Consider the following 114,192-nt stretch of genomic DNA (forward strand, 5'->3'; position numbering starts at 1 on the left):
TGCAGACCCGGACCAAGGATCTGCGGCTGGCTGGCTGGCTCAGCGAGGCCGCCACCCAGCTGGAGGGGTTCCAGGGCCTGGCCGCGGGCTACCGGGTCACCGCCGGCCTCTGCGACCGGTTCTGGGAAGAGGTGCATCCACAGGCACCGGACGGCGACTTCGAGGAACGTATCGGCAACCTCAGCTGGCTGCTGACCAATTCGCTGCAGTGGCTGCGGGCGGTGCCGATCATCGTCGCCCCACAGGGCCGCTTCAGCCTGGCCGATTTCGAGCACGCCCATGCCCGCGCCAACAGCAGCGAGGACGATGACGGCCGCCCCGGACTGGACATCCTCAATGCCGCCCGCCGCGATACCCAGCACGGGTTCTATCGCCAGCTGGCCGATGACCTGCCGGACTGCAGCCAGGCACTGGCCGAGCTGCAGGCTGCGGTCGACAACCGGCTCGGCCTGGATGGCCCCAGCTTCAGCGCGGTCCGCGAGCAGCTTGAGCACCTGCAGCGCACCGTACTGCGCTTCGCGCGCGAGGCGGGCGTGCTGCTCGATGGCGAGACCGGGCCGGCAGAGGACACGTTCAGCGGCACCGACTTCGCCGCGGATGCCCCGGCATTCGACCCGGCGCCGGTCAGCGCCGCCCCGCGTGGGCCGGCCGGTGCTCCGGGTTCACGCAAGGAAGCCCTGCAGCAGTTGCGCCAGGTGGCCGAGTTCTTCCGTCGTACCGAACCGCACAGCCCCGTGGCCTATCTGGCCGAGAAAGCGGCGCGCTGGGGCGAAATGCCGCTGCACGTGTGGCTCAAGCGGGTCATCAAGGACCATGGCACGCTGGAGCAGATGGAAGAGATGCTGGACGTGAACCCGGAAGACTGAGCGCTTCCGGGCCATCGAGCGGAGAGCGGGCCAGGCCCGCTCTCCGCGCAATTACTGGATCTTGAATTCGATGCGACGGTTGCGCGCGCGGCCATCGTTGCTGGTGTTGTCCGCCACCGGCTCATCAGGCCCCTTGCCCAGCACGTCCATATGGCTGCCCGGGATGCCCTTGGACATCATGTAGTTCTTCACCGCCAGCGCACGCGCGTGGCTCAGGGTCAGGTTGGACTCGCGCTGGCCGACGTTGTCGGTGTGGCCGATGATCAGGAAGCGGCTGTCGGGCATCTGCGCCATCTTGGCCACCATCTCGTCGAGGATGCTCATGCCGAACGGCGTGAGGCGGGCGCTGCCACTCTGGAACTCGATGATGCGGTTGGCCAGGGTCTGGTCCAGCACGTTCTGCTGCGATCCCACCTTCAGCGCGTTGGTGACCGTGTAGCTGGTGTTGCTGGCCAGGCTCAGGTCACTGGCGACCTGCTGGCGCAGGGCCTCGTTGCCGACCTCACCGCTGATCTTCACGGCCTGGCCGTTCACTTCCAGCTTGCCGGGCGACACCCGCTTCAGGCCAGGGTTGATCATGCCGGATACGTAATCGCCCCAGTTCGGCGGCGTGGCGATGGTCTCGACCTGGACGCGGTCGACAACGCGATCGGCCCCATAGACCGCGCGCAGGTTGTTGAGCAGCTTGGCCTTGGTTGCCTGGTCAGGCACCACGCCTTCGATCACCACCGGGCGCTCCGTGGTCGCCTGGGCTGCAGCCGGCGCGTTCTGCGCCGACAGTGGCGCGACGGCCAGCAGCAGCGGCAGCACGAGAGAAAGAGAATTGCACAGGCGCATCGTCAGGTTCCCAGGAAAGTCTCGCCGAACAGCTTGCGTGCGGTGGCCAGGGCCAGGTCGTCACGGTCGAGGAAGCTGCCGAAGCGGTTGAGGTTGTAGTCGCCGCGCAGGTAGTCGTCCACCCATTCCGAGTGCTGGATGCGGATCAGGAAGTCGCCGGCCTCGGCCGGGTCCAGCACCGCGCGCAGCACCTGGCGGTCGGCGCCGTTGAAGCCGACGATCATGCTCGGCGCGGCATCATTGCGGATCAGCACGGCCAGTTCGAAATCACCGCGGGCGACGAAGCTGGACAGCAGGTCGAGCCAGAATGCCGCCACCAGCGGGCGATAGGCGGGATCGCGGACCAGTGGGAACACCAGTGCCTTGTCGATGTTGACGTCACCGCCGCTGAGCACCGGCTGCAGCAGCAGGCCCAGGGCCGGCAGCACCTGGCGCAGCGCCACGTCACCATGGCCGGAATCGCGCAGGCGCTGCTCGAGGTCGGCGACCGTGGTGTTCTCCAGGAAATCCTGGAAGCTGCCGTTGTAGTCACCGGGATCGGTGCTGATGCTGAAACGCGCGTCGGCCAGCTGCGCCAGTGCCTGTGCGGCATCACTGTCCTGGTAGGCCTGGCGGGCGAGACGGGCCAGGCCCGACCACGCGTTGGACATCGCCAGCGGGCTGCGGCCGATGAACGGCAGCGGTTCCGGTGCATCCAGGCGCAGCGCCGACAGCAGCGGGAAGCGTCGCTCGGACGCATCGCGGCTGGCCAGGAAGTGACCGCACAACACCATCTTGCTGCGCGAGCCAAGGAAGGCGTAGTGGATCTCCGGTGCTTCGTCGTAGCGCTGCTTCCAGTCCGGGCTCTGGCTCAGCAGCTCCAGGCTTTCGCCGGCCCAGCGATCCAGCCAGCCCAGCAACTGATGGTTGTCGGCCGCACGCACGAAATCGCCACGCGATGGCACCTTGCCAAAGTACGACACACCTGCGCTGACCACGCGGCTCATCGGGCACCTCCAGCGGCCGGGGCCGGGGCCGGGGCCGGTGTCGCCGGCGGCGCGGCAGCGGGCACCGCCGGTGCGGCGGGTTCGCCACCAGCCACCCGTTCGGGCAACTGCAAGCCGCGCTGCCAATCACCGCCACCCTGCGCAGCTTCACCGGCACGGCGCACGATGCGCATCTCGACCGGAACCGACACGCCATTGCCCGTCCAGGTGATGCGGCTGGAATCATCCAGGCGCTCGACCTGGCCGGCCGACATCAGGCGGTTGACGCCGTTCGAGCCCGGCGCACTGAACACTTCCACCGTCCTGCCATCGCCGGTCACCGCCGTGATCTTCACGCCCGGCACCTGGCCGACGTTCGGGTACTGCATGGTGGTCCACTGCGGCGGCGTATTGCGGTAGCGCAGCACCTGGCCATCAATCTCGATGGTGTACTCCAGCGCACCGGCTGCCGGGGCCGGCAGGATCTCGAAGATCGTGGTGTCCTGCGCCGCACCAGCCGCCGAACCACTCACCCAGTTGCCATAGTTGGCCACCAGCTCGGCCGACAGGTTCACGCCCTGCCCGGCCCAGCGCCGGGTCTCCAGCAGCGGACCGCGCTGGATCACCAGCGTCCCCAGTGCCTCCTTGTTGAAGGCGGCGATGCTGCCGCTGGCGCCGAAGATACCGGCAATGTCACTGGGTGCCGCATCGACATCGGAGTTGAGGTTGAACGGGTACTGCTGGCCGATGCGCGCCTTGAACGGATCGTAGACCTGCGCCTTCCAGGTCTTGTTGACCTCATCCTCGGTCGGCGCGATCAGCGTGCTGAAGGTCTGGGTCAGCGGTCGCAGCAGCAGCGGACGCAGTGCCTCGCGCTGCTTCTCGTCCAGCCCGGTCAGCACCTGCTCGTCCACCAGTGCCAGGCCCACGCTCAGCTCCGAACCCTCGTTGCTGAAGGTGTCCTGCATGAGCTTGCGGGTGCCGACACCGATTTCGCCCTGGCTCTTGATCGCGTTCAGGCGGGCACGCAGCTTGGCCAGCGTCTCGAAGTACGCGGTGATGACGGCAGGCTGGTCGCCGCGCTCGCTGGTCAGCCGCGCGATGCCTTCAAAGGCCTTGCCGATCGGGCCGACCGGCTGCGCCGCCGCCGTCGCCGCCGGGTCCTTGCGCAGGATGGTGCGCTGGAACCAGGCCACGAAGCCCTTGCGCGCCTTGCTGGAGCGTGCCAGCGCCTGCGGGTTGTCCCACACCGTCTCCTCGTTGATGCGCTCCAGCAGCATGCGCAACGGCGAGTTGCTGGCGTCGCCCAGCTTGTTGATGCGGCCGACAGCCTCGTCGAAGGTGCTGAACTCCGCCACGCTCAGACCCTGCAGGAACTTGGTCCACTCACGGGCGTAGTCGTTCTTGTACATGTTCACCAGCTCGCGCGAGACATGCTCCGGGCTGCCAGCCAGTGACAGGTCGCTCTGCTCGGTGGTGCCCAGCACCCAGTCGGTGGTGCTCAGCTGGGTATTGGCCGCCTCCTTGATCGCATCCTGCACATACTCCTCCCACGCCTTGCGCGAGAAGGCGCCGGAAATGGCGTAGCTGCCGTTGATCAGGCGGCCATTGCGCTCGACACCCACCAGGCTGTCGACCGTGGTGGTACCGAAACGTGCGCCGGCCCGCGCCTTGATTTGTGCATACACGCGCTCCATCGCCGGCTGGCCCTTCATCACCTGCCCCAGCGCCTGGCGCGTATCGGAGACCAGGGTGACCTTGTTCTGCACCTGCGGCCAGCTCGGCTTGCCGGCCTGCGCCACGTAGAACGTCATCAGCTTCTCGGCCGCGCGGACCATTTCCTCGCGGCTCATCTGGCCGCGGTTGGCCTCCAGCCAGGTGCGCCAGAACAGGGTCAGCTGCTGCGACAGGTGCGCGCCTTCCACGTACTTGGGATTACCCAGCATCAGGTAGGTCTTGAGCGCGTTGTAGGCATCGTTGGTGCTGGTCGGCGAGGCATTCTGGTACAGCACTTCGCTCTCGGCGGCGGTACTGTTGCCCTGCCCCAGCTTGTCGCGCTCGGCAACCACCTGGCCCAGGTAGTTCTCCAGGTTCGATACGGTGGGGGCCAGCATCACCTGCTGCATGCCATGGTTGTACTCACGCAGCAGCTTCTCGCGGATCGCCGTGCCCTGGTACAGGCCGAGGTGGGTGGTGATGCCGCCCTCCTTGCCGTAACGGTCCAGCTGCTCCATGCGGTCCTGCAGCAGCAGGAGCGCGTCGATGCGCGACTTCAGGTCCATGCGGTCCTTCTGCACCCGCACGGCCTGGTCCAGATCCTTGGTCGCATTGGCCACCAGCTGCGCATTGGTCGTATACGACCAGGTCCACAGGCCCAGCGCCAACGCCAGCACACCTACCGCGCCGAGGAACACGCCATAGCGCAGGCGGTTCTGATGGGGGCTGGAATACTGCCGCACCAGCTCCTTGTCAGCAAAGATCACCTTGCGGAACAGATCCTTGAGGAAGAACGCGGTGTGGCCGGTCGGCGCTTCATCGACATTGGAGCCGCGCTCCAGGTTGAACTGGCGGCCGACACGCTCGGAAGCATGGTGCACCGAGCGCCCTTCCTGCAGCGCGCTGGAGAAGTAGAAGCCGCGGAACACCGGCTTGAACTGGTACGGATTGTCTTCGAACAGCGTGGCGATGAACGTACGCAGCGCCGGCTTGATGCCGACGAACTCCAGCGGCAACGACAACAGGCCCGGCGACACCTCGCGGCCACGCTGCATCGCCATGTGGGTCAGGCTCATTTCCTTGATGCCTTCGGCCAGCTCATCGAAGTGGCTGTCGAAGGCGGCCAGTGCGTCGCCCTGCTGCTGTACGTCGAACGGCAGCGTCGCGCCCCACACGTGCTCGCGCTCGCCCGGGTCCAGGTTGCGGAAGAATTCGCTGAAGCCGGCGATCAGGTCAGCCTTGGTGAACAGCACGTAGACCGGCGCGAACACTTCCAGCCGCTCGGTGATTTCCTGCACGCGCTGGCGCAGGTTCTTGGCCAGCTCGATCGCGAATTCCGGCTTGCTGCCGGAAAGCTCGGCCAGGCTGGCGGCGATGATCACGCCGTTGATCGGCGCGCGTGGACGGTTCTTCTTCAGCAGGCCGAGGAAGGTCAGCCATTCCATGCGGTCCTCGACGCTGACCGAGTAACGGCCGGCGGTATCGAGCACGATGCCATTGGTGGTGAAGTACCAGTCACAGTTGCGGGTGCCGCCGATGCCCTGCACCACGTTGCCGCGGTTGTCCTCGAACGGGAACTGCAGCCCGGAGTTGAGGATGGCCGTGCTCTTGCCGGCCGCAGGATTGCCGATGATCACATACCATGGCAGCTCGTACAGCGCGGCGTTGCCCTTCAGCACGCCCATCCGCGAGGACTTGATCTGCTTGACCGCGTCCATCATGCGGGTGCGCAGCGCCTCGGTATCGGCACGCTGCGCCGGCTGCGACGAGGCCACCGCCTTGTCCGCCTCGTCCTTGACCATCGCCTCCACCCGCTTGGCCGCACGCCGCGCGAGGATCCGCTTGATGCCCCAGACCAGCAGCGCCAGCAGCAGCAGGCCTGCCAGCACGACGGCCACCCAGATGCCTATCTGCCGCGCTTCGGCTTCACCGTAGTGGGCCAGCGCAGCGGCGCCGACCAGGCCGATCACCATCCACAGACGGTAGTCGCGCAGGTAGTAGCTGAAATTGCTCAAACTCATGCAGGGATCCAGGGGTCAGGAGGCCGACGGCGCATCGGCCGGCAGCGTCGGGGAAGGAAGAGGGTCGACCAGGCCGAACAGGCGCTGCTGGTTGTCGGCAACGCCGAGCAGCAACACCGGTTCGGCCTGGCGTTGGAGTTGTGCATGGGCCAGCGCCAGCTGGGCGATCGGCAGCACCGGCCCCAGCTCGCCGGCACTGATCGCCAGCGCCAGGCTCTGCGGACTGAAATCGAGGTCGGGCGCCAGCGTCGCGGCGATGGCAGCGGCATCGACCATCAGGTCGCCGCGGTGATCGGCATCGTGCAGCACGAACTGCGCCTGCGCCGGCGCCTGGCCGAGGGAGGCATGCCAGTGCGTGGCCAGCGCCGCCAGCTGCCGGCGCTGCTCGGCCGGGCGCTGCGCTTCGATCTGTTCGGCACGCACCAGTTGCGGGCGCCACACGCGGCCCGCCCCGTCGTGCGCCAGCGCCCGGCTGGACAGCAGCACGCCGGCGGCGCCTTCGCCCGGCACCCGGCCATCGGGATTCTGCGCGGTCGCCAGCACGCCCGAGGCCTGCCAGGCCGCGACGAGTGCGGAATCGATGAAGGAGGTGGCCGCCAGCACCAGGTGCCAGCGCGGCTGCCCCGTCGACAGCGCATCGATCACCCGCTGCAGATGCGGCCAGACTTCGCGGGCGCTATCCAGCGTGGTGACGCGCACATCGAAGCGGCGCGCATCCAGGCCCGCCAGGCGCGCCTGCTCCAGCAGCCAGTCCTGTGCCCAGTGGCGCAGCGGATCGGACCAGCTGCCGGGCACCAGAAGCTCGATGCTGAGTACGTTCTCCACGCGCTGTTCGTCGCGACGACGCAGCCCAGCCACCACCACTTCCTCAGAGGCCACGATCTCCGGCAGCACTGTGAACACGGATTCCAGCAGCTCTTCCAGCACCGGTCGCAGCAACGCCAGTGCGCGGCGTTCATGCGCCGCCGTGTCGATGCCATCCTGGCGCGCCTGCACGACCTCGAACTCGTCCAGGTCCTGGGCCGCGCTCATCCGCACCGGCAGGTTGTAGTTGTCACGGAAGCGCCCATCCAGCGAAGGGCGCGGTGGTGCAGCAGCCGTCGCCAGCAGCGCCGGCGCATCCAGATCCACGCCCAACCGAAGGGTGCCGGCAAGCAGCGCGACCGAAGGCGGCGCAGCGGACTGCGGATCGGTCGCCTCCTGCTTTGCAGCTCCCGCCTTGCCGTCATCAGACGTGGCCTTGTCCAGCGCCGATTCCGCGCCACGGCGCACAGCGCCGCGCAGCATGAAGCCTGCACTGCTCAGCCCAACAGGCAGCAGGCCCAGGTAGGCCAGCATCTGCATGCCGGTCGGTACCGTGCCGCTGTTGCGCCAATAGAGAATCGTCGCGCCCCAGGTAGCGATGAACACCATCACCACCGACGCTGCCTTGCCCAGCCATCCTGCCATCAGTTGCCCTGCTCCATGCGCTGCTCCCGTCGACCGCGCCGATCAGCGCAGGCCGGTAGCGGCCTGCGAAGCCACCAATGTCGCCCCGCATCCGGTACGGTCACCGTCGCGCGCCACCGGTTGGCCGTCGATCATGACGGTTGCGTCACCACTGACGATCGTGGTCGTGCCATGCATCGCGCACACGGCACGGTCACCCACGCGCGCCACCGGCTTGCCATTGATGTCGGTCTCGCCAGTGCCTGCCACCACGCTGCCACCGTGGCTGAGCTTGTCACCAACGACAATAAATGGTCGTGCCATCCATCATGCTCCTTGATCCTGTGTGACCTGGCGCTCCATCGCCCCCTGTGCCCCGGCGACCCAGATCATCGCCATAACCATACCAGCACCACCGTGTGGTTATCACCCTTGGCGTGACAGCTCTTCACGCTTGGCCGCACGCGCCGCGCGGCAGCGGGATGTCATTTCCACGTGAACATAGTCCTTGATGCTGCGCCAGTTGCCGCCCCAGTCCAGCCCTGCCTGTTCAGCCAGTTCGCCGTACAGGAAGTAGCCGCGCTTGGTCCACTCATCATTCATGTCCCACTGCAGCTTGCCGTCACGGATCGGGGCGCTGTCCACGCCCAGGCCATACTGATGGCAGCTCTGCCACGCACCGGCCCGTGTCGCCTTGCCTCCCGCCATCAACTCGGCCTGGCGCTCAGGGCTGCGATAGCCCTCGATCAGCACCATCTCGTAGCCATACTGGCGCCGCATCACCTCGTAGATGGCCAGCACGCGCTGCTGCAGATCCGCATCGATCTGGTTCCACTTGCGGTCCGCCGTGACAATTTCAGGCCGCAAACGACGCACCTCGGCGGTCGTGAACACCTCCGGCGGCGGCGGCGGCGGCGGGGTCAGTCGCTCGCCACGCAGCAGCTGGGCCACCATCGAACTGGATTCCGCCAGATCATCGCCGCGAAAATCTTCCAGCACCACCGTCTGGCGTGTGACCAGTATCACAATTGGAGGAATCACCAGAGCGGCCGTGGCAATTGCCAGAATCGGCCAATGGCGCCGGATCGCGCTATGCGCCGCACCGGCCTCTTCACGAACCCCACTGCGCACCCGCGTGACGCCGTGACCGACCTTGCCACCGACCCGCCCGGCCCTGCGCCGGAATCCGCCGAACCGGCGCGCCAACGCCTGACGCAGCGACTCCACCGTCTCAGGGAACAACAACACCCAGCACACCAGTGCCACAAGCAGCACGACGGCAATGGCTGCAACCACGATTGGCAACACTGGTCCTCCCTGACACGCGATCTGGTTGACGCCCCAACCGCTTTCACTAAGAATGCGAAAATTCGCTTCGGCAGATGCCGACTCAAACCAAGGGCTGGAAGCACTTGAATAATGGCGGAATCAACCGGCCAAGTCTGCTCTCAGGGGGAGCGCAGACCAAAGGCCAGGCCCCCAATGCGGGCCGTATTCTGGCAGACATGGAGGGCCGGCAGGCAACCGCGTCGCCTCGTGCTGCGCGCGTATCGTCTGGTGGCACCCGTCGCCTCGGGCTATGGCTGGGCATCGGCGCCGCCGTCGTCGCAATTGCCGGGCTTGCTGCGTGGGGCCTCTCCGGCAGCGCCGATTACCCCGAGCCCAGCGAGTATTCGCTGGCCCCGGATCCGGCTCACGCAACGGGGCACCCGGATATCCCCGCCACGTCGTCACGCGACGGTGCGGCCATGATCGTGGATGCGCCGCCTGCAGTGGGTGAGCCCGCGCTACCTGCACCCGCAGAGAGCATGACGCCCGCGCCTGCTGATGCAGCCGCGGCAGTCGCCGCCCCCGCCACGGCAACAACAGGCACCAGCGCACGCAGCCCTGCAGCAGCGTCACGCAGCACGCGCGAGGCGCCGCGGGCCGGCACCCAGGGCAAGGGCGATGAAAACCTGCTCGGCACCCTGCTTGGCATCATCAAGGAAGAAGACAAGGCCAAGGGCAAGGCGAAGGCCAGTACCCAGCCGCAGAGCATGGATGACCTGATCGCGCAGATCGAGGCCGACCAGCGCAAGCGCACCGAGGACGAGCGTGCCGCCTTCGAGCGCGTGGCCAGCAAGAAGTCCGCGTCGACCGAGTCGAACATCCAGGCCCAGCTGCGCAGCTGCCCCAGCCCAACCTCGCTGAAGGGCGTGGATTGCCGCCGGCGGATCTGCGCCGCCGTAAGCGGCAAGGACCCGGCCTGCCCGGCGATGTAGTTGGTCTCCTGCGGCGTCGGGCCGTGCCCGACGCAGCGATGACGAATGACCGTGAAGATCGAACCGATAAGCCTTGTCTACATTGCGTTGGTGCTTGGCCTTCTCAGCCTCGTCTCGCACTCGGTTTATCACTACCTTGCACGCTTCTCGCGCTGGCAATCCAAGACGAAGCGCTGGTTGGCGATCAGTCCGCTGCTGGGCTCCATGGCGCTGCTCATCTTCACGGTGTACTACGTTGCTACGCACTAGCCGGGTAGAGCTTCCGGTCCAGCCCCCATGGGTTGAGTATCAGGCGTTGCCGGAGGTCCACGGCAGAAGCGCCAGCAGAACCATCGGCGCGAGCACGATCACTGCATTGAACAATGCCGGCAGCAGCCAGCGGACCCATAAGCGTGGCGCCCGTTCCTCGCTTGTCCGCTGCTGTGAGCATGCGCTCCGGTTGAGTGGTGCCTTCATCGTCAGGGAGTCCAGCTCGCTGGCCAGGGCGTCGGGCCACGCAACACGAGGTGCGTGACGCAGCAGCCAGAATCCCGCCAGCTCGAACCAGAACATGAGGCTACCGAGAAACAGGACAGACAACCTGCCGGAAAGCCCTTTGACACGATGGTCAGGATCAATCCAGGGATCGAAGACGAGCCGCTCCATCCGTGCCAGATCCGCCTGCACTCCACCCGTCGTCGGAGCGAAGGCAACCTGAGGAAGCGTTCGCATATTCCCGTTCATATAATGACGAATGAACTCCCAAAGCTCTTCGGGACCTGCGTCGTTGAGCTCCGGCTCCGACAGGGGCAGGAACTTGTCGATCTGGCGACTGCCTGGCGTCAACTCAACAACAGCGAGTACCTGGACTGGCGTGGAGCCATGTTTGCCACGGACGAGATCTCTCCTGCTGATGGGTACCGCAGCATCGTAATCCAGACTTACCCAGCCTCTTTTCGTGTCCACCCAGTAGTAGAACTTTCCAAGCCGGCGACTGAGTACCACCGGCGGCTCAGCAGGCATGCGATACAGATGACAGACCGACGCCAGACAACCGATCGCCCCGCCAGCATACAAGGTGACCAGCAGAATCAAATGCGGCCAGCCCTGCGCCCAGCTCTCGATCGTCAAAGCCACGTTGATCGCCATACTGATGAGTGGTAACGACGCGACCAGTGACAGGACGAACAGAAAGCCCCGATTCGAGGGTCGCTTCCAGCCTGCGAACACCAGGGAGCTCTCGTCAATCCACTGAACCGCGCGACCAGGGCTCGTGGATGCCCGCCCCGGCAGACCCACCTCCTGCAGGAAATGCCCCCAGTGCCCGTTCTGGCCTGGGAGCACCTTGAATCCGGACACCTTCATCTCCCCCTCTCAGCCGCACGTTCCTTCAGCTGATGCCCCACCTCATCGTTCCGGGCCTTCGCTGCAGCTATCGACTCCTTCCAGAAGCGCTCCATCTTCTCCGCGCGCCCTTCTGCATGATCGACCCGCCCGTACACAACGGGGGCGCGGAGTGGCGGCGTACCCGAAGAAGCCGCCGTGCGCCTGACGATGGACGCGGGCCAGACCGGCTTGCGGCACAGCTTCATCGCCAGGAAGCGGAACAGTGCCCAGGGCAAGGTGAGCGGCAGCGCGATCCACATCAGCCCTGAGCCGGCCGAAGACACATGAATGATGAATGCATTGCGGAAACTCGGTGCTACCGAGGTGTAGAGCTGCAACGGCGGGAACGGGAGCGCGGAACGCCCCTCTTCCATGAAGCGCCGGATCATTTCCCAGTGCGCGAGCACGACGGCAGGGTTGGAGCCGCAATCCGACCCTACTGCGAAGGTGTGGACCACCTGATCGCCGCGCATCACCAGGCCCCTGAGATCGTAGGTGTAGTCCTCGCCAGGTCCCGCAGGCTTGTCCCTGCCGATGATGAAGCGGACATCCGACCAGGGCGCCGACACCACCTTGTTGCGCCCACCCGTGAAGACGTGCACCTGACGCGTAGCGCGATCAAAGCGGATGGGGTAGTACTGACAGCGGAAGATGTCTCTTCCGAGAAGCATCTTGTAGGCAAATGCGACGAAGCCGAGCATCAGAACACCCAGGACAGCGACGGTAATGGCCATCTCCGAGCTGACCGCCTTGCCTTCAGCCTGCATCGTCACCGTTGCATGCGCAATGGCCGAGACGAACAGTAGCGCCAAGCCAATAACGACAAAGCCCCACATCGCTGCCCATCCGCGATAGAGAAAATGCCGGTCAACGTACTCGATGCAATCGTCATCGAGGTAGACAATGCCCTTATCCAGGGGCGCCAGCGTTGATGCATCAAAATTCCGGACATCGGCAGCGACTTCGTAGTTGTCCAAACGACGGTTGTTGCGATACCGCTGGGCGAGCCAGCCGGCGAACTGGCTCATCGCCCATCCTCCATGTGCATGAAAGCGAAGTCGCAGCTGGACCGCACCCGCTGCCCCGCTCTGTGTTGATCGACAATCATCCTAACGAGCGCTCGATCATGTAGATGATGCAGAGTCCCGCCCCAACGCCAGTTGCGGTACAGATCAGCGGCCATGTCTTCTCCAGGAAGCCAAGTCTGGGATTGTCCCGCCAATCCCGCTGCCAGCGATCCTTTCCAGTGACAGCACCATCATTTTCGATCTCATTCGGCCATACGGGAATACGGCAGGTGGACATTGCCACCCAACGTCCGATGGCAATGAAGCTGAAAGGCAGGCATGCGACCAGATGGAGCCATGGCCAGTGGATCAAGCCTGCGAATGTTCGAACCACACCAAATACAAAACCTTCCTTGCGATCATGAACTGGAATGCAAATTGGAACATCAGCGCAATTCCGGGCAACCACTTCATCATCGCCCTCCATGTACTGTCGGATGAACTCCCATAGCCCGAGCAGATCACGTCGGTCGCCCATATACACGTAGCCCACCGAGAACGTCTCAAGGACAGTCCTTCCATCCTCCGACAGGAAGTGAGCCCGTATGTCGTGCGTCTTTCCCAAGGGTGGCGTGGTCGCCTCACCAATGAAGAAGAACAATCGGTCCCAGTCACCAGTAGCGACCGTTCCGTCCTGGCGGAAGAAATGCACCTTGCGCCCCGTCCGATCAAGGCGAATCGGGTAGTGCGTCCATCGGAAGCACTCACTTCTAAACAACCACACGATACCCGCGAGAATGAACGATGAAACGGGAACGATGAAGGCCCAGAAGCACCAGAGGATCCATCGCTCCTCCTCCTTGAAAGGCTCCCCGAAGATGATCAGGTTGAACAGGAGATACAGCGACGTTGGAATCATCGCCAGCGCGCCGAGCACCGAGAGCCATACGTTGAAGCCCTTCACCGGATACCAACGGTCTACAAGCTCAAGGTAGGACGCACTGAATCTGATCACGGACAATCCGCTGCACGCCGGGATGCCAACGGGAACCGAGACCTTCAATTGCTCTCGCTCCTCATCTGCCGTCAATGAGCGATTTACCGCGAAGCGAAGGTTCCTTGCGTCGATTCCAGCGTAATCCATTGTGTCATTCCCCGATGGGATTCATTTACGTTCAAACTCAGGCGGCGCCATGACGTCCGTCTCGACCAGTCCAAGTGGGTCATCCGCATCAACCGCACACGCCTCCTCTACCCACTGCGGCCAAACAGGCATGCGACAGGATCGCAGGACCAGCCACCGGCAGAACACCAGGGGCAACAGCAGCGGCATCAGGATGAATCTGGCACTGAGCATGGCTGGCCCCAGGCTGGCCACCACAAACAGATAGCAGTTGCGCAATGACGGCACCACGGACAGGTTCATCTGCCGACCGTCAATAGTGTCGACCACTTCCGCAGGACCGTCCTCCATATAGCGACGAAGGAACTCCCAGATCGCCCGTATCTTCAGCTCGTCATCGAAGTAGTGGCCGATAGCGAAGGTCCGCTTGACGACGTGATCCTCAATGATGCTGCAACGCAGATCACGCAGGAACTCCTCGCTGGTTCCTCGCCCGATGTAGAACACGGCCTCATCCCAACGGACGGATACGGCCCCCTCCTTACCGCCGGTGAAGAAGTAGACCGTGCGGTTACGCCGATTGAATCTCGTCGGGTACCAGACGTAGGTGAAGAACTCGTATCGAAGGGTGATATGCCAGAACAGTGCTGGGGCGCCGATCACGCACGCAGCCACCATCGCATACATCACCCAGTCCCAGCCGTCTCCCTCAAGGTTGGGGATGACCACAGTGAAGAGAAGAAAGAAACCAAGCAGGAACAATCCCAGCGTGCCAAGCAGGACCACGGTGGTCGACACCATGCCGCGCAGCCGGAAACGACGATCGATCAGATCGATGTAGGTCGAGTTGAAGCGGACCAGGCAGGCGCGCTCGGCAGGCGTCACGGGTTGGGGGGTATGGGCATCGAAACGCGAGGCGTCCTCATGTGGAGAAAGCCCACGCCCCAGGGGAAACTCCCGCATCCATCCGGTGAACATCGAACCTCCTTTCAGCGTCCTCGGCGAGCATGACACGGGATTGAGTTACTGGGTGGCTTCGTGGCGTCATCGCGAGGGCTGCCCAAGTGCGCACCGTGCCCGGTTTGGATGCGCAGTCTGGGCGAGCGCGCCAGCATGAGGACAGGATAGAAAAGGCTCCCGAGGGACAATGTCATGGCGTCTCAGAATGAGGATTGAAGGGCGATAACCGCAGGCAATGACCGTATTGTCAGGTGCGCAGAAAAAGAAGCGAGTAAGTGATCAAGCTCCAGGCAGCGATGCTGATCAGGCAACAGATGCCGCACACCATCGCAACCTGGAGAGCGGCCTTTTTTCTACCAGCGACATCTTCCGTACTGGAGCGCAGAATGCAGTAATTCGCGCTGCTGCCGTGAAGTGAGTTGCTGGCAAGAACCTCCTTGGGGAGGGGCACAGGACGCTTGAACCTCGCGTAGAGCATCTGTGACAAGGGCTCTGGCCAGAAGATCAGCCATAGCAGAACGCTCGCCAGATACTGCGGGACCATGAAGACATTCCAGTTCATGGCACGCATGCGTTCAATCATCTCCTTGCCCGCTCCGCCGGCGGAGAGTGGCCCTCGCTCCAGCAGGGATGTCGTCCAGTGCGATGGATCAACCAGGAATGTGGCGGGCATCGCTTCGGGCGCTTCATCCATGTAGCGCCGGATCAATTCCCATGACTGCTGGCAAGCCTCCCGGTCTGGAAGGGGGCCATCGACGGTGAAGCGTAGACGCCACGTCTCAGGGGCTTCCGGATAGATTTCCATCAGGTCGAGAGCCATCATCAAGGGCGCGCCGAACTGGACCGGGCCGTATCCAACGCGGGCATAAGGCCTGACGTTGTTCCAGTCCAACAAATATTGCTTGCCATCGACAACGCAGAAAACCTTCCTGCTCCTGCGGAAGAAGTACAGATCGCTCTGTTTGCTGCCAATACTCTGCTTGACGCAGAGAAAAGCGGATCCTGCGAGCGCCGCGACCCCAAGGCTCGCGCATGCTGATGCGAATACACGCATTCCCATGCTCTCAGTAGGGTCAAGCGCCAGCATCACCCCCATGTAACCCAAGCCAATGGCCATGCAAAACAGTACCAACGCAGCGACCGGCATTATGGATTCCATCCGTGACGCGCCTGTGCCTTCCGACCAGACCATGGCCTCATCGTCAAGCCGCACTACGTCACGGACGGAGTAGGCCTTTGAGGTGGCAGCGAAAGGTAGGGGGCCTTCAGTAAAGCGGAGATCATGTTGGGCGTGCATGGTTCAGGCGCGTGCTCGAAGGGTATTCCTCCCCCACAGATTAACTGACTCCAGAAGTGGAATTTTCTCGCACCCTTCCCGGAGGAGGGGTAATCCCCCCACTGACCCGTTCAGGGCTGAGGGGCAAAGAACTCCGACCTAGCGGACTGGCAGTGTGCCCCCGGCCCGCAGGCCTCATGCAAGCATGGCGCGATTGTCTCGATCCGACCCCAAAAGCCGTGCAAGCCCATCATTGCGAATGTGGACCCGCCGGAATCCTCTGAAGCGGTCAATTGCACAGCATCATCAATAATCGTCATCTGAGACGAATTTGACAGCATCCTGCTATAGGAGCGCGACTTTAAGAAAAAGAACAATGGGCACCATCCAAGCGATTACACCGAGCGCCATGGACACCAACAAAATACTCTTACTCTTGTTCGTGACCTCGGCATAGCGCTTACCTTTTTCTTTCAGCAGGGAGTCGCCCCTCATACTCTCGAACCTGCCCGGCCATGGCCCTGTTTCCTTCAAGCCAAATGGCCCCTTGGATATCCAAGCCCCAATCAACTCTGTGATTTGCAGCGGCGTAATCAACATGACCCACAGCATATTGCAAATAACCATCCAAAGCGTCCAGGACTTTTCACCCATCCAGCGCTGGCGGAGCATGTCGCCTGTCCAAATGCTCACAGCCAGTTGCTTCGCCCAGCCCATGCGCGGCGACACGATTTGGAAATTAGGAAGCCCCTCATGCGGCCCATCCATAAATTGCTTAAAGAAGCCATAGCGCTGAACCCCTGCGCCAATGAGGTCCCCCTTCGCCGCGATGAATTCTGAACGGACAACACCTGTATCCTCATCAACATCCGCGAGGATAAGCTGATACGTGACTGCACCACCCGCAGCATGGACAATCTGAACAATGCGAATGAAGGGCTTGAGAACACGCCAGTCGTATGTGCTTACACCCACCTTACTGAAAAGCGTAACCGTCCCCTTCTGCCTATCCAGCAAAATTGGCTCGATCCGGTTACCCCCTCGAACTGCGTTAAATACATTAATACCGACAGCAACACTTAGCAGTAGCATCAAGACCATTACAACTACTGGGATCGAGACCATCTGCCCCGCCGCGGCCATTTTCGGAATTAATTTTAGAATTGCAGCATCTATCGGGATAAGTGAGAAAAGGAAAATTATTGCTATACCCTTCCCAGCGGAAACCGAGGCAACATCGGGCGCAGCAATCAATACTTCATCATTTATGTCTAGAACGAAATCAGCGCCACCCGCCTCCGCTCTCCGCAGAAGCAGTGGATACATTGCTCCGCCTTCCCCTCGAACTGGAGCCCCCATATCCAAGATTTCGACCTGCGGTGCGACGGAAGAGTGCTCTTCACGCATTACTCATCAACCTCCAGCAACTACACTTTCCGTCATGCCCGATGCGGCAGGCAAAACAAGATCGGCATTATTATTCTTGTCCGGCCACATTTTAGCCGTCACAGTAACCTTCTTCAACTCATCCGAAACGTAAATAATTCGCCACATTACACCTCCGGACTCACTATTTCTTAACGTCGCTCCGCCACTGGTTGGTGAAGCCAAACCGCGATTTTGGTACTCCAATCCTTCTGAAATCCGATTCTTGTCGACCAAGCCCTCTCGCAGATCCGATCCAATTGATCGATTCGACGATGCTTCCAAGATGCGACCGTCGCTCATCTCAAGCACGATTCGGTAGCTCAACCAACCTTGGCCCGGCATGACATCTGGCACATCGATAGTGACGTCCACCGTCCCGCCGAAACGAAAGCCGAGGACAGACTTACCCTTCCGCCAAACTAAATTAATCGCGAATGGAATTACGAAAAGTTTTTCAACGGCCTGAACTTCCTCATCTTCATTTGCATATGTAGGCTTTATACCAAATATGCAGGACCTCAACCAAACCTGCAGCGGATTATCACGTTTATCTTCCGCCGCCACTAACAAATACAGCCCCACAACTGCGGCACCTACTGCAATGATCGCCCACACAATCGGGCCTCCCCACAGCGATACTAGACCTACGCTCCCAGCCCCGCCAAGCAACGTAGCGCCACCGCTGGCTGCCAGTAGCAGTCCAGCAAAGGCCATTCGGATTGCCGCATCGTCGTCCTTCTGATCATACAAATCCGCTGCGTCAGCCATGGTCAAGACACCCGCTATGATTCCTGCAGCGCCACCAAGAATCCCCCCGGCGGCGGTCGCTCGCGTGGCAAATACGCCTGCGGCTCTCCCGGAAAAATATGCGCGAAGAAGTGACATCGCTCCAACCGCTTCCAGCGTGGCGCCGGTAAAGCCGAGAAATGAGGCGACAATCTTCGCGAGAACGGTAGCAGATGGCTTTTCCTTCCACTCTTTCACAGATGCTGCAAGAGCCACGACCTGGAAGCCTGCCGCCCAAACTGCCAAGCTACCTGCAGCACCACCATTCTTCAGCACGACAATTGCACGGGTGCTCCATCCTGCTGACGTTGCCCGAGGCAATGACTGCATAGCAGCAGGCGTGGCCACCGCGGTTACAGTCGCATTTTTTGCACGCGCAGCCGTCACACGGGCCGCTTCTTCAGCCAACTCCCGCTGAGCGCGTTGGGCGGCTTGCTCAATCAGCCCCTGCTTGCGGAGTTGCTCGTATATTTTCTCCATACTCGAACTGAGCGGCGTTCTTGTGAACTTTCGCCCACGACTCGCGGCAGCCGCCGCAGCCGCCTTACTCTGAGCGCGAACCCGACGATTGACCTGTCGACTCACTTCACGCGCTTGCTGGCCAGTTAGAGATTCCACTTCAATGACGTCACCCCACTGTATCCGCAGTAGTGGAATTTTCTTCCGCCCAGCCTCCCCCAGTTCATCCGTGACATCAGCAAGATTGATTGAGGATCGGCGCACACCTTCTGGATCCACCGACCGCTGCAGCCTGGCCTCCAGTTTGTGCCCCCATGCACTCTCCTTGTTATCCCGAATAAAATCCGCAACGGTGACCACCTCCAGAACCGGCTGCACTGCAGTACGGAACCATAGAGCACCCGCGATGGAAAAAACCCGCAGGTTCTTAAACCCAGCAAATTTGATATCAGTGAGCATTCCTTGCGCACCGGTAATCAAACTCCTAATTGCCTCGTCCGTCGCCAACGCATTCCGATAGGCCGCCACTCGCACAGGGCCAGGCTTCCCACTTGGATCCGGAAGACCACCTGCCAGGCGGGACTGAAGTTGCGCCGTGAACGCTGCATGCTCGTCCAGCCACGACTGGTACACACTATAACTTGACTTAATGATGCCCTGAACATCAGCAGCCTTGTTCTCAGCAATGTTCGCAAGCAAGCTCTTCTGACCACCAGTGATCACCCAGTACCAAAGGTTCTCTTCAGCCGGCTTTTCGAATTCCTTGACCATGTTCTTGCGATCAGCGTCACAGAGCGCACCACCGCCAAGTACAGCTGCAGTCTGACAGACCATTTCCAGAACGCTATCGGGTTCAGCCACGTCGAAGTCATGCCTTACGCACGTCTGCAGAGCCCAGCCGTTCGCGAAAGAGCTGCAATCTTCAACATGTGCGTCCAGCAACGCCGGGAGATTTCCAATTTCCGCTTTGAAGCTTGACTCGAAATTTTCAATCTTCGACGAGTCAATTTTATCCAGATAGTCCTCTACCCACTCCTCCGCCTTGTCGGCACCACCAGCTTTCCAAGAGGCCCCAATCTGCTCGATCAAACGTTTGACCGCAATTTGCCTACTGTATTTCTTATTGATTCTTTCAATACTCAAGCGCCGCAGGCTTGCAAAATGCCGAATTTCCATGGCAATACCCATCGGATCATGCAGATAGACGGCAACACCACCACCTTCGTGCATACCTGCCATTCGCGAGGCAATAGCGGAAGCTCGCGCAGAATAGTCGGCACCGGGCGTAATGCTCTCGGCATACACCTGATGCTTTCCTGTGAATTCAGCTGCATACTCGCTCAGCTTGCCCAGACCGTCCCCGAAAAGGCATGCCTGGGGATGCGCAAGCGATCCAGCTTTTGCTGCGGACATCAAGTCAGGAACAGAATAGACCTGAAAGCGCCTTTCCACGTAGGCAGGATCAATTTCTGGATCTTCCGAGCTTCGCTCGGGCATAGTCTTTCCTAGCAGCGCAGCTTCGTAAACTGCGAGCTGATGCTCGGTCTGCACGACACTGAAGTAGGCCAGCCAGATTCTTTTGGCTTGCTTCGGATCCCGAACCGAGAATGCGGCTGAACGTACATTGTGGTCACTTCTTCCACATTGTGCCTCGCTCGGTTCAACGGTCGTTACCGACGGCATTTCAGAAAGTGAGCCGTCGACGCCCACCAGGAACGACCTCCACGTACCAGCACCACGCTCATCCAGCATGTAGAGGTAGCCTTGGCTAAGCATGCGTAATGCGAGTACGCCGGCACTCAGGCTGTAGTCTTGACCATCGAGGCTCGCTGCCTTGGTCTGGGCTACCGTTGCTTTCGGTGTGTAGGCAAAGCGCATCGGCAGGATCGGAAAACCTGCCTTGTCGCACTTCTTGCAGTCGCCAAACGGTGCCGTGTTCTGTACTGAACGTTTGACACTTCCCGCAATCGCGGCGCCATCAGCCATGTCGCGTCTCCCTCGATTCTTCCTTGATGTTCTTCTGCCACTGCCCGCTTTCCACGTCGCGCCACCAGCTGGGCGAGGCCTCGGCGCTCTGATCTGCGTACGATGCTTCGCCTGATACCGCTTGCTTCAGCCACGTGCGAACCGTCGGATGCTGCTCAATTTCCGGATGCACCAGCACTTTATGCAGGAGAAAACTGACGGCATCCGCCGCACTCTCCGGGGAGAGTCCCAGTTCGATCCCACAGCGAACTGCCAATTGCAGTCGTTGCTCATGCGCCGATGGACTTTCACCAAAACGCTGCAACTGCGCGATCGCCGCGACGGTAGGGACCACCCACCCCTCATGGATTGAATCGCTCGGGATGATGCCAATTCGATCAGCATCGGGCCTCCTGTGTGGAACGAGAAGCGCGTTTCCATCGAAACCTAGCTGAAGCCATTGCTCCCAACCATCTGGCGCATACACAGGGAACTCCGAGAAGGATGCATGCCTGACCACCCTCGGATCGTAGAATCTTCTCAGATTTCTATTCCCATCCTTCGTGCGCGTGACAGCTATCTGTTTGATGGAAAGAGCAATCGAACCCGGAGACAGATTTGAACACAACCAGCCGCAGACCGGCTGCGGCTCCTGCCAATCTTGGCGGCGCTCCCATGCCAGCGACACAGTCTCTTCAAGGAGTTCGTCTCGACTTCCCAGAATTCTAACGACATAGGGGCAGAGTGCCCTGTCAAGGCCATAGCCCGTCAAATCGACCAGATGCTTCTGTCTATTAAACTGGTCAATGCAGCTCAGATCAGTACGCGACATAGGGTCGATCAAAACGAACCACGGCTGCGCGGACGCTGCGATTTTGTCACGCAGCGCCACCAGAACATCGAACCGGCCGTCATAGCGCGACATTCGCAGCCCCTGCCTTTGCCGCATCTACGCTTGCCTCGTTGCACTTGTCGAGGGTGGCACTTGGCACCTTCGCCTCCCCCGCCACACTCGCCGGCCCCACCCACTCCCGCTGGCTCGCCTTGAACTCCACCTTCCCCGGCGCGCCCAGCTCGATGTTGTCGCCTTCAATCCGGATGTAGGCGCCGGCCGCGGTCGCCAGCAGGTGCTTGCTCGGCGCCGACAGCTGCACGTCCGCTTCGGTGCTGGCGATACGCACCTGCGTCTTGGCCGCCACGATCGCCTGGTTCTTGTGTGCGCGCGCACTCACCTTGCCCTGTGCCGCGTGCAGCGCGATGCCGCGCTCCTGGTTCGGGCTTTCGCCACTGGGCTGCACGCCCGCGGTGTACAGCACCAGGCCGCCGGCCACGGCCATCGTCAGTGAGCCCTGCGTCATCCAGTTCAGCGCCACGCCGCTGGCCAGGGTGGTGTGGGTGCCGCTCACCCAGACCTGGTCGGCGGGGGTCAGGCTCAACACGCCGGCCACGCCACTGCCCAGCAGCACCGGTGCGCTCCAGCCAGGCGCTTCGCCGTCGCCGCCCGCGATGCTGCCCGCGGCACTGCCGCTGTGAGTGGCACGCAGCGCTTCCTGCAGCTCGGTCAAGGTGGTATCGACCGGCAGCTCTTTCGGGTCACTCGGCAGCTGCGCCTGCTGGTTGGCGGCCGATTCTGCCAGCTGCTGCAGCAGCTGCTGGCTTTCCTGCAGCTGGCTCAGGGCCTGCGGCGCCGCCATCTGCGGCGTGCCCTGCTCGGTGGTCAGCAGCAACCCGCGGCCGGCGCGCAGCGCGCCCTGGGCCTGCGTGGCCAGTTCCACGCCGAAGCCACGCTCGCCCTCGCGCACGTTGTCCTGGCCGCCCTTGAGGTGCCCCAGGGTGAGCGTGGTCTCGTGCTGGGTGGTGGACAGCTGCGCGCGGCCCTGCCCGGGCGTATCGTCGAAGCGCAGCTGCTGATACCCACCGGTACCGCCCTGGCTGTCGGCCAGCGCCTGGCTCTTGAAGCCGGTATACACCGCCGCGTGGTCATTGCCCTCGAACCAGGCGGCGGCGTTGCCGGTGGCGTTGGCGCCACCGCCGTTGATCTGGTTGTGCTGCGCATCCTGCTGGCCACGGCCGTTGTAGACCGCGCCGACCACCACCGGGCGATCGATGTCGCCCTCCAGGAACGCCACCAGCACTTCCTGCCCACGGCGCGGCAGCACCACGCCGCCCCAGTTGTCGCCAGCCCAGGGCGTCATCACCCGCACCCAGGTCCAGGCGCCACCGTTGGCCGGTGCATTGTCGTCGCCACCGGGGTGGGCCAGGCCGCTGCTGGCGTTACCGCCGCGCTGCCACGGGAACTGCACCTTGATGCGGTGATCGCGGTCGGATAGCAGCGGGTCACCGTCGCTGACCACGATGGCACTGAGCGTGCCGGTGATGGTCGGCCGCGGATGCAGGTGTGCACCATGGCCGTCCTCGGTCTGTGGCCGGTAGCTCACCTCGGAGGGAATGGCCACGAAGCGGTTGTCGTAGAACGCGGCGGACACGTCATCGGGCGCATCGCCATAGGCCAGCCCGGACAGTGCGCCAGGCAGCGTCGGTACGGTGACGCTGGCCGGTCCAAGGGTCTGTTCCAGCGCGTCGAACACGTCGGCATCCAGGTTGTTGCGCGCCTGGTGCCGCACCGACAGGCACAGGAACGACGCGTCCTCGCCCACCTGCGGATGCTGCGACAGGCCGAAGCGCGCGCCCGGCGCCAGCGCGCGCCACTGGCCGGCGCCTTCGATCGTGTGCGCGCGCACGCGCAGCGCATCCAGGTGCTGCTGCGCGCGACGCTGGCCGCGGGCGTTGTCCTGCCAGCCATACGGGCCGCAGGTGTCGCGGTCGACGATGCCCAGGTCGTTGCTCTGCCCGGCCTCGGCACTGGCCTGGCGGCGTTCCAGCGTGCGGTAATCCCAGGTCGCACGCTCGACCTTGCCCGGCCGCCAGCGGTGCGCGGTCGACCACTGCTGCACGCTGTCGCTGCGCTCGCTCTCGTCACGGCGGTGGAAGCGCACGCTGCCCAGTTCGGCCGTGTCATGGCTGTGGTCGGCCAGCACCAGGGTGTGCGTGCCGAAGTCCGCGCTGCCGGGCTCGCCGGCATGCTCGAACCAGTAATAGATGCCCTCTTCGGCCAGCAGGCGCTGGACGAAGGCCAGGTCGCTTTCCTGGTATTGCGTGGTCAGGCTGCGCCGCGCGTACTGGCTGGCGTCGCCCAGCGACCAGCGCCAGGCCGGTGCCAGTCCGCCGTAGTCGGCGAACAGGTCCTCGACGATCTCGACCACGGTCTTGTCGTGGAAGACGTAGCTGTCCACCCGCTGCGAGAGGAACGCCAGCCACGGCTGCAGGCGCAGCCGGTAGCGGGCCAGGCCGCCATTGCTGCCCAGCCGCTCGGCGGCGGTGATACGGCCATGCAGCGGACGCGGGCTGCCGTCGGCCTGCTGCAGCTGCAGCAGCGCGCCCTGCCCGATCAGCGGCGCCAACTGCAGGCCGGCGTCCAACGACAGGGCGGTGATCGTCCACTGGAAACCGATGCCGTCGATCTGCTCGACGCCATCCAGGGTTTCGGCCACCAGCACATCGCTGCCCAGCGACGTGTGCAGCCGCAGGAAGCGCTGTGCGTGCGAAGGGCCGGCCAGCGCGGCCCGCAGGTTGTTTACCAGATCCATGGTGCTTCCCCGGCTTCCCGTGCTTCAAGGTGGTCTGCATGCGGCATGCGCATCGGTGTACTCCGCTTCCCGCTTCCGCGCGGCCTGCGCCCCTGCAGGGGCGACAGGCACGCACGGCCATCAGGCAGCCTGGACGATCTCTTCCAGCTGCAGGCGCACGCCTTCGCTGATCTTCAGGCGGTAGTCGCGGCCGCCGGCGGTGATCTGCAGTTCGCGCACGTTGCTCACCAGCTGCGGCTTGCCGACCACCGGGGCATCCATGTGGATGCGCCAGGAACCGCGGCTGATCTGCGCGGCGATGTTGCGTGCATCCTGGCGGGCGGCCGGCACGGCGGTGTCCAGCAGTTCGATCACGTGCTCCGGGCGCAGGCGGTTCCAGGCACGCACACGGTCCAGTTCACGACCCAGGCCCAGTTCCAGGCTGTCGCAGTGGTTGAGGGCGGCTTCGCGGTCAAATCCATAGAATTCCATAGCGTTCTCCTTTTGCTCAGTGTCAGGACACTTTGTATTTGAAGTCACCCTTCTTGCCGGCGGTGACCTTGATGGCGTTGATCCGGTTCCCCTCGGCCATTGCCGCCAGCACGCTCTCGGCGATTTCCGGCAGCAGGGTTCCGTTGAGGATGTGGTCAACGTTGCGCGCACCCGAGTCCACTTCGGTGCAACGCGCAAGCACGGCCTCCACCAGGCTGTCGTCCCAGCTGAAGGTGGCCTTGTGGTTGGCGATGACGCGGTCGCGGATGCGGCCGAGCTTGAGCGTGATGATCTGCGCCAGCACGTCATCGTTGATGGGGTAGTACGGCACCACCTTCAGGCGGCCCAGGAAGGCGGGCTTGAAGGTGCGCATCAGCACCGGGCGCAACGCATCGGACAGCGCTTCGGCACCCGGGATCTCTTCGGCCGGCTTGTTCAGGCAGGCCTGCATGATCTGCGACGAGCCGATGTTGGAGGTGAGGATGATGAGGGTGTTGCGGAAGTCGATCTCACGACCTTCGGCATCATCCATCATGCCCTTGTCGAACACCTGGAAGAACATCTCCAGCACGTCCGGATGGGCCTTCTCGACTTCGTCCAGCAGCACCACGCTGTAGGGATTGCGGCGCACGGCCTCGGTCAGCACGCCACCTTCGCCGTAGCCGACGTAGCCAGGCGGCGAGCCCTTCAGGCCGGACACGCTGTGCGCTTCCTGGTACTCGCTCATGTTGATGGTGACCAGCTTGCGCTCGCCGCCGTACAGGATGTCGGCCAGCGCCAGTGCGGTCTCGGTCTTGCCGACACCGGACGGGCCGACGAACATGAACACGCCGCGCGGCTTGTTCGGATCTTCCAGCTTGGCGGTGGCGGTACGCACGCGCTGTGCGATCGCATCCAGCGCATGATCCTGGCCGATCACGCGCTCGACCAGCAGGTTGCCCAGCGTGCGCACGGTACGGATCTCGTCCTTGACCATGCGGCCCAGCGGCACGCCGGTCCACGCCGAGACGATCTCGGCCACCACGGTGCCATCCACCTGCAGCGGGACCATCGGCGTCTCGCCCTGCAGCTCGCGCAGCTCGGCTTGCAACCGCGCCAGTTCGGCGTGCTGCGGCGAGAGCTCCGGCTTGGCCTTGCCACGCTTGGCGGCCGGCTTGGCCACGGCGACATCACCGTCGCCCTCGTCGCTGGCCGGCTCGGCCTCGCCCGACGCGGCTTCGCCCTGCTCCATCTGCTGGCGCAGTGCGGCGATGCGGCCGGCCAGGTCACGTTCGCGGCCCAGGCGCTCTTCGTTGCTGGCCAGCACGGCCTGCGCTTCGGCCTGCTGCGCATGCAGTTCGGCCAGGCGTTCCCCATGCTGGTCACTGCCGCCAGCGGTCTCGCGCTGCAGTGCACCGATCTCCGCCTGCAGGCGGTCCAGGTGCTTGCGGGTGTCTTCGATGATGGCCGGCGTGGCGCTCTGCCCCAATGCCACCTTGGCGCACGCGGTATCGAGCACGCTCACCGCCTTGTCCGGCAGCTGGCGACCGCTGATGTAGCGGTGCGACAGGCGCACCGCCTCGGTCACCGCCTCATCCAGCACGCGGATGTTGAAGTGCGATTCCATCAGCCCGACCATGCCGCGCAGCATCGCCGCGGCCAGTGCCTCGCTCGGTTCCTCGACCTTCACCACCTGGAAGCGACGGGCCAGTGCGGCGTCCTTCTCGAAGTACTTCTTGTACTCGCTCCAGGTGGTGGCAGCGATGGTACGCAGTTCACCACGCGCCAGCGCGGGCTTCAGCAGGTTGGCTGCATCGTTCTGGCCGGCAGTACCACCGGCACCGATCATGGTGTGGGCTTCATCGATGAACAGGATGATCGGGTGAGGGCTCTTCTTGACCTCGTCGATCACGTTCTTCAGGCGGTTCTCGAACTCGCCCTTGACGCTGGCACCGGCCTGCAGCAGGCCCATGTCCAGGGTGTGCAGCTCCACGCCCTGCAGCACGTCCGGCACATCCTTGTCGGCGATGCGACGGGCCAGGCCCTCGACCACCGCGGTCTTGCCGACGCCGGCTTCGCCGGTGAGGATCGGATTGTTCTGGCGGCGTCGCATCAGGATGTCGATCACCTGGCGGATCTCGCCATCGCGGCCGATCACCGGATCGATCTTGCCCTCGCGCGCACGCTGGGTCAGGTTGGTGGTGAACTGATCCAGCGCCGGCGTCTTCGACAGGCCGCCCTTGGCCTCAGCCGGCGCCGCGTCGTCGCCCTCACCGGCTTCACCGCCGGCCGAAGCATCGGCGAAACGCACGGTCTGGACCGCTTCCTGCGAGCCCTCGGTGAGCTTGGCGAAGTCGTGCTTGAGCTCATCGCGCTTGAAGCGCACGAACAGCTTCGAGCCACGATAGGCCAGCTGGGCCAGATCGGGCTCGGTCAGCAGCGCCAGCAGCAGGTGGCCACTGCGGATGCGGGTGGTTTCCGAGTCCAGCGAGGCGATCAGCCAGGCGTGCTCGAACAGCTTCGGAATGTGCTGGGAGAACACCGGCGTGCGGCTGTTGCCGGTCTTGAACTGGCTGATCTCATCATTGAGATCGCGCTCCAGCGACTCGGGCAGGATGCCGCTGCGCCGTGCGATCAACACGAAATCGCTCTGCGGCTGCTCGAGCAGCGCCAGGAACAGGTGCTCCAGGTCGACCTCGTAGTTGCCGCGCGCCATGCACAGGTTCGCAGCGCGCTCGGCCGCCTGGCGGCAGGTGTCGTCCAGCTTGCTGATCAGGGTTTTGAGGTTGATGCTCATGCGGAAACGCGCACTCCTTGCTGGAACCGTTCGGGGGCCGGCGGCACCAACACCACCGGCACGATGTCATTGCAGCGTGTGGATGCCATACGTGGTGTCCTCACGCGGGGTCGCCTGTGGCGCGGTGCACAGGTAGCTGTCCCAGCCCAGGCGCACACCGCCGCCCATGCCGAGTGAACTGCCCTCCACATCTTCCGCGCGCAGGACCAGGCGCACTTCGTATTCGAGGATGCCGCCGGTCAGCAGCGACAACCACTTGGACAGCGCTTCGGCCGCACTGCCGCCCGGCAGGAAGGCGTCGAACTGGTCGCGGCGCAGCGGGCCGATGCGCAGTCGCAGGCGCAGGTCGCGCTGCCAGACGCGATCGCCGGCCAACGCGCTGGCGCCCAGCACGGCATTGGCCTGGCCCAGCCGCGTGGCCTGCCCGGTCGGGACCCGGTACCACGCGCCCACGAACTGCTCCAGGTGCAGCGGCACTTGGAAGTAGTCCGACAGCACGCGCTGCATCAGCGCCGCCGACACCGGTCGCTGGCGCACTGCGCCCGCGTAATAGGCCACGGCCTGGTCGAAGATCTCGCCCTCGCCTTCGTGCAGGCGGTCGCGCAGCTCGCTCATGCCCATGCCGAGCAGCGACAGCACCAGCGGCAGGAAGCGCTCGCGGCGATCCAGCTCGTACTGCAAGGCCAGGCGATGCTTCTTCCAGGCGGCGTAGTGCAGCGATACCGCACGGGTGGAGAAGATGTCCAGGAACGCACGCGCGGTCCGGTCGCGCTGGTACAACTCCCGAAGCTGCAGGGTTTCGGTGTAGTGCAGCGGCAAGGCGCCGGCGGTACCGAGCAGGCCCATGAACTGCGGGGTCAGGTGGACTTCGGCCAGCTCCTCGCCATGCAGGGCCTGTTCGATGGCCTCGCGATCCTGCAGCCGCTCGCCCTTGAGCGAATACACTTCGCCCTCGGCCGACAATTCGGTGGCCGGGAATCCGAGCGACAGCGAGTTGCGGAACCGCACGCGCATCGGCACGGCCTGGCCGGGCTTGACGCCCTGCCGCTGGAACACCTGCTCAAGCAACCGCACCGCCTGGAAGAACTGGAAGCGGTGCGGTTCGGTGAGCAGCTGCTGGGCTACGCCAGGATCGATTCGCCGCTGCGCGCTGGGCATCGGACGATCTCCTCCCCGCTGTCGCCGGAAACCAGCACCAGTCGGGTAAAGCTGTTGGCATGCACGTAGAGTGCGAAGAAGTGGTCCATCACCTGGGCGAAGGCGGCCACACCGGTGCCCACGAAATGGGCTTCATTGATCGTCAGGCGGATCTCCAGGCCGCGCACCACCGAGGCGAACTGGCGGCCGTGCATCCAGGTGGTCACCGGCGTCTGCTGCAGCTCGAGGATGCCGTCGATCTGCCGCGCCGAGACGTTGCTGCCGGACAGGTCGTACAGGCGCAGCATCTCCTTCAGCGCAGGCAGGCCGCTGGCGGTCAGCGACAACTGGTTCAACGACAGGTGCGAGATCAGGCGCCACTGGGCGTTGCGGCCGTGACGGAAACGCAGCGGCTTGGTCGGCTTGCGCAGCAGGCTGATCGCCTTGGCCGGGCTGCCACCTTCGATGCTCAGGTCACCGCCCGCCACACCGAAGGCCAGCTGGTTGGGCAGGTCCCGGTTGTTGCAGGTCAGTTCCAGGCTGACCGTATCGGTCTGCGGCAGCACCGGGTTGAATGACAGGTCGACGAAGCTGATCTCGGTCTCGAAGCCCGGGCTCTGCCGCGCCACGTCCTCGTCACGGCGCGCCACCCAGTACTGACCGGTGCGCTCGGGGTCTTCCCCGTGATGCAGCGAATAGAACGGGCGGAAGGCCTGGATCAGCTCACCCTGCGGGGTCTGCCGGATGCGATGCACCGAATCGATTGAGTGCACTTCATAGGCGAACGCGCGGCGGGCATCGGCCAGCACCGGGTAGTTCACCGTACGATGGGTGACACGGATCGGCTCGCCACTGGTGCGGAACAGATTGACGATGGGCGTGCACCCCAACCGCACGTTGTGCACACCCAGCTCGTCCAGCACCATCGTGTTGCCACGGTCCTGGCCGTGCGCCTGCAGCACCAGATGCAGGGTGAAACGGCGGCTGGCACCTGCCGTCACCGAGGGCAGGTGCAGGTCGACGAAGCCGAACTTTTCCGGATAGGCGAACAGCTCTGTCAGCAGGCGATAGGCAGGATGCGAACGCGCCGGGAAATCGATCAGCGCCTCGTCATCGGCAAACCCGACCGCGCTCAACGGCACCTTGTCGAGGCGGCGCCAGCGGCCATCTCCGTCGGACTCGACGTATGCCGCCTTCACCCCCAGCATCAGCGCATCACGCAGGGCCGCGCGCACCGAGGGCTCGCCATCGAGGAACAGGCGCAGGTGATCGGTTCCCAACTGGTGGAAACCCAGCTGATCGGACAGCAGCTGGAACCCCATGGAGATCTGGCCACCGGTTCCGGCCGGCAGCGTCGTGGCCATCGGTGCATCGGCCACACTGCGGTAGACCACCTGCTGCACGCCGATCGGCGCGAGCACGACGTCGTAGGCAGTGCGGAACTCGCACGGTACGCCACGCACCGGCCGGCTCTGCAGGGCGGTGCCGCGTGGCACGCGCACCGGCGCACTCAGCTTGGATGCCACCCCTTCCAGGTCGAAATGGGCAATCGAACAGGACGGGAACGGCCGCAGGTAGTGCGGATAAAGCACGTCCAGCAGCGCGTCGGTGAATTCGGGATAGTCATCTTCGATGCGCTTGGACACGCGCGCACTGAGCAGCGCGAAGGCCTCGATCAGGCGCTCGACATGCGGGTCCTGGCTGCCCTCGGCGGAGAGCTGCAGGCGACCGGCGATCTTCGGGTAGCGCTCGGCGAACTCGCGCCCGTAACGGCGAAGGTAGCCGAGCTCGCGTTCGTAGTAAGGCAGCAGGTCCTGCATCAGGCGGCCTGCGTGCGGCGTGCGCGGGTGACCTGGTACTGCAGGGTCGAGGGTTGCAGCATCGCGTCGAAGCTGACCGGCTCGCGTGCAGGCTCCAGGTCGAGCAGCGCATGGATGGTGAAATGCAGCCCACCGGCGAACTGGTTGCCCGCGTCCAGATGGACGTTGACGTTGCGCAGGCGGCGCTCATGGCGCGCCACGGCCTGCTCCAGCGAGCGGCAGATGGCGGCACGATCGTAGGCGTTGGCCAGGCTCATCGCGGAGAAGTCCGCCAACCCGTAGGTCAGCAGCGATTGCCGGCAATTGGGGAATTCCTTCATGTCGCCTTCCTGGAACGCGGCGCGCGAGTTCAACAGCCCCTCCAGGTCGCGGGCGATGGATTCCTTGTACTGCTCCAGCGAGACGGACTTGAATACCGGCCCGGCGCCCGGTTGCTTGGGGGCGTCGTCGAACAGTTTTTCCAGCAGGCTGGGTTCGAGTCCCTTCATTGGTCGATCCACTCAGGTTCGGCATCCGTGCGGGCGGCAGCGGTGCAGCAAAGGCAAGGCCGTTCCTGGCCCTGCCCGGCGATCAGACTGCGATGGCGCACGAGGCGCCATCGCAGCGACACAACATCACACGGTGTAGTTCGGGATGTTCTTGGTTGCGCTCCACTGCGCCACGGTCTTGCCACCAACTCCGCCTTCCGGCTTCTGCTGCTGGTAAGTCCACTTGATGGCGCCGAAGCTCAACTGAACAACTTCCTGCGGCATGCCTTCCTTGTCCACGGTCGTGGTGACGCGGTGGACCAGCACGTTCAGCAGCTCGACCGTGTAGTAATTGATCGCGTTGCCGTCCTTGTCGGCGCGCATGAACTGGATCTGCGCCTTCGGGAAGGTGGTGCCGTTGGAGGCGGCCTGGTTGAGGGCCGTGGAGGCGAGGTCGATCGACTTGGTGATTTCGATCGGGGACAGGTTCACGCGGGCTGCGGTGGTGCCGCCGGAGGTCGACGCGGTGGCCGAACGCGGCTGCAACAGATCCTGCGAGAACGACTGGATTTCGATCCAGTCCTTGTGCTTGTCGTCGTGCGACTCGCCCTTGATGGTGTCAATCGAGAGGAAAGCGTGCTGCATATCTGGTCTCCTAAATTCCGTTCTTCCGTGAGATTTGATGTGCCAGGCGCGGGCCTGGCGGTTAAGGGGGGCTACGCCCTCTTGAAATAAGCGTCACTGCAATCCGGGGAGCGGACTCCCCTGGACGCTTCAGTTACAGCAAATCGTTACGACTTTTTCGCGGACGCCGGCAGTTCGGCGACCAGACGCAACGAAACAGACAGCTCATCGAGCTGGAAATGCGGCCTGATGAAGGCCACCGCGCGGTAGACACCAGGCTTGCCCGGCACCTCCGAAACCTGCACAGAGGCTTCACGCAGCGGGAACTGCGCCTTGGCTTCCTGCGAAGCGTTGTCGTCCAGCAACACGTACTGGGCGATCCAACGGTTCAGGAATTCCTCGACGTTGCCCGCCGAAGCGAAGCTGCCGATCTTCTCGCGCATCATCGCCTTGAGGTAATGGGCGATACGCGAGACCGCGAAGATGTACTGCAGCTGGGCAGACAGGATCGCGTTGGCATTGGCCGAATCGGTGTTGTACTTCTTCGGCTTCTGTGCCGACTGTGCGCCGAAGAACGCGGCGTAGTCGGTGTTCTTGCAGTGCACCAGCGGCATGAAGCCGAGGTCACTGAGTTCCTTCTCACGACGGTCGGTGATGGCCACCTCGGTCGGGCACTTCAGCGCCACTTCGCCGTCGTCGGTACGGAAGGTATGGGTCGGCAGATCCTCGACCAGGCCGCCACCTTCCACGCCGCGGATCGCTGCGCACCAGCCAAAGCTCTCGAACGCCTGGGTCAGCCGGGCGCCCATCGCGTAGGCGGTGTTGCACCACAGGAACTTGCTGTGGTCGGCCGCTTCGATCTCTTCGACGAAGTTGAAACCCTCGACAGTGGTGCCGTCCTTCGGGTTGTACGGCAGGCGCCCCAGGAAGCGCGGCATGGTCAGGCCGACGTAGCGGCTGTCCTCGCTCTCGCGGAACGACTTCCACTTGGCGTACTCGACCGTGTCGAACACCTTGGCCAGGTCGCGCGGCTTGCCCAGGTCGGTGAACGTCTCCAGGCCGAACATGCCTTCGCTGGCGGCGGAGATGAACGGCGCGTGCGCGGCAGCGGCGACGTGCGACATCTGCTCGATGAAGTACATGTCCTCCGGCTGGCGGCCAAGGAAATAGTCACCGATCAGGGCGCCGAACGGCGCACCACCGAAGGTGCCGAACTCCTCTTCATAGACCTTCTTGAACAGCGCGCTCTGGTCGAAATCGATGGCCGACTTGAAGTCCTTGACCAGATCCTTCTGCGGCGAATTGAAGACCTTGATCTTCATGTTCGGGCCGGTGGAGGTCTGCTGGCACAGGTAGTGCAGGCCCCGCCAGCTGCCTTCCAGCTTCTGGAAGGCTTCCGCATGCATGACCGCGCTGAGCTGCTCGGAAATGATCCGGTCGATCTCGGCGATGCGTGCATCAAGGGTGAGGTTGAGGTTGTCGGAGACCACCACGGTACCGTCCAGGACTTCCTTCGCCAGCGCGGCGATGATGTCCTTGGCACGATCATGTTCGGTCTGCGACTTGGCGACCTTGCTCTTCTCGACGATCTGGTCGAGCAGGCCCACCTCTTCGGCCACGGCGGCCTGGGTGGCCAGTTGGCTGGCTTCGGCTGACATCGATCAGTCCTCCTTGGTCACGCCGAGCTTCTTCAGCTGCTCGGTGTTGTTGAGCACATCGGTCAACAGGTCTTCCAGCTTCTCGTTGCCCGCCAGCTTGTTGCGGAGATCGGCCAGCTTGGTGCGCGACTCGAGCAGGCGCCGCAACGGTTCGATCTGCTGGACCACCGCCTCGGGACGGAAGTCGTCGATGGAATTGAACTTCAGCTCGACGCCGAACTCGCCACCGTCGTCGCTGATCTTGTTCGGCACGCGATAGACCGCGCGGGGTGCGACGCCTTCCATCACTTCATCGAAGTTGTCCAGATCGACGTTGACGAACTTGCGATCCTTGACCTTCGGCAGCGGCTGTTCCGGATTGCCACTGAAATCGCCCATCACGCCGACCACGAACGGCAGTTCCTTCTGCTCGATCGCGTCACCCTTCTCCACATCGTAGGTGAGCTGGACGCGCGGCGGGCGGATCTTCTGCAGCCGCTTCTGGATGCTTTCCTTCTTGGCCATGAGTGTCTCCTGACTGGGGCCGGTTCCGGATCAGTTGCCGATGTTCTGGAACGGATCGGAGGTGTTCGAGCGGGCAGCGGGCTTGGCCGGCTGCGTCGCGGCGGGCTGGGCAGCAGCGGCGGGAGCCGCGGCACGGCCTGCACGGGCGCGGCTGCGCGGCTTGGGCTTGGGCGTCGGGTCGAGAATGGCGTCACCCATGGTGTTGCGCAGGGTGGTGGCCAGGGTCTGCGCTTCCTTGCGTGCGGTGTCCGACGCCAGTGCGCCACGGCCCTGCAGGCGGGTCAGCGACTGGTTGGCGACACGGAAGCCGGCGACGGTGATCACACCATCGGCCACCAGATCATTGGGATCGCGCTGGAGTACTTCCTCGGCTGCGACGATCGCGCGGGCGTACTGGCCCTGGTCGAACTGCAGCTGTGCGATGCGTACCCACGGCTCCTTGCGCGTCGGGTCGGCCTTGGCCGCCAGTTCGAACGCACTGATCGCGGCATCGGCGCCGCCAGTGGTGACCTGTGCTTCGGCGTTGCTCAGCGTCGTTTCGAACGGCACGACCTCGGCCTTCTTCGGCGCCGATGAGCAGGCCGCCAGGCCCGACAGCAACATCAGCGCGAACATCGGCCGGTACACAGCCTTCCCCATTGCCTTCACTTCCATAGTGATCCCTCGTCGAAATTAGTTCCTCAAGGAAGCCGAATCTCCGCCGATACAACGCACGGGATTCCTGCCCCTGTCGGCGGCAGTGTACATTCGCGAATACGCGTCGGTATAGTGAATTTCGTCAAGAATATGGCGAATTTGATAGACACAACCTTCACATCCCGATGTGATATCCGCGAGCAGAAAGTACTTATACGCTCAATTTTCGCCCCGCACCCCGAGCCGACCGACCGCACATGAATGCGCAACTTTTCTCATTCCATCGCGTGATATCCGTCACGATTTTGTCCCTGGTCATGTCCACGTCCCTGACCGGTTGTGCCAGTGACAGCAAGTTGGGCAAGGCAATGGACAAGACCCTCCAGGCCGTGGGCATCCGCGAGGGCAAGCCCGAGGCGCCCCCCACCATTCCGCTGCGCCTGTACGCCGGCAGCAACCTCAACGCCGGCAACGACAAGCGGGCGACGGCCGCGGTGGTCAAGATCTACCATCTGCGCAGTCTGCAACGCTTCGAACAGGCTCCCTTCAACGCTTTCCTCGACCAGGCCGGCGAGCAGGCTGCACTCGGCGCGGACCTGCTTTCGGTCAACGAGGTCGTACTGACCCCGGGTGCCCGGCAGGAATTGTCCGAGCAGCTGAGTGAAGGAAGTGCAGTGCTCGGCGTTGTCGCCCTGTTCCGCGCTCCGGCCGAGAATCGCTGGCGGCTCGCATTCGACACCAAGGGCAAGACGCTTCCGCAGGATGGCGTCACCATCGGCGTCCATGCCTGTGCCCTGACCAGCGACAGCAAGGCGCTGTTGACACGTATCTCCGGTGATCCAGGCAGTCTTGCATCCATCCGTTGTGCAGGCGCGAAGAAATAGCATCGCGCCGGAATTCTGGCACTCGAATTCATCGATGCGATAGTATCCTCAGCGCAACGATTGCCCTGCTCGTTTGAATGTGCGATGGGATTCACATTTTCACATTACTGAAAGGGCATGCGCCGCTGCGGGGCGCGAGAACGTCGGAACCGACCCGCACTGGCGACTTTTTCAAGCTATTTCCAAGGATTGAACGTGGCTTATGTAAGCAGGATGTCGAAGGTTCTCTGGGGTGAAGGCCTGTTCCTGCGCCCCCAGCACTTCCAGCGCCAGGACGCCTACCACGAAGCACGGCTGCAGGATCTCTCGCAGACCCTGCACCCCTATGCATGGGGTGCACGCCGGGTGCGTTTCGATCCACATGCACTTTCCGGTGGCACGCTGCGCCCACTCGATCTGTCGGCGGTGTTCCCCGACGGCGAGACCTACGATGCGCCCGCGCACGACGGCCTGCCCGATGCGGTATCGCTGCAGGAGCTGCCGCCAGGCGTACAGTCCACCGTCGTCTATCTGGCACTGCCGCTGCTGCGCGATGATGGCGCGAACTGTGCCGATGCCGAAGGCACGGTTCTGGCCCGTTACCGCCAGGCCAACCGTGATACGCAGGACCTGTTCACCGATGCGGTCGAAGCCGAACTCGCCTTCCTCAGCAAGGCAGTGAAGCTGCTCACCGACGATCAGCCGCGCGACGCCTACGCCACGGTGCCGATCGCGCGCGTGCGGCGCACCTCCAGCGGCGGCTTCGAACTGGACGATGAGTTCATTCCGCCGTGCGCCCAGTTGCAGGCGTCACCGTTCCTGCATCGCGAACTGCGGGCGGTGCTCGATGCGCTGCAGGCGAAGGTCGATGCACTGTATGGCCTGCACCGGCAGACCTCGCAGAACATCATCGAATTCCGCTCCGGCGACATCGCCTCGTTCTGGCTGCTGCACACCATCAACAGCTCGTTCAGCGCGCTGGCGCATCTGCTGCACCATCCGCAGCTGCACCCCGAGCGCCTGCACCAGGAGCTGCTGCGCATGGCCGGCGCACTGCTGACCTTCTCCAATGCGTACCAGCTGGGCGATCTGCCGGTATATCGCCACGACCAGCCGGAAGCCTCCTTCCGCAAGCTGCTGGAGATCGTGCGGACCCTGCTGGATACCGTGATCTCCACCCGCTATTTCAAGATCGCGCTGAACGAGGTGAAGCCGTCCTACCATCTCGGCCGGCTCGATTCGCAGCGCATCGACGGCAATGCCTCGTTCTACCTGTCCGTCTCCGCATCGCTGCCGGCGCAGGAGCTGATCCAGAGCGTGCCGGTACGTTTCAAGGTCGGTGCGCCGGACGATGTCGAGAAGTGCGTGCTGTCCGCGCTTCCGGGCGTGAAGCTGACCCACGCGGCGCAGGTGCCTGCGGCGATCCCGGTGCGCCCGGGCAGCCATTACTTCGAACTCGACGCACGCGGCGCGCTGTATGAGCGCATGCTCAAGGCGCAGTCGTTGATGATCTACGTGCCGGCCGGTATTGCCGAACTGAAGATGGAACTCGTGGCGGTGACCTCATGATGAACTCCCCCCTGCCCCCGACGCCGGGCCCGATGCCCTCGCTGACCGCCAATGGCGCGATGGTCAACCCGACGCCGCAGGCGGCCAATCCGCAGAGCCTGCAGGACCTGATGGCCGACGGCTTCTACCTTCTGCTGCTGCTCAAGCGCGGCCAGCTGCCACACGATGCCGAGAGCTTCGTGCAGACGGTGCAGAAGTTCCTCGATGGCGTGGAACGCAATGCCATGCGCATGGGCGTGGCCTCGGAAGATGTCTACGCTGCCAAGTACGCGTTCTGCGCGGCGGTGGACGAGGCGATCCTGTCCCAGCCGTCGCCGCTGCACGAAACCTGGGAACGCAACCCGCTGCAGCTGCGCCTGTTCGGCGAGCATCTGGCTGGCGAACACTTCTTCGATCGCCTGGAAGAACTCCGGCGCCAGGGCGCCGCGCGCCTGCCTTCGCTGGAGGTCTACCACTATTGCCTGTTGATGGGCTTCGAAGGCAAGTACCGCCTGGAAGGCACCGAGAAGCTGGGCTACCTGACCGCGCGCCTGGGCGATGAGATCGTCTACCTGAAGGGCAAGCGCCACGGTTTCGCACCGCACGCACTGCCACCGGACAACGTCCGCCACAGTCTGCGCCGCGTGGTGCCGTTGTGGCTGCCGGCCGTGGTGGTGGGCTGCTTCGGCATCGTCGCCTTCTTCGGCATGCGCACCTACCTCGGCCACGAAACCGGCCAGCAGCTGGCCGCCTACAACGACGTGGTGCAGATGCCCGAGCGCACCGCCCACATCACGATCACCCTGCCATGAGCCTGATGATATGGACATCCCAAGCTCCTCACTGCTCGCATCCCTCGCTTCGCTGTCCCACCGCGAACGCCTGATCCAGCTGAAGGGGCCTGAGGAAGGCCTGGTCGTCGAACGCTTCGAAGGCATCGAATCGGTGTGCGGCGACAACCGCCTGCAGATCGACTGCCTGTCCACCGACGCGTTCCTGGACCTGGAGCCGTGGCTGGAACAGCCGCTGACCCTGCAGCTACGCCAGGCCGACGGTTCGCTGCGCCAGTGGCACGGGCTGTGTACCGAGGCTGCGCAGCTGGGCAGCGATGGTGGCCTGGCCCGCTATCGCCTGATCCTCGAACCGTGGACCGCGCTGCTGCGCCTGCGCCGCAATGCGGTGATCTTCCAGGATCTGGATACCCGCGCCATCTGCGAACAGATCTTCGCCGACTACCCGCAGGCCCTGTTCCGCTTCGACGTGCAGGCCGAGCTGCCGGCACGCGAGATCACCACCCAGTACCGCGAGACCGACTGGGCCTTCGTCACCCGGCTGCTGGCCGAAGCCGGCCTGGCCTGGCGCATCGAGCAGGCGCAGGACGACGATGCCGCACACACCCTGGTGGTGTTCGAGCCGGGCGCCGAGCTGCCCGACGCAGGCCGCGTGCGCTTCCATCGCGCCGACATGGCCGAGGCCAGCGACGGCATCACCGCCTTCGCCGAGCGCCAGCAGCTGGTGCCCAACGCCAGCACCGTGGCCAGCTGGCACAGCGAGCAGGTTGCTGCCGTGGCCGCGCACTCCAGCGCCGATGCCGGCACCCTGCCCGCCTTGGAAGTCTACGTGCAGCCGCGCGCCGGTCGATTCGCCCAGGCCGGCTGGGCCGACGCCGAAGCACAGGCACGGCTGGACGCGCTGCGCGTCGGCCAGGTGCTCTACAGCGGCAGCGGCAGCGAGCGCCAGCTCAGCGCCGGCAGCACCTTCACCTTGGCCCAGCACCCGCAGCACGAAGGCCAGGCCTTCCAGTTGCTGGCCGTGCAGCATGTGGCCCTGAACAACCTGGACCAGGGCATCGCCGAGCTGCTGGGCAGCACCGCGCTGGAGCGTGGCGCCTACCGCAACAGTTTCCTGGCCACCGGCAGCGGCGTGCCGTTGCGCGCCCTGCCGCAGGACCGGCCGACCCTGCATGGCCCGCAGACTGCACGCGTGGTGGGCATTGCCAACACCGCCGTGACTCCCAACCGCGAGCACCAGGTACGCATCCAGTTCGGCTGGCAGCGCGGCAGCAGGCCCAATCCCGGCGGCCTGACCGACACCGGCAGCGCCCAGCCCGGACACGCTCCCGGCGACCACACCAGTGGCAGCTGGGTGCCGGTCGCCGAGTGGGTGGCCGGCCCCAACTGGGGCACGGCCTTCCTGCCCCGCGTGGGCAGCGAAGTACTGGTGGAATTCCTGCACGGCGACATCGACCAGCCGCGCATCACCGGCCAGCTCTACAACGGCGAAGTCGCTCCGCCCTTCGGCGGCGGCATCGACGAGAACGCACGCCACCCCGGCGTACTCAGCGGCCTGCACACCCAGGCCCATGACGGTAGCGGTACCCAGCAATGGGTGATCGACGACACGCCCGGGCAGCTGCGCACGCGCCTGCACAGCTCGCTGGCCGACAGCCGGCTGGAGCTGGGCTACCTGATCGCGCACCAGGACACCGCCCGTGGCGCGCTGCGTGGCGAGGGCTTTGAACTGGCCACCCAGGGCTGGGGCAACGTGCATGCCGGCGAAGGCCTGCTGCTGTCGGCCAGCCTGCAGGAGCGCGCGGCATCCACGGTGATGGACAACGCCAGCGTGGTGGCCCAGCTGAAGGGCGCCGAGCGCAGCCTGGAACAGATGCAGCAGACCCTGGCGCAGCAGCAGGTGCCGGGGTTGGCGGAGTTCGAGCGCACCAAGCAGCTGCGCGAGCAGATCGACCCGAAGGCGCAGGGCCGCTATACCGGCGACGTGAACGGGCAGAATGCGATGAAGCCCGGCAGCGATGGCCGCAGCCCCGGCGAGCAGCCGGTGGAACGGCTGGGCAAACCGCTGCTGCTGGCCGAAGCCCCGCACCATGTGGCCTGGACCACCCCGGCCAGCGCCGTGGCCTATGCCGGGCAGAACCTGCAGATGACCGTCCAGCAGGACCTGCACGTCAGCGCCGGCGAGACCATCGCCACGGTGTCCGGCGAGCACGTCTCGCTGTTCGCGCAGAGCGGTCCGCTGCGGGTGATCGCCGCGCAGGGCCCGGTCAGCCTGCAGGCCCACGACGGCGAGCTGGAACTGCTGAGCGATCAGGCGTTGACCATCACCGCCACCGACGACCGCATCGACGTGCTGGCGCAGACCAAGGTGGTGCTGCAGGCCGGCAGCAGTGCGATCACGCTGGACGGCGGGAACATCACCTTCAGCTGCCCCGGCGAGTTCAAGGTCAAGGCGGGTGAGCATCCGTTCATGGGGGGAGGCAGCACCCCGGCCAGCCTGCCGCCGCTGCCCGCTTTCACGATCAAGCCTGATCCGGGCCGTACCTTCGAAAGCACGTTCGCCTACGACCAGCTGCGCAGCATCGCCGAGCAGTCCACACCGGTCGAGTTCGTCATGATGATGGCGCCGACCTTCGGCTTCGATGTTCCGGCGCGGACCTACATGAAGCTGCAGGACGCGCTGAAGAATGGCAGCCTGCAGGCACCCGAACACAAGGTGATGGCCGGCGCGCCCTACCCGGCCGACTACGACAACAGCAAGCGCATCATCCGCGTGAACAGCATGGCGGCAGACCGCGCGGCGACGACCATCGAGGCGTCACGCGAACTGCTGGCGGTGCTGCTGCATGAGTTCGGGCACCACGTCGACAACGTGCTGCGTAATGATCTGGCGGAGAAGGATGCGAACGGCAAGCCGACCCTCGCTGCGGACAGCGGCAAGGAAGAAGGTACTGCACTCGCCTATCGCCTGGCGTTCTTCGACCTGGAAGGCACGCACGAAACCGAGTATGCGCAGTACACCTCGCCCGAGTTCAACGGTGCGTTGAAGGTGAACTATGCGGAAGTACAGGCTGCACTGAAGCAACAGGGGCCCGTGGCCCAGGAAACCAACAAGAGCGAGGATGGGCGCTACGAGGGGTTCAGTGCGGGTGATGGCCAGAACCATGACAAGCGACCCAACGAGTCGTTTGGACATCGATCGATTGAGGCGGTGCTGGGCAAGGTCGGCTTCAGCCGCGCTGAAATGAACGCGATCTATTTCGGCAACTGGCTGCGCGACTACTCGCAGCTGCTGGATCCGAAGATCGTGCGTCCACCGAATCTCCCAAAGGATCTTGGAAAGCACATCTCCCGATCTGCATTGACAAAGGTTGTCGACGTCCTGGCTGGCAGCGAGTTCTACGAACTGCGTCGAGGAAACTATCGTAACTACGGCGTAACCACTGAACGATTGGGCGTGTATCGTCCCAGCGAACACATCGACAATCCCAAGAACATCAAGCCGTCGCCTCCGGACCCCAGAACCATCGATCCGGACTTCGAGCCATGGGTTACGCCTGGCAGCGATCTGCTCAAGATCGACCCAGACCGATCGATGAAGCGCTACATCATCCGTTCCAGCGAATTCATGGAGGCCGAGCTTCGCAAGGCCATGTCATTAGGAATGACACCTGATGGCATGCGTCACTTCGGTTCGGCACTTCATGTGCTTGAGGATTACTTCGCCCATTCCAATTTCTGCGAACTGAGCCTTCGAAAGCTCGGGCATGGCAAGGTGCTGCCCTGGACTGCAGCGGCAACCTGCAAGCATTCGTACCCAGTCGTCACCGGCATGTTCGGCTCCACCGATGTGATCGCCAGCCTGGCCGAACCCATCGCACACAAGGTCTTTGGCATTGAAAGCTGGGAATTCAAAGCCAGCAAGCCCGGTGATCGCTCGGACGGCGAGAAGATCATGCTGATACTGCTGTCGGAACACAGTGACAAGAGATACTACGAAGCCTTCGAGAAGTTCCTCAAACTTCGTGATCGCATCGCAAGCATTCCAGGCCATGAGTATCTTGAACGTGCTGGCTGGATTGCCAGCGCCCCGATGCGCCTTGTGCTGAACTCATACAACTTCGTGTACCAGCAACTGCTGTTGCTGGTGGGCAACAGCGTTGACGATGCCCAGACCATGTTCGACTCTGATCCGAACAAGAATGGATCTACGGACCCCAGCCACTCCCAGCTCGCCAAGGATCACGATGTGCACCCCTTGCATACGCTCGCTGCCACCCTGGCCAGCAGCGCGGTGCAACAAGTGGGAGCTGCCATGTACAAGCACTGGCGAGGAATGCCCACGACCAGTCCGGCCACGATCGCGAAGTCCTACCTGGTGCACCCGCAAGACACCTCCTGGCAGGATGGACTGGTGGGCGCCTGGGCGAAAAAGCACCCTGCCGACATCCGGCGTGCTGCGTCAGCGACCGAGCTTGAGCACTTGCATGAGGAACACGGCAAGCACGCTCTGGAGGAAATTCGCCGGGTGGGTCGCTATGGATCCAAGAGTTGGGACTACATCACCAAGTTCTACGAAGATCTGTTTGGTGAAAAGAATCAGGTGAAGCCAAAGAAATGATCAGGAATCTCTTTCTTGCCTCGCTTCTCGTCCTTGGCTTCGGCGCGTGCAGCGATGCCCAGACGGCAGCTCCCGCGCGTGGCGAGGCCAATGCAGCGCCGCATCTCGCGCTCAACGAAGACTACGTCGAGTACAAAGGGAAACGCCTGACCTTCAAACAGGACCTTGCCGCATGGGAAAAGGTACTTGGACCCACGCACCGCAACGCGCTTTCGGAGGCATCGGACATCGTTGTCTGGGACGATCTGGGCATCCGCGTCTATACGAACTACCCCAAGGACCTGACGGTCCGCACCGTCGCCGTCACCCTGAAGGGCCTGCCGGAGGACTCGCTGGCCTACATCGCACCGGGGGAAGGCGTTCGTCCCCGCGCCGACTACAAGGGAGCTGTCTCGGTCAGTGCGGTGAAAGTGGACAAGAATACCCGGGTCGGGGACATCGCGCGTCTGAGCAATGATCGGCTGCGCATCGACTGCAGCCGCGGCATCGATCTCTGCACGGCAAGCCGCAAGGATGACCGGTTCAAGGATGTCAGCACGTACTTCGGCGTCGACGATCGTCGATATGACAGCATCCCTTATGAGATCGAGTTTGGTCCAGGACGTGATGGCACCCGCTGAGCCCAAGCGTACGGCGACGGCTCTCTTCGCGACCAACTCACGACGTTTTCTGGCGATAGCGCTTTCATCGCTCTTTGCCGCATGCAGCGCCGCACCTCAGGATGAGCAGCCGAAGCAGAAGCCAGCGGCCATTTTCGAGAATGGCTCGATCCTCATCGGCTCACAGCGCGTTGAACTTGGCGCCCCCGTCAAGGCATGGATTGCCGTCCTTGGTAGCGACTATCGCTTCGCCGATCCTGAGTTACCGATCATGATGATCTGGGATGAACTGGGGATCGCTGCCTACACGGGCCCAACGAAAGAACATCGCGTCAACTCAGTCTCATTCGTCCTCCGTGTCCCTCCCAGGTCATCTGGCGGCTATGAACCTCCAGGAGAAGGAATTCAGCCACGCAAGACTTTTTCGGGTGCGGTATCGTTCTCGGGCACTCCTGTGAACAATACGACGCAGGTTGATGACATACCCCGACTGAGCGGAGGTTTACTGGAAGTACACTGCAGCCAGGGAATTGCCCTCTGTAGCGCGAACAGGACAGATCAGGCGAAGCTGGATTACTCCTTCTATTTCTCCGTGGACGATAAGCGCTACAGCAGCTACATATACAAACTCAACATCGAGAAAGACGACGCTCCAGATTGAGGAGGCACGGAACCACCTTCACAAGCAGTGACCACTCGGCCTCATCATCGACAGCGGGCAATTCAACGGCGACATGAAGATCTGCGACATCCCGGCCGCCCGATGCACGATGTTTGAGATTCACTGCAGCGAGGGCATCGGCACATGCATCAGAAATCGGGTTGATGGCACTACTCGTGGCTGCTCCATCTACTTCAGGGCTGACGAAAGGCGATACGATCACCTCCCGTACACCCTCGAAGTCAGCCGCGAGACCAACTGATGTACGCTGCGGTGCCATCGAGAATCCTCCTGATTTCGTTTTCTGTGCTTGCATTTGCTGCCTGCGATGCCAAGCATGCCCCGGGCTCAGGCGAAAGCAATGCAGCCCCTTTGGCTTTCCAGGATGACTACGTCAAGTACAACGGACAGCGCCTGGATTTCACTCAGGACCTGTCCGACTGGATCAACGTGCTTGGCCCCAACCATCGCACCGCGTTTCCCGATGACCCTGGCATTGTGGTCTGGGACGATCTGGGCATCCGTGTCTACACCAACCATCCCAGGAATCAACGTGTGGTCACAGCATCAGTCACCCTTCGCGGAGAACCCGAGGATTCGCTGTCCTACATCCCACCAGGCGAAGGCGTTCGACCTCGCCAGGACTATGCCTACTCCGTTCTGGTCAACGGTGTCCGCGTAAACAAGGGCACTCGCGTAGGCGACATCGCACACCTGAGCGGAGGACAGCTACGCATTGACTGCAGTCGCGGCATAAGCATCTGTGGCGCAAGCAGGAACGATGAAAAGTTCATCCAGATGAAGATGTATTTCGGAGTGGATGACCGACGGTACGACAGCACCCCCTATGTCATCGAATTCGGCCCTGGAAGCAACCCGGCTCATTGAAATTCATCAAGTACGATCAAGACCATCGTGCGCAGTCGTCAGTGGCACGAGGATCCCTTCGACAGGCGGACCTGCTACGGCGATCTGCTTGGGGAGAAGAACCAGGTGAAGCCAAAGAAATGATCAGAAGACATCTGCTCGCCTCACTCCTTGTTCTCGTTCTTGGCGCGTGCAGCGATGCACGGACGGCAGACCCTGCGCGTGGTGGAACCAGTGCTGCGGCGGACCTGGCGTTCAACGAAGACTACGTCGAGTACAAAGGACATCGCCTGACGTTCAAGCAGGATCTTGCCGCCTGGGAAAAGGTACTTGGCCCCACGCACCGCAACGCGCTTTCGGATGCCTCGGACATCGTTGTCTGGGACGACCTGGGCATCCGTGTCTATACGAACTACCCAAAGGATCTGACGGTCCGCACCGTCGCCGTCACCCTGAAGGGCCTGCCTGAGGACGCGCTGGCCTACATTGCGCCCGGTGAAGGCGTTCGTCCGGGTAAGGACTACACGGGCACTGTCGCGGTCAGTGGCGTGAACGTGGACAGCAATACACGTGTCGGGGACATCGCGCAGCTGAGCAATGATCGGCTGCGCATCGACTGCAGCCGTGGTATCAATCTCTGTACCGCAAGCCGCAGGGATGCCCGATTCATCCATGTCAGCACCTACTTCGGCGTCGATGATCGTCGTTATGACAGCACCCCGTATGAGATCGAGTTTGGCCCGGGACGTGATGATGCGCGTTGAACCCGCGGTTTCGCCGACAGGTTCCTCTCGTTTCACGCTGCTGTTCGTATTCATACTGACTGCGGCCGGCTGTGGTTCGCATCACGTGCCATCGGCATTCATGACCACGCCATCGCTGCCCGAAGCGGAACTGAAAGAGCTCTACCCTGGCACACTGCTGAAGCAACTGGCTTTCAAGGACGTAGACGGCCCGGGCCTGCTGCTGCTTTCGCGCAGCGCACAGGCATTGCCGGCGCAGGGCGACGCAGAACCGCTGGATCAGATCACGCTGCGTGCAGAGCTGTTCCGGCGCACCGATGAGGCGAGTCCTTGGGTTTCGCGCTGGAGCGTCGAAGATCCGGTTCAATGCGAAGGCCTGGATCTGGAGGCAGGCTATTTCCTTGATCAGGTGACAGCCACCGACCTGGACAACGACGGCCGAGCCGAGTTGACGCTGGCCAGCCACAGCGTCTGTGGCGGTGGCATTGACCCGCAGCAGCTGCGCATCGGGCTTCGCCAGGGCGAGCAGTACTACGAAGTGCGTGGCGAATCGCTGGTACACGTGGAAGGCGATGAACCTTTCGGCGGCGAGCGTCAGAACGATCCTGCGCTGGCATCAGCTGCGGCGCCGTTGCGTGCGCACATCGACAGCGTATGGGAAGCGATCAAGCGCGGGAGTTCGCCATGACCGCGCCATGGTGCCAGCGCCTGCATCCGCCCGTGCTCCTGCTGGTGCTTTCGGCTGCCGCAAACGCTGTCATCGCGCGCACGCCGCCGCCCAGTCCACTGCAACGTGCCTGCGCGGCCGACATCGAGGAACGTATCGAGCTGCGGTTCGCGGACGGCAGGCATGTAAGCGCCTGCGCACCTGGCGTCGGCGACGGCTGCGCGTACGGCAGCGGGCAGACCACGCTCGACGCTACGCCCGACCTCAACAACGATGGTCGCGCCGACGCGATCCTCACCCACTTCGGCAGCAGCTACGGTGACATCGACGTCACCCATAAACTGGTGCTGGCGCAGTGCCCGGACGGAACCTATGCGCGCCTGCTGGAGGGACGGTTCACCACGCTGGCCGCACCTCCGGCACCGCATCCGGCGTGGCCGGCGCTGGAGGCATCGCGTGACTGTCCGGGCGGCCGGGAAACGATTGCACTGCACTTCGAGCGGGCTGCCGCCCGCTACCGCGGTCCGGAACACTTCGATCCCGACAATGCCTGCACACGCTGAACGACACGGCTTGATCCAGCGCATGCCGTCGCCACGGGCGCGGTGCTATGGTGGCGCCATCATGCCCTCAGGAGTTGCACCCATGAACCGTTACCGTCCCACCCGCCTTGCCCTGGCCGCCCTCGCCTCGCCCCTGTTGCTGGCCGCCTGTGTCAGCACGCCAGGCCCGGAAGTGAAGGGCACGGGCCGCTGCGATGCCAGTCAGCTGGGTTGGGCGATCGGCCAGCCAGCCAATGAACCCAACATCCGCCGACTGTCCAGCGAAAGCGGTGCCGGCCTGGTCAACCCGATCGGCCCCAGCACCATCACCACCAAGGACATCCGCCAGGACCGCCTGCGCGTGTACGTGGACAAGGACAACATCATCACCGCGACCCGCTGCGAATAAGCGCGGCAGCGGGCTTTTGTAGAGTCGAGCCATGCTCGACTGGCTTTTCGCGCGGCCCATCCGAAGAGCAGTCGAGCATGGCTCGACTCTACAAGGCTCAGGGTTCGGTATACCCCGCACAATCCGGCAGCGCCTGGTCGGGGTGGAATACCCCATCGCTAAAGCGGAACAGCCGCGTGTAGCTGCACGCTGGGTCCTGCTCGGTGCGCAGGTCCTTCTTCTTCAGCGGCCCTTTGGCCAGCGAATCCTCGAAGCGCGAGACACCGGCCGGAAACCGCGTGGCCACGGTCTGGTAGCGCAGTACCGGCATGCCCTCGGCCGCCGTCTCCAGCCCCAGCCTTGCCGAGAACCCATACTCATCGTGGCAGGCACCGGCACGCTGCTTGATGTCCTGCTCGCTGAAGCAGGCGCGGATCATCGCACTGCCCAGCCACGGCAGGGTCAGCACGTCGTCGTCCACCTGGATGTCGTCCTGCAGGTGGCGCACGCGTGCCAGCTGCAGCGTGGACGCATCGGCACCGCCGCCGGAATACATGCTGCTGAACGAGACGATGCCTCCCACCAGTACATTCTGGCGGGCCCGCTGCTGCGGGTCGGTCACAGGCTCGTCGCTGCCAACACCTGGGGCCAGCCGCACGATCCACGGCCACAGCTTCAGATCGCTTTCCTGCGGCACGTCGATGCTGACGTGATAGGTGTGTGGCGTGCGCTGGCCCGGCACCTTCTCAAGTACTTCCAGCACGGTCGGCCGATCACCATCTTCGGTGACCGGCTGCACGCGCACGCACCAGGCACGATCGAGGGTGCAGTCATAGAGCCCCGCTGGTCCCGTCTCATCGGCGACCAGCACCTGCCCCAGCGACTCCATCACATTGCCGGCAGCGTCACGCTGCTGCGGCAGGATCGAGCCCTGCGCCAACACCAGCGCCGGGGTGGCCAGCAATGCAGCACACACGGTCGTGCGGGCAACGATGGGGGGCATGGGCGGCTCCTGCGGTTGGGATTCCGATGGTAACCGTTGCCCGGGCAGAGTCGAGCCATGCCCGACTTCGCCTTTGCAGAGTCGAGCCATGCTCGACTGCTTTCTGTCGGGAAGAGCAGCCGAGCATAGGCTCGGCTCTACAGTAAGGACACGTTGTATCCGTCAATGCCCATTGCAGTCGCAGCCACCCCACCCTTTCGCCTTCGACGTCTGGCCGATGCCCGGATTGAACGTATTGCTCGGGTCCAGCTGCTTGTAGAACCCGGCCAGTGCCGGCTTGGCCGGGTACAGGTGGCCGACGTTGTGCTCGGCCGGATACTCGGCGCCGCGCTGGTCCAGCAGTGCCCACATCGCGTGCTCGATCGCCATCGGGTCTTCGCCCTTGCGCGCGATGTAGTCCTGGTGGAACACGTGGCACAGGAAGTGCCCGTAATACAGCTTGTGCAGCAGGCGGCCATCGATATCGGCCGGCAACTGCTCGAACCAGTCGGCGTCATCGCGACGCAGGGCAATATCCAGCGCCACGATGTCCTGCACCTGGTCGCGATGCACTTCGCGGTAGCGCACCGCGGCACCGGCCACGGCGAAGCGATGCAGGAAGGCCTTGCGCCCCTCATCGGCCGTGCAGTGGAAGTAGCCGCCCTCATGCTCGGCAAAGAAGCCGCGCAGCCACGCCTCGGTGTCTGCTGCGTCCTGCGCGGAGACCTTCAGCAGCAGATGATGCTCGTAGCGCTGGCGGAACTCGCCCATACGCTTGGGCAGGTGCGAGGGCAGCAGACCGGTCAGCACCTGCATCACCCGGTCGGTCACCCCGCGCAGGCCCAGCCGTTCGAACCAGCCATCGACGCGGCTCTTCAATGCGAACGCCGCCGGCACACGTGAAGTGCCGAGGCGGTCGATCAACAGGAAACTGTCCTTGCCGTAGCGTTCGCCGATGTCATAGGCATCGCGGTGGATGTACTCGCCGGCAATCGGCAGGCGTTCGAAGCCGGTCAGCAGTTGGCGCCGGATCGCGGTCAGGCTGTCGGTGCGGTTGCTGCCGATGTAGAAGACTTCGGCCGCCTCCTTCTCGAAGGTGTCCAGGCGCACCGCGAACACCGCCAGCTTGCCGGCAGACCCCGCTGCCTCGAAGTGACGGCTGGGGTCGGCATTGAAGCGTGCCGGCGTATCGGCATCGACCCGGCGCACCTCGTCGGCGTAGCGTGGATCGGAGGCGGCGCGACCATCGCCGTCCCCAACGTCGGCAGCACGGTAGTCACCCGCCTGCAGGCGCTGCAGGATCTGCTCGGGCGTATCGCCCAGCGCGATGCCCAGATGGTTGACCAGCTGCAGCTGGCCCTGCGCATCGACCTGTGCATACAGTGCCAGCTCGGTGTAGGCCGGGCCGCGACGCACCAGCGCGCCGCCGGAGTTGTTGCAGATGCCGCCCAGCACCGAGGCGCCGATGCAGGACGAGCCGATCACCGAATGCGGTTCGCGGCCCAGTGGCGCCAGCGTCTGCTCCAGGCGGTCCAGCGTTGCACCGGGAAGGCACAGCACCTGCCGGCCTTCGTTCAACAGCTGGATGCCGGTCAGGCGCAGCGTGCTGACCAGCACGATCGGACGCCCATAGTCGTTCCCATCCGGGGTCGAGCCACCGGTCAGGCCGGTGTTGGCCGCCTGCAGGATGATCGCCGCCCCGCCCTGCACCGCCGCCTGCAGCACGCGCCACAGCTCCAGCAGCGTACCCGGGCGCACCACCGCCAGCACCGGGCCGTCGCCGAAGCGATAGCCACGGCGGAAGCGGCGCGTCGCCTTGTCGCCGGTCAGTACATGGCGGTTGCCGACCGCATCGCGCAACTGCGCCAGCACGGCATCGTGGCCACTCACGGCAGGCTGACCAGCGAATCGCGGCCGATGTCGGCAATGCGGCGCGCGCCGGTCAGTGTCATCGCCACGCGCATTTCCTTGGCGATCAGGTCCAGCAGGTTGGCCACCCCGGCCTCACCCTGCGCGGCCAGCGCATAGACGAAGGCACGGCCCAGCAGCACGGTATCGGCCCCCAGCGCCAGCATGCGCACCACGTCCAGGCCAGTGCGGATGCCGGAATCGGCGAGGATCTTCAGGTCGCCCTGCACCGCATCGGCAATCGCCGGCAATGCACGCGCGGTGGACAGCACGCCGTCGAGCTGGCGGCCACCGTGGTTGGAAACCACGATGCCATCGGCGCCGAACTTGACCGCATCACGTGCGTCATCCGGGTCGAGGATGCCCTTGATCACCATCGGGCCCTTCCAGAACTCGCGGATCCATTCCAGGTCCTTCCACGAAATGGAGGGATCGAAGTTGCTGCCCAGCCAGCCGATGTAATCCTCCAGCCCGGTCGGATTGCCACGATAGGTGGAGATATTGCCAAGGTCGTGCGGGCGGCCGAACAGGCCCACGTCCCACGCCCAGTGCGGATGGGTGATGGCCTGGCCGATGCGGCGCAGCGAGGCATTCGGTCCACTCATGCCGGAGTGGGCATCGCGGTAGCGCGCACCCGGCACCGGCATGTCCACGGTGAACACCAGCGTGGTCACCCCCGCGGCCTGCGCCCGCTCCAGCGCGTTGCGCATGAAGCCACGGTCGCGCAGCACGTACAGCTGGAACCACATCGGCCGCTGGATGGCCGGTGCCACTTCCTCGATCGGGCACACCGATACGGTGGACAGGGTGAACGGGATACCGCGGCTGTCGGCCGCGCGCGCCGCCTGTACCTCACCACGTCGGGCATACATGCCGGTCAGGCCGACCGGCGCCAGTGCCACCGGCATCGCCAGCGTTTCGCCGAACAGTTCGGTTTCCAGGCTCAGGTCGGACATGTTGCGCAGGATGCGCTGGCGCAGCGCGATGTCGGACAGGTCGGAAACGTTGCGCTTCAGCGTGTGCTCGGCATACGCGCCGCCATCGATGTAGTGGAACAGGAACGGCGGCAGCCGGCGTTGCGCTGCGGCACGGTAATCGGTGGAGGCGGAGATGATCATGGGGTCAACCGTGTGGGGAAGGTAGACGCGAGGCCCGCGCACGCCGGGCTTCGTTGTCATCGAGGGTGCGCAGCGTGGTGTGCACGAACTCGAGGTGGGCATGCGCGGCGGCGCGCGCGCGTTCGGGGTCGCCGGCCAGCACCGCGTCCATCATCTCGCGGTGCTGGTCGGACAACGGCGAGAAGGTCCTCGCCGAGGTGTAGAGCTTTTCGCGGCTCTGCGAGATGTTGGTCTGCAGCAGCTCGAACAGGCCGCGCATCACCTGCAGCAGCACCAGGTTGTGCGAGGCCTCGGCGATGGACAGGTGGAAGGCTGCGTCGGCCTCCGCCTCGCCGGTGGGGTCGTCCTTGCCGTGCGCGTCCATCATGGTCTGGAAGGCCTGGGCGATGCGTGTGCGATCCTCGTCGGTGGCACGCAGCGCCGCATGCCAGGCGGTGGCACCTTCCAGCGCGTGGCGGATCTCCAGCACGTCGAAGCGGTATTCCGGATCGCCCTGGAACAACGGCAGGTACGGCGCCAGCGGTTCATCCAGCGCCTGCCGCGCGCGCGCCGCGGGTTCGGCCACGTAGGTGCCGCCACCGACCCGTGCGGTCAGCAAGCCCTGGCTGGCCAACTGCGCGATGGCCTCGCGCAACGACGTTCGCGAGACCCCCAGCTGCACCGCCAGGGTGCGTTCGGCCGGCAGACGGTCACCCGGCTGCAGCCGCTGTTCCTGCACCAGGCCGCGCAGCTGCGCGGCCACCTTGTCCGAAATACGTTGCGTGCTCATGGCACCATTGTGGCCCGAAGCGCGCAGCGGGTGGTCGGCCTGCCGTGCATGGCTCAGGGAATCATCCAGGTCAGCCAGTAGGCCTGGGCCAGGGTGATCAGGCCGACCATCGTGGTGAAGATCAGGCTGTGCTTGACCGTGAAACGGAACAGGTCCGATTCCTTGCCGGCCAGGCCGACCGCCGCGCAGGCAATGGCGATCGACTGCGGCGAGATCATCTTGCCGGTCACGCCGCCAGTGGTGTTGGCCGCCACCAGCAGCACGTCGGACACGCCGATCTGCTGCGCCGTGGTGGCCTGCAGCGCCGAGAACAGCGCGTTGGACGAAGTATCCGAGCCGGTCAGGAACACGCCCAGCCAGCCCAGGAACGGCGAGAAGAACGGGAATGCGTCGCCGGTATGCGCCAATGCCAGTGCCAGCGTTGCCGACAGACCCGAATAGTTGGCGATGAAGGCGAAGGCCAGCACCATGCCGATCGAGTAGATCGGCATGCGCAGCTCACGCACGGTCTCACCGAAGGTCTGCAGCGCCGAACGGGCCGGCATGCGCAGCGCGATGATGGCGATCACCGCGGCAAGGATGATCGAGGTACCGGTGGCCGAGAACCAGTCGAACTTGTAGATCGCCTCGTAGCTGAGCGGTGCATCCACGATCGGCGGCATCTTCTGCACCATCTGGTCCAGGCCCGGCACCGGGATCTTCAGCACCCAGCTTTCCAGGGGGCCGCCCGCCGCGAACAGCGACTTGAACGGTTTGATGCTCCACAGCGTGACCATCGCGGTGAGGATCAGGAACGGCGACCACGCCTTGGCGATCTGGCCGACGCTGTAGCGTGGCGCTTCCAGTGCCTGTGCAGCGGCCTCGGCGCTGGTTTCGGTGTCGAAGCGGAAGATCCGCACCGGCTTCCAGCGGCGCAGGAACAGGGTCAGGCAGACCAGCGATGCCAGTGAGGCGGTGATGTCCGGCAGTTCCGGGCCAATGAAGTTGGAGGTCAGGTACTGCGCGATGGCAAACGAGCCACCGGCCACCAGCACCGCCGGCCAGGTTTCCTTGATGCCACGCCAGCCATCCATGATCGCCATGATCCAGAACAGCACGATGAGGGTCAGGAACGGCAGCTGGCGGCCCGCCATCTGGCCGATCTCGAATGCATCCAGGCCGGTGACCTGCCCAGCCACGATGATCGGAATGCCCATCGCCCCGAACGCCACCGGCGCGGTGTTGACGATCAGGCACAGGCCGGCGGCATACAGCGGCTTGAAGCCCAGCCCGACCAGCAGTGCCGCGGTGATCGCCACCGGCGCACCGAAGCCGGCCGCGCCTTCTAGGAAGGCACCGAAGGCGAAGCCAACCATCAGCATCTGCAGGCGCTGGTCCTCGGTGACCGACAGGATCGAGGCGCGGATGATGTCGAACTGCCCGGTCTTGACCGAAACCTTGTAGAGAAACACCGCGCCGATGATGATCCAGGCGATCGGCCACAGGCCGTAGACGAAGCCGAAACCGGCCGCGCCCAGCGCCTGGGTCAGCGGCATGCGGTAGAACAGCAGGGCCACGCCGAGTGCGATGGCCACGGTGATCGTGCCGGCCAGCCAGCCCTTCATCCGCAGCACGGCCAGAGCGATGAAGAAGAACGCGATCGGCAGCAGCGCGATCAGGCTCGACAACCACAGGTTGCCGGCGGGGTCGTACAGGTGTTGCCAGGGCTGCATGAAGGCTCTCGACTGGGGGCGGGATGTGCTCCACCGCACGCGGTGGGTCGCCGCGGCCGCCGATTATTGGTAGTACCAATAATGATATCGATCAGACCACGTGCAGCGGATTTAACCGCCACTCCGGCGAAGCGCCTATTAGACCATAGGGCTAGACGTCATATTGGTCCTACCATTTCGCGAGGTAAGGGTCAGAGCCCCTGCGGGGATCTGACCCTGCCTGGGCCCTTGGGGTCGGATCCCCGCAGGGGCTCCGACCCCACTCCGCGTCAGATCTTCTTCTCCAGCCGCCGCATCACCGCCAGCACCAGCACGCACGGCACGCTCACCCCGATGGCAACCACGTACTTGCCGATGCCCACGGCGATGCCGATTGCTCATCTCGCGCTCGACGCCGAGCACGCCGCCGAGCAGCATTGCTGCGGCCACGCGCAGCAGGATCGAGACATCCTGGATGAGTTGCATGGGCAGGCTCCGGGAGTTTCCCGGAGCGTCGCGTGGCACCCGTGGCACAGAGCTGAAGGCCACACTACAGCCCGTTCACCCGACAGCGCCGGGCCGTGTCCAACGCCTGCGCCATCTGTGATCAACGCATCACTGCGCCAGGTAGCCACCATCAATGGCGTAATAGGTACCGGTCGCGAACGAGGCGTCGTCGCTGGCCAACCAGGCCACCAGTGCCGCTACTTCCTCGGCCGTGCCCAGCCGCTTCAGCGCATGCCGCGCTTCCAGCGTCGCACGCACCTTCGGATCCATCTTCTCCAGCAGCGGCGTGTTGATGAAACCCGGGCCGACCGCATTGACACGGATGCCATCTGCGGCATGTTCCCAGGCTGCGGTCTGGGTCAGGCCGACCACGCCGTGCTTGGCCGCTACATACGCGGTGGAACCGGCATACCCCACCTGACCCAGGATCGACGCCATGTTGATGATGCTGCCACCGGAACCCGCCGCACGCATCGCCTGGATCTGCGCACGCTGGCACAGGAATACGCTGGTCAGGTTGACGTCGATCACCCGCTGCCATCCGTCCACCGGATAATCACCACTGCTGGCCGCCGGCCCACTGATGCCGGCGTTGTTGACTGCGATATGCACGCCGCCCAGTTCCTTCACCGTGCGCTGCACTGCCGCTTCGACGGCGGCATCATCGGTCACGTCCAGCGCGACGCCGATGGCCTGCACGCCGCTGTCCTGCAGCTGTGCCACCGTGGCATCCACCACGCCCTGCTTCAGGTCCCAGACCGAAATACGCGCACCGGATGCGGCGAGGGTCTGCGCGACCGCCAGGCCGATGCCGGATACGCCGCCGGTCACGATCGCGGTCTTGCCGGTGAGCTGGTAATCGATCATCTGCATTCTCCATCTGTGGGGGTATCGATGCGGCCTGCCGCCGCCAACGCCTCACGCTACGCCTTCATCCGTGATGACACGGGCGACAACGTGTCCGCAGGCGATCGTTCCACCCATGGAACCTCAACTCCAGTTGATGTATGGAATTGCGTACGGATATGCATGCAGAACGCCGCCGTATGTTCCACGGAAGATTCAACTTGGCCATATTGACCAATCGTTTTGACCATCTCGAAATCAAATGCGGGTGAATCAAGGCGACAATGGGAAACGTTTCCAGTTTCTTCGACACACTCATTCCAATCTGGCGTTTCCCCAGCCATCCAGCGTGCCGTCGCCACCGCATCGCAGCGGGTCTGCACAGGCCACGACCGGAACTGCATCTGCAATGCAGAGCGCATGGGCGAGGTACTGCCAGCGTCCACCTCCTGCGCACGTGCCGAGCAATGTCCCGATATTTCACTTTCGCCGATTACCGCCGCTTCGGCCATCGCCATGGCTTTGATTACCGCGCCGATCCGGAACACCTGCGCGACGATCAGTGGGCCGGCCACGGCGAGGTCAATGAACAGTTCCTGCGTGGCGGCATGAGCCTGATCGCGTCCGACGTCCATAATCGTTTCCCGTATGTGGCCACTGCCCAGCAGAGCCCCGGGTTGGCCATCCGGGTGATGCTGCAGGGGCAGGTCGACGTCCGCATTCCGCGACGCGGCGGCTTCACCCTGCGCGCCGGCACCGCCATGACCGCGCACCACCGGGAACAGGTCGAGATGACCGGCTCACATCCCGGCGAAACGCGCATGCGCGGCGTCAGCGTGATGGTGCCGGGCCAGATCGATCCGGATCTGTTCCAGCTGCCGCAGCTGGAAACAGCGCTCAATACCCACCTGGAATGCCGCCACTGGGCGATTCCGCACACCCTGCTGCCGGTGCTGGGCCAGCTGTTCGACAGCCCCTGGCAGGACGGCATCGACGCGTTGTGGCGCGAAGGCGTCGCACTGCAGCTGCTGGCCGTCGGCCTGCAAGCCGAAGATCTGCAGACCGACCATGTGCGTACGCTGCGGGCTGGCCAGCGCGAGCGCCTGGAGCGCGTGCGTGCCTACCTGCATGACGATCCCAGCCACGCGCATAGTCTGATCGAACTGGCCCAGCTGGCCTGCATGAGCCCAAGTTCACTGCGCCGTCATTTCGCCCAGCAGTACGGCTGCTCGGTGTTCGACTACCTGCACGAACAACGCATGCGCCACGCCGAGCAGGGCCTGCGCGAGGACGGCTGGACTGTCGAGCAGGCTGCGGCCGCCAGTGGCTACCGTCACCCCAGCAACTTCGCGGCTGCGTTCCGCAAGCGTTTCGGCCTGGTACCCAGCCGCTGGCGTACCGGGCCCTCAAAGGTCGGATAGCGGCTTCTGCGCTGGTAGGTGTCGACCTTGGTCGACACGCTTTGGCACCATCGCGGATGCCGGCCAGCGGCCGGCACTACCGCGGCCGCCTGAATCGACCTGCCATGGCCCAGCCCTGGTGGGTGTCGACCTTGGTCGACACGCTTTGGCACCATCGCGGATGCAGGCCAGCGGCCGGCACTACCGCAGCCGCCTGAATCGACCTGCCATGGCCCAGCCCTGGTGGGTGTCGACCTTGGTCGACACGCTTTCACTCCATCGCGGATGCCGGCCAGCGGCCGGCACTACCGCGGCCGCCGGGTATCGCGCACCCGGCGTACCTCATCAAACTCAATACACCGGCAGATCGATGTAACTGGCCTGCGCCGCGCTGTGCCAGACCCGCTGCGTGGCCTTCTGGTAGTCGCCCGGTTTGGCCAGATAGATGTTCGGCACGTAGGTCTGCGGGTTGCGGTCGTACAACGGGAACAGGCTGGACTGCACCTGCACCATCACCCGATGCCCCTTCTGGAAGGTGTGGTTGGCGTTGGGCAGGTCGAAGCGGTACGGCAGCACCTGGTTCGCCGCCAGCGGCTTCGGATCACTGAAGCTTTCGCGATAGCGGCCACGGAAGATCGCCAGCGACACCGGCAGCTCGTAGCCGCCCATCTCCGGCGTCGACGCTTCCTGGTCCGGATACACGTCGATCAGCTTCACCACCCAGTCGCTGTCGGTGCCGCTGGTCGAGGCCTGCAGGTGCACCACCGGCGCGCCGCCGATGCGCAGCGGCGCGGTCAGCGGTTCGGTGATGAAGGTCAGCACGTCCGGGCGGCCATCAACGAAGCGCTGATCCTTGACCAGCCAGGTGGTCCACATGTCGCGGTCACCGAAACGCACCGGACGCGGCACGAACGGCACCGGCTTGGCCGGGTCGGACACGTATTCCTCGAAGTCGCCCTCGCCCGCCGCCGGTGCCTGGAACGCCAGCTTGCCGCCGGCACGCAGGTACAGCGGCTTGCTGCTGGCAGCACAGCCCTTGTCGCAGCTGCGTGGCCAGCCCTTCAGGCGATCCCAGTGGTTCTCGCCGGTGTTGTAGATCAGCACCGGCGGCGTATCCGCCTTCGGCGCACCGTCCACCAGGTACTGGTCGAAGAACGGCTTGAGCACATCACGGCGGAACTGCAGCGCGGTATCGCCATCGAACTTCAGCGCGCCCAGCTCGCTACCGCTGTAGTTCACCTGGCTGTGCCGCCACGGTCCCATCACCAGGTAGTTGCGGTTGTTGCCGCTGTCGCGCCCTTCCATTGCCTGGTAGGCGTGGTTGGCACCCCACATGTCCTCCTGGTCCCACAGACCCTGCAGCCACATGGTCGGCACCTTCAATGGCGTCTTCGCCATCACCGCGTCCAGCGCCTGGCCCTGCCAGAAGCCGTCATAGGCCGGGTGCTCCACCAGTTTCTTCCACCAGGTCAGCTGGTCCACGCCGGTGAAACGCGCGTAGTCACCGGCCGAACCGATGCGCAGGAAGGTGCTGTAGTCATCGTAGCCGAGGCTGGGCAGCGGCGTGCCCTTGCCGCGCTTCTCGGTCTGCATCGCGAAGTAGTTGAAATTGACCTGGCGGAACGCGCCGTAGTTGAGCCAGTCGTCGCCCATCCAGCCATCCACCATCGGGCTCTGCGGCGCAGCCACCTTCAGCGCCGGGTGCGGGTCGGTCAGCGCCATCACCACGGTGAAGCCCTCGTACGACGAGCCGAGCATGCCGACCTTGCCATTGCTCTCCGGCACGTTCTTCACCAGCCAGTCGATGGTGTCCCAGGCGTCGGTGGAGTGGTCCACCTTGGTGTTGTTCAACGGCCCGCGCAGCGGCCGGGTCATCACGTAATCGCCTTCGGAGCCGTACTTGCCGCGGATGTCCTGGAATACGCGGATGTAACCGCCATCGACAAACACCTCGTCGCCCTGCGGCAGCAGGTCGCGCATGCGCGGCGAATCACTGCGGCTGGCGCGGCCGGCTGCGTCGTAAGGCGTACGGGTCAGCAGGATCGGCGCATTGCGCGCGCCCTTGGGCACCACGATCACCGTATACAGCCTGGTGCCATCACGCATCGGCACCATCACCACGCGCTTGTCGTAGTCACGACCGACATCGGGGGCAACGAAGGGCTTGCCGCTGATGTCCGGGGTCATCGGCGGGGTTTCCGCGGCCAGCACGGTGCTGGACAGGCAAAGGGCGATGGCTACAGCAACGGCACGTACACGCATGGAGACCCCTCCCGGCAGGAAAGCCTCAAGCCTACTCCTGCCTTGTACCGTGAAGTGTGGGCGGGCTTTGCATTCTGCGGTGGATGCAGGCAGGACTGATGGCACATGTGCGACCAGCTGCTGCGCCCGACGGCAACCGGTCGTGCCGGCCGATCAGGCCACCGGCACTTCGTGTAGCGCCAACCAGCGCCAACGGCCATCTTCCTGCCGCAGCACCGCCAGCGATTCCCGCCATGCGGGTACGCCGCCATCGATCGAATGCCCTTCGCGATAGCGCAGCACCGCCAGCGGTGACGGCGCTTCCACCGCCTGCACGGCTTCGATGGAAATCTGCAGCCCCGGCCGCGCGCCATGGCCACCCGCGAACAGTGCCTGCACGGCATTCCGATCCAGCCTGCGGCCACCGATACCGACCATGCTGAAGTCCGCGCAGAAATGCGCCATCAGATCATCCAGCACGTCGGTGCCGACGTCGGCACGGAACCAAGCCTGCAGCTTGTCGTGCAAGTGGTGGACTTCATGTTCTGCGGTGGTATCCATCAAATGTTCTCCGGTTGCGAAAGAGTGAGCAACTGCGGCCGGCGCAGCAACGCCATCGGCAGCAGGGTCAGTACAGCAGCCAGACCCAGCGCCACGCCGGTGGCATGGGCCGGCAGCCATTGCATGGCCAATGCCAGCAGCAGCGCGATGGCCGCGGTGCCCAGGCAGAAGCTGAGCTGGCGATTGAGGTTCCAGAGTGCGCTGGCATCACCCAGCGCCTCGCCCTCGACCCCATGGAAGGCCAGCGTCTGTGCGGTGCTGCTGCACAGACTGCCGCCGGCGCCCATCAGCGCGAACAGCAGCCCGGCCAAGGCGACGTGCGGCTGCGGCAGCAGCGCCATCAACAGCAGGCCGCCGGCCTGCAGAAGCATGCCCGTACGCAGTACCGTGGCCGGGCCGAAGCGGGCCAGCAGGCGCTTGCTGGCCGTGATCGCCATGGCCGAGGCCAGCGCCCAGGGCAGCATCAACGCGCCGATGCGCGCGGCACTGTAACCAGCCTGGTGCAATTGCAGCGTACTGACCAGCTGGCTGCCGATGAACACACCGGGTACTGCCAGGTAGACCAGCATCGCCAGGCGCAGGCCGCGATGGGACAGCAACGACCAGCGCAGCAGGGGCTGCGCCTGCTGCCGCGCATGCCGCAGGTGGGCCGCCGCCAACAGCAATGCGATCAACAGCAGTACGGCGCCGGCGGCCCGATGGCCGGGTTCACCCAGCCAGGTCAGCGCCAGCAGCAGTGCGCCCAGCGCCAGCATCGCGGTGGACAGCGCATAGGCCTGCAGGCGTGGCGCACTACGCGCGCCATCGGCCGGCATCCACGCCAGCACCAGTCCAATCGCCACCACGGCCAGCGGCAGGCTGGCCCAGAGCACACCGCGCCAGGACAACCACTGCACCAGCAGCCCACCGAGCGCGGGCGCCAGTGCCGGTACCAGCAGCGCCACCAGCAGGATGCGGCGGGTCAGCGCACCACGCTGGTCGGGCGTGCACTGTCGGTACGCTGCCGCCTGTGCCACCGGAATCAGCAGGCCACCGGCCAGGCCCTGCAGCAGGCGCCAGCCCAGCAGCCAGCCGATACCCGGTGCTGCGCCGGCCAGCGCAGCGGCAACCGCGAACAGCAGCAACGCCACCAGCAGCAGGCGACGCTCACCACAGCGCGCGGCCAGCCAGGGCGCCAGCGGAATCACCACGCTCAGGCCCAGCATGTAGGCGGTGCCCACCCAGGCCAGGGTGCTGATATCGGCGTGCAGCTCCGCTGCCAATGCAGGATAGGCCACCGTGGCGATGAACATGTTGACCAGATCCAGGGCGAACACCAGCAGGAAGATCGCCTCATGGCGCAGGCGGGGGGACGGCATCGGCGGCGCTCCAGCGGGGAAGTCGCAAGCATGCCGTCCGGACCTTGTTGGAAAAACACGACGGCAGCTGCAACACTGTCAAATCTGTTTTGACAATGGACCACCATGGTCAGCCTCGATCGCTTCGATATCTTCCGCGCCGTGGTCGAGGCCGGCAGCCTGACCGCCGCCGCCGACCGCCTGGGCCTGAGCCGTGCGGTGGTCAGCTTCAACCTGAAGCGGCTGGAGCAGGAGCTGGGCGTGACCCTGCTGCTGCGCAGTACCCGCCACCTGGCCCTGACCGATGCCGGCGAGCAGTTCCTGCAGCACTGCGTGCAGGCGCTGGATGCCGCACAGGCGGCGATCGATGCCGCACGCCGCGACCAGCATCAGCTGCAGGGTGTGCTGCGCCTGACCACCACCCCGGAGTACGCACAGCTACGCCTGATTCCCGCACTGGAAGCCTTCCGTGCGCGGCATCCGGCCCTGCAGTTGCACCTGTCCACGTCGCCCGCGCCGGCCGACCTGATTCCCGAACGCTTCGACCTGGCGATCCGCCTCGGCCGTCTGCCCGATTCGGGCCTGCACGCCAGCGAACTGGAACGCCACCCACTGTGCGCGGTGGCGGCTCCGTCCCTGCTGGCACGCCTGCCCTCTGCCGATGCTGCCGATGACCCCGTGCAGCTGGGCACCCTGCCCCGCCTCGGCTACCCGCGCCTGGCCGACGTGCCGGTGATCGCGCCCGACGGCAGCGACGCCTTGTTTGCCACCAACCCGGGCAATGCAGTGGTGCGCGTGGATGGTGCCAGTAGCCTGCGCGCCTTCGCCGTGGCCGGCGCCGGGGTCACCGTGCTGCCACGCTGGCTGATCGAGGACGACCTGGCCCAGGACCGGCTGCGCCCGGTGCTGCGCCAGCACCGGTTCCCGCAGCAGAGCGTGTACGCGGTCTACCCGCACAGCACGCAGCCCTCACCGAAGGTGCGGCAGCTGATCGATTTCCTGCGCGGGTGGTTCGCCACATGAAAAGGGGACGGAGGGGATCAAGTCGTTTATGCATAAGCGACTTGATCCCCTCCGTCCCCTTTTTCAGACACGGCCCTGTGCCGGGCCGTGTCTTCAGGCATCAGCGCAGCACCTGCTCCACCAGCTGTACATCCACCGTCTGCAGCGGTTCGGCGGCATTGCGCGACAGCTGTACCTGGTAACTGCCGCCGTCGATCTTCCACTGGCGGGCCTGCGCATCGTAGTGGGCCAGGGTCTTCGGCTCGGCTTCGATGCGGATGCGACGCTGTTCGCCCGGCTGCAGGGTCACCTTGTCGTAGCCGATCAGGCGGATCGGCGTGGTGCTGCCGGCCGGCAGCTTCAGGTACAGCTGCGCGACGTCAGCACCGGGGCGCTTGCCGGTGTTGCGGATGTCGACGCTGGCGACCAGGCGCGAACCCTCCACGCTCACCTTCAGGTTTTCATAGGCGAAGGAGGTGTAGGACAGGCCGTGGCCGAAGGCGAAGGTCGGGGTCAGGCCCTTGGCCGCCATCCACTTGTAGCCGACGTTGGCGCCTTCGATATCGAAATCGAACACATCGCCGAACGGCTTGGCCGGCTTGAAGCCGAGGCCGTCGATGTGCGGGCGCGGCAGCTGCGATTCGTCCACCACCCAGGTCACCGGCAGGCGGCCGGATGGATTGACCTGGCCGGTCAGCAGCGCGGCAATGCCTTCGCCACCGCGGATGCCCGGGTACCAGGCCTGCAGCATCGCCGGCACCTGCGCCAGCCACGGCGTGCGCACCGGGCCGTTGGTTTCCAGCACCAGCACGGTCTTCGGGTTGGCCTTGGCCACGGCCGAGATCAGGGCGTCCTGATTATCCGGCAGCTGCATGTCCGGCAGGTCTACCGATTCGGCCGCCCACTGGGTGGCGAACACGATGGCCACGTCGGCCTGCGCTGCTGCCTTGGCCGCAGCGGCGGCGTTGGTGCCGTCCACATACTCGATGGTTGCATCCGGACGCGCCGCACGCAGCGATTCCAGCGGCGAGGACGGGTGGAAGATCACCGGGCCCGGCCAGGTGGTCGGCAGCACGCCCGGCACCGCGTTGGTGCCCTTGGCGGTCACGCCCACCATCGACGAACCACCGCCACCGATCACGCCCTTGTCGGCATGGCCGCCGATGATGACGATGCGCTTCACGCTGTCGGCCAGCGGCAGCAGGTTGCCTTCATTGCGCAGCAGCACGCTGCCTTCTTCCACTGTGCGCTGAGCGACGGCGAAACCGGCCTCGGCGTCGACCTTCTGGTGCTGCGGCGGGTTGTCGAAATTGCCGTGCAGGAACATCGTGCGCAGGATGCGCGCCACCATGTCGTTCAGGCGCGCCTGCGGCACCACGCCGCCGTGCACGGCCAGGCGCAGCGGCTCATCGAAGAACACCGCTGCGTCGAACACTTCACCGGCCGACTGCTGGTCCAGGCCGGCCAGCGCCGCCTTCGAGCCACTGTGCACGCCACCCCAGTCGGACATCACGAAACCAGGGAACTTCCATTCCTGCTTCAGCACCTGGTTCATCAGGTAGCCGTTCTCGCAGCCGTAGGTACCGTTGATCTTGTTGTACGAGCACATCGCCACGCCCGGGCGACCGGCGTCCAGCGCGATCTCGAAGGCCAGCAGGTCCGACTCGTGCATGGCCTGTTCGCCGATGCGCACGTCGTGGAAGTTGCGACGGGTCTCCATGTCGTTCAGCGCGAAATGCTTCATCGAGGAGATCACGTGCTGGCTCTGCACGCCCTGGATCAGCGCGCCAACCATCGAACCGGCCAGCAGCGGATCTTCACCGGCATATTCGAAGTTGCGGCCGTTGCGCGGGTCGCGCTGCAGGTTGACGCTGCCCGACAGCAGGATGTTGAAGCGCTGTTGCCACGCCTCGCGGCCCATCGTCGCACCGCCGGCAAAGGCAACCTGCGGGTTCCAGCTCGATGCGGTGGACGGGCCCGAAGGCATGGCCGTGGCGAAGTCGCCCGGACGGATGCCACCCGGATTGGTCACGCCGACGCCGGCATCGGCCGACTGCTGCGACGGAATGCCCAGGCGTGCCACGCCGGGCACGAAACCGGCCGAGCCGACCGCGCCTTCCGGCAGCGGGCCACCGTCCTTGCCCAGCCCGAAGTAGCTGTGCAGCATCTGGAACTTCTCATCCTCGGTCATCGCCTTCAGCAGCAACGCAGCGCGTGCATCGGCGTTGAGGGTGGTGTCCATCCACGGCGTGTCGCCGTGCTTGTCGGCGGCGTAGGCCAGGGTCAACAGCGTCGCACGCAGGGTGCTGCCTTCCACCTTGAACGGTGCGCTGCTGGCGGCCTGGAAACCATCGCTGAAGTAGCTGGCATCGGCCTCCAGCGCCACACGCGCCGGATCGAAGCCTGCGGCCTTGGCCGATTCACCGGCCACCGCGCCGAGCAGCACCGCCGGTGCGCCCAGCCGCGAACGCGTGACCAGCGCCGGCAGCTGCGCGGCACCTGCACCAGCATCGGTGTAGACCGCCACGGTGTGGCGGCCATCGTCCAGGCGCAGGTAGTTCAGGCCCGGCTGGTCGGGGCCGGATTCAGCAGCAATCGGCAGCCGGGTCAGCACGGCCTGGCCGCGCTGGGTCTGGCCATCGTCCTTGCCCGCAGCAATGAAGCGGTACGCGTAGCCCAGGCCATCGGCCAGCACCTGCAGCGGATCGACCTGGCCGATGCCGCGCTGCACCTGGCGCACGCTCACCGCGTCCACCTTCAGGCTCTTCAGCTGGGCGGCCAGGGCCGGCATCGCCTCGGCGGTCGGGGCCTGTTCCAGGGTCAGCACAGTGAACGCGGCGGGGTCGGCCCAGGCTGGGGCAGCCAGTGCGGCAGACAGGGCCAGGGACAGTGCAAGCGGCTTTGTAAACGTTTTCATCGGCAGGCGTAATTCCGTTGCCAAGGCAATCGGTCCAGGGAAAGTGCCGCCGAAGGGTGCAGCGTTCATGCCGCGCAGGGGTTGCCAGGCAACGTCCCGCAGGCCGAAGGACGGGCCGGTCTGCGCCTGGGACCCTCCTCCCGGCGTGACAACCTGCCTGTCCGGGCCGCGCAAGGCGACCCAATCATGTGAAGATTGTGCGAGGGCGTTCACACCTGTCAACAGGACCTAAGTCACAGGGGCAACGTGGCCTTCGGTTATCAGTCCATCACCGGCGGTCATCAGCGCGCCGCGCGAGGCTGCTGATAATGAGGGTCCCTGGCCACGAACCGAGCCCATGACCGTACATCGCGACTTCGACCATCTCTGGCGCGACCGCTGTGACACCTCCAGCCAACGCGCGCCGCGCGTGCTGATCCGGGTGTTCGTGGCCCCAGGTGAGCTGGAGCGCAGTGTGGCGTTCTACGAGCAGTTGCAGGGCGTGGTGGCCGATGCGGGGTTCCCGTTTCCGGAGGCCGGCCTGCGTCTGGCGATGGTCGGTGCGTTCCTGTTGATCGAGGGCAGCGAGGCGGCGCTGGCGCCGTTCACTTCGACCACGGGAACGCTGCTGGTCGACGATGTTCGGCCCTATCACGACAAGCTGGTGGCGGCTGGCGCTGAAATCATCTTCCCGCTGCAGGTGGTCCCGACCGGGGCAGCGTTCAATGCGGTGCATCCCGATGGCACGGTGGTCGAGTACGTGCATCACCGGCCGGATCCGCAGGGGCGGTGAGGGTGCGCGCGGCCGGGCTGCGCCCGGCACCCGCGGTAGTGCCGGCCGCTGGCCGGCAACCTCAGAAGCAACAGCCGAAGCAACAGCGGGCTCCTGTGGGGTGGCGGGGTGGGCCCGGTTGCGGGGGACGGCGCAAGTACGTCCATGTAGCCTCGGTCGCGCCATCCATGGCGCTCACGCCCCCGCAACCGGACCCACCCCGCCTTCGACAATTCCCTGCACGGCCTGCTGTAGAGCCGAGCCGATGCTCGGCTGCTCTTCGTTCAACTGTCGGAATATTCGATTTCGATGGAGATTCATCCACGCATGGCGTGGATCTACAATTCCTCCATGTCCTCTCCCGTCCTGCCCTGGAATGGCACGCTGCTGCTGGATGCTCACGTGGCCGTGCTGCAGGGCCACGCTGGTGGCAGCGATACGCACGCGCACTACGCCCATCAACTGTTACTGAGCGACGGCGCGCCCTGGCAGGTCGAGGTCGATGGCGTACGGCAGCAGGGCCAACGGCTGTGGCTGCCGTCATTCCAGCCGCACGCAATCCTGTCGGCGCCGGAAGCGGGCTGCACGGTGTTCCTTGAACCGGCACATGCCGATCCCGGGCAGATCCAGCAGCACCTGCACGCGCTGCCGGGCAACGCGCTGGCGCTGCACGACTGGTTGCCACGGCTGAGCCGCCCGCAACCGCTGGACCGCCGCGTGCAGGCAGCGCTGTCCCGTATCGCCGAGCACCTGCCCGGCCCGGTGCCGGCTGCTGATATCGCCGAGGCGGCACATCTGTCGACCAGCCAGCTGCATCGGCGCTTCCAGTCCGATCTGGCGGTGACCCTGCGCGGCTGGGTGCTGTGGCAACGGCTGCGCCGCGCGCTGATGCATCATCTGCGCGGGCACAGCCTGACCGACAGCGCGCATGCGGCCGGATTCGCCGACCTGGCCCATCTGTCACGCAGCCTGCGCCGCATGTTCGGCATCGGTGCCGCACAGCTGCAGGGCCTGCAGCTGCAGGCGGCCTGACACGGCCGATCATCCGCGCCTGCGCAATCCTTCCGGCAACTCCGGCACCTCGCCATGCGGCAGTTCGCGGAACGGCGCCAGCAGCTGCCCGGGATAATCACGCGGATAGTCCGGTTGGCTGCCGATGCCGAGGTCGCGTTGCTGCAGCCGATAGCCGGGCGCATCGAAGGCGGTCCCCAGCAGATGATCCCAGACAGTCAGGAACAGGCCGAAGTTGACGTCGCCGGCGGTGCCGTAACGCATGTGGTGGAAGCGGTGCAGCGGTGCCCAGGCCATCACCCGGCCCAGTACGCCCGGGCGCATGTCCACGTTGGAATGCTGCAGCAGCAGCTGGATGGCAATGGCGGACGCCAGCACCGCGGCCACCGGCATCGGCAGGCCCAACAGCAGCAGCGGCAGCACGCCGCCGACTGCTTCGGCCGCCTGGTGCAACGGGTGCTTCATCAGGCCATTGAAGCCGTACATGCGGGTGACGCTGTGATGTACCGCGTGCAGCCGCCACAGCCAGCCGATGCGATGGCTGGCGTAGTGCACCAGGGTGATGCCGAGATCGGCGCAGATGATGGCCAGCAGCACCTGCAGCGCGAATGGCCACTGCAGCGGCCAGGCCTGCCACGGAATGATGGCTGCCAGCAGCGGCACCGCCGCGATCGACAGCAGATTCAGGCTCTCGTTGACCAGCGCATGCAGGGTGTCACGCAGGCTGTCGCCGTGGTCATGGTTGAACGCAGGGTCATAGGGCCACACGCGTTCGGCGGCGAACGAAACCGCGATGGCGACCGCCAGCAAGGCCAGCAGCCATAGCGGATCACCGTGCAGGTGGCCGACCCAGACGACGGCAGCAGCGACGAAACCCAGCAGGAACAACGGGGCATACAGGCGGAGCATCCAGTGCTTCATGGGCAATCCGGAAAGTGAGGGGCCTTCATGCTGGCGCGGCGTATGGGGCGCCGGCTTGAACAAACGGCGCAAGCGCGTGCTGCGGGTGGATGCCGAGCTTGGTCGGCACCGTGTTCCTGCATCCACGCATGGCGTGGATCTACAATGGCGCCCTCATCGCGCGCGGGACCGGCATGGATTCCTTCAACCTGATGCGTGCCTTCCGCCGCATCGTCGAACGCGGCGGGCTGGCCCGCGCCGCCGAAGACCTGGGCATGTCGCCGGCCGGCCTGAGCAAGCAGTTGCGCACGCTGGAAGCGCACCTGGGCGTGGTACTGCTGCAGCGGACCACGCGGCGCATGAGCCTGACCGAAACCGGCCACGCCTATTACCGCGAGTGCTGCCGGCTGCTCGACGAGCTGGATGCATTGGAACGTGGCATCGCCGAACAGCGCGGCGACGTGGTCGGACGCCTGCGCGTGAACGCGCCGCAGTCGTTCGCGCTGAGCACGCTGTCACCGCTGCTGCCACGCTTCCTGCAGCAGCATCCGCAGCTGTCACTGGACCTGGTGATGGAAGACCGCCTGCTCGATGCGGTGGGCGAAGGTTTCGATGTGTCGCTGCGGTTGCGTGCCGAGCTGGACGACTCGCGGCTGGTGGCGCGCCGCCTGGCCTCGCTGCAGCAGGTGCTGTGCGCTGCCCCGTCCTACCTGCGGCAGCATCCGGCACCGCAGGCGGTGGACGATCTGCAGGCGCACAGCGTGCTGGCCTACAGCCTGTCCGACTCGCCCGGCAGCTGGCCGCTGCTCGGCCCCGACGGCCAGGTGACCATCACCCTGCCGGCGCGCGTCACCGTCAACAACAGCCTGCTGCTGCGCGACCTGCTGGTGGCCGGCATGGGCATCGGCGCCCTGCCCTCGTTCCTGGCGGCACCGGCGCTGGCCCGTGGCGAACTGCAGCAGGTGCTGCCCGACCACCGCTATCCACCACGCTTCGTGCATGCGGTCTACCCCACCTCGCGCCACCTGCAGCCCAAGGTGCGTGCCTTCATCGATTTCCTGCACGCCGAGCTGCCCGGCTGCGCGGGCCTGGATTCGTAACCGCCAGCGAAAACTGAGCTGCCCGCGGCGTGCTGTTTCAGCCACGCCGCGCTGCCTACTCTGCCGCCTCCCCTCTCACCGATGGCAGGCAGATGTCTTCTGTTCCTTCCCCCGCCACCGCCGCGCCGGTGGTCGATTTCTTCCACGACGTGGTCTGCGGCTGGTGCTTCGTGCTGGCCCCGCGCCTGCAGCAGGTCTCCGCCGAACTCGGCATCCAGGTGCGTCACCGCAGCTTCGTGCTGCAGGACTCGCGCGCGCAGATGGTCGAGGTGTTCGGCTCGATGGAGCGCGCCAAGGCGATCATCCTGCGCCACTGGACCGACTGCGCCGCGCATGAAGACAGCGCACGCATCGATATCGAAGGCATGCGCGCACAGGACTTCGAGTATCCGTCCGGCTGGCTCGGCGCACTGGCCTGCCAGGCCGCCGGCGTGCTCGGCGGCAATGATGCCCATGGCGCGATGTTCGACGCGGTGCAATGGGCGCACCTGCACCAGCACCGCAACATCGGCGATGCCGAAGTACTGCTGGATATCGCCGAAACGCTGGGCCACCCACGTGGCGCCTTCGCTGACCATATGCATGGCGACGCAGTGCGCCAGCGCGTGCAGGCCGACCGTGCCGACGCCGCTGCCCTCGGCATCCGTTCCATTCCCACCGTGATCGGCGGCAACGGCCTGCGCCTGCAGACCCTGCCGCTGCCGCAACTGCGCCAGGCCCTGGCGCACCTGGTCGCGGCCTGAGCCGCACCATCCCCACCCCAAGGAGATTCCCCATGACCCCACGTACCCTGGCCACCGCGCTGGCCCTGCTGCTGGCCGGCACCGCCGCTTCCACCACCGTGTCCGCGCACGAACGCGTTCCCTCCGGCCAGCAGGTCGGCACCAGCCCCTGGGGGCCGAAGGACGAGATCGGCCGCCTCAACCTGATCACCGAGGCCTCGCGTGCGGCGATCCTGTCGCGGGTCAGCGGCGGCAAGGCCTATGACCTGGCCACCGAATACTACGTCGGCATGCCCAGCTGGCAGGATGCCGGCGACCCGCACTACCAGTTCTGGATGACCCACACCCCGCGCGGCACGGTGATGGATGATCCGATGGGCGTGGGTGAAACCATGAACCTCACCCGCAGCTACACCGGCACCGCGTTCTCGATGTACAGCCACACCGGCACCCACATCGATGCGCTGAACCACTTCGGCATCCACGGAAAGATCTGGAACGGCTTCGAGGCCGACAAGCACCTCGGTGACCGTGGCTGGAATGTCACCGGCATCGAGAAATTCCCGCCGCTGATCGCGCGTGGCGTGCTGATCGACGTGGCCGGCGCCAAGGGCGTGGACATGCTGCCGGACAGCTACCGCGTCACCCGCCAGGACCTGAAGGATGCGCTGGCACGCCAGCGGGTGAAACTGCAGCAGGGCGACATCGTGCTGATCCGCACCGGCCGCATGCGCCTGTTCGAACAGCCGAAGGCGTACATGGCCAACCCGCCGGGCATGGGCCTGGACGCGGCGCGCTTCCTGGTGGAGGACAGCGGCGCGATGATCGTCGGCGCCGACAACCTCAGCTTCGAGACCTTCCCCTCGGAGGTGTCCGACGACTACGTGCCGCTGCACACCTACCTGCTGGCCCAGCAGGGCGCGCCGATCATCGAGCTGGTGGCGCTGGACGAACTGGCCCGCGACAAGGTCTACGAATTCGCCTTCATCGGCGGCCCGCTGAAGATCCGCGGCGGTGATGCCGCGCCGCTGCGCCCGGTCGCGCTGCCGGTGCGCCCGTAACCGGGGCCTGCGGGGGTGCCGCCCCTGGTCGGCATTCCGTCCCATGCCGGGTGGGTGCCGACCTTGGTCGGCACTCCTTTACCCCTTCAGCAACCTGAAACCCGACCTTCCGATTTCATTAGTAATTCTACTCACAAGGCGAGTAGCATGTCCGGTCTCAGCCCCTGATACCGGCCCGTCGATACTCGCGCCATGCCCGCCGTTTACGCTCGCTCCTGCCGCTTCCAGCCCGCCTGGCGCCTCCCTTGGAGGACCGGCTGATGGGTGCCGTCGTCGCCCTCGACCGGCTGCTGGACGGGCGCCAGCTGTGGCGCGGCCCGGCTCGACAGGGACCGGCCAGCGACCACCTGGCCAGCGGTCACCCGGCACTGGACGCACGCCTGCCCGGCGGTGGCTGGCCGGCCAGCGGGCTGTGCGAGGTGCTGCTGGCCGCGCCCGGCGTGGGCGAGCTGGCCCTGGTCTGGCCGGCGCTGGCGAAGCTGAGCCAGCGCGACCGCCCGATCGTGCTGGTCGCCCCGCCCTACCGCCCGCATGCCCCGGCCTGGGCGGCTGCCGGGCTGGACCTGGCCCAGCTGCAGATCATCCACGCCGCGCCGAAGCAGGCGTTGTGGGCTGCCGAACAGTGCCTGCGCTCGGCCGCCTGCGCGGCGGTACTGTGCTGGCCACACCAGGCCGACGACCGCTCACTGCGCCGCCTGCAGGTGGCTGCCGACAGCGGCCAGTGCCTGGGCTTCGTGTTCCGCGAGGCGCAGGCGGCGCGTAATCCCTCCCCGGCCAGCCTGCGCCTGCAGCTCGACCACGGCCAGGTGCGGGTGCTGAAGTGCCGTGGCGGCCTGCCACCCGCACAGCCGTTGCCACTGGCCATCGCCCACTGAGGCCGCGCCATGCATTGGGCCTGCCTGTTGTTGCCGCAGCTGGCGCTGGACAGCGTACTGCGCCTGCAGCCGGACCCGCAGCGGCCACTGGTGCTGCTGCAGGGGCCGGCACAGCGCCGCGTGCTGCGAGCGGTCAGCCCGGCCGCACGCGCAGCGGGGCTGCGCCCGGGCATGCTGCTGTCGGCTGCGCAGGTGCTGGTGCAGGACATGCACCTGCACGACTACGACCCGAACGCCGAACAGCACACCCGGCAGCTGCTGGCCAGCTGGGCCTACGCCTACAGCTCGCAGGTCAGCCTCGATTTTCCGCACGCGCTGGTCATGGAGATCGGCGCCAGTCGCGCCCTGTTCGGTGACTGGCTGACGATCGAAAAGCGCCTGCGCGGCGAACTGCATGAGCTTGGTTTCCGCCATCGCCTGGTGGCCGCACCCACCGCGCATGCCGCGCGCGTGCTGACCAACGTCCACGACGGCCTCGGCATCGATGCGCAGCAGCTGCCAGCAGCACTGGCGCAGCTGCCGTTGCCGCGTTGCGGCCTGCCCAGCGACGCGGTGACCGTGCTCGGTCGTTCCGGGCTGCGCACGCTGGGTGCGGTGCTCGAACTGCCGCGCGACAGCCTGGCCCGGCGCTTCTCACCCGAGGTACTGCAGCAACTGGATGCGCTGCGCGGCCTGCCCACCGCGCCACTGCGTTACTACCAGCCACCGGACCGTTTCGATGCGCGCATCGAATTCGAATACGAGATCGAATCCAGCCAGGCCCTGCTGTTCCCGCTGCGTCGCCTGCTGCTGGACCTGGCCGCGTTCCTGTGTTCGCGCGATGGCGGCGTACAGCGCTTCGACCTGCACTTCGAGCATGACCTGCTGCCGGCCAGCGTGCTGACCATCGGCCTGCTGGCACCCGAGCGCGATCCCGCGCTGCTGTTCGAGATCGCACGCAACCGCATGGAAGCCTTCGCCCTGCCCGCCGGCAGCCGTGCACTGCGCCTGCAGGCCGAGCAACTGCCACCGTTCGTGCCCGCCGCGCGTGACCTGTTCGACACCCGGCCGGCACAGGCGATGCCCTGGAACCAGCTGCGCGAGCGCCTGCGGGCGCGGCTGGGCGATGACGCCGTGCAACCGCTGGCGGTGCAGGCCGACCATCGCCCCGAACGCGCCAATGGCACCCAGCCCGCGGCCAAGCCTCCATCGTACTGGCCGCTGCGCCCCGGTTGGCTGCTGGACACGCCGCAACCGCTGCGTGATCCCCGCCTGCGTATCATCGCCGGGCCGGAGCGGATCGAATCGGGCTGGTGGGACCAGGCCGATGCGCGCCGCGACTACTACGTGGTGGAAACCGCACACGGCCAGCGCGGCTGGGCGTTCCGCACACGCAATGATCCGCATGCGCCGTGGATGCTGCACGGCTGGTTCGGCTGAGCCGCCATGCACAACGAACTGCCCGGCTACGCTGAACTGCACTGCCTGTCGGCCTTCAGTTTCCAGCGTGGCGCCTCGATTGCCGAAGAACTGTTCGCGCGCGCTGCCGGCCAGGGCTACCGCGCGTTGGCGATCACCGACGAATGCTCGCTGGCCGGCATCGTGCGTGCCTGGCAGGCGGCGAAGACGCATGGCGTGGCGCTGATCGTCGGCGCCGAATTCCAGGTCGAGGACGGGCCGAAGCTGGCCCTGCTGTGCACCGACCAGGCCGCCTATGCCGGCTTGTGCCAGTTGATCACCACTTGCCGGCGGCGCGCGGCCAAGGGCGAATACCGCTGCCTGCGCGAGGACCTGCTCGGCCTGCCCGACGGCCTGCTGTGCCTGTGGCTGGACCGGCAACCAGCGGCCATCGAACTGGAACTGTTGCGTGCCGGCTTCGATGATCGGCTGTGGTTGGCGGTGGAACTGCACCACGAACACGACGACGCACGCCGCCTGCAGCAGCTGCAGGCCTTCGGCGAACGCCACCGCCTGCCGCTGGTCGCCAGTGGTGATGTGCACATGCACGTGCGCCGCCGCCGCGCCCTGCAGGACACGCTGACCGCGATCCGCCACCGCTGCAGCGTGGCCGAGGCCGGCTGGCGCCTGTTCCCCAACGGCGAGCGCCACCTGCGCCCGCGTACCGCGCTGGCCCAGCTGTATCCACCCGAATTGCTGGCCGAGACCCTGCGCATCGCCGAGCGCTGCCACTTCACCCTGGAGCAGCTGCAGTACACTTATCCGCGCGAACTGGTACCCGAGGGCCACGATCCGGACAGCTGGCTGCGCGTGCTGGTCGAGCGCGGCATCCCCTGGCGCTGGAAAGGCGGCATCGAACCGGCACAGCGCAAACAGATCGAGCACGAACTGGCATTGATCCGGGAGAAGAACTACGCCTCGTACTTCCTCACCGTGCAGGACATCGTGCGCTTCGCGCGCAGCCAGGACATCCTCTGCCAGGGTCGTGGCTCGGCGGCCAACTCCGCGGTGTGCTTCGTGCTGGGCGTGACCGAGATCGACCCGGCACGCAGCAACCTGCTTTTCGAGCGCTTCATCTCCGCCGAGCGCGACGAGCCACCGGATATCGATATCGACTTCGAGCACGAGCGCCGCGAGGAAGTGCTGCAGTATGTATTCAAGCGCTATGGCCGCGAGCGCGCCGCCCTGACTGCGGTGGCGATCAGCTACCGTGGCCGCAGCGCGATCCGCGACGTGGCCCGCGCGCTCGGCCTGCCGATGGACCAGGTCAACGAATTGGGGGCGGCGATGGACCACTGGGGCGGCCACGTACCGTTGCCGGAGACCCTGCGCGAGCGCGGCTTCGATCCGGACACGCCGTTGATGCAGCGCCTGCTGGCACTGACCACCGAACTGATCGACTTCCCCCGCCACCTGTCGCAGCACCCGGGTGGTTTCGTGATCTCCGAGCACCCGCTGTCGACGCTGGTACCGGTGGAGAACGCAGCGATGGCCGACCGCACCGTCATCCAGTGGGACAAGGACGACCTCGATGCCACCGGCCTGATGAAGGTCGACTGCCTGGCGTTGGGCATGCTCACCGCCATCCGCAAGTGCCTGGCCATGCTGCAGCAGCATGGCCTGCACGAAGGACGCATGGATGCGATTCCCGATGAAGACGGCCCGACCTACGACATGATCTGCGCCGCCGACACCATCGGCGTGTTCCAGATCGAGTCGCGCGCGCAGATGGCGATGCTGCCGCGCCTGCAGCCACGCGAGTTCTATGACCTGGTGATCGAGGTGGCGATCGTGCGCCCCGGCCCGATCCAGGGTGACATGGTCCATCCTTACCTTGAGCGGCGGCGGATCCTGCGTGAACAGGGACCGGACGCGTTGAACGACCCGGACAACCCGCTCTACCCGCCGCAGCTGAAGCGCGTGTTCGCGCGCACCCTGGGCGTGCCGCTGTTCCAGGAACAGGTGATGCAGCTGGCGGTGGATGCGGCCGGCTACACGCCGGGCCAGGCCGATGCCCTGCGCCGCTCGATGGCCGCATGGAAACGCCGTGGCGGCCTGGAGCCGCATCGCGAGAAGCTGCTGTCCGGCATGCTGAAGAACGGCTTCAGCCGCGAATACGGCGAGCACCTGTTCGAGCAGATCAAGGGGTTCGGCGATTACGGTTTCCCGGAAAGCCACGCCGCCAGTTTCGCCCTGCTGACCTATGCCAGCTGCTGGCTGAAGTGCCATCACCCGGCCGCGTTCACCGCCAGCCTGATCAACAGCCAGCCGCTGGGCTTCTACAGCCCCGACCAGCTGCTGCAGGACGCGCGCCGGCATGGCATCCGCGTGCTGCCGGTGGACGTGCGCCACAGCGACTGGGACTGCACGCTGGATTTCGGCAAGGGGCCGGCGGCGATCCGGCTCGGCCTGCGCCTGGTCGATGGCTGCAACGAACCCGCCGTGCAGGCCATCATGCGTGAACGTGCGCGGCGCCCGTTCGACGATGTGGGCGACCTGTGCCAGCGCACCGCCCTGGATCGCCGCCAGCAGGGCCTGCTGGCCGATGCCGGTGCGCTGCGTGGGCTCAGCGGCCATCGCCATCGTGCACGCTGGGATATCTCCGGCGTGGAGAACCGGCTGCCGCTGTTCGACCAGGCCCGCGCCACCGCCGAAGCCCGCGTGGCGCTGCCCCTGCCCAGCGCCTGGGAAGACATGCAGGCCGATTACCGCAGCACCGGCACCACGCTGGGCCGCCACCCGATCTCGTTCCTGCGTGCGCAACTGCGCAACCGCGGTTGCCTGGATGCCGCACAGCTGGCAGACCACGGCCATGGCCGACGCGTACGCATCGCCGGCCTGGTACGCATGCGCCAGCGCCCGCAGACCGCCAGCGGCGTCACCTTCCTCACGCTCGAGGACGAGACCGGCATGGTCAACGCCGTGGTCTGGCGGCACCTGGCCGACCGCCAGCACCGCGTACTGGTCGACACCCAGCTGATGCAGATCGACGGCCGCCTGGAACGCGTTGATGGCGTGCAGCATGTCATCGTGCAGCGCATGCACTGCCTGGATGAACTGCTGCAGGGACTGCGCAGCCACAGCCGCGATTTCCATTGACGATACACAACGTCACACAACGAACTGGCCATTGCCGGTCCGCATCCGCTATCGTCGGCACATCCAAGGAAGGACGACGCCATGCCCCGCGCACTGCTGCTGACCACGCTGGTGGTCTCGACCCTCGCCCTGCTTGTTTCCGGCTGGACCGCCTGGAGCCTGCATCGCAGCCAATCACCACAGCGCATCATCGAAGCACGCGGGCTGGTCATCCACGATGCAAGCGGCCAGCCGCGGGTGATCCTCGGCGCACCGGTTCCCGATCCGCTCAGCCAGGGCCGTACCCAGGGGCCGCGCGCCACCGCCTTGTCCGGCCTGATCCTGCTCGGCCCCGACGGCTCCGAACGCGGCGGCTACGGCACCAGCGACCGCGGCGGCGAAGCCCTGCTCACCCTGGACGATGCCACCGGCACCACCGAAGTGTTCAAGGTCGTCGCCAACCCCGACCGCGGTGCCAGCCTGATGGTCAAGCACCAGAACAACACCGGCGCCATGCTCACCTCCTGGCAGGGCAAGCCGGAGCTGATGTTCGTCGATGACAGCGGCCAGTCCTACTACGTGCGCCCCGGCGCCAACGCCGCGCCCTGATCTGCTTCTGTAGCGTCGAGCATGGCTCGACGCTACAGACCGCACACCGCCGCCAGATCATCGGCCAGCTGCCGCAGCTGCGCCGATCCCAGCGCCGCACACGTAATGCGCAGCCCATGTCCCGGCGCTGCCACCGCGAACACTTCGCCTGCGCGCACATGCCATCCGCGCGAAGCCAGTGCCAGCACCTGCGGATGGCTGTCGGTTGGCAACGGCAGCCACAGGTTCAATCCTTCCATCGGTTGCGGTGTCGGCACGCCCCGCGCACGCAGCAGTTCCTGCAGCGACTGCAGGCGCTGCTGGTAACGCTCACCTGCCGAGGCGATCTTCGCCCGCTGCGTCGCCGACGCCAGCACCGAAGTCGCCGCATCCTGCAGCAGATGGCTGACCCAGCCGGTGCCGGACGCCAACCGCAACCGCAACCGCGATGCGGTCTCCTCATCGCAGGCCAGCCAGGCCAGCCGCAGGTCCGGACCCAGTGGCTTGGACAACGAACGCAGCACGGCCCAGCGACGACCATCCAGCGGCAGCACCGAGTGATAGGCCTGCTGCGAAAGCAGCGCGTAGTGATCGTCGATCAGCACCGCCACCTGCGGGTAGGCCGCCAACAGCTGCCGCAACGCCCGCGCCCGCTTCGCATCCAGGCTGGCCCCGGTCGGGTTGTGCGCGCGCGGGGTCAGCAGCACCGCGCGTGCGCCAGCCTCCAGTGCCGCACGCAGCGAATCGACCTGCATGCCATGCGCGTCCACCGCCACCGGCAACGGCGCATGGCCCACCGCATTGAGCACGTTGAGGCTGCCGAGGAAGCACGGATCCTCCACCGCGATGCGATCCCCCGGCAACAACCACGCCGCCAGCAGGCGTTCGATGCCGTCGACCGCGCCATGGGTCAGCTCCAGCGCATAGCCCTCCGGGCAGTCCGCATCCAGCGAGGCCCTTGCCAGCGCCTGCAACCTCGGGTCGACCGTGCCTACGCCGTACAAACGCGGCGCTGCCGGCGCCAGGCGCAGGCTCGGCAGCAGGCGCGGATCCGGGTTGCCACCGGCCAGGTCCTGCAGGGCCAGCCCGGGCGTACTGCCCTCGCGCGCCAGCGCCGGCGGCAGCCCGCGCACCACCGTGCCACGACGGCCCGCCGTGCTGGCCAGGCCCGCCGCATCCAATCGCTTGTAGGCAGCGGCCACCGTATTGCGGTTCACCCCCAGCTGCTCGGCCAGCTCACGCACCGGCGGCAGCACGCTGCCAGCCGGCAAGCGGCCCTTGCCGATGCCGTCGCGGATGCTGTCGAAGATCGACTCGGCGCTATGCCCGGTGATTTTCATTTTGTCCTATGCCAAAATATCTCTTGTCCTGTGCCAGTGTATCCCACCCTGGCCACCCTGCATTGGAGGTACCCGCATGCCCCTTGCCGCTGCCGACTGGCCCGTCGCCCAGTCCGTTGAACAGATCGCCGCCAACCTGGTCACGGTGCGCCAACGCATCGCCGACGCCTGTGCACGTGTCGGCCGCGACCCGGCCAGCGTGCGCCTGCTGCCGGTCAGCAAGACCGTCGATGACGCCCGCATCCGCATGGCGGTGGCCGCAGGCTGTCACGAACTGGGCGAGAACAAGGTGCAGGAGGCGCAGCGCAAGGCCGAAACAATGGCCGACCTGGGCGTGCACTGGTCGGTAATCGGCCATCTGCAGACCAACAAGGCGCGCTACGTGGCACGCTTCGCCAGCGAGTTCCAGGCGCTGGACAGCCTGCGCGTGGCCGAGGCCCTGCAGCAGCGCCTGCAACTGGAAGACCGCACGCTGGATGTGTTCGTGCAGGTCAACACCTCGGCCGAACCGAGCAAGTACGGACTGGAACCCGACGCAGTCGAGGCCTTCGTGCAGCAGCTGCCGGCCTTCGATCGCCTGCGCGTGCGCGGCCTGATGACCCTGGCCATCTTCACCCCCGAGGTCGAGCGCGTGCGCGCCTGCTTCGTGCGCCTGCGTGACCTGCGCGACCAGCTGCAGCGCGTCGTCCCGCCCGGCCTTGACCTGTCGCAGCTGTCGATGGGCATGTCCGGTGATTTCGAAGTGGCCATCGAGGAAGGTGCCACCGTGGTCCGCGTCGGCCAGGCCATTTTCGGCGCCCGCGCCACCCCGGACAGCTTCTACTGGCCGAACAGCGGAGCCCCGGCATGAAGCACGCGGTTGTGCTGCAACACGTTGCCTTTGAAGACCTCGGCACCCTGCAACCGTTGCTGCTGGCCCAAGGCTGGCAGCTGCAGGTGCTGCAGGCCGGTATCGACGCGCTGGACTCCGCCGCAACAGCCGACCTGCTGGTGGTGCTGGGCGGCCCGATCAGTGCCAATGACACAGCGACCTATCCCTTCGTCACCGACAGCATCGCCCTGCTGCAGCGCCGGCTGCAACAACAGCGGCCGACCCTGGGCATCTGCCTGGGTGCACAGCTGATGGCCCGTGCACTCGGTGCCAGTGTCGCTCCCAGTGGCGGCAAGGAGATCGGCTTTGCGCCACTGCTGCTGACCGATGAAGGCCAGCGCTCGCCGCTGCAGGCCCTGCAGGGCATTCCCGTGCTGCATTGGCATGGTGAGGCCTTCGAACTTCCGGCCGGCGCACGCCGCCTGGCCAGCACGCCGGCCTGCCGCCACCAGGCCTTCGCCATCGGCCACCACGCGCTGGCCCTGCAATGCCATCCGGAACTGGACGCGCGCCAGTTCGAGCGTTGGCTGATCGGTCACACGCTGGAGCTGGCCCAGGCTGGCATCGATCCCAACGACCTGCGCGCGCAGGCGCGTCGCTATGGTGCACCACTGGCCGCGGCCGCCACCGCAATGTTCGACCATTGGCTGCAGGACCTGCCGGAGACACCACGATGAACTACCGATTGCAGATCCACCGCGATGGTGCCCACTGGGGCCACTTCGACTGCAGCGGCCCCGATGCCCTGCAGCGCATGGACAGCATCGCCGCGCAGCTGCCTGCAGACCAGGGCTTCCAGTTGAAGCGGCAGAAGGGCGTCGGTGAAGAGCGCATCCTGTCCAGCAATGCCGATGGCCTGCGTGTACTGGCCGCGCAGATCCAGTACCGCGACATCTGATCCGACGATGGTAGTGCCGGCCGCTGGCCGGCACTGGAATCTGCCGGCCAGCGGCCGGCACTACCCCGGCTGTTCGCCCGCGTGCGAAGCTTCACCGATGTTGACCCTGCAACGCGGCAACCATCGCGGGCTGCTTGTCGCCCCGCGCTGGCCCTCCACCCATATCCAGATCGAAGCAGAGGTGCTGCTCCGACGATGGTAGTGCCGGCCGCTGGCCGGCACTGGAATCTGCCGGCCAGCGGCCGGCACTACCCCGGCTGTTCGCCCGCGTGCGAAGCTTCACCGATGTTGACCCTGCAACGCGGCAACCATCGCGGGCTGCTTGTCGCCCCGCGCTGGCCCTCCACCCATATCCAGATCGAAGCAGAGGTGCTGCAACGCCTGCTCGATGCGCAGGCACTCCTGCCCACCGAACTGCGCCTGCTGCTCACGCGCGGCTTCGAATCACGCCACAGTCGCCTCGGCGGGTTCCGCCGCGCGGTGCGGCGGCTCGGCATTGCGGTGTTCCGCACCTGCTACCCGCAGCGCCGCGATGAAGTCGATGCCATCTTCGGTGCCAACGGTCACGACATCGATGGCCGTCACGTCGATATCTCCATGGTGTTGCACGGCCAGCGACTGCGGCTGCTGCCACTGGGCGTGTTCACGCCACCCAACTGGCAGGCGCGCCGCGTCAGCCGCCATGCCTGGGCGGTCGCGCAGGTGAAGCACAGCCTGCAGCACTGCGGCTTCCAACTGCACCCCAACCCGACCGAAGCACTGCAGATCCATTGCGACTACCTGCCCCGGTAGTGCCGGCCGCTGGCCGGCAGCGGTGCGCTGCGCCACCCGCCATAGGCTGACGCACGCCCTCATGCAGGCGATACTCCCACCATGTTCGACGTACCTGCCCACCTGCATGGCGTCGCCTGCGATCTTCAGCAACGGCTCGATCGCATCCAGGCGCAGGCCAGCAACAACGACTACCGGCTGCTGATCGATGGAGAAGCACTGCGCTTCCCCGATCGCATCTACGCCGACGCTACGCGCCTGGAACGCCTGGCATCTTCCTTGCCGGGTGATCACCGCCTGCTGTGCCTGTGCCTGGCCACCCGGCATCCCGATGGCTTCCTGCGACAACGGGCTGTTGAGGCATTGGGGCAGGCATCGGTGCCGTGGGTTCTGGCATTCCACCTGGCGCTGCTCAGCGAGTATGTCGAAGAGATCGCGCTGACGATCGACCACCATGCCCGGAAGATTGGCCTGGCCGCCTACGCACCCTTGGCCCGCGAGAACGCCGCCTTCTTCGAACGGTGTATGCAGCGTGCCGCAAGCTATTGGAATGCCTACCACCGGCAGCGGCATCCAGCGCTGCGCACGTTTCCCGCCCACCGCTTGCTGCTGGAGATACGCAGCGCCAGCCGCGCGGGCTGATCGGCCATCCAATGCATCGGCCCCGCGCTACAGATGCAAATGATTCTCTTTTGCTGTAAGGTGCAGCCGCTGCCCTTGCCGCCGCGGGCTGTTCCCTTTCCCAGTTGTCGCCCGCCCCGTGTCCACGCCTGTCGAACCGACGGATGTCGCGCAGCTGTGCGCGGCCCATTACCGGCCGCTGCACGCCCATGTCCGCCGCAAACTCCCGCAACGCAGCGACGCCGATGACGTCGTCCAGGAAACCTGGCTGCGTGTCGTCAAGGTCGCCGCCAGTGGCCTGCTGAGCAATGGCCGCGCGTACCTGTACCGTGTTGCCCACAACCTGATTGCCGACCATTACCGGCAACGCCAGCGCCGTCGCGAAGAAGCGCTGGATGACACACAGCTGCATGCCATCGCCGATCCTGCGCCGCTGCCTGAACAGCGCCTGCTCGACGCCGAACAGCTGCGCCATCTCGATGCAATCGTCGCCGCGCTGCCACCGCGCTCGCGCCAGGTCTTCCTGCTGGCGCGTGTGGAACAGATGGCTCTGGCCGAGATCGGCCGCCAGCTGGGCATCAGCCGGCAGACCGCGCACGGCCATCTGCTCCGCGCCCTGGTCGCCCTGCAGCAGGTGCCGGGTGCATGAGCCAGGACGCGATCACACGCGAAGCCGCCCGCTGGTGGCTGGATGGACACGATGGCACCCGCGACGAGAACGCGTTCGACCAGTGGTGCCGGGCCGATCCGCGCCATGTTGCGCAGTACCAGCATCTGCAGCAGCTGTGGCAGGCCGGTGCCACGTTGCCCAGCCTGCAACGACAGCAGCAGCGCAGGCAACGCCGCCGCCTGCGCGAGGCCGGCATTGCCGTGCTGTTGCTGTGCGCGCTCGGGCTGTACAGCCGCCACGCCTCGCCGCCGGCCGCGCAGGTACTGCGCACCGCCGCTGGCGAGATCCGTGATGAAGCCCTGCCGGACGGTTCGCATGTGCTGCTGTCGCCGGGAAGCGAAGTCCATGTGCGCGTCGATGCACAACGCCGCCAGCTCCAGCTGCAGCGCGGCCAGGCCTGGTTCCAGGTCGCTGCCGATGCCGATCGGCCATTCCAGGTGCATACCCCGCAAGGCACTGTCACCGCACTGGGGACCGCATTCGATCTTGCCGTGCAGGGCGACAGCAGCGTGGTCACAGTCACCGAGCACAGCGTCCGCGTAGAGAGCGGCACCGCCAGTGCACAGGCCAGCGAGGGTCAGCAGATACGCTTCAACGGACACGCGCCTTCTGCTGCGCATCCTGCAGACGGTGGCGTCCTGGCCTGGCGCGAGCGGCGCCTGCACTGGGTTTCGGCCCCTCTGGCCGACGTCACCCAGGGCCTGGACCGCTGGCACGGCGGGCATACCTGGATCATCGGTGCACGGCTTCGCCAACAGCCAGTCACCCTGCTGGGCAATGCCGAGGGTGCCGCCAGCAATCGCGACCAACTGGCCATGCAGCTGCATGTGCGGGTACTGCGCCTCGGCGCGGGTGTGCAGGTGTGGCTGCCGCCACGCAGGGAGCAGCGTGGTGCACCCTGACATCCGGCCCAGCACTGCGTCTACCCAGGATGACGACGCCCTGCGTCAGCCCCTGGAGCCCCCGATGCTGTGCCCCCGCCCCCTTGTCCTCGCCCTGTCGCTGGCCTGCGCCAGCACCGTCCCACTGCTGCCCAACAACGCCCACGCGCAGGCCGCCACGCGTTCCTACGATCTGCCCGCGCAACCGCTGGCCGCCGCACTGGACGCCTACAGCCGGCTGACCGGCGTCGATCTGGTGATCGGCTCGGCGCTGCCTGCAGGCCATGCCGCGCCTGCCCTGCGCGGAGACTTCGACGATGCACAGGCGCTGTCGCGCCTGTTGGCAGGCAGCGGCCTCCGCCCACGCTTCATCGATGCGCGTCGCGCCACGCTGGAACCGGCACCTGCCGAACGCAGCGATGGCAGCCGTCGTACCGGTCCGCTGCGCGTCCAGGGCACGACCGCGCACGCCCATGCGCCTGGCACTGGTGCCAGCCAGTATGTACCGGCCACCCGTGATGGCTTCGCTCCCACGGTCGGCAGCGAACGTTTGGCAATGGCCGAACGCCAGGAAGGCAACAGCCTGCTGCGTTCGATGCCGGGCACCCACAGCTTCCATTCGCGCAGCCAGCCCGGCCTGCAGGTCAACATCCGCGGCATGACCGGTGCCGGCCGGGTCAACACCATGATCGACGGTGTCACCCAGACCTTCCGCAACAACGCCGGGCATGGCTCGGGCGGCCCATTCGCCTATGTTGACCCGTTCCTGCTGGCCGGCGTGGACGTGCAGCGCGGTGCGGTCGCCGGTGGTGATGGCGCCGGCACGCTGGCCGGCAGTGCCAACTTCCGCACACTGGACATCGACGATCTGCTCGGCGAAGGCCGCGACTGGGGCCTGCGTGCGGGCTATCGCCATGGCAACAACGGCTATGGCAGCGGCCGCACCTTCGCCGGTGCGTGGCGCCACAGCGAGGACGGCGGTGACCGCCAGTTCGGCCTGCTCGCCGCCGCCAGCAGCAGTCGCAGCAGCGAGTACGCCACGGCGCGCGGGCAGAAAAACAATGCCGACCCCGGCAGCCAGCAACCCAGCAGCTGGCTGTTGAAAGCGCGCCTGCAGCCCAGTGACCAGCATCGGCTCGACCTGAGCCACATGCGTTACGAAAACGACTTCTACCACAACTATCCGTGGCAGATTTCCGCGCGCAACCAGCGCGCCAGCTACCACTACACGCCCTATTCGCCGTGGATCGACCTGCGTGCGACGTTTGCCAGCAACAAGACCCGGCTGTTCTACCCGCCGGTGGAGGACTCCAGCTACATCGGCCGCCGCACCCACAGCAGCCTGAGCAGCTGGACCGTGGACAACACCAGCCGCTTCGACATCGGTGCACTGCAGGCACGCTGGAACACCGGTATCAAGCACCAGTCGGACATCTACGTGGCCGACACCCCTGTCCTGCGTGGCGCCAATCCGCAGGGCCGCAGCCAGCTCGACAGTGTATTCAGCACGCTGGAGCTGCAGTACGACATCTATGCCCTGACCGCAGGACTGCGCCAGGACCGCTTCGGCATCCGTGGACACATCCCGGTGTGCTCGGATGTGCCCGGCCAGTGCGCGGAGATCAATGGCGGCGACATCGACGTGCGTCGCACCGAGCGCGCACTCAGCCCGAGCCTGGCGGTCTCACTGCAGGCCACCGATTGGCTGCAGCTGTTCGCCGAGGTCTCGCGCACGTCGCGGCCGCCGCGCGTGCAGGAAATGTTCTTCGAGAAGATCCCGCTGGAGGACGCCAGCGTCGCCGACGGCATCGGCGCCAACCCGTTCCTGCGTCGCGAACGCTCGCGCAACCTGCAGTTCGGCGCCAACCTCAGCACCGACTCGCTGCTGGTCGACGGTGACCTGGCGCAGCTGCGGGTCACCCGCTTCGACAACCGCATCCGCGACTACATCAAGCCGCAGTACCTGCTGATCGTGCATCCGCCGGAAGTGGAACCGTTCGTGGTGCCGATCGACAGCGATCCGCAGCTCACTGCCTGGACCGATGTGCTGGACGCCGACGACTTCAGCGCCACCACGCGCTGGATGAACCACCCCGGCGTGGTGCGCATGCGCGGTATCGAGCTGGAGGCGCACTACGCCAGCGAGCACTACCACGCCACGCTGAGCTGGACCCGCTCGCACACCAGTGCGCCGGCCATCGAGTTCGTCAACCTGGAAGACATCACCGCCCTGCCCGACCGCTACTGGACGCTGGACGTGGGCGGCCGCTGGTGGCAGCAGCGCGTGCAGGCCGGCCTGCGCGCCGAGTACTCCGGCCCGACCGAGGAAGGCTACGACTTCTTCCAGACCCGCAAGACCGGCGGCACCGGCGTGCTGCTGGACTTCTACGCCAGCTTCAAGCCCCAGCCGAACACCACGCTGTGGCTGAACATCGAAAACCTGCAGAACAAGGCCTATGACAACAATGCCTCGATCGACAGCATCTTCAGCCCGATCCTGGACCGCGGCAACGGCCGTGGCCGCACCATCTCGATGGGCGTCAATGTCGCGTTCTAGCCGCCACTGGCTGCCGCTGTGCCTGCTCGCGCTGGCATCGATGGCCAGCGCGCAGCCGCTGCCCGGCAAGGTGGTCGACCTCGCCAATGGCCGGATCCTGGACGAATCCACGTTCGTACAACGCACTGCCGCCGCCCAGCGGTTGCTGCTGGGTGAACGGCATGACCTCGACAGTGATCATGCCGCCCAGCGCTGGCTGCTGCAGGCGTTGCAGCAGCAGCGCCCGCAGGGTGCCCTGGTGCTGGAAATGATTGCCAGCGAGCGCCAGCCGCGCCTGCAGCGGGTGCAGCGCTGGCTGGCCAAGGGCAACCATGCCGACGGCACGAGGCTGCAGGAGCTGCTGGACTGGGATGCGCGCTGGCCGTGGGCTGCCTATGGCGGGCTGGTGCAGGACGCCACCGCTGCTGGCATCCCGTTGTTCGGTGGCAATCTCGCGCGCGTCGAGGTCAACGCCCACCTGGCGTCCGCTGATGCAGTGCGGTTCCCGGTGCCCGCCGCCCGCCAACGCCTGTCGAATGTGGTACTGGCCCAGCACGCAGACGCGGCACCGATGCTGGAAGGGATGCTGGCCGTGCAACAGGCCCGCGACACGCGCATGGCACAGGTGCTGACCGCAGCACCCGCACCCGCGCTGCTGGTAGCCGGTCGCTGGCATGTGCTGCGCGGCACCGGGGTGCCGGGCTACCTGTCACCGGATACGCCTGCGCTGGTGATCGCATTGGCTTCGCCGGGTGAAACCGTCGGTTCTGCTGATGCCGATCTGCTATGGGTGCTGGACGATGAGTGAGCGCGGCCAACACTGGCAGGCGATCGTGATCACCGTCGTCCTGCACCTGCTGCCCCTGCTGCTGTTGGTGCACTGGGTTGCAATGCCGCCGATGCTGCCGCCGCCGGAGCAGGATGTGCGCATCAGCCTGCGCCTGCTGGCACCGGCCACGCCGCCACAGCCCGTAGAGGAGCGCCAGGCCGATACCCCCAGCCAGGCGCAGCAGGCGCGTGCATCGCAACCGACAAAGTCGCCCCCGCCACCGAAGCCTACCGCCGCGCGCGAGGGCGAGTTGGCCGCCAGCGAAACGGGCGGGACGGGTCGAAAGCCGCTGCCGGTCGCCCCGCCTGCGGCCGCGACCGATGCAAGTCCCGCACCGGCATCGATCACGGCCGCGCCGCCCGCTCCGGACGCGCCACCGGCAGACTTCCAGGCCGGCGCCGCCAGCGACCAGTGGGAAGCCCGCCTGATGGCGCGGCTGGAACGCTACCGCTACTACCCCGCCGCCGCACGCTCGCGCCGGCAGCAGGGGACGGCCTGGGTCAGGGCCAGCATCGACCGCGAAGGTCGCCTGCTGGCCCTGCGGCTGGAGCAGTCCAGTGGCCAGCCGATGCTCGATGACGGCGCGCTGCAGACCTTCCGTCGCGCGCAGCCGCTGCCGCCCATTCCCGTGGAAATGAAGGCACCCCAGGAACTGGTGGTACCGGTGGAGTACTACCTGCGCTAGGCGCTGAGGGCCTCCGCCTTGATGTCGGGAATTGCGAGGCAGTCTGCGACCTCAACTCCGGTTGAGGTCAAATGGAACTGGCGCAACAGAGTAGTCCGCCATGTGCAACGATCGCGCCCACGTGCAGGGCCGAGCCCATGCTCGGCTGCTCAGCGCGAATGGCAGCCGAGCATGGGCTCGGCTCTACCGTTCCCCGCTTACGTCCATGCTGGGTCTGCCGTGAAATCGATGGTCAGCCAGAACGTACTGCCACGGGCGTCCAGCCGCACCGCGATCTCGTCACGCATCGCATCGACCACGCCCACTGAGCCCAGCGGCGTGGCCGGGTCGGCCAGCACGTGGATCTCGATGAAGCGCATCCGCCCCATCTTCGCCACATGGCTGGTGAAGCCGGCATAGCCGTGCTCGGCGACGAACGCCTGCATCACCTGCTGCACGCGTCGGTCCAGATCATCCGGCGCCACCTGCAGCACTTCGCGCATGGCCTTCCACGCGCTGCGCGCCGGCACCGGCAGCACCGCCAGACTGATCAACGCCAGCACGATCGAATCCAGGTACGGCACCCAGTGGTGCCACTCACCGCCGTGCAGGATCAGCGCCAGCACGAAGGCCAGCACCACCGCCAGGCTCATCAATCCGCCCAGCAGCCAGCCGCGCACGTCCAGCCACAACAGAGCAGAGCGCAGGTGCCGCGCACGCTGCGCGACGAATGCCGCCATCGCCAGGTTGCTGGCACTCAGCAGTGCCGCCCACCACAGCGCGGGCCCGAACTTCACTTCGTGCCCGCCCGTCGTCAAACCAATTACCGCGTTGGCCAGCGCATACACGCAGGCCAGCGACAGGATCACACCGCCCAGTGCCTCGACCATCGGCTCAAGGTGCCAGTAGCCATACTGGAAGCGCGGGCTCTGCTCCCGCGCCACCAGCCGCAGCACCGACAACGACACCAGGGTCAGGGCGACGTCGACCAGGCTGTACACGCCGTCGAACAGGATGGCCTGCGATCCCACCAGCAGGCCACCGCCGAAGCCGACCGCGCTCACCGCCAGGGTGGCCCCGATCGAGAACTTCAGGATGCGTTGCTCGCGCGCGGTATCCATCGTTCGCCGAAGGGCCGACCGTCGCCGGTCAGGCCTTCAGCACCTCCACCTTGTACGAGGTCACATCGCCGTCCTGCTCGATGATCAGCCCGTGCACGTCCGACTCGAAGCCCGGGAAGCGGGCATTCTGCTCGCGGGCGATGCGCAGCGACTGGATGATCGGCTCATCGCTGTCGCCGAAACGCTCGCCCGGCATGATGGTCGGGATGCCCGGCGGATACGGGACCAGCATGGTCGCCGCGACACGGCCACTGAGCTGCTCGATGTCGACCCGCTCGATCTCGCCCTTGACCAGGTGGTTGTAGGCATCGGCCGGGGTCATCACCGGCGTCGGCAGGTCCACGTACATCTCGCGCATCACCTTGGCCACCGAGAAATCCTGGTTGAACGCATGCAGCGCGTCGCACAGGTCGCGCAGGCCCCAACCGGCGTAGGCATTCGGATAGTCGGCGGCCAGCGTCGGCAGTGCCTGACTCAGCGGCGCATTGCGGTCGTACAGCTCCTTGAACGCCATCAGCTCGGTGACCAGGGTGCTCCACTTGCCCTTGGTGATGCCCATCGAGAACAGGAACAGCACCGAGTACAGGTTGGTCTTCTCCACGGTGATGCCGCGGCCCCACAGGAACTTGCTCAGCACCGCCGCCGGGATGCCCAGCTTGCCCATGCTGCCGTCCATCGCCAGGCCCGGGGTCAGCAGGGTCACCTTGATCGGGTCGATCAGCACGTAGTCGTCGACCAGGTTCTCGAAGCCGTGCCAGTGCGCATCCGGCTGCAGGTACCACTCCTCACGCTTGGCCACCAGCGGTGCCGGCGTATCGCCCTTGTCCAGGCTGCGCTCGACCTGGGTCGGCTGCCACACGCTGAACCACCAGTCATCGCGGCCGAGATCATCGCGGACGTGCAGCATCGCGCGGCGGAAGGCGATGGCCTCGTCGTGCATTTCCTGCACCAGCGAACGGCCAGCATCGCCTTCCATCATCTTCGAGGCCACGTCACAGGCTGCGATCACCCCGTAGTGCGGGCTGGTCGAGGTGTGCATCATGAACGACTCGTTGAAGCGCTCGGCATCCAGGTTGCGCTGCGCCGAATTGCGCACGTGGATCATCGACGCCTGCGAGAACGCCGCCAGCAGCTTGTGGGTCGAATGCGTGGTGAAGATGATCGCATCCTGCTCACGCGGCTTGCCCTTGGCCATGCCGTAGTGGTTCTCGTAGAACGGGTGGAACGCGGCGTACGCGTACCAGGCTTCGTCGAAATGCAGGAAGTCGACCGCGCTGCCGATCTCGTCGGCGATCTTCTCGGCGTTGTAGCACAGGCCGTCGTAGGTCGAGTTGGTGACCACCGCGATGCGCGGCTTGGAGCCAGCCTTGTAGGCCTGGCTGGCCAGCGGGTTGGCAGCGATGCGCTGCTGCAGCGACTCCGGCGTGAACTGATCCAGGCTGATCGGACCGATGATGCCGTGCGCGTTGCGGCTGGGAGTGAAGTACACCGGCACTGCACCGGTCATGATCAGCGCGTGCAGCAGCGACTTGTGGCAGTTGCGATCGACGAACACCACGTCACCGCGCGCCACCGTGCCATGCCAGACGATCTTGTTGGCGGTGGAGGTGCCGTTGGTGACAAAGAACGTATGGTCGGCACCGAAGTTGCGTGCCGCCTCGTTCTCGGCGTCCTTGATCGGGCCGGTGTGATCGAGCAGCGAACCCAGCTCCGGCACCGAGATCGACAGATCGCTGCGCAGGGTGTTCTCGCCGTAGAACTGATGGAATGCACGGCCGACCGGCGACTTGGTGAACGCCACGCCGCCGGCATGGCCCGGGGTGTGCCAGGAGTAGTTCGACTCGGCTGCATGGTGGATCAACGCCTTGAAGAACGGCGGCAGCAGGTTCTTCATGTAATCTTCGGCCGCGCGCATCACCTGCCGCGAGATGAAGCTCTTGGTATCTTCGAACAGGAAGATGAAACCGTGGATGTACTTGAGCAGCTTGCTCGGCACCTTCTCGATGGTGCGGCGCTCGCCGTACAGGAACACCGGCAGGTTGGCGCGGCGTGCGCTCTGCTCGCGCAGGAAGGCGGTCAGGCGCTGGAACTCGCCATCCACCTCTTCACTGCCGTCGATCGAGATCAGCACCGCCGAGGCCGCCACGTAGGTGCGGGCACCGGCGCGGGCATCATCCAGGTTCAGGCCGCACAGCACGCGCTGGTCGTTGCTGTGCAGCTCCTCCACCAGGGCGCGGATCAGGATGCCGCCGATGCGCGGCGACTCGTAGTCGTTGTCGATGACAATGACCGGATAGTCCAGGGACTTGAAGTACACGTTGATTCTCCTTGTCTAACTCAGGAACGCTGGGCGCCGGCGCTGATCGCCGAGGCCTCGCGGGCGCGCTGCCGCTGCTGGCGGCGCTCCTCGCTGAAGAAGGGATAGAACACGGTGATGAACAGCACGAACAGGAAGGCGTACTGCACGATGGTTCCCGACGAGCCGTAGATCGCCCACAGGCAGTACACGACGGTCAGGCTGGTCAGGGTCCAGAACGCTCCGGTGTGGACCAGGGTGTGCGAACGCTCGACCACGAAGTAGCAGGCCACGCACGAGTAGATGTAGGGCAGCAGGGTCAGCACCACCGCCGCCGAGGTGATCACGTCGAACTGTGCAGACGCGGTCTCCGAGGTGGAGGTGACCAGCACCGCCAGCGTCATCAGCACCGCCACGATCAGCACGCCCTTGACCGGCACGTCATCCTTGTTGGTCTTGCTGAAGATGCTCGGGAACAGGCCGTCATCGGAGGCTGCCTTGGCGCTCTGTGCGGTCAGCAGGATCCAGCCGCCCAGCGAACCGGCAGCACCGATGAAGGCACAGAGGCTGACCAGCGCACCGCCCCAGCCACCGACGGCCTTGGCGGCAGCCAGTGCGAACGGCGCATCGGACACCTGCAGCTCGCCATTGGGCACCATGCCCATGATCACCGAGGAACTGGCGATGTAGGCGATCGCGGCCAGGAACACACCCGCCAGGGTGGCGCGGGCCACGTTCTTTTCCGGATTCTCCACCACGCCGGCGGTGACCGAGGCCGATTCGACGCCGATGAAGGCCCACAGGGTGAGTGCCGCGGCACTGGAGATCGCGCCGAAGTTGGATTCACCCGACACGTTGTAGGCGCCCCTGAAGATGTCGGCATCGAAGAAGAACCAGCCGAAGATGGCGATGCCCAGGATCGGCACCAGCGCGAAGCTGGTGGTGACCGTCTGCACGCGGCTGACGAAGGCCGGGCCGATCATGTTGGCGAAGCTCAGCGCCCACACCAGCACCAGCACCGCGATGCAGCGCACCAGCGGCTCGGACAGGATCGGGAAGAAGTAGCTGAAGTAGCCCACCGCCGCGATCGGGATGGCAACGTTGCCGATCCAGTTGGCGAACCAGTAGATGGTATTGGTCTGGAAGCCCATGTAGGGCCCGAACCAGTCGCGCGCATAGGCATAGGGACCGCCGGCCTTCGGTGCCAGCTTGCCCAGCTTGGCGAAGACGAAGGCCAGCAGCAGCGCACCGGCGGTGGTGATCAGCCAGCCCCAGATCGAGGCGGTGCCGATCTTGGCCAGACTGGACGGTAACAGGAACACGCCTGAGCCCATCATGTTGCCGGCGACGAGGAAGGTGGCTCCGACCACCCCGATTTTCTTTGCTTCTGCCATGACAATCTCCTGTACTGGCATGAGCCCGGTACAACCGGGCGTGGGGACGGTTACGCTGGCGTACGACCGCTGGCGCTTATTTGATGAAGTTGTATTGCAGGCTGCCCTGCACCCGGACCGTGTCGCCGCGTGCGCCGCCCTGCTGTTCCAGGCGGCCGTACAGCAGCTCCATGCCCATCGTCCACGACGGCGCCGGGCTCCAGATCAGGTTGAACACGCCGTAGCGGCTCTGACGGAATGCGTCGGCCGCCAGTGCGGCATTCCGCTCCAGGGTCAGCTGGCCGATGATCAGGTTCGAACGCCACAACCCGGACCAGTAATGCGTGTAGCCAATGAACCCACCGTGCAGGTCCAGCGCATCGAGGCGGCCATCGGCACCAACCACTGCGTCCAGTCCGGAACCGGTCAGGTCGGCGGTATAACGGCTGAGGCCGCGCCCGCCGAGCGTGCCGAACAGCAGCAGGTCGCGCTCGCCCACCGAGGCCGAACCGCTGAGTTGCAGGCCACCGGCCATGCGCCGGTCGCGCTCGCCAACGCCGTCATAGGCCAGGCTGCGTGCCACTGCGCCAAGCTGCAGGTGGCCCCAGTCGCGCTCCATGCGCGCAGTCACCGTCACATCCGGCAGCCGGTTCACGGCGGCGCGCTCATCGCTGGCACCGGCCAGTTCGGTCTTCGGATCTTCGGCGGCGACGGTCAGGGTGTTGCCCTTGCCCATCGCGAAACTGTGGTGGATGCCTGCCACCAGCAGGTAGCCGGCACCGCCGGGACCTGCGAAATCCAATGTATCGGGCAGGCTGTCCGGATCCATGAAGCTGGAGTAGCCGTAACCGGCGTAGGTATTGCCGAGCTGGCCATAGGCATGGCGCAGCCGGAATTCGTAGCCGTCACTACTGCCGAAGAAGTCGTTCTCCAGGTAGAAGCGCAGGTTGCCGTGCGTGGTCGGACGTCGCGCCTCGAAGCTGAAGCGGGTCTGCTTGGCATGGATGTTGAAGTTCGAGACATCACGATGACTGCCACCGACCGGCATCGACGAGGGAATGAACTGATCCTCATCCCCCGCTGCACGCGAATCGGCGATGGCATCCAGCTTGGCGTAGCCGCCGATACGGATCACCGTGTCAGTACCCGGAATGGCGAAGAAGCCCTTCAGATCCGGATCGGTCGGGCCGGCCGCACTGTCCGGTCGCGACGCGGCGGTGGACGGATCGGCCACCGACTCACGCTGCGGCAGCACCGGCTGTGCCACGCCCGGTACCTGCGTGGGGTGCAGCAGGTTGGCAGTGCTGGCAGGCGCGACCACGGCGGCGGGTGCCTGCGCGGTGGCAGGCCCAACGGTTGCATCGTGCTGCTCAAGGCGGTCCAACCGCTGCTGCATGCCCTCCAGCGCCTGCCGCATGGCCGCAATCTCGCGACGCAGCGCCTGTGCGTCCTCCTTGTCATCCGCCTGCGCATACGCCGGCGTGATCGCCAGTGCGGTCACGCAGGCCAGGCTCAGTACCGCCACGCGCATTGCATCCTCCCTGGACGACCCCTGTTCGCAGCACGCAGACGGGGCGCACGCATGCGCCGCTCCGGCCTCGCGCTGCCGTTGCTGGAAATGCGGATACTGCGTCGACGACACCGGCCAGCCTGCGCATGGCAGGCAACAGGACGATGACACTGCCCTGCCCGCACCGATGTCGACGCCATCAAGGCCGCGCTGCCAGAGAGGTGGCGACCGCAGCGGTCTGGGTAACAAGCACAGGGTGAGAGTGTCGTGAATGGCTGAGCCGACCGGCCCCGATCAGGGCCTGGCGAGCGCGGCATCCATTGCGCGTTGACGCTGTATTCCATGCGTCACAGGCTAATTCGCCTGTCGTTTTTGGCCTTGATTGGAATCAAGGCGCGAGGCTTGATGTCAGTCACTATTCAGACGTGACGACGAACAGGTGATGCGCAGGCCGAAGCATCGATCCTGATCACGGAAAGCAACAGGCCCGCATGCTGCCATGCGGGCCTGTGGGTCATTCACGATGGGCGGCGCGACTCAGCGCGGGCCCAGCACCGTCTGCAGGTCTGTACCCTGCGGCAGGCCGGCGCGACGCTGCACCTGGCCCTGTGCGTCCTGGAACAGGATGCCCGGCGTGCCCTGGAAGCCCATCTCGATCATCAGCACCTGATTGGCGTCGAGCTTGCCAGCGATCTCGCGGCTGATGTTCGGCAGCGCCTTGATGCCACCGCGATCAAAATCGTGCTCGTTCTGCAACAGTGCTGCACTCGGGTCACGCGCGGCGAGGATCGCCGCGGCCTTGGCCGGGCTGTCCTCGCGGATCACGCCAACCATGATGTGACGCAGCTGCACCTTGCCGGCATCAACCCACGGCCGTGCCGCTTCCCAGAACTTGTGGCAGTACGGGCAGTTGGCATCGCTGAAGGTATAGACCACGCGCGGCGCGTCGGCCTTGCCATCACGTACCCACGCACTGGCTTCCAGCTTGGTCCACATCTTGGCCGACATCGGCGCGGCGACCAGCTTCTCGACGGCCTCGGCGGCCACGTCGTTGCCCTCGGCATCGAACAGGCTGCCTACCAGTACGTGCTTGCCGTCGGCGGTGACGTAGGCCGCGGCCGGTTGCTGGCCGCCCACCACACCCGCAAAGCCGCGCAGGCCACCCGGTGCATCGAACTCGGCAACGACCTCGAAACCGTGCTTCTCGATGCCCTTCAGCACGGCCGGACGGTCGCCCTTGGTGGCAGCGGCCGGAGCAGTTGCCGCCGGGGCCGTCTTGCCCCGCGGGGTCTGGGCCTGGCTGCAGGCGGCCAATGCCAGCATGACCGGCAGCAACAGCACCGCCGGAGCGATGCGCATGGAAGTCGACAACATGGGAACTCCGTAGTGAGATGCCCGCGCAGGCTACCGCAGCCGGCGCAGTTTGTGTTCAAGGCCGGCCGCAGTCAGTTCGCCCAGGTGCAGTTCACGCAGGCGCCCATCGGCACCGAAAAAGAGCGTGGAAGGATACGCCTGCACGCCGAGCACGGTTGAAGCGACAGCGTCATCATCCAGCAACACGTTGCCCAGCATCAGTCGTTCGCTGGCAAGGAAACCCTGGACCTCCTCCAGGGTTTCGCCCTGGTTGAGGAATACGAACTGCACGTCATCATGTGCCTGTTGTGCCGCCGCCAGCACCGGCATCTCACGGCGGCAGGGCCCGCACCATGTGGCCCACAGATTCAGCACCAGCGGCTTGCCGCGGAACTGCTGCAGATCGATACGATCGCCTTGAAGGTCCGCCACCTGCAGCGCCGGCAACGGCATCTGCCGCTCCTGCCAGGCCGACAGCAGCAGGCCACCACCCGCCCAGAGCAGCACGCCAATCAGAGCGCTGGCCAGCACCGGCGCACGCAGCGCAGGCCACCGCCGCAAGCGCCACAACCCCCAGGCCAGACCTGCCACCAGCACCACCGCCAGGTGATAGCCGCCGTCGGCGATCTGCAGAATGCCCCAGGGCGCCTCGCGGTAGAGCGCGAAGTTCAGGGCGACAAAACTGATGCGGCCACACAACAGGCCGATCAACAGCATGTCCAACACCATGCTTGCTGCCGATGGCAGCGGCGCTTCGCCTTTCCTGCGTGGCCACAGACGGGCAACAGCCATGGCCAGCAACATGCAAACGAGGATCAACACTACCGGCATGGGAACCGGTCCAACACTCGACATCAGCCCACCTGCTCAATCGTCCACTGCCTGCATGGTCGAAGCGTCGCGCCCAGGTTGCAAGCGCTGCCCGACATCAGGCATCAGGCGGCACTTCGGCCCAACTGCACACCCGACGGTGCCTGCAACCCCCGCAGGCTGCCTGCGACCGAGGGCATCAGGGGCCGCTCACGCCGCTTGCTGTTGACGTGGCGGCGATAGTTGGCCGGTGTCATTCCCACGATACGAAGGAACAGGCGACGGAAAGCGCTCTGATCGGCATAGCCCACGCCCCAGGCGACTTCGTCGATGCCGCCCCCCTGCTGCAGCAGGGTCTGGGCCTTGGCAATGCGCAGCCGCTGGCAGTATTCGATCGGGCGCAGACCGGTAGCCCGAAGAAACCGTCGCTGCAGCGTGCGCGGCTCCAACCCGGAAACCTCGCAGATCGCAGCCAGGGTGGCACCTCGTGCCGCAGTGGTATGCAGCCACCGCTGCGCCTTCAGCACGTCGCGATCACCATGAGCGAAATTGGCACTGAAGCGCTCCAGGTCCTGCTGGATCGGCGCCGGCACGGTGATGCCCAGCTGCTGTGCGACAGCGCTGGCCACGCCCTGCCCATGCAGCCGGTACAGCAGGCGCAGGCCGAGGAAGCGCCACGCCTGTGATCCTCCCACCGTCAGCAGATCGCCATCATCCACCAGCGCCCGCTCACTGGGCACCCAGCTCGCGGCCTGCGCCTGCAGGCCCGGATGACGCCCCAGATCAGGCCCGCTTACCGTGCGCCCCGCCAGCAACCCGGCGCGCGCCAGCACGCTGACCCCGTCGCTGGCGGCGGCCAGCAGACTGCCACCGTCGTAGTGCGCGCGCAGCCAGTCCAGCAGCACTTCCTCGGCACGCAGGCAGGCACCTGCGCTGATCTGGCCGGGAACAGCGATCACCGCCGGAATGGCTGCATCGAGCATTTCCGCACCGGCGATGCGATGTACGCCAGTCTGGCTGGCCGGCACGATCCAGCGTGTGACCACCACGCGCTTGAACGGCCGACGCTGCTGCTGGGCCAGGCGATTGGCGACGTGCGCCATCTCCGCCAGCACCGAAGCGGCGGACGGATCGCCTCCGGGATACTCGACCACCGCGACCTCGACGAATCCCTCGTTCCTGATTCCATCCACTGACCACCTCCTCGGTTCGTTGCAGGCCATCGAATGGCCGGTTCAGGCGAAGGGTAGGAACTGGTCCAGCGGCAGGGCTATGAAGAACGTTGCAAAGTGCGCTGAATACGCACACCGCTGCAAAGCCTTGACTCTCGACCAGACTCAAGGCTTCACAATGGCCGGCAGCCCCCGCAGGAATCCGCCATGAACATTGGACAACTGGCCCGCCAGGCAGGCGTGCCGATCGATACGGTCCGCTACTACGAACGCCAGCAGCTGCTGCCGACGGCGGCCCGCTCGGCCGGGGGTTACCGCATCTTCGGCGAGCCGGATCTGCGCCGGCTGCGCTTCATCCGCCGCGCCAAGGCACTGGGCTTCAGCCTGGAGGAGATCGGAGAACTGCTCGCGCTCAGTGATCGCCACCAGCAGGACATGGGCAGCGTGCGCGACACCGCGCAGGCCCGCCTGCAGGACATCGCACAACGGATGGCCGAACTGCAGCGCATGCACATCGCGCTGTCGCAGCTGGTCGACGCCTGCCCCGGCCATGGCGCGCTGGACCAGTGCCCGATCCTGGCCGCTCTGACCGACGACACCACGGCCGCAGGCGACTGACATCGGCGTCGCAACACGCGTGAAGAAAAGTGCAACAAATGCTTGCCAACCCCCTGGGGCAAGGCTATTATTTCGCTCCTCAGCGACGTGGGGCCATAGCTCAGCTGGGAGAGCGCCTGCATGGCATGCAGGAGGTCAGCGGTTCGATCCCGCTTGGCTCCACCAATCTTTCGGCATTAGGCCGTCGAAAGGTCGCTAAAGAACATTGATGAGAATTGCGTCCCCATCGTCTAGAGGCCTAGGACATCACCCTTTCACGGTGGCGACCGGGGTTCGAATCCCCGTGGGGACGCCACTCATCACGAACAACGAGGACCCGGCCGATAACCGGGTCTTTTTTGTTCACCGCCTACCGGCATTCAGCTTGTGGCGTTGCGGTTCCCCTGCCCTCGTGGCTGCGGTTGAACCGGAACGAAAAAAGTTCAAAAAAGACTTCCACAAACGTGAACACGCAGGTATGATAGGCGGCTCGGTAACACGGGGCCATAGCTCAGCTGGGAGAGCGCCTGCATGGCATGCAGGAGGTCAGCGGTTCGATCCCGCTTGGCTCCACCACTTTCGACATTAGGCCGTCGAAGGTTCTACAACTTGAAGTTTTTCGTGCGTCCCCATCGTCTAGAGGCCTAGGACATCACCCTTTCACGGTGGCGACCGGGGTTCGAATCCCCGTGGGGACGCCAGTTTCAAAACGGACTCTGCTCCCGGCAGATCATCCGGAGTTTCATGGGGCCATAGCTCAGCTGGGAGAGCGCCTGCATGGCATGCAGGAGGTCAGCGGTTCGATCCCGCTTGGCTCCACCACTTCGACATTAGGCCGTCGAAGGATCTACAACTTGAAGTTTTCGTGCGTCCCCATCGTCTAGAGGCCTAGGACATCACCCTTTCACGGTGGCGACCGGGGTTCGAATCCCCGTGGGGACGCCAATTCTTTAAAACCCCGGCTTCGGCCGGGGTTTTTCTTTGCCTGCGATCTGCCATCCAGCCCGCCCCCATCCACGCAGGGCGTGGATGGCTTCATCCTCGACCACACCTCAGAACCGGCGATACATCCCGATCGATGCCGGCGCGGTGGGCGCGAAGCCAAACTGCGCATACAACCGGTGCGCTTCACCATCGGCAAGCAGGCTGACGTACGCCGATGGCGGCAGGTTCGCCTGCATCCAGCCATCCAGGCGACGCATCACTTCCTTGCCCAGGCCCTGCCCCTGCAGCCGCGGCAACACGGCGATATCGCAGACCTGCAGGTGGCAGCCACCATCACCGACGATGCGCCCCATCGCTACCAGCTCACTGCCCTGGTACGCACAGACACCAAACAGCGTATTGGGCAGTGCGCGCGCTGCGGCCTCCTGGCTCTTGGCACTGAGGCCCGCCAGCACGCGCAGCTGGCAGTAGTCCTCGACCGTGGGCACGGCCTCGCGGAACTGGCAGGCGACGGAATCGTTCATGCGGTATCTCCCTGTAGGTCGGGCTATCCTGCCGCATCCACGTCGCAGCTGCTGCGACCCATGCCGGCAGAACATCCATGTGCTATTCCGCCCTGATCCGCGCCGACTACGCCAAGCTGGTCCGCGAGTTCGGCGCCATCCTGTCGCTGGAAGATTTCGCGGAGCTGTACGCGCATGATCCCGGCAAGAAGCGCCCGAAGACGCCCAAGGCCATGGACGACGGCTTTGCCGCTGCGCGCACCGAGCAGGGCCGCGACATCGTGGCAAAGATCCAGCAATGGCACGCGCAGGAACGTCACGATCTCGAGGCGGAGCTGGCGCGCCAGCGCGAACGACGCGATATCGCCAACGCCACGCTGGCGACCCGCCCCACCCAGAAGGCACGCAACGACCTGCGCGTGGCCGGCAACCGCATCGATCGTGCGCAGGCTCGGCTGGAAGACCTGCACCGGGTACAGCTGCTGCCGCGCGACAACCGCATTTTCCCCGGCACCTACGCACCGGTGATGGTCAGCGAGGGCGGCAAACGCGTGATCAAGCCGATGCGCTACCAGTGCCGGCTGCCGGACAAGCCCGCGCGCAACGACGTGCTCTATCCGGGCACCTACAACGCGCGGCGCGACAGCCTGGAAGGCTATTGGCGCGGCGCGTTCGGCCTGCGTCATGGAGTGGTGGTGGTGCAGGCGTTCTACGAGCACGTCCCCCGACATGCCATCGCCGGGCGCACGCTCGACGCCGGCGAGAAGGAAGATGACGTGGTGCTGGAGTTCCGCCCCGATCCACAGCGTGACCTGCTGTTGGCCTGCCTCTGGGCCGAATGGGAGGGCCCGGAAGGTCGCCTGCTGTCATTCGCCACGATCACCGACGCGCCTTCGCACGACGTCGCCGCTGCAGGCCATGATCGCGGCGTGGTGCCGATCCGCAGGGAGCACCTGGACGCCTGGCTCAATCCCGATCCGGATGACCTGGCCCGGCAATACCGGATTCTCGACGACCGTGAGGACGTCCGCTATGTGTACGAGGAAGTGGGCTGAACACTGCGCGCAGATGAAAAACCCCGCCTGGGCGGGGTTCCTGGATCAGGGATTGCCGCCGCACATCGCCTCTTCGCAGAAGGCCTGTTCCTGCAGGCATTGTTCGACCTCACCGCCCCGTGCGATACAGCTCTTGTAGAGCTGGAAACAGGGCTGGCCGCACCACGCGGCAGAGGCCGTACCACCGAAGACCGCCATCGAAAGGACACCCGCAGCAACCATGCGCTTGATCCACTTCTTCATGCCACTCTCCTTGTAGGCCTGAGCATTCAGGCCAGAGCAGCATACGCTCGTGGTCTCCGCCAGAGCCAGTCAGGCCTTGACCCGGGAGCGACCCACCGCGCGCACCAGCGCCTGGCACAGATCCGCCGACAGGTACGGCTTGACCAGCAGCACGCCGGTCAGCATCGACGCGGGCAGCTGCTCAGCCAGCATCCCGGTCGCCAGCACGAACGGCACGCCACGTGCCGACAACGCTGCGGCCACCGGTTCGCTGGTCTCGTTCCGCGCCAAGCGGTAATCGAGCAGCGCCACGTCTGGAGAGCTTTCCTGCAGGAGCCGCAGCGCCTCGTCCACACTCGCTGCAAGCCCGACCACGGTCGCACCGGCGTGCACCAACTGCATCTGCAGCAGTGCGGCACTCATCTCGTCGTTCTCTACCACCAGCACCCTCAGGTCCTGCAACACTGTCATCGGCTACTGCTCCTGGAGGCATTCAAGCCGCCGCAGTATAGCCACCACAGAGCCGAAGCCGACAGGAAGCGCCCTGTTTGGCCTTGCCTCTATGAAAGGCCTGCCAACCTCGGTTACACTCGCACGCTGCCTGCCGGTGTGGCGGAATGGTATACGCAGCTGACTCAAAATCAGCCGGGGGTAACCCCATGAAGGTTCGAGTCCTTTCACCGGCACCACAGCATCAAAGGCCAGGTCCTCGACCTGGCCTTTTGCTTTTCCAGGTCCGGGGCGGCCACACTGCCCGGCATGCCTGCCTCGCGCCTGCCGTCACTTCCAGACACCCTGCCCGCACGCCTGCGCGCCCTGCGGGTGGACGATGCGGTTGCATGGTCCCGCTACCTCTCTCTACCAGGCGTGATCGAACACACCAGCTGGGGCGACATCTCCGAAGCTGCATTGCGCCAGCAGGTCGCCAGCTACCGACCTGCGTCCCCCGACCCGCGCTGGGCGCTGGTGGATGCCCACGATCGCTTGATCGGCACCTTCGGCCTGAACGGAATCGATCTCCAGCATGGCCGCGGCGAGCTGGCCTATGACCTGGACCCGCACTGGCAGGGACAGGGGCTGGCCACGCAGGCGGCGCGCGCGGTGCTCGACTGGGGCCATGCGGTACGGTCGCTGACGCGCATCCAGGCGACCGTCCTGGACAGCAACGCCCGCTCGATCGCCGTGCTGGAACGCCTCGGCATGCAGCGCGAAGGGCTGCTGTGCGCCTATCGCAAGGTGCAGGGCCATCCCCGGAACTTCTGGATGTACGCCCACCTTGAAGGCACCGTCGCGTCACCCCTTTGAAATACAACTGCGACTTCTGACAAGGTTGTCACTAGACGCAGCGCACACTTTTCTTGCCAGCCTCACGTACATCTGCCTATCGTGATCCTGCCGGATCCGGGGGCGGGGGAATGCATGACGTTGCGTGCTGCACTGTTTTTTCTGGTCACGCACGCGCTCGTCATTGCCTTGATCGGCCCCCAGGACCCAGTGGGCTCCTATCTTCTGCTGATCACCGCTCCTCTGTTGGCCGCACTGGCCTGCCTGAGGCGCGCACGGGACAGCCAGGCCGCCTGCAAGTGGCGGATGCTGGGCGCCGCCGTCGCCCTGTTCTCGCTTGCATTGCTGGCCCTGCTGTACCGCAACGTGGCTGGCCTCGACCCTGCGCAGATGACCGCGTCATCGTTGATCCTGTACGTGTTCTACCGGATTCCATTGACCTACGTGGCCGCCAGCCCGGGCGGCGGGAATCGCTATATCCGTGCCGTGGACCTCGGGATCATCGCGCTGCTATGGCTGCTGTACTACGGGCATACGCGGGCGATGGCGCCACTGAACACCGCCTTGTGGACGCAGTGCCTGAACACCATGAGCAGCGTGCAGAACAGCCTGGTGTTCTGCTTCGCACTGATCCGTTTCCTGGCCGAGGACAATCCGGACCGCCGCGATTTTTTCCGGACGCTGACGATCTACGCGCTGGGCTACTTCCTGCTGGCCTTCTACATCAATACCTATCAGCCGCAGGTGCCCGACGGCAACTGGGGCGACCTGCTGATCAGTGGACTGTTCGTACTGCTGGCGGTCATGGCCGGCAACAACCGCCGCCCAGCGGTGCCGGTATCGCGCAGCCTGCGGCGCATCGTCGATGCCGGCGTGCCGCTGATGCTGCCGTTGCTGCTGATGATGGTAGCGCTGCTGGTCGCACGCCTGCAGCCGACCCTGGCCACGGTCGGCTTCATCGGCGCCCTGCTCGGCTATGCGCTGCGCAGCGTGCTGAGCCAGATCGAAATCCAGCGCCAGCGCGATGAGCTGGAAACGCTGGCCCGGCGCGATCCGCTGACCGGGCTGGGCAACCGGCGCAGCTTCGATGAATCGCTTGGCGCGGCCCACCGCCGTGCCCGCCGCCAGGGCCTTGGCCTGGCCGTGCTGATGATCGACATCGATCACTTCAAGCGGCTCAATTACACCTACGGTCACCCTGAAGGTGACCGCCGCCTGCGCGCTGTTGCGGCGATTCTCGACGGCTGCCTGCAGCGCGGCGATGACCTGCTGGCCCGCTACGGTGGCGAGGAGTTCATTGCCGCCCTGCCCTCATCCGATACCTCGCACGCGCTGGATCTGGGCGAACGGCTACGCGCTGCTGTCGAACATGCGGCACTGCCTGCCCCGCACGGCCATGTGACCATCAGCGTCGGCGTGGCCTGGCAGGCTGCCGGCGACGAGCGCGAGCCGGATGACCTGGTCGACCGCGCCGACCAGGCCCTGTACCGGGCCAAGCACGCCGGCCGCAACTGCGTGCAGCTCGCCCCGGACGCGACGACCGGGGAGGAGGCTGACGGACGCCGTGCCTAGACCGCGTGCAACGCGGCCACCCCGTGCGGATGGCCACCCCCGCCCTGCACACGGAAGCTCGCTACGGTCTGCAGCAGCTGCGCCGATTGTTCCTCCATGCTGCGTGCCGCCGCCGAGGCCTCCTCGACCAGGGCCGCGTTCTGCTGGGTGCCCTGGTCGATCAGATCGACCGCATGGTTCATCTGCTGGATGTCATCGCTCTGCTGCTGCGAGGCGGTGCTGATCTCGGTCATCAGGTCGCTCACCCGGCGGACGTTGGTCACGATCTCATCCATGGTGCGGCCCGCACTCTCGACCTGGGCAGTGCCGGCCCCCACATTGGCAACCGACTCGTCGATCAGGTGCTTGATCTCCTTGGCCGCGCTGGCCGAGCGCTGCGACAGCTCGCGGATCTCGGTGGCGACCACGGCGAAGCCACGGCCATGTTCGCCCGCACGTGCCGCTTCCACCGCTGCGTTCAGCGCCAGGATGTTGGTCTGGAAGGCGATGCCATCGATCACCCCGATGATGTCGACGATGCGTCGCGAGGACGCGTTGATCACCGCCATCGTTTCGACCACCTCGTGCACCACGCTGCCGCCACGCGCAGCGACATCGGCCGCGCCACCGGCCAGCTGGCTGGCCTGGCGTGCGTTGGTGGCGGTGCGCTGCACGGTCTCGGCCAGGCCCTTCATCGACACCGCGGTCTCCTCCAGCGAGGCGGCCTGCTGCTCGGTGCGCTGCGACAGGTCACTGTTGCCCTGCGCGATTTCGGTCGCGCCCACCGCAATGGTGTCGGCGGCGAACTTGATCTGGCCGATGATGGCGGCCATCGCCTCGACCAGCGCGTTCACGCCCTCGCACAGCTCCGCGATCGAACCCTGCTTGTCCGTCATCGCAACGCGTCGGGTCAGATCGCCCTGCTTGGCAGCGGCCACCACTTCCCGGGTCTGCGCCACGGCGCGCTGCATGGCCTGGTTCTCATGCACCTGCGCGGTGATGTCGGTTGCGTACTTGACGACCTTGAACGGCTTGCCGTTGAGGTCGAGGATGGGGTTGTAGGAGGCCTGGATCCAGACCTCGCGCCCGCCCTTGCCCAAGCGGCGATACTGGCCGGCATCGTATTCGCCGCGTCCGAGCTTCTCCCAGAACCGGCGATACTCATCGCTGCTGCGATGGCCCGGCTCGACGAACAGCGAGTGGTGCTGCCCACGCACCTCATCCAGGCTGTAGCCGGTGACGGCGAGGAAGTTCTCATTGGCCGAGAGGATGCGCCCGTCCATGCCGAATTCGATCACTGCCTGCGATTTGCCGATCGCCGCCAGCTGCCCGGCCGAATCGGCCGCCTGCAGTTTCTGCGCGGTGATGTCGGTGGCGAACTTGACCACCTTGTACGGCCGTCCCTGACGATCCAGGACCGGGTTGTACGACGCCTGGATCCAGATCTCGCGCTGGCCCTTGCCGAAGCGCCGATACTGTCCGGCGTCATATTCGCCGCGCCCCAACCGCGCCCAGAAGTCGCGGTATTCGGCGCTGCGCGCCTGCTCGGCATCGACGAACAGTGAATGGTGCTTGCCCTGGATCTCCTCCAGCCGGTAGCCCATTGCCTGCAGGAAATTGTCGTTGGCCTGCAGGATGGTGCCATCGAGCGCGAACTCGATGACGGCCTGCACGCGATGCAGCGCCGCGACCTGCGCTTCCAGTTCGGCGCGGTCGGTTGCCGCCGGCTCGGTGCGGGTGCGCTGATGCGGAGCAAGGGCGCCCAGCAGCGCGCGCCACGGCGACCAACGGGTATGCAGCTCGGCCGGCGCCTGCGCGCCCGCCGTGAAGCCTGGAATGAGCATTGTCTGATCCTCGGTGTCCGGTAAGCGGTTGCGACCCGACGGGCGGGATGCCCGGCGGCAACTTCAGTTGCTTGGGACTACAGGTACCGGCAGGCACCCCTCGAGCGGCTGGCAAGAACGTCTGGTGCGGGTGCGATCGGCATAGGCAACGGCGGAACACACAGCGCGGACCGCCCATCGGGGGCAGCCTGGGGTCCTGCAGCGGGTGACTGGAGCGGGATCCAGAGGGGATATCGGCGATGGGGTTCGGGGCTTTAGCGGGATTCCGCGACGTCCGTCGCAACTCCAGGCATGCGCGCAGGAATGCGATAGACGATCGCCGTGTACTTCACTTCCTGCTCACGCGCGACGGGCACGCCCCCCAGGGATTCGGCCAGACGCCGGCTCGGCGCGTTCTGCTCGGCCACCGGATAGCGGAATGCCGCGCATCGCAGGCGCCCGGAAGCCCACGACCACACCGCCGCCACGGCTTCCCGGCCGTAGCCCCGGCCATGCATCGCTTCATCGATCCAGATGCCGAGTTCGGGTTCGGCGTCCATGGTTCGATGCAGGCCGGCCAGACCAAGGAAGGCGCCATCGTCACGTCGGCGGATGACAAAGGTGATGTCCGTCCCCTCGGCGATGGTGGGCAACCACGCCTGCCAGACCGCAGTGAAGGCCTCCTCCGACGGCGGCGGCTCGAAGGCCATGTAGCGTGTCAGCCCCGGCGTGATCGCTGCGAACACCTCATCGGCATCCTCCGCCGTGAAAGGCCGCAGGCACAACCTCGCACTTTCGATCACCCGGTTGCCTGAGGTCATGTCCTGCACCACGATTTCATTGCATCCAGCCTCGCTCATGAGGCGCGTGCAGCGCAAGCCGAAAGGGCCATGACCAACGGGGGATTCCCGGACGCCGGGAAACGGCCAGCATGCAGTGACCTGAAGGATGTTCACGGACACGGAGATCACATGCTTGCACGCTTGGCCAGCTACCTCTTCCTGGGACTGTGCAGTACCGGTGCCCTGGCTGCCGATGCCGCCTATCGGCCGTCCTTCCATCCCGACCAGCTGAAGGGTCCGCCTGCCGGTCGCCCGAACGAGGTCCTGGTGCTGGGCAGCCCGCACCTGTCCAGCCTGCCGAAGACCTTCAAGCCAGCAATGCTGGAGCCCCTGCTGCAGCGACTGCAGGCCTGGCAGCCAACGGTGATCGCGGTGGAGAACCTGTCCGGCCTGCAGTGCGACTTCATGCGCCGCAATCCAGGCCGCTACGCCGGAAGTGTCGAGGACTACTGCGTCGATCCAGCACCGGCGCAGGCCGCGACCGGCCTGGACGTTCCCAGCGCCAATGCCGAGATGGAACGCCTGCTTGCGGACTGGCCGAGCGAACCCAGCGCCGCCCAGCGGCGCCGATTGGCCGCGGTTTTCCTCGCTGCGGGCGAGAACGGTTCGGCCGTCGTGCAGTGGCTGCGGTTACCCAGTGAAGAGCGTCGTGCCGGTGACAGCCTGACCCCTGAACTGGTGCGCTACCTCGACACCCGCATGGCCAAGCCGAACGAAGTGGGCATGGTCGCAGGCGTACTGGCCGCACGGCTGGGCCTGGAACGGCTGTGGTCGGTCGACGACCACACCGCGGATTCGCCCACGCCGGCATCCCGGAAGAAGGCCTACGCTGCCGCCATCAGGGCCGCCTGGGACAATCCCTTCGTCGAGACGCGAATGGCCGCTGACGAGCAACTCGAAGCCAATCTCGACAAACCCGAAGGGCTGCTCGAGATGTATCGCGCGTACAACAGCGCGGACGCCGCGATGATGGCCTACAACAGCGACTTCGGTGCGACCCTGGTCGAGCCGTCGCCGGAGGGCTTCGGCCGCAACTACGTGGGCTACTGGGAAACCCGCAACCTGCGCATGGTCGCCAACATGCGCGACGTACTCGGGCAACAGCCGGGTGCGCGCATGCTGACCATCGTCGGCGCCTCGCACAAGGGCTACTACGAGGCGTACCTCAACCTGATGCACGACGTGCAGCTGGTCAGTTCGGATGAAGTGCTGCGTTGAAGCCAGGCGCGGATCGCAGGGATGATGGCGGTGCCCTCAGCGCCATCATCCTGCGCCCTTCCTGCCTGCCCGCCACAACACGAGACTGGCGCCGCCGATACAGGACAGCGTGAACACCAGCAGGGCGATGGCACCGCCCTGCAGGACCGGCAGCAACGCCTGCGCGTGCAGATCGTCGCGCACTTCTTCCAGGCGCAGGCTGGCGGCCAGCGCCAGGCACCAGCCGACCATTGCCGGGGCATACGCCCGCAGCGCAACCGGGCTCCAGACTTTCATGGGATCAACTGCTCGAGTGGGGATGCGCGCAGTATTCGCGCGCGTCCTCTCACAGCCTGAGATCAGCCTTCGGCGGTTTCGGAATCATCGCTGGGCAGCTCGCTGGCCTCGCCCTGCACCTGCACGTTGTTGCGACCCAGCGCCTTGGCCCGGTAGCACTGGGCATCGGCAGCGGCCACGGCCTGATCGACGCTCATCCCACCGGCCAGCGGCGCGATACCGATGCTGGCGCCGACCCGCAGCCGGTCCTGGTCCCACGGAATGGAAAGAGATGCCAGCGTGTGCAGCAGCTCAGCGCCGATGCGGGCAGCGCGTCGCGGCGTGCACCCGGACAGGATCACCGCGAATTCGTCGCCCCCTAGCCGCGCCACCACGTCCGAATCTCGCACGCCGTGGCGCAGCACACTGGCCACTGCCCACAGCACGGCATCGCCGGCCAGATGGCCCCAGGTGTCGTTGACCGGCTTGAAGCGATCCAGATCGATGTACATCAACGAGGCCGCCTGGCCGGTGCGCTCGACGCGGGTGATGGCCTGCTGCAGGTGCACCTCGAAACCGCGACGGTTGCTCAGCTCGGTCAGCGGATCGATCTCGGCCAGGTGGCGGGCTTCGCGCTGGCGTGCACGCTGCTGGGTGTCGTCGCGCAGCACCCAGACCGCGCCGCGCACGTGGCCTTCGTCACCACGCAACCAGGCGCGGGTCAGGTCCACCGGTACGGTGGCGGTGCCGAGGCGAAGCAACAGATCGGCATGCAGGTCCACCGCATTGCTTTCCGGGTCCAGCAGTACCGACACGTCCAGTACCGAGCCGGGCGCGTACTCGGTGGTCAGCGCCAGTACGTCCTGTACCTTGTGTCCGGCCAGCGACAGCGCACCATCGCCCGCCAGCGTGCGCACCGCGGCGGCATTGGCATAGTCGATGCGGCCATCGAGGCTGACGCTGAGCACCAGGTCGGCCACTGCATCCAGCGTGATGCGGCTGCGTTGTTCACTCTCGAACAGACGCTGCTCACTGCTGCGCTGGGCGGTGATGTCCTGGATCTGCGACACGAAATGCAGCGGCTCGCCGTGCTCGTTGCGCACCAGCGATACCGACAGCCGCGCCCAGATGATGCGCCCGTCGCGGTCGAGATAGCGCTTTTCCAGGTGATAGTGGCTGCGTCGTCCGGCCAGCAGGTCCTGCACCAGGGCCAGGTCGGTCTGCAGGTCGTCGGGATGGGTCAGCCGCTGGAAATCGACCTGCAGCAGTTCTTCGCGCGGATAGCCCAGGATCCGGCACAGCGCGTCGTTGACGTCCAGCCAGCGCCCTTCCAGCGACACCAGTGCCATGCCCAGTGCGGCGGAGGTGAACGCGCCCGCGAACTTCTCCGCCGACAGCCGTGCTTCGGCGCGCGCCTGCAGGATCTCGGTAATGTCGATGGCCATGCCGACGTAGCCGATGCGTGCTCCATCGGCGCTCTCCATGCGGCTGATCGACAGGCGCACCTGGCGTGACTGGCCATCCTTGCGCAGCAGCGTCCACTGCCGCGAGTAGGTCTGCCCGTCGGCACGCGCGCTCAGCGCCTCGAACACGCCAGGAAGATTGCCATCAGCATCGGCCAGCGGTTGCAACCAGGCTTTCAGTTCGGCCGGATCGTGGAAGGCATCGAGGCGGCGCTGGCCGACCACCTCCGGCGCGGTGTAACCGAGCAGGCGCTGCGCGCCGGTATTGAACAGGGTGATGGTGCCGTCGGTATCGGTGGCGATCACCGCCACCTCATCGGACGCATCGACCACCGCCTGCAGGCGCTGGCGGGTCTCGGCGGCGTCCTGCCGGGCCTGCTGCAGCTCGGTGACGTCGGCATGGGCGCCGGCCATCCACAGCGGCCTGCCCTGCCCGTCCCATTCGAAGACGCGGCCGCGGTCCTGGATCCAGATCCACTGGCCATTCTTGTGGCGCATGCGCAGCAGGCAGGCGTAGTTGTCGCTGCGCCCTTCGAAATGGTCGTCCAGCGCCGCGTCGGACAGCGCGATGTCATCGGGATGGACCAGCTTCAGGAACGTCCTCTGGCAGATCGGTTCCAGTTCTTCCAGGCGGTAGCCGACGATCTCGGCCCAGCGTGCGTTGACCCGCATCTCGCCGGTCTGCACGTTCCATTCCCAGGTACCCGCAGCGGTGCCATCGATGATCATCGCCAGCCGGCGGCGTTCTTCGGCCAGCTCCTGCAGGCGCCGCTCGAGCAGCCCGTTGCCGTTGTTTCCCTGGCCCGCCATCAATCCGGCCCCCTGCCGGCGCGGGCAGGCGCCGACCGCAGCGAAGCGCTGCAGCCTGCGACGAAGACGGCGGGTCGTGCTGGCGTCATGGCCCTCCCCAGCGACAGCGGGGAGGCCGAACGCCCCCCTCAGGCGCAAGTGTGCGCAATCACGGGGAAAACCGACAAGTCCCCCGCCCCGGATCAACCGTGACGGGGGGCACGATCTTCAGCTGCGCTTGGCCCGGGCGAAGGCCTCGGCCAGGGCATTGTTGGCCGGTGGGGCCGACGGGCCGGGGCGGCCGCCATTGCCCTGGCCGCGGTTCGGCCCACGGTTCTGCCCGCCGGCGTCGCGGCGCGGCCCCTGACCCTGGCTGCGCTCATCGCGCTGGCCCGGGCGGCTGGTGGCCTGGCCCGGGGTGTCGTCCAGGCGCCGGGTCAGGGCGATGCGCTTGCGCGGCACGTCCACCTCCAGCACCTTGACCTTGACGATGTCGCCGGCCTTGACCACGTCGCGCGGGTCCTTCACGAAGGTATCGGACAGCGCCGAAATGTGGATCAGGCCGTCCTGGTGCACGCCGATATCGACAAACGCCCCGAAGGCGGCGACGTTGCTCACCACCCCTTCCAGCACCATGCCTTCGCGCAGGTCCTTGATGTCCTCGACGCCTTCGGCGAAGCGCGCGGCCTTGAACTCCGGGCGCGGGTCACGGCCCGGCTTCTCCAGCTCCTTGAGGATGTCGCGCACGGTCGGCACGCCGAAGGTGTCGTCGGTGAACTGTTCTGCCTTCAGGCCGCGCAGGAAGCTGCCATCACCGATCAGCGCCTTGATCGGGCGCGCGGTGCTGGCCACGATGCGCTCGACCACCGGGTAGGCTTCGGGGTGCACCGCCGAGGCGTCCAGCGGCTGGTCACCATCGGCGATACGCAGGAAGCCGGCGCACTGCTCGAAGGTCTTCTCGCCCAGGCGCGCGACCTTCAGCAGGTCCTTGCGACGCTTGAACGGGCCATTGTCGTCACGATGGCGCACGATGTTCTCGGCCACCGTGGACGACAGGCCGGACACGCGCGACAGCAGCGCGGCCGAAGCGGTGTTCACGTACACGCCCACGGCATTCACGCAGTCCTCGACCCGCGCATCCAGCGCCCGTGCCAGGCGGTACTGGTCCACGTCGTGCTGGTACTGGCCGACACCGATCGCCTTGGGTTCGATCTTGACCAGTTCGGCCAGCGGATCCTGCAGGCGGCGCGCGATCGACACCGCGCCACGCAGCGACACGTCCAGCCCCGGGAATTCCTTGGCCGCGAACTCGGACGCCGAGTACACCGACGCGCCCGCCTCGCTGACCACCACCTTCTGCAGCTTCGGGTTGGCGGCAGCCTTGATCGCTTCGCCGGCCAGCTTGTCGGTTTCGCGGCTGGCGGTGCCGTTGCCGATCGCGATCAGTTCCACGTTGTGCCTGGCGCACAGCTGCTTGATCGTCTGCACCGACTGGTCCCACTGGCGGCGCGGCTCGTGCGGGTAGATGGTCTCGGTGGCGACCAGCTTGCCGGTGGCATCGACCACGGCAATCTTGCAGCCGGTGCGGATGCCCGGGTCTAGCCCGAGCACGGTCTTCGGGCCGGCCGGCGCGGCCAGCAGCAGGTCCTTCAGGTTGTCGCCGAACACTGCGATGGCTTCGGCCTCGGCCTTTTCGCGAGCCTGGTTGAACAGGTCCAGCAGCAGATGGGTGTGCAGCTTGGCACGCCACGTCAGGCGGCAGGCATCCAGCAGCCAGCGGTCGGCGGCACGGCCCTGGTCGGCGATGCCGGCCTTGCGCGCCACGCGCCCTTCGGCGTACTGGTGGCCGGCCTCGGCCTCGCTGCCCGGGTCCAGTTCCAGGAACAGGATTTCCTCGCGGCGCGCACGGAACAGCGCCAGCAACCGGTGCGAGGGAATCTTCGCCAGCGACTCGGCGTGTTCAAAATAATCGCGGTACTTGGCGCCTTCGGTTTCCTTGCCCTCGGCCACGCGCGCGCGGATCACGCCGGTCTCGCCCAGCCAGGTCCGCAGCTCACCGACCAGCGCGGCATCTTCGCCCCAGCGCTCCATCAGGATCGCGCGGGCGCCTTCCAGCGCGGCCTTGGTGTCGGCCACGCCCTTGTCGGTGTCGACGAAACCGGCAGCAAACACCTGCGGGTCCTGCGTCGGGTCGCCCAGCAGGCCGTCGGCCAGCGGTTCCAGACCGGCCTCGCGGGCGATCTGGGCGCGGGTACGGCGCTTGGGCTTGTACGGCAGGTACAGGTCTTCCAGCCGGCTCTTGGTATCGGCGGCCAGGATGTCATTGCGCAGGTCGTCGCTGAGCTTGCCCTGCTCGCCGATGCTGGCCAGCACCGCCGCGCGACGGTCTTCCAGTTCGCGCAGGTAGGTCAGGCGCACTTCCAGGTTGCGCAGCTGGGTGTCGTCCAGGCCCCCGGTCACTTCCTTGCGGTAGCGCGCGATGAACGGAACGCTGGCGCCCTCATCGAGCAGGCCGACGGCGGCACGTACCTGGGCGGACTGGGCACCGATCTCGTCGGCGATGGTCTGGGCGATCTGCTGGGCGAGCGCGCTCTGGGCGTTCTTGGCGTCGTGCATTGCTTCAGGTCTGTGCCGCGTTTCGGGAAGACCCCATTCTGGCAATCCACGACGGAGCCGGACAAGGCATTGACAGGGGGCGAGGTTCAGCGGCGAGGCCGGAGTGGACGCCGGCATCCTGGCGAAGAGAGGGCTCGGACTGGCCCTGGGCTGGGATGCCGGCGCGGGCGCGCGATGGTGGGCGCGCCCTGCCGCGTGTTGCGAAGGTCAGCGGTAGTGGCGGGCGGCGCGCTGCATGACGATGTCGTCACGCATGCTTTCCAGGGCCATCAGGCGGACCTTGCCGACACCCTGCAGTTCCATGAACCGCTCCGTGTAGAACTCCGGCCCCAGCGCGGTGTCGGCGCGGGATTTGCTGAAGCCGTAGGGCACCACGCCCTTCTCGCCATCCTTGCTACCACCGACATAAAGAACGATTGCCATGTGATGTATTCCTCCAAATTGCTACTGCGTACTGCACTCGATGAGCGATGCTGCGAGCTCATCGAGGGAGAGCTTACCGCGCCGAACCTGACTGGAACGTCACGAAGGCTAATGACGATCGGTTGCATGCAGATGACTGCGGGATCGCAGCAGAATGCTTACGGATCTTTAACTTCCGGCTAACGAATCCGCGGGGGATTCCCGCCAACGGCGCAGCCCCTCGTGGGTGGTTTGGTTGGTCGCGGAAAGCCGGTTTCCTGCGGGCTGGCCGGGAGGGTGGGTAGGCCGGGGACGCCGTGAACCCATCCATGGGGGCTTGGCCGCGGCATCCATGCCGCGGACACCCCGGCCTACCCACCCTCCCGACCGCTGACAGATTTCGGTGGCCTGCCACCCACGGAGAAGAAAAAAGAAGATCAAAAGCAATGGCAGCCTGGCTGGCCGCTCTTTGTAGAGTCGAGCCCACGCTCGGCTGCTTTCAGGCCAGTCCGCGAAGCCGAGCGCGGGCTCGGCTCTACACGAGCAAGCGCAGCGCGCGACCCGCTTTTGCTGTTCTTTATTCTCTTCCGTGGCCTGGCGCGCACGGAAACTGTCAGCGGCCGGGTGGGTGGGGCTGGCGGGGTATCCGCGGCATGGATGCCGCGGCTAAGCCCCCATGGATGGGTTCACGGCGTCCCCGCCAGCCCCACCCGCCCGGCCAGCCCCCAGGAAGCAGGCATTCCGCGACCACGCCACGAGGGGCTGCGCCGTTGGCTGGAAACTACGGCCACCAGCCGTGCCCGAACCGGGCGAAATGATCGGCCGCGCGCTCGAATGGATTGCGCGCACTCACCCCGCCGCACAGCAGGTACACCGGCAGGTACAGCGGCCCCAGCACCATGTACTGGTACACGTGTGCGCGTTCGTGGTCGTCCAGCCGGATCAGCGGCTCCACGCCCCACCCCGCCTGGTGCGCATAGGTGCGGCAGGAAATGCCCAGGTCATGGCCGGTGTGCAGGATCACATTGCCCAAGGTGATCGCCCCACCCGGCCCCCACGGCCAGCGATCGAACACCAGCGCACAGTCACGGCTGCTCCAACGCAGCGTCGCCCCGCCAAGCATGCCGGCCAGCCCGCCGATCACACCGAACAGGGAATTGGGTGACGTCCACACCGCGCCCAGCACCTGCAGCGCGCGCAGCCAGACCGGCCAGGGCTCTGGAACGGTCTTCAATCGGCCTCGTTCGGCATCAGCAGCCACAGGATCAGGTAGACCAGGATGCCGGGGAAAGCCGCCGAGCCGATCGAGACCAGCACGAACACGATCCGTACCAGCGTGGGGTTCCAGCCGAAGCGGTGGGCGATGCCGCCCATCACGCCGGCAATCATGCGGTCGTTCAATGAACGTGACAGCGTGCGCGGCGTGGTGTTCATGGCAGTCCTCAAAGGCTACGGGAAAAAGCAGTCGAGCATGGCTCGACTCTACACCGCCCCCATGTCTACGGCGTGCGGTGGCGCAGGGCCTGCAGGCGTGCGCCGAACCAGGCGGCTGCGGTCTGTTCAGGCTGCCCCGGGCACTGGATGCGATAGGGCTTGCCGCTCATGCTGCTCTGGCTGGCGGCGCGCTCGATGAACTGCTCGGCGCTGTCCACCATGTCCTTCTTCAGCAGGTAGTCGTACTTGCGCTGCAGGTGCGCGCGCGCATCGCTGCCGTCGTACCAGCTGCCATTGCGCTGGAACCGGCATTGGGAGCCGTCCAGGCTGGAGATCAGCTGGGCGATCTCCCGCCGTGCATCCGCACTGGGTGCGGCCTGGGCAAGGGGCGCTGCCAGCAGTGCCGCAAGAATCAACCAAATCCGGTACGTCATCATTCCCCCAAGTCAGTCGAGCATGGCTCGACTCTACAGGTCGCGCGCCTTCAGCCAGCCATCGATCGTGGCCGGCACTTCGCGCTGCGCGCGGCCGGACACGTAGATGCCGATATGGCCGCCACGGAAACTGGACTCGGTGTAGTCCTCGGTGCCCAGGCGTCCACGCATCGCGCGCGAGGCATCCGGCGGCACCAGATGGTCCTGCTCGGCATAGATGTTCAGCACCGGCAGGGTCACCTGCGACAGATCCACCGCTTCCTCGCCGATCCGCACCGTGCCGTTCATCAACCCGTTGCCCTGGTAGAACTGCTTGATGAAGTCGCGGAAGGCCTCGCCCGCCAGGTCCGGTGAATCGAAGATCCACTTCTCCATGCGCAGGAAATCCTCCAGCGCCGCCTTGTCATCGAGGATGTCGAGCAGGCCCACGTACTTCTGCACGTTCAGGCGGAACGGCTTGAGCATCAGGTAACTGGCATTCATCAGGTCGGCCGGGATGTTGCCCAGCGTGTCCACCAGCAGGTCCACGTCCACCTGCTGCGCCCAGTGCGAGAGCATGTTGTCGGCGGTGTGGAAATCGACCGGGGTGACCATGGTGATCAGCTTGCCCAGCTTCTGTCGGCGCAGCGCGGCGTAGCACAGCGCGAACACGCCGCCCTGGCAGATGCCGAGCAGGTCGACCGGTCCACCACTGCGCGCGCGCAGCGCATCGACCGCGCCATCGATGTAGCGCAGCAGATAGTCCTCCAGGGTCTGGAAGCGCTCCGAGCGATCCGGGTAACCCCAGTCCAGCACGTAGACGTCCTGCCCCAGCGCCAGCAGCTTCTGCACCAGTGATCGATCGGCCTGCAGGTCGACCATGTACGGCCGGTTGACCAGCGCGTAGACGATCAGCAACGGCGTGCGGCGGGTCGGTGCCTGTTCGCCGACGAAGCGGTACAGCACCACCTTGCCGTCGCGCCAGACTTCCTCGCGGGCGGTGACGCCATAGTCCACGTCTTCCACCTGCGGCAGCAGCTTCAGCCCTTCCATCAGCTTGCGCTGCATGGCCAGGGTTTCCTGCATCAGGTCATCGGCGTTGAAGCCCAGCGGTCCTTTCATCGGTCACGCGTCCGCGTGGAAGTACGGGGCGCTGCCTTTGGTGCCACCTTTTTCGCAGGCGCCTTTTTCGCAGCCGCCTTCTTTGCCGGCGCGGCCTTCTTCGCGGCCTTGCGCGCGACCGGCTTCACCTTCGCCGGCGCCGGCTGTGCCACCGGATCGACCTCGCCCGCACCGGCCATGGCCACCACCTGTGCCTGCAGGCGACGCAGGCTGCGCTCCAGCTCGGCGATGCGGCGGTGCGCGGCGTCCATCTCGCTGCGGGTCGGCAGGCCGATCCGTTCACTCATCTGTTCCACCTCGCGCTGCAGGCCGGCGCGCAGCCGCATCTGTGCGTTGCCCAGCGCGGCATACACCTGCTGGAACGGCTCGGACATGGCGACCTTGGCATAGGCCTCCTCGGCCACTTCGATCCACAGGTCGAACATCGCGCGGGCGCTGGTCAACTGGCTGCCCGGCTGCTCGTGCTCGGCCAGGCGCTGCTCGAACAGCGCGAAGGCCTCGTCCAGCGCCTGCTTGATCTGATCGACATAGGCGCGCGAATGCTGCTGGTATTCCTCCTGCGCCCGCAGCAGCGCCTGCCAGCGCGCCTGGTGCTCACGACCGGGCCCGAACGCCGGGCTCTGCAGCCACGGGCCGGCCTGCAGCTG

Annotated in this window: 98 protein-coding genes and 7 tRNA genes (2 of these 105 only partly in view); 47 read left to right on the plus strand and 58 right to left on the minus strand. The window is 65.6% G+C overall.

Going from position 1 to position 114,192, the window contains the following annotated elements:
- Positions 1-866, plus strand: the 3' portion of a protein-coding gene (gene tssA / locus SriyCCGPB3_RS12795) for a type VI secretion system protein TssA (RefSeq protein ID WP_110712636.1). Its footprint begins 196 nt before the window's first position; the window shows 866 of its 1,062 coding nt (coding positions 197-1,062); its start codon lies off the left edge, out of view; its stop codon occupies positions 864-866.
- A gap of 51 nt (positions 867-917) precedes the next feature.
- On the opposite strand, the gene SriyCCGPB3_RS12800 is transcribed toward tssA, so the two are convergent.
- The 6 genes from SriyCCGPB3_RS12800 to SriyCCGPB3_RS12825 form a co-directional block, all read right to left on the minus strand.
- The gene (locus SriyCCGPB3_RS12800; protein ID WP_110712637.1) at positions 918-1,703 is read right to left on the minus strand and encodes an OmpA family protein; all 786 of its coding nucleotides are present in this window, start codon (positions 1,701-1,703) and stop codon (positions 918-920) included.
- Positions 1,704-1,705: 2 nt separating this feature from the next.
- Positions 1,706-2,689 carry a type VI secretion system-associated protein TagF gene (gene tagF, locus SriyCCGPB3_RS12805; RefSeq protein WP_110712638.1) on the minus strand — a complete coding sequence of 328 codons (984 nt, stop codon included), beginning with the start codon at positions 2,687-2,689 and terminating at the stop codon, positions 1,706-1,708.
- Complete coding sequence (gene tssM / locus SriyCCGPB3_RS12810; protein ID WP_110712639.1) at positions 2,686-6,405, minus strand: type VI secretion system membrane subunit TssM; 3,720 nt, start codon at positions 6,403-6,405, stop codon at positions 2,686-2,688. Before tssM ends, tagF begins: the two co-directional genes overlap by 4 nt.
- A gap of 15 nt (positions 6,406-6,420) precedes the next feature.
- Entirely contained in the window at positions 6,421-7,854 is a 1,434-nt protein-coding gene (locus SriyCCGPB3_RS12815; protein WP_350259366.1) for a hypothetical protein, read from the minus strand.
- Between the two features lie 42 nt (positions 7,855-7,896).
- On the minus strand, positions 7,897-8,157 hold the full coding sequence (locus tag SriyCCGPB3_RS12820) for a PAAR domain-containing protein (RefSeq protein WP_110712641.1): 261 nt from the start codon (positions 8,155-8,157) through the stop codon (positions 7,897-7,899).
- A 102-nt stretch (positions 8,158-8,259) separates the two neighbouring features.
- Entirely contained in the window at positions 8,260-9,141 is an 882-nt protein-coding gene (locus tag SriyCCGPB3_RS12825) for a M15 family metallopeptidase (RefSeq protein WP_239496481.1), read from the minus strand.
- Between the two features lie 74 nt (positions 9,142-9,215).
- Between SriyCCGPB3_RS12825 and SriyCCGPB3_RS12830 the strand changes: the two genes are divergently transcribed.
- Positions 9,216-10,094, plus strand: coding sequence for a hypothetical protein (locus SriyCCGPB3_RS12830; protein ID WP_350259367.1), 879 nt, complete (start codon positions 9,216-9,218; stop codon positions 10,092-10,094).
- A 45-nt stretch (positions 10,095-10,139) separates the two neighbouring features.
- Entirely contained in the window at positions 10,140-10,343 is a 204-nt protein-coding gene (locus tag SriyCCGPB3_RS12835; RefSeq protein ID WP_350259368.1) for a hypothetical protein, read from the plus strand.
- Between the two features lie 39 nt (positions 10,344-10,382).
- On the opposite strand, the gene SriyCCGPB3_RS12840 is transcribed toward SriyCCGPB3_RS12835, so the two are convergent.
- The 18 genes from SriyCCGPB3_RS12840 to SriyCCGPB3_RS12925 all read right to left on the minus strand — a co-directional run bounded on the left by SriyCCGPB3_RS12840 (position 10,383) and on the right by SriyCCGPB3_RS12925 (position 34,221).
- Positions 10,383-11,438 carry a hypothetical protein gene (locus SriyCCGPB3_RS12840; protein ID WP_350259369.1) on the minus strand — a complete coding sequence of 352 codons (1,056 nt, stop codon included), beginning with the start codon at positions 11,436-11,438 and terminating at the stop codon, positions 10,383-10,385.
- Positions 11,435-12,487 (minus strand): DUF6708 domain-containing protein, encoded by a 1,053-nt coding sequence (locus SriyCCGPB3_RS12845; RefSeq protein WP_350259370.1) that lies wholly within the window; start codon positions 12,485-12,487, stop codon positions 11,435-11,437. Before SriyCCGPB3_RS12845 ends, SriyCCGPB3_RS12840 begins: the two co-directional genes overlap by 4 nt.
- A gap of 76 nt (positions 12,488-12,563) precedes the next feature.
- Positions 12,564-13,610, minus strand: coding sequence for a DUF6708 domain-containing protein (locus SriyCCGPB3_RS12850; RefSeq protein WP_350259371.1), 1,047 nt, complete (start codon positions 13,608-13,610; stop codon positions 12,564-12,566).
- Positions 13,611-13,631: 21 nt separating this feature from the next.
- Entirely contained in the window at positions 13,632-14,567 is a 936-nt protein-coding gene (locus SriyCCGPB3_RS12855; protein ID WP_350259372.1) for a DUF6708 domain-containing protein, read from the minus strand.
- Positions 14,568-14,796: 229 nt separating this feature from the next.
- A complete protein-coding gene (locus SriyCCGPB3_RS12860) occupies positions 14,797-15,696 on the minus strand; it encodes a hypothetical protein (protein WP_350259373.1) in 900 nt (299 codons plus the stop codon).
- Positions 15,697-16,170: 474 nt separating this feature from the next.
- Positions 16,171-17,232 carry a hypothetical protein gene (locus SriyCCGPB3_RS12865; protein ID WP_350259374.1) on the minus strand — a complete coding sequence of 354 codons (1,062 nt, stop codon included), beginning with the start codon at positions 17,230-17,232 and terminating at the stop codon, positions 16,171-16,173.
- Between the two features lie 6 nt (positions 17,233-17,238).
- Positions 17,239-20,484 carry a toxin VasX gene (locus SriyCCGPB3_RS12870; protein ID WP_350259375.1) on the minus strand — a complete coding sequence of 1,082 codons (3,246 nt, stop codon included), beginning with the start codon at positions 20,482-20,484 and terminating at the stop codon, positions 17,239-17,241.
- The gene (locus SriyCCGPB3_RS12875) at positions 20,477-21,388 is read right to left on the minus strand and encodes a DUF4123 domain-containing protein (RefSeq protein ID WP_350259376.1); all 912 of its coding nucleotides are present in this window, start codon (positions 21,386-21,388) and stop codon (positions 20,477-20,479) included. Before SriyCCGPB3_RS12875 ends, SriyCCGPB3_RS12870 begins: the two co-directional genes overlap by 8 nt.
- Positions 21,375-24,110: a type VI secretion system Vgr family protein gene (locus SriyCCGPB3_RS12880; protein WP_350259377.1), complete on the minus strand. Its 2,736-nt coding sequence runs from the start codon at positions 24,108-24,110 to the stop codon at positions 21,375-21,377. Before SriyCCGPB3_RS12880 ends, SriyCCGPB3_RS12875 begins: the two co-directional genes overlap by 14 nt.
- Before the next feature lie 120 nt (positions 24,111-24,230).
- On the minus strand, positions 24,231-24,581 hold the full coding sequence (locus SriyCCGPB3_RS12885) for a hypothetical protein (RefSeq protein WP_008268344.1): 351 nt from the start codon (positions 24,579-24,581) through the stop codon (positions 24,231-24,233).
- Between the two features lie 22 nt (positions 24,582-24,603).
- Entirely contained in the window at positions 24,604-27,357 is a 2,754-nt protein-coding gene (tssH, locus tag SriyCCGPB3_RS12890) for a type VI secretion system ATPase TssH (RefSeq protein ID WP_180854582.1), read from the minus strand.
- A gap of 66 nt (positions 27,358-27,423) precedes the next feature.
- Entirely contained in the window at positions 27,424-28,515 is a 1,092-nt protein-coding gene (tssG, locus tag SriyCCGPB3_RS12895; RefSeq protein ID WP_110712663.1) for a type VI secretion system baseplate subunit TssG, read from the minus strand.
- Entirely contained in the window at positions 28,479-30,314 is a 1,836-nt protein-coding gene (gene tssF, locus SriyCCGPB3_RS12900) for a type VI secretion system baseplate subunit TssF (protein WP_153856123.1), read from the minus strand. The genes tssG and tssF overlap by 37 nt, the downstream gene beginning before the upstream one ends.
- A complete protein-coding gene (gene tssE / locus SriyCCGPB3_RS12905; RefSeq protein WP_057496761.1) occupies positions 30,314-30,802 on the minus strand; it encodes a type VI secretion system baseplate subunit TssE in 489 nt (162 codons plus the stop codon). The genes tssF and tssE overlap by 1 nt, the downstream gene beginning before the upstream one ends.
- A gap of 126 nt (positions 30,803-30,928) precedes the next feature.
- Positions 30,929-31,426, minus strand: coding sequence for an Hcp family type VI secretion system effector (locus tag SriyCCGPB3_RS12910; RefSeq protein WP_006465355.1), 498 nt, complete (start codon positions 31,424-31,426; stop codon positions 30,929-30,931).
- A gap of 146 nt (positions 31,427-31,572) precedes the next feature.
- Positions 31,573-33,063, minus strand: a complete 1,491-nt coding sequence (gene tssC / locus SriyCCGPB3_RS12915) for a type VI secretion system contractile sheath large subunit (RefSeq protein WP_110712666.1) — start codon at positions 33,061-33,063, stop codon at positions 31,573-31,575.
- A gap of 3 nt (positions 33,064-33,066) precedes the next feature.
- Positions 33,067-33,567, minus strand: a complete 501-nt coding sequence (gene tssB / locus SriyCCGPB3_RS12920; protein WP_110712667.1) for a type VI secretion system contractile sheath small subunit — start codon at positions 33,565-33,567, stop codon at positions 33,067-33,069.
- A gap of 30 nt (positions 33,568-33,597) precedes the next feature.
- A complete protein-coding gene (locus SriyCCGPB3_RS12925) occupies positions 33,598-34,221 on the minus strand; it encodes a tetratricopeptide repeat protein (protein ID WP_110712668.1) in 624 nt (207 codons plus the stop codon).
- 239 nt (positions 34,222-34,460) lie between these two features.
- Between SriyCCGPB3_RS12925 and tssJ the strand changes: the two genes are divergently transcribed.
- From tssJ to SriyCCGPB3_RS12955, 6 genes are all read left to right on the plus strand, one after another.
- Positions 34,461-35,087, plus strand: coding sequence for a type VI secretion system lipoprotein TssJ (tssJ, locus tag SriyCCGPB3_RS12930; RefSeq protein WP_110712669.1), 627 nt, complete (start codon positions 34,461-34,463; stop codon positions 35,085-35,087).
- Between the two features lie 213 nt (positions 35,088-35,300).
- Complete coding sequence (tssK, locus tag SriyCCGPB3_RS12935; RefSeq protein ID WP_110712670.1) at positions 35,301-36,635, plus strand: type VI secretion system baseplate subunit TssK; 1,335 nt, start codon at positions 35,301-35,303, stop codon at positions 36,633-36,635.
- Positions 36,635-37,426: a type IVB secretion system protein IcmH/DotU gene (gene icmH, locus SriyCCGPB3_RS12940; RefSeq protein ID WP_110714336.1), complete on the plus strand. Its 792-nt coding sequence runs from the start codon at positions 36,635-36,637 to the stop codon at positions 37,424-37,426. The genes tssK and icmH overlap by 1 nt, the downstream gene beginning before the upstream one ends.
- A 10-nt stretch (positions 37,427-37,436) precedes the next feature.
- Complete coding sequence (gene tssI / locus SriyCCGPB3_RS12945) at positions 37,437-42,026, plus strand: type VI secretion system tip protein TssI/VgrG (protein WP_350259378.1); 4,590 nt, start codon at positions 37,437-37,439, stop codon at positions 42,024-42,026.
- Positions 42,023-42,646, plus strand: a complete 624-nt coding sequence (locus SriyCCGPB3_RS12950; protein ID WP_180867530.1) for a hypothetical protein — start codon at positions 42,023-42,025, stop codon at positions 42,644-42,646. Before tssI ends, SriyCCGPB3_RS12950 begins: the two co-directional genes overlap by 4 nt.
- Positions 42,633-43,286: a hypothetical protein gene (locus tag SriyCCGPB3_RS12955; protein ID WP_153856120.1), complete on the plus strand. Its 654-nt coding sequence runs from the start codon at positions 42,633-42,635 to the stop codon at positions 43,284-43,286. Before SriyCCGPB3_RS12950 ends, SriyCCGPB3_RS12955 begins: the two co-directional genes overlap by 14 nt.
- Here SriyCCGPB3_RS12955 and SriyCCGPB3_RS12960 read toward each other — a convergent pair.
- A complete protein-coding gene (locus SriyCCGPB3_RS12960; RefSeq protein ID WP_350259379.1) occupies positions 43,255-43,566 on the minus strand; it encodes a hypothetical protein in 312 nt (103 codons plus the stop codon). The two genes, SriyCCGPB3_RS12955 and SriyCCGPB3_RS12960, sit on opposite strands and share 32 nt — an antisense overlap.
- Between SriyCCGPB3_RS12960 and SriyCCGPB3_RS12965 the strand changes: the two genes are divergently transcribed.
- The 5 genes from SriyCCGPB3_RS12965 to SriyCCGPB3_RS12985 all read left to right on the plus strand — a co-directional run bounded on the left by SriyCCGPB3_RS12965 (position 43,548) and on the right by SriyCCGPB3_RS12985 (position 46,514).
- A complete protein-coding gene (locus SriyCCGPB3_RS12965; protein WP_153856118.1) occupies positions 43,548-44,174 on the plus strand; it encodes a hypothetical protein in 627 nt (208 codons plus the stop codon). The genes SriyCCGPB3_RS12960 and SriyCCGPB3_RS12965 overlap by 19 nt on opposite strands.
- A complete protein-coding gene (locus SriyCCGPB3_RS12970; protein ID WP_350259380.1) occupies positions 44,171-44,917 on the plus strand; it encodes a hypothetical protein in 747 nt (248 codons plus the stop codon). The genes SriyCCGPB3_RS12965 and SriyCCGPB3_RS12970 overlap by 4 nt, the downstream gene beginning before the upstream one ends.
- The gene (locus SriyCCGPB3_RS12975; RefSeq protein ID WP_350259381.1) at positions 44,904-45,584 is read left to right on the plus strand and encodes a M949_RS01915 family surface polysaccharide biosynthesis protein; all 681 of its coding nucleotides are present in this window, start codon (positions 44,904-44,906) and stop codon (positions 45,582-45,584) included. The genes SriyCCGPB3_RS12970 and SriyCCGPB3_RS12975 overlap by 14 nt, the downstream gene beginning before the upstream one ends.
- Positions 45,581-46,126: a hypothetical protein gene (locus SriyCCGPB3_RS12980; protein ID WP_153856115.1), complete on the plus strand. Its 546-nt coding sequence runs from the start codon at positions 45,581-45,583 to the stop codon at positions 46,124-46,126. The genes SriyCCGPB3_RS12975 and SriyCCGPB3_RS12980 overlap by 4 nt, the downstream gene beginning before the upstream one ends.
- Positions 46,127-46,208: 82 nt before the next feature.
- Positions 46,209-46,514 (plus strand): hypothetical protein, encoded by a 306-nt coding sequence (locus tag SriyCCGPB3_RS12985; protein WP_180846287.1) that lies wholly within the window; start codon positions 46,209-46,211, stop codon positions 46,512-46,514.
- A 97-nt stretch (positions 46,515-46,611) separates the two neighbouring features.
- On the opposite strand, the gene SriyCCGPB3_RS12990 is transcribed toward SriyCCGPB3_RS12985, so the two are convergent.
- The 6 genes from SriyCCGPB3_RS12990 to SriyCCGPB3_RS13020 all read right to left on the minus strand — a co-directional run bounded on the left by SriyCCGPB3_RS12990 (position 46,612) and on the right by SriyCCGPB3_RS13020 (position 54,335).
- Positions 46,612-47,496, minus strand: coding sequence for a hypothetical protein (locus tag SriyCCGPB3_RS12990; RefSeq protein WP_350259382.1), 885 nt, complete (start codon positions 47,494-47,496; stop codon positions 46,612-46,614).
- A 162-nt stretch (positions 47,497-47,658) separates the two neighbouring features.
- On the minus strand, positions 47,659-49,365 hold the full coding sequence (gene dld / locus SriyCCGPB3_RS12995) for a D-lactate dehydrogenase (RefSeq protein WP_350259383.1): 1,707 nt from the start codon (positions 49,363-49,365) through the stop codon (positions 47,659-47,661).
- On the minus strand, positions 49,362-50,501 hold the full coding sequence (gene lldD / locus SriyCCGPB3_RS13000; RefSeq protein WP_014037557.1) for an FMN-dependent L-lactate dehydrogenase LldD: 1,140 nt from the start codon (positions 50,499-50,501) through the stop codon (positions 49,362-49,364). Before lldD ends, dld begins: the two co-directional genes overlap by 4 nt.
- A gap of 4 nt (positions 50,502-50,505) precedes the next feature.
- On the minus strand, positions 50,506-51,270 hold the full coding sequence (lldR, locus tag SriyCCGPB3_RS13005) for a transcriptional regulator LldR (protein WP_153856113.1): 765 nt from the start codon (positions 51,268-51,270) through the stop codon (positions 50,506-50,508).
- Positions 51,271-51,323: 53 nt separating this feature from the next.
- A complete protein-coding gene (gene lldP / locus SriyCCGPB3_RS13010; protein WP_153856112.1) occupies positions 51,324-52,982 on the minus strand; it encodes an L-lactate permease in 1,659 nt (552 codons plus the stop codon).
- A gap of 594 nt (positions 52,983-53,576) precedes the next feature.
- Entirely contained in the window at positions 53,577-54,335 is a 759-nt protein-coding gene (locus SriyCCGPB3_RS13020; protein WP_350259384.1) for an SDR family NAD(P)-dependent oxidoreductase, read from the minus strand.
- Between the two features lie 446 nt (positions 54,336-54,781).
- On the opposite strand from SriyCCGPB3_RS13020, the gene SriyCCGPB3_RS13025 reads away from it, so the two are divergent.
- The gene (locus SriyCCGPB3_RS13025) at positions 54,782-55,735 is read left to right on the plus strand and encodes a helix-turn-helix transcriptional regulator (protein ID WP_153856109.1); all 954 of its coding nucleotides are present in this window, start codon (positions 54,782-54,784) and stop codon (positions 55,733-55,735) included.
- A gap of 330 nt (positions 55,736-56,065) precedes the next feature.
- Here SriyCCGPB3_RS13025 and SriyCCGPB3_RS13030 read toward each other — a convergent pair whose 3' ends face one another.
- The 3 genes from SriyCCGPB3_RS13030 to SriyCCGPB3_RS13040 all read right to left on the minus strand — a co-directional run bounded on the left by SriyCCGPB3_RS13030 (position 56,066) and on the right by SriyCCGPB3_RS13040 (position 59,874).
- Positions 56,066-57,976, minus strand: a complete 1,911-nt coding sequence (locus tag SriyCCGPB3_RS13030) for a CocE/NonD family hydrolase (protein WP_164162921.1) — start codon at positions 57,974-57,976, stop codon at positions 56,066-56,068.
- Positions 57,977-58,129: 153 nt separating this feature from the next.
- Entirely contained in the window at positions 58,130-58,516 is a 387-nt protein-coding gene (locus SriyCCGPB3_RS13035; protein WP_153856107.1) for a DUF4440 domain-containing protein, read from the minus strand.
- Positions 58,516-59,874: an MFS transporter gene (locus SriyCCGPB3_RS13040; RefSeq protein ID WP_350259385.1), complete on the minus strand. Its 1,359-nt coding sequence runs from the start codon at positions 59,872-59,874 to the stop codon at positions 58,516-58,518. Before SriyCCGPB3_RS13040 ends, SriyCCGPB3_RS13035 begins: the two co-directional genes overlap by 1 nt.
- Positions 59,875-59,979: 105 nt before the next feature.
- Here SriyCCGPB3_RS13040 and SriyCCGPB3_RS13045 point away from each other — a divergent pair, with 105 nt between their 5' ends.
- Positions 59,980-60,876, plus strand: coding sequence for a LysR family transcriptional regulator (locus SriyCCGPB3_RS13045; RefSeq protein ID WP_110712684.1), 897 nt, complete (start codon positions 59,980-59,982; stop codon positions 60,874-60,876).
- Between the two features lie 100 nt (positions 60,877-60,976).
- On the opposite strand, the gene SriyCCGPB3_RS13050 is transcribed toward SriyCCGPB3_RS13045, so the two are convergent.
- Complete coding sequence (locus SriyCCGPB3_RS13050; RefSeq protein ID WP_350259386.1) at positions 60,977-63,772, minus strand: beta-glucosidase family protein; 2,796 nt, start codon at positions 63,770-63,772, stop codon at positions 60,977-60,979.
- A 337-nt stretch (positions 63,773-64,109) separates the two neighbouring features.
- Between SriyCCGPB3_RS13050 and SriyCCGPB3_RS13055 the strand changes: the two genes are divergently transcribed.
- Complete coding sequence (locus tag SriyCCGPB3_RS13055) at positions 64,110-64,544, plus strand: VOC family protein (protein ID WP_049429041.1); 435 nt, start codon at positions 64,110-64,112, stop codon at positions 64,542-64,544.
- A 306-nt stretch (positions 64,545-64,850) separates the two neighbouring features.
- A complete protein-coding gene (locus tag SriyCCGPB3_RS13060; protein ID WP_153856104.1) occupies positions 64,851-65,555 on the plus strand; it encodes an AraC family transcriptional regulator in 705 nt (234 codons plus the stop codon).
- A 9-nt stretch (positions 65,556-65,564) separates the two neighbouring features.
- Here the strand turns inward: SriyCCGPB3_RS13060 and SriyCCGPB3_RS13065 are convergent, their stop codons facing one another.
- Positions 65,565-66,455 carry a sterol desaturase family protein gene (locus SriyCCGPB3_RS13065; RefSeq protein WP_350259387.1) on the minus strand — a complete coding sequence of 297 codons (891 nt, stop codon included), beginning with the start codon at positions 66,453-66,455 and terminating at the stop codon, positions 65,565-65,567.
- A gap of 128 nt (positions 66,456-66,583) precedes the next feature.
- Here SriyCCGPB3_RS13065 and SriyCCGPB3_RS13070 point away from each other — a divergent pair, with 128 nt between their 5' ends.
- The 7 genes from SriyCCGPB3_RS13070 to SriyCCGPB3_RS13100 all read left to right on the plus strand — a co-directional run bounded on the left by SriyCCGPB3_RS13070 (position 66,584) and on the right by SriyCCGPB3_RS13100 (position 75,316).
- Positions 66,584-67,534 carry a LysR family transcriptional regulator gene (locus SriyCCGPB3_RS13070; protein WP_204303200.1) on the plus strand — a complete coding sequence of 317 codons (951 nt, stop codon included), beginning with the start codon at positions 66,584-66,586 and terminating at the stop codon, positions 67,532-67,534.
- A gap of 92 nt (positions 67,535-67,626) precedes the next feature.
- Complete coding sequence (locus SriyCCGPB3_RS13075) at positions 67,627-68,277, plus strand: DsbA family oxidoreductase (protein WP_110712688.1); 651 nt, start codon at positions 67,627-67,629, stop codon at positions 68,275-68,277.
- Positions 68,278-68,309: 32 nt separating this feature from the next.
- Complete coding sequence (locus SriyCCGPB3_RS13080) at positions 68,310-69,317, plus strand: cyclase family protein (RefSeq protein WP_164162816.1); 1,008 nt, start codon at positions 68,310-68,312, stop codon at positions 69,315-69,317.
- A 260-nt stretch (positions 69,318-69,577) separates the two neighbouring features.
- Positions 69,578-70,192: a translesion DNA synthesis-associated protein ImuA gene (gene imuA / locus SriyCCGPB3_RS13085; protein WP_248857954.1), complete on the plus strand. Its 615-nt coding sequence runs from the start codon at positions 69,578-69,580 to the stop codon at positions 70,190-70,192.
- A gap of 9 nt (positions 70,193-70,201) precedes the next feature.
- The gene (locus SriyCCGPB3_RS13090; RefSeq protein ID WP_350259388.1) at positions 70,202-71,611 is read left to right on the plus strand and encodes a Y-family DNA polymerase; all 1,410 of its coding nucleotides are present in this window, start codon (positions 70,202-70,204) and stop codon (positions 71,609-71,611) included.
- 6 nt (positions 71,612-71,617) lie between these two features.
- Positions 71,618-74,728 (plus strand): error-prone DNA polymerase, encoded by a 3,111-nt coding sequence (locus SriyCCGPB3_RS13095; RefSeq protein ID WP_350259389.1) that lies wholly within the window; start codon positions 71,618-71,620, stop codon positions 74,726-74,728.
- Positions 74,729-74,809: 81 nt separating this feature from the next.
- Positions 74,810-75,316, plus strand: coding sequence for a hypothetical protein (locus SriyCCGPB3_RS13100; RefSeq protein WP_019336451.1), 507 nt, complete (start codon positions 74,810-74,812; stop codon positions 75,314-75,316).
- A 32-nt stretch (positions 75,317-75,348) separates the two neighbouring features.
- Here SriyCCGPB3_RS13100 and ptsJ read toward each other — a convergent pair whose 3' ends face one another.
- Positions 75,349-76,635 carry a transcriptional regulator PtsJ gene (gene ptsJ / locus SriyCCGPB3_RS13105; protein WP_350259390.1) on the minus strand — a complete coding sequence of 429 codons (1,287 nt, stop codon included), beginning with the start codon at positions 76,633-76,635 and terminating at the stop codon, positions 75,349-75,351.
- Positions 76,636-76,711: 76 nt separating this feature from the next.
- Here ptsJ and SriyCCGPB3_RS13110 point away from each other — a divergent pair, with 76 nt between their 5' ends.
- The 10 genes from SriyCCGPB3_RS13110 (at position 76,712) to SriyCCGPB3_RS13155 (ending at position 85,397) form a co-directional block, all read left to right on the plus strand.
- Positions 76,712-77,485, plus strand: coding sequence for a YggS family pyridoxal phosphate-dependent enzyme (locus SriyCCGPB3_RS13110; protein WP_180854606.1), 774 nt, complete (start codon positions 76,712-76,714; stop codon positions 77,483-77,485).
- Entirely contained in the window at positions 77,482-78,183 is a 702-nt protein-coding gene (locus SriyCCGPB3_RS13115) for a glutamine amidotransferase (protein ID WP_164162821.1), read from the plus strand. The genes SriyCCGPB3_RS13110 and SriyCCGPB3_RS13115 overlap by 4 nt, the downstream gene beginning before the upstream one ends.
- A complete protein-coding gene (locus SriyCCGPB3_RS13120; RefSeq protein WP_110712695.1) occupies positions 78,180-78,404 on the plus strand; it encodes a hypothetical protein in 225 nt (74 codons plus the stop codon). Before SriyCCGPB3_RS13115 ends, SriyCCGPB3_RS13120 begins: the two co-directional genes overlap by 4 nt.
- 285 nt (positions 78,405-78,689) lie before the next feature.
- On the plus strand, positions 78,690-79,196 hold the full coding sequence (locus SriyCCGPB3_RS13125; RefSeq protein WP_110712696.1) for a hypothetical protein: 507 nt from the start codon (positions 78,690-78,692) through the stop codon (positions 79,194-79,196).
- 81 nt (positions 79,197-79,277) lie between these two features.
- Positions 79,278-79,817 (plus strand): hypothetical protein, encoded by a 540-nt coding sequence (locus SriyCCGPB3_RS13130; RefSeq protein WP_153856096.1) that lies wholly within the window; start codon positions 79,278-79,280, stop codon positions 79,815-79,817.
- 118 nt (positions 79,818-79,935) lie between these two features.
- Positions 79,936-80,445, plus strand: coding sequence for an RNA polymerase sigma factor (locus SriyCCGPB3_RS13135; protein ID WP_164080209.1), 510 nt, complete (start codon positions 79,936-79,938; stop codon positions 80,443-80,445).
- Complete coding sequence (locus tag SriyCCGPB3_RS13140; protein ID WP_164080208.1) at positions 80,442-81,368, plus strand: FecR family protein; 927 nt, start codon at positions 80,442-80,444, stop codon at positions 81,366-81,368. Before SriyCCGPB3_RS13135 ends, SriyCCGPB3_RS13140 begins: the two co-directional genes overlap by 4 nt.
- A gap of 64 nt (positions 81,369-81,432) precedes the next feature.
- Positions 81,433-83,904: a TonB-dependent receptor gene (locus tag SriyCCGPB3_RS13145; protein WP_197612275.1), complete on the plus strand. Its 2,472-nt coding sequence runs from the start codon at positions 81,433-81,435 to the stop codon at positions 83,902-83,904.
- Entirely contained in the window at positions 83,891-84,691 is an 801-nt protein-coding gene (locus tag SriyCCGPB3_RS13150) for a ChaN family lipoprotein (protein WP_350259391.1), read from the plus strand. The genes SriyCCGPB3_RS13145 and SriyCCGPB3_RS13150 overlap by 14 nt, the downstream gene beginning before the upstream one ends.
- A complete protein-coding gene (locus tag SriyCCGPB3_RS13155; protein ID WP_350259392.1) occupies positions 84,684-85,397 on the plus strand; it encodes an energy transducer TonB family protein in 714 nt (237 codons plus the stop codon). The genes SriyCCGPB3_RS13150 and SriyCCGPB3_RS13155 overlap by 8 nt, the downstream gene beginning before the upstream one ends.
- A gap of 197 nt (positions 85,398-85,594) precedes the next feature.
- Here the strand turns inward: SriyCCGPB3_RS13155 and SriyCCGPB3_RS13160 are convergent, their stop codons facing one another.
- From SriyCCGPB3_RS13160 to SriyCCGPB3_RS13190, 7 genes are all read right to left on the minus strand, one after another.
- Positions 85,595-86,497, minus strand: coding sequence for a cation diffusion facilitator family transporter (locus SriyCCGPB3_RS13160; protein ID WP_197594801.1), 903 nt, complete (start codon positions 86,495-86,497; stop codon positions 85,595-85,597).
- 28 nt (positions 86,498-86,525) lie between these two features.
- Entirely contained in the window at positions 86,526-88,814 is a 2,289-nt protein-coding gene (locus SriyCCGPB3_RS13165) for an Orn/Lys/Arg decarboxylase N-terminal domain-containing protein (RefSeq protein ID WP_350259393.1), read from the minus strand.
- Between the two features lie 20 nt (positions 88,815-88,834).
- Positions 88,835-90,187, minus strand: a complete 1,353-nt coding sequence (gene adiC / locus SriyCCGPB3_RS13170; protein ID WP_350259394.1) for an arginine/agmatine antiporter — start codon at positions 90,185-90,187, stop codon at positions 88,835-88,837.
- 76 nt (positions 90,188-90,263) lie between these two features.
- The gene (locus SriyCCGPB3_RS13175) at positions 90,264-91,697 is read right to left on the minus strand and encodes a DcaP family trimeric outer membrane transporter (protein ID WP_350259395.1); all 1,434 of its coding nucleotides are present in this window, start codon (positions 91,695-91,697) and stop codon (positions 90,264-90,266) included.
- A 516-nt stretch (positions 91,698-92,213) separates the two neighbouring features.
- The gene (gene dsbG / locus SriyCCGPB3_RS13180; protein ID WP_350259396.1) at positions 92,214-93,050 is read right to left on the minus strand and encodes a thiol:disulfide interchange protein DsbG; all 837 of its coding nucleotides are present in this window, start codon (positions 93,048-93,050) and stop codon (positions 92,214-92,216) included.
- Between the two features lie 30 nt (positions 93,051-93,080).
- A complete protein-coding gene (locus SriyCCGPB3_RS13185; RefSeq protein WP_164162581.1) occupies positions 93,081-93,884 on the minus strand; it encodes a TlpA disulfide reductase family protein in 804 nt (267 codons plus the stop codon).
- Positions 93,885-93,964: 80 nt separating this feature from the next.
- Positions 93,965-95,032 (minus strand): GlxA family transcriptional regulator, encoded by a 1,068-nt coding sequence (locus SriyCCGPB3_RS13190; RefSeq protein ID WP_110712708.1) that lies wholly within the window; start codon positions 95,030-95,032, stop codon positions 93,965-93,967.
- Between the two features lie 186 nt (positions 95,033-95,218).
- Between SriyCCGPB3_RS13190 and SriyCCGPB3_RS13195 the strand changes: the two genes are divergently transcribed.
- The 7 genes from SriyCCGPB3_RS13195 (at position 95,219) to SriyCCGPB3_RS13225 (ending at position 96,553) form a co-directional block, all read left to right on the plus strand.
- Positions 95,219-95,629, plus strand: coding sequence for a heavy metal-responsive transcriptional regulator (locus tag SriyCCGPB3_RS13195; RefSeq protein WP_110712709.1), 411 nt, complete (start codon positions 95,219-95,221; stop codon positions 95,627-95,629).
- An 89-nt stretch (positions 95,630-95,718) separates the two neighbouring features.
- A tRNA-Ala gene (locus tag SriyCCGPB3_RS13200) sits at positions 95,719-95,794 on the plus strand.
- A 54-nt stretch (positions 95,795-95,848) separates the two neighbouring features.
- A tRNA-Glu gene (locus SriyCCGPB3_RS13205) sits at positions 95,849-95,924 on the plus strand.
- A 184-nt stretch (positions 95,925-96,108) separates the two neighbouring features.
- Positions 96,109-96,184: transfer RNA gene (locus SriyCCGPB3_RS13210), tRNA-Ala, on the plus strand.
- Between the two features lie 49 nt (positions 96,185-96,233).
- Positions 96,234-96,309: transfer RNA gene (locus SriyCCGPB3_RS13215), tRNA-Glu, on the plus strand.
- A gap of 45 nt (positions 96,310-96,354) precedes the next feature.
- Positions 96,355-96,430, plus strand: a tRNA-Ala gene (locus tag SriyCCGPB3_RS13220).
- Between the two features lie 47 nt (positions 96,431-96,477).
- Positions 96,478-96,553 (plus strand) — tRNA-Glu (locus tag SriyCCGPB3_RS13225).
- Between the two features lie 107 nt (positions 96,554-96,660).
- On the opposite strand, the gene SriyCCGPB3_RS13230 is transcribed toward SriyCCGPB3_RS13225, so the two are convergent.
- Positions 96,661-97,077, minus strand: a complete 417-nt coding sequence (locus SriyCCGPB3_RS13230; RefSeq protein ID WP_153856087.1) for a GNAT family N-acetyltransferase — start codon at positions 97,075-97,077, stop codon at positions 96,661-96,663.
- Between the two features lie 77 nt (positions 97,078-97,154).
- Here SriyCCGPB3_RS13230 and SriyCCGPB3_RS13235 point away from each other — a divergent pair, with 77 nt between their 5' ends.
- Positions 97,155-98,111 (plus strand): SOS response-associated peptidase family protein, encoded by a 957-nt coding sequence (locus SriyCCGPB3_RS13235; RefSeq protein WP_110712711.1) that lies wholly within the window; start codon positions 97,155-97,157, stop codon positions 98,109-98,111.
- A 45-nt stretch (positions 98,112-98,156) separates the two neighbouring features.
- Here SriyCCGPB3_RS13235 and SriyCCGPB3_RS13240 read toward each other — a convergent pair whose 3' ends face one another.
- Both SriyCCGPB3_RS13240 and SriyCCGPB3_RS13245 read right to left on the minus strand, forming a co-directional pair.
- Positions 98,157-98,354 (minus strand): hypothetical protein, encoded by a 198-nt coding sequence (locus SriyCCGPB3_RS13240; protein WP_010484956.1) that lies wholly within the window; start codon positions 98,352-98,354, stop codon positions 98,157-98,159.
- A gap of 69 nt (positions 98,355-98,423) precedes the next feature.
- On the minus strand, positions 98,424-98,804 hold the full coding sequence (locus SriyCCGPB3_RS13245) for a response regulator (RefSeq protein WP_110712712.1): 381 nt from the start codon (positions 98,802-98,804) through the stop codon (positions 98,424-98,426).
- Between the two features lie 132 nt (positions 98,805-98,936).
- On the opposite strand from SriyCCGPB3_RS13245, the gene SriyCCGPB3_RS13250 reads away from it, so the two are divergent.
- The 3 genes from SriyCCGPB3_RS13250 to SriyCCGPB3_RS13260 all read left to right on the plus strand — a co-directional run bounded on the left by SriyCCGPB3_RS13250 (position 98,937) and on the right by SriyCCGPB3_RS13260 (position 101,189).
- Positions 98,937-99,022, plus strand: a tRNA-Leu gene (locus SriyCCGPB3_RS13250).
- Between the two features lie 70 nt (positions 99,023-99,092).
- Entirely contained in the window at positions 99,093-99,638 is a 546-nt protein-coding gene (locus tag SriyCCGPB3_RS13255; protein WP_110712713.1) for a GNAT family N-acetyltransferase, read from the plus strand.
- A gap of 114 nt (positions 99,639-99,752) precedes the next feature.
- On the plus strand, positions 99,753-101,189 hold the full coding sequence (locus SriyCCGPB3_RS13260; protein WP_350259397.1) for a GGDEF domain-containing protein: 1,437 nt from the start codon (positions 99,753-99,755) through the stop codon (positions 101,187-101,189).
- Here SriyCCGPB3_RS13260 and SriyCCGPB3_RS13265 read toward each other — a convergent pair.
- Positions 101,186-103,012 (minus strand): methyl-accepting chemotaxis protein, encoded by a 1,827-nt coding sequence (locus SriyCCGPB3_RS13265; protein WP_180847286.1) that lies wholly within the window; start codon positions 103,010-103,012, stop codon positions 101,186-101,188. The genes SriyCCGPB3_RS13260 and SriyCCGPB3_RS13265 overlap by 4 nt on opposite strands.
- A 254-nt stretch (positions 103,013-103,266) precedes the next feature.
- Positions 103,267-103,851: a GNAT family N-acetyltransferase gene (locus SriyCCGPB3_RS13270; RefSeq protein WP_350259398.1), complete on the minus strand. Its 585-nt coding sequence runs from the start codon at positions 103,849-103,851 to the stop codon at positions 103,267-103,269.
- Positions 103,852-103,962: 111 nt separating this feature from the next.
- On the opposite strand from SriyCCGPB3_RS13270, the gene SriyCCGPB3_RS13275 reads away from it, so the two are divergent.
- Positions 103,963-105,051 carry a DUF5694 domain-containing protein gene (locus tag SriyCCGPB3_RS13275; RefSeq protein ID WP_164162578.1) on the plus strand — a complete coding sequence of 363 codons (1,089 nt, stop codon included), beginning with the start codon at positions 103,963-103,965 and terminating at the stop codon, positions 105,049-105,051.
- A gap of 45 nt (positions 105,052-105,096) precedes the next feature.
- Here the strand turns inward: SriyCCGPB3_RS13275 and SriyCCGPB3_RS13280 are convergent, their stop codons facing one another.
- From SriyCCGPB3_RS13280 to phaE, 9 genes are all read right to left on the minus strand, one after another.
- A complete protein-coding gene (locus SriyCCGPB3_RS13280) occupies positions 105,097-105,327 on the minus strand; it encodes a hypothetical protein (protein WP_094000872.1) in 231 nt (76 codons plus the stop codon).
- A gap of 62 nt (positions 105,328-105,389) precedes the next feature.
- Complete coding sequence (locus SriyCCGPB3_RS13285; protein WP_350259399.1) at positions 105,390-107,579, minus strand: PAS domain S-box protein; 2,190 nt, start codon at positions 107,577-107,579, stop codon at positions 105,390-105,392.
- 207 nt (positions 107,580-107,786) lie between these two features.
- On the minus strand, positions 107,787-110,174 hold the full coding sequence (locus SriyCCGPB3_RS13290; RefSeq protein ID WP_350259400.1) for a Tex family protein: 2,388 nt from the start codon (positions 110,172-110,174) through the stop codon (positions 107,787-107,789).
- Between the two features lie 207 nt (positions 110,175-110,381).
- On the minus strand, positions 110,382-110,597 hold the full coding sequence (locus tag SriyCCGPB3_RS13295; protein ID WP_006452005.1) for a hypothetical protein: 216 nt from the start codon (positions 110,595-110,597) through the stop codon (positions 110,382-110,384).
- A gap of 760 nt (positions 110,598-111,357) precedes the next feature.
- On the minus strand, positions 111,358-111,810 hold the full coding sequence (locus SriyCCGPB3_RS13300) for a hypothetical protein (protein WP_164080283.1): 453 nt from the start codon (positions 111,808-111,810) through the stop codon (positions 111,358-111,360).
- Positions 111,807-112,010 (minus strand): PspC domain-containing protein, encoded by a 204-nt coding sequence (locus tag SriyCCGPB3_RS13305; RefSeq protein ID WP_010484929.1) that lies wholly within the window; start codon positions 112,008-112,010, stop codon positions 111,807-111,809. The genes SriyCCGPB3_RS13300 and SriyCCGPB3_RS13305 overlap by 4 nt, the downstream gene beginning before the upstream one ends.
- 65 nt (positions 112,011-112,075) lie before the next feature.
- A complete protein-coding gene (locus SriyCCGPB3_RS13310) occupies positions 112,076-112,444 on the minus strand; it encodes a YfeK family protein (RefSeq protein ID WP_014037613.1) in 369 nt (122 codons plus the stop codon).
- A gap of 33 nt (positions 112,445-112,477) precedes the next feature.
- Positions 112,478-113,545: a class III poly(R)-hydroxyalkanoic acid synthase subunit PhaC gene (locus tag SriyCCGPB3_RS13315; RefSeq protein WP_180847282.1), complete on the minus strand. Its 1,068-nt coding sequence runs from the start codon at positions 113,543-113,545 to the stop codon at positions 112,478-112,480.
- Positions 113,542-114,192: the 3' portion of a class III poly(R)-hydroxyalkanoic acid synthase subunit PhaE gene (gene phaE / locus SriyCCGPB3_RS13320; protein ID WP_350259401.1), read on the minus strand. 426 nt of this gene lie beyond the right edge of the window; only the last 651 of its 1,077 coding nucleotides appear in the window; the start codon falls outside the window, past its right edge — the gene reads right to left on this strand; the stop codon is at positions 113,542-113,544. Before phaE ends, SriyCCGPB3_RS13315 begins: the two co-directional genes overlap by 4 nt.

It is taken from the genome of Stenotrophomonas riyadhensis, assembly GCF_040256885.1.
In the GTDB taxonomy this organism is placed as follows: Bacteria; Pseudomonadota; Gammaproteobacteria; order Xanthomonadales; family Xanthomonadaceae; genus Stenotrophomonas; species Stenotrophomonas riyadhensis.

Bases quoted from the DNA above. Each gene is read 5' to 3' on its own strand.
- SriyCCGPB3_RS12980 (WP_153856115.1), top strand. From the start codon at position 45,581: ATGACCGCGCCATGGTGCCAGCGCCTGCATCCGCCCGTGCTCCTGCTG.
- SriyCCGPB3_RS13065 (WP_350259387.1), bottom strand. From the start codon at position 66,455: ATGAAGCACTGGATGCTCCGCCTGTATGCCCCGTTGTTCCTGCTGGGT.
- SriyCCGPB3_RS13245 (WP_110712712.1), bottom strand. From the start codon at position 98,804: ATGACAGTGTTGCAGGACCTGAGGGTGCTGGTGGTAGAGAACGACGAG.
- ptsJ (WP_350259390.1), bottom strand. From the start codon at position 76,635: ATGAAAATCACCGGGCATAGCGCCGAGTCGATCTTCGACAGCATCCGC.
- SriyCCGPB3_RS13155 (WP_350259392.1), top strand. From the start codon at position 84,684: ATGAGTGAGCGCGGCCAACACTGGCAGGCGATCGTGATCACCGTCGTC.
- SriyCCGPB3_RS13270 (WP_350259398.1), bottom strand. From the start codon at position 103,851: ATGAGCGAGGCTGGATGCAATGAAATCGTGGTGCAGGACATGACCTCA.
- SriyCCGPB3_RS13285 (WP_350259399.1), bottom strand. From the start codon at position 107,579: ATGGCGGGCCAGGGAAACAACGGCAACGGGCTGCTCGAGCGGCGCCTG.
- SriyCCGPB3_RS13265 (WP_180847286.1), bottom strand. From the start codon at position 103,012: ATGCTCATTCCAGGCTTCACGGCGGGCGCGCAGGCGCCGGCCGAGCTG.
- SriyCCGPB3_RS13290 (WP_350259400.1), bottom strand. From the start codon at position 110,174: ATGCACGACGCCAAGAACGCCCAGAGCGCGCTCGCCCAGCAGATCGCC.
- SriyCCGPB3_RS13035 (WP_153856107.1), bottom strand. From the start codon at position 58,516: ATGGATACCACCGCAGAACATGAAGTCCACCACTTGCACGACAAGCTG.
- SriyCCGPB3_RS13240 (WP_010484956.1), bottom strand. From the start codon at position 98,354: ATGAAGAAGTGGATCAAGCGCATGGTTGCTGCGGGTGTCCTTTCGATG.
- SriyCCGPB3_RS12870 (WP_350259375.1), bottom strand. From the start codon at position 20,484: ATGGCTGATGGCGCCGCGATTGCGGGAAGTGTCAAACGTTCAGTACAG.
- SriyCCGPB3_RS13040 (WP_350259385.1), bottom strand. From the start codon at position 59,874: ATGCCGTCCCCCCGCCTGCGCCATGAGGCGATCTTCCTGCTGGTGTTC.
- tssB (WP_110712667.1), bottom strand. From the start codon at position 33,567: ATGGCCAAGAAGGAAAGCATCCAGAAGCGGCTGCAGAAGATCCGCCCG.
- lldP (WP_153856112.1), bottom strand. From the start codon at position 52,982: ATGCAGCCCTGGCAACACCTGTACGACCCCGCCGGCAACCTGTGGTTG.
- SriyCCGPB3_RS13295 (WP_006452005.1), bottom strand. From the start codon at position 110,597: ATGGCAATCGTTCTTTATGTCGGTGGTAGCAAGGATGGCGAGAAGGGC.
- SriyCCGPB3_RS13235 (WP_110712711.1), top strand. From the start codon at position 97,155: ATGTGCTATTCCGCCCTGATCCGCGCCGACTACGCCAAGCTGGTCCGC.
- tssG (WP_110712663.1), bottom strand. From the start codon at position 28,515: ATGCCCAGCGCGCAGCGGCGAATCGATCCTGGCGTAGCCCAGCAGCTG.
- SriyCCGPB3_RS13050 (WP_350259386.1), bottom strand. From the start codon at position 63,772: ATGAAAACGTTTACAAAGCCGCTTGCACTGTCCCTGGCCCTGTCTGCC.
- tssE (WP_057496761.1), bottom strand. From the start codon at position 30,802: ATGAAGGGACTCGAACCCAGCCTGCTGGAAAAACTGTTCGACGACGCC.
- SriyCCGPB3_RS13095 (WP_350259389.1), top strand. From the start codon at position 71,618: ATGCACAACGAACTGCCCGGCTACGCTGAACTGCACTGCCTGTCGGCC.
- tssC (WP_110712666.1), bottom strand. From the start codon at position 33,063: ATGTCAGCCGAAGCCAGCCAACTGGCCACCCAGGCCGCCGTGGCCGAA.
- SriyCCGPB3_RS12845 (WP_350259370.1), bottom strand. From the start codon at position 12,487: ATGAGCCAGTTCGCCGGCTGGCTCGCCCAGCGGTATCGCAACAACCGT.
- SriyCCGPB3_RS12985 (WP_180846287.1), top strand. From the start codon at position 46,209: ATGAACCGTTACCGTCCCACCCGCCTTGCCCTGGCCGCCCTCGCCTCG.
- tssI (WP_350259378.1), top strand. From the start codon at position 37,437: ATGGACATCCCAAGCTCCTCACTGCTCGCATCCCTCGCTTCGCTGTCC.
- lldR (WP_153856113.1), bottom strand. From the start codon at position 51,270: ATGAGCACGCAACGTATTTCGGACAAGGTGGCCGCGCAGCTGCGCGGC.
- SriyCCGPB3_RS12840 (WP_350259369.1), bottom strand. From the start codon at position 11,438: ATGAAGGTGTCCGGATTCAAGGTGCTCCCAGGCCAGAACGGGCACTGG.
- SriyCCGPB3_RS13160 (WP_197594801.1), bottom strand. From the start codon at position 86,497: ATGGATACCGCGCGCGAGCAACGCATCCTGAAGTTCTCGATCGGGGCC.
- SriyCCGPB3_RS12880 (WP_350259377.1), bottom strand. From the start codon at position 24,110: ATGGATCTGGTAAACAACCTGCGGGCCGCGCTGGCCGGCCCTTCGCAC.
- tssK (WP_110712670.1), top strand. From the start codon at position 35,301: ATGTCGAAGGTTCTCTGGGGTGAAGGCCTGTTCCTGCGCCCCCAGCAC.
- SriyCCGPB3_RS12925 (WP_110712668.1), bottom strand. From the start codon at position 34,221: ATGGAAGTGAAGGCAATGGGGAAGGCTGTGTACCGGCCGATGTTCGCG.
- SriyCCGPB3_RS13125 (WP_110712696.1), top strand. From the start codon at position 78,690: ATGTTGACCCTGCAACGCGGCAACCATCGCGGGCTGCTTGTCGCCCCG.
- SriyCCGPB3_RS13025 (WP_153856109.1), top strand. From the start codon at position 54,782: ATGTCCCGATATTTCACTTTCGCCGATTACCGCCGCTTCGGCCATCGC.
- SriyCCGPB3_RS12965 (WP_153856118.1), top strand. From the start codon at position 43,548: ATGTACGCTGCGGTGCCATCGAGAATCCTCCTGATTTCGTTTTCTGTG.
- tssH (WP_180854582.1), bottom strand. From the start codon at position 27,357: ATGAGCATCAACCTCAAAACCCTGATCAGCAAGCTGGACGACACCTGC.
- SriyCCGPB3_RS12875 (WP_350259376.1), bottom strand. From the start codon at position 21,388: ATGTCGCGCTATGACGGCCGGTTCGATGTTCTGGTGGCGCTGCGTGAC.
- SriyCCGPB3_RS12960 (WP_350259379.1), bottom strand. From the start codon at position 43,566: ATGGCACCGCAGCGTACATCAGTTGGTCTCGCGGCTGACTTCGAGGGT.
- SriyCCGPB3_RS13115 (WP_164162821.1), top strand. From the start codon at position 77,482: ATGAAGCACGCGGTTGTGCTGCAACACGTTGCCTTTGAAGACCTCGGC.
- SriyCCGPB3_RS13090 (WP_350259388.1), top strand. From the start codon at position 70,202: ATGCATTGGGCCTGCCTGTTGTTGCCGCAGCTGGCGCTGGACAGCGTA.
- SriyCCGPB3_RS13185 (WP_164162581.1), bottom strand. From the start codon at position 93,884: ATGTCGAGTGTTGGACCGGTTCCCATGCCGGTAGTGTTGATCCTCGTT.
- SriyCCGPB3_RS12975 (WP_350259381.1), top strand. From the start codon at position 44,904: ATGATGCGCGTTGAACCCGCGGTTTCGCCGACAGGTTCCTCTCGTTTC.
- SriyCCGPB3_RS13255 (WP_110712713.1), top strand. From the start codon at position 99,093: ATGCCTGCCTCGCGCCTGCCGTCACTTCCAGACACCCTGCCCGCACGC.
- SriyCCGPB3_RS13080 (WP_164162816.1), top strand. From the start codon at position 68,310: ATGACCCCACGTACCCTGGCCACCGCGCTGGCCCTGCTGCTGGCCGGC.
- tssM (WP_110712639.1), bottom strand. From the start codon at position 6,405: ATGAGTTTGAGCAATTTCAGCTACTACCTGCGCGACTACCGTCTGTGG.
- SriyCCGPB3_RS12830 (WP_350259367.1), top strand. From the start codon at position 9,216: ATGCCGACTCAAACCAAGGGCTGGAAGCACTTGAATAATGGCGGAATC.
- SriyCCGPB3_RS13150 (WP_350259391.1), top strand. From the start codon at position 83,891: ATGTCGCGTTCTAGCCGCCACTGGCTGCCGCTGTGCCTGCTCGCGCTG.
- SriyCCGPB3_RS13110 (WP_180854606.1), top strand. From the start codon at position 76,712: ATGCCCCTTGCCGCTGCCGACTGGCCCGTCGCCCAGTCCGTTGAACAG.
- SriyCCGPB3_RS13305 (WP_010484929.1), bottom strand. From the start codon at position 112,010: ATGAACACCACGCCGCGCACGCTGTCACGTTCATTGAACGACCGCATG.
- SriyCCGPB3_RS12820 (WP_110712641.1), bottom strand. From the start codon at position 8,157: ATGGCACGACCATTTATTGTCGTTGGTGACAAGCTCAGCCACGGTGGC.
- tagF (WP_110712638.1), bottom strand. From the start codon at position 2,689: ATGAGCCGCGTGGTCAGCGCAGGTGTGTCGTACTTTGGCAAGGTGCCA.
- SriyCCGPB3_RS12800 (WP_110712637.1), bottom strand. From the start codon at position 1,703: ATGCGCCTGTGCAATTCTCTTTCTCTCGTGCTGCCGCTGCTGCTGGCC.
- SriyCCGPB3_RS12815 (WP_350259366.1), bottom strand. From the start codon at position 7,854: ATGGCAGGATGGCTGGGCAAGGCAGCGTCGGTGGTGATGGTGTTCATC.
- SriyCCGPB3_RS12835 (WP_350259368.1), top strand. From the start codon at position 10,140: ATGACCGTGAAGATCGAACCGATAAGCCTTGTCTACATTGCGTTGGTG.
- tssJ (WP_110712669.1), top strand. From the start codon at position 34,461: ATGAATGCGCAACTTTTCTCATTCCATCGCGTGATATCCGTCACGATT.
- adiC (WP_350259394.1), bottom strand. From the start codon at position 90,187: ATGGCAGAAGCAAAGAAAATCGGGGTGGTCGGAGCCACCTTCCTCGTC.
- tssF (WP_153856123.1), bottom strand. From the start codon at position 30,314: ATGCAGGACCTGCTGCCTTACTACGAACGCGAGCTCGGCTACCTTCGC.
- SriyCCGPB3_RS13075 (WP_110712688.1), top strand. From the start codon at position 67,627: ATGTCTTCTGTTCCTTCCCCCGCCACCGCCGCGCCGGTGGTCGATTTC.
- SriyCCGPB3_RS12865 (WP_350259374.1), bottom strand. From the start codon at position 17,232: ATGCGTGAAGAGCACTCTTCCGTCGCACCGCAGGTCGAAATCTTGGAT.
- SriyCCGPB3_RS13195 (WP_110712709.1), top strand. From the start codon at position 95,219: ATGAACATTGGACAACTGGCCCGCCAGGCAGGCGTGCCGATCGATACG.
- icmH (WP_110714336.1), top strand. From the start codon at position 36,635: ATGAACTCCCCCCTGCCCCCGACGCCGGGCCCGATGCCCTCGCTGACC.
- SriyCCGPB3_RS12910 (WP_006465355.1), bottom strand. From the start codon at position 31,426: ATGCAGCACGCTTTCCTCTCGATTGACACCATCAAGGGCGAGTCGCAC.
- SriyCCGPB3_RS13140 (WP_164080208.1), top strand. From the start codon at position 80,442: ATGAGCCAGGACGCGATCACACGCGAAGCCGCCCGCTGGTGGCTGGAT.
- SriyCCGPB3_RS12955 (WP_153856120.1), top strand. From the start codon at position 42,633: ATGGCACCCGCTGAGCCCAAGCGTACGGCGACGGCTCTCTTCGCGACC.
- imuA (WP_248857954.1), top strand. From the start codon at position 69,578: ATGGGTGCCGTCGTCGCCCTCGACCGGCTGCTGGACGGGCGCCAGCTG.
- lldD (WP_014037557.1), bottom strand. From the start codon at position 50,501: ATGATCATCTCCGCCTCCACCGATTACCGTGCCGCAGCGCAACGCCGG.
- SriyCCGPB3_RS13315 (WP_180847282.1), bottom strand. From the start codon at position 113,545: ATGAAAGGACCGCTGGGCTTCAACGCCGATGACCTGATGCAGGAAACC.
- SriyCCGPB3_RS13100 (WP_019336451.1), top strand. From the start codon at position 74,810: ATGCCCCGCGCACTGCTGCTGACCACGCTGGTGGTCTCGACCCTCGCC.
- SriyCCGPB3_RS13275 (WP_164162578.1), top strand. From the start codon at position 103,963: ATGCTTGCACGCTTGGCCAGCTACCTCTTCCTGGGACTGTGCAGTACC.
- SriyCCGPB3_RS13060 (WP_153856104.1), top strand. From the start codon at position 64,851: ATGGCGTGGATCTACAATTCCTCCATGTCCTCTCCCGTCCTGCCCTGG.
- SriyCCGPB3_RS12850 (WP_350259371.1), bottom strand. From the start codon at position 13,610: ATGGATTACGCTGGAATCGACGCAAGGAACCTTCGCTTCGCGGTAAAT.
- SriyCCGPB3_RS12885 (WP_008268344.1), bottom strand. From the start codon at position 24,581: ATGGAATTCTATGGATTTGACCGCGAAGCCGCCCTCAACCACTGCGAC.
- SriyCCGPB3_RS13045 (WP_110712684.1), top strand. From the start codon at position 59,980: ATGGTCAGCCTCGATCGCTTCGATATCTTCCGCGCCGTGGTCGAGGCC.
- dsbG (WP_350259396.1), bottom strand. From the start codon at position 93,050: ATGTTGTCGACTTCCATGCGCATCGCTCCGGCGGTGCTGTTGCTGCCG.
- SriyCCGPB3_RS12950 (WP_180867530.1), top strand. From the start codon at position 42,023: ATGATCAGGAATCTCTTTCTTGCCTCGCTTCTCGTCCTTGGCTTCGGC.
- SriyCCGPB3_RS13230 (WP_153856087.1), bottom strand. From the start codon at position 97,077: ATGAACGATTCCGTCGCCTGCCAGTTCCGCGAGGCCGTGCCCACGGTC.
- SriyCCGPB3_RS13055 (WP_049429041.1), top strand. From the start codon at position 64,110: ATGACCGTACATCGCGACTTCGACCATCTCTGGCGCGACCGCTGTGAC.
- SriyCCGPB3_RS13175 (WP_350259395.1), bottom strand. From the start codon at position 91,697: ATGCGCGTGGCGGTACTGAGCCTGGCCTGCGTGACCGCACTGGCGATC.
- SriyCCGPB3_RS13120 (WP_110712695.1), top strand. From the start codon at position 78,180: ATGAACTACCGATTGCAGATCCACCGCGATGGTGCCCACTGGGGCCAC.
- SriyCCGPB3_RS12990 (WP_350259382.1), bottom strand. From the start codon at position 47,496: ATGCCCCCCATCGTTGCCCGCACGACCGTGTGTGCTGCATTGCTGGCC.
- SriyCCGPB3_RS13020 (WP_350259384.1), bottom strand. From the start codon at position 54,335: ATGATCGATTACCAGCTCACCGGCAAGACCGCGATCGTGACCGGCGGC.
- SriyCCGPB3_RS12855 (WP_350259372.1), bottom strand. From the start codon at position 14,567: ATGTTCACCGGATGGATGCGGGAGTTTCCCCTGGGGCGTGGGCTTTCT.
- SriyCCGPB3_RS13070 (WP_204303200.1), top strand. From the start codon at position 66,584: ATGGCGTGGATCTACAATGGCGCCCTCATCGCGCGCGGGACCGGCATG.
- SriyCCGPB3_RS12860 (WP_350259373.1), bottom strand. From the start codon at position 15,696: ATGCCGGTCGCTGCGTTGGTACTGTTTTGCATGGCCATTGGCTTGGGT.
- SriyCCGPB3_RS13130 (WP_153856096.1), top strand. From the start codon at position 79,278: ATGTTCGACGTACCTGCCCACCTGCATGGCGTCGCCTGCGATCTTCAG.
- SriyCCGPB3_RS13260 (WP_350259397.1), top strand. From the start codon at position 99,753: ATGACGTTGCGTGCTGCACTGTTTTTTCTGGTCACGCACGCGCTCGTC.
- SriyCCGPB3_RS13145 (WP_197612275.1), top strand. From the start codon at position 81,433: ATGCTGTGCCCCCGCCCCCTTGTCCTCGCCCTGTCGCTGGCCTGCGCC.
- SriyCCGPB3_RS13030 (WP_164162921.1), bottom strand. From the start codon at position 57,976: ATGCGTGTACGTGCCGTTGCTGTAGCCATCGCCCTTTGCCTGTCCAGC.
- SriyCCGPB3_RS13280 (WP_094000872.1), bottom strand. From the start codon at position 105,327: ATGAAAGTCTGGAGCCCGGTTGCGCTGCGGGCGTATGCCCCGGCAATG.
- SriyCCGPB3_RS13310 (WP_014037613.1), bottom strand. From the start codon at position 112,444: ATGACGTACCGGATTTGGTTGATTCTTGCGGCACTGCTGGCAGCGCCC.